This is a genomic window from Flavihumibacter stibioxidans (genome assembly GCF_014332695.1).
Taxonomy (GTDB): Bacteria; Bacteroidota; Bacteroidia; order Chitinophagales; family Chitinophagaceae; genus Flavihumibacter; species Flavihumibacter stibioxidans.
The window spans coordinates 461372-576714 of the sequence record NZ_MBUA01000001.1; the positions used below are offsets into that span (position 1 = coordinate 461372).

Annotated in this window: 100 protein-coding genes, 1 tRNA gene and 1 pseudogene (1 of these 102 cut by a window edge); 42 read left to right on the plus strand and 60 right to left on the minus strand. The window is 47.6% G+C overall.

Annotation, left to right across the window (positions count from 1 at the left end; translation table 11 throughout):
- Together BC349_RS01930 and BC349_RS01935 are read right to left on the minus strand one after the other, a co-directional pair.
- Positions 1-513, minus strand: partial view of a carboxylesterase family protein gene (locus BC349_RS01930; RefSeq protein WP_187255064.1) — the start only. Its footprint begins 2046 nt before the window's first position; the window shows 513 of its 2559 coding nt (coding positions 1-513); the start codon lies at positions 511-513; its stop codon lies off the left edge, out of view.
- 57 nt (positions 514-570) lie between these two features.
- A complete protein-coding gene (locus tag BC349_RS01935) occupies positions 571-1497 on the minus strand; it encodes a hydroxypyruvate isomerase family protein (protein ID WP_187255065.1) in 927 nt (308 codons plus the stop codon).
- Between the two features lie 147 nt (positions 1498-1644).
- Here BC349_RS01935 and BC349_RS01940 point away from each other — a divergent pair, with 147 nt between their 5' ends.
- From BC349_RS01940 to BC349_RS01980, 9 genes are all read left to right on the plus strand, one after another.
- Complete coding sequence (locus BC349_RS01940; protein WP_187255066.1) at positions 1645-2568, plus strand: FAD:protein FMN transferase; 924 nt, start codon at positions 1645-1647, stop codon at positions 2566-2568.
- 47 nt (positions 2569-2615) lie between these two features.
- Positions 2616-3578, plus strand: a complete 963-nt coding sequence (locus BC349_RS01945) for a formylglycine-generating enzyme family protein (protein ID WP_343063582.1) — start codon at positions 2616-2618, stop codon at positions 3576-3578.
- 66 nt (positions 3579-3644) lie between these two features.
- Entirely contained in the window at positions 3645-4982 is a 1338-nt protein-coding gene (locus BC349_RS01950) for a Gfo/Idh/MocA family protein (protein WP_187255067.1), read from the plus strand.
- 91 nt (positions 4983-5073) lie between these two features.
- Positions 5074-5583 (plus strand): GNAT family N-acetyltransferase, encoded by a 510-nt coding sequence (locus BC349_RS01955; RefSeq protein ID WP_187255068.1) that lies wholly within the window; start codon positions 5074-5076, stop codon positions 5581-5583.
- Between the two features lie 50 nt (positions 5584-5633).
- On the plus strand, positions 5634-7253 hold the full coding sequence (locus BC349_RS01960) for an amidase (protein ID WP_187255069.1): 1620 nt from the start codon (positions 5634-5636) through the stop codon (positions 7251-7253).
- A 23-nt stretch (positions 7254-7276) separates the two neighbouring features.
- The gene (locus tag BC349_RS01965; protein WP_187255070.1) at positions 7277-9769 is read left to right on the plus strand and encodes a cation-translocating P-type ATPase; all 2493 of its coding nucleotides are present in this window, start codon (positions 7277-7279) and stop codon (positions 9767-9769) included.
- Positions 9770-9780: 11 nt separating this feature from the next.
- Positions 9781-10299 (plus strand): GNAT family N-acetyltransferase, encoded by a 519-nt coding sequence (locus tag BC349_RS01970; RefSeq protein WP_187255071.1) that lies wholly within the window; start codon positions 9781-9783, stop codon positions 10297-10299.
- A gap of 25 nt (positions 10300-10324) precedes the next feature.
- Complete coding sequence (locus BC349_RS01975; protein ID WP_187255072.1) at positions 10325-10879, plus strand: LemA family protein; 555 nt, start codon at positions 10325-10327, stop codon at positions 10877-10879.
- Between the two features lie 4 nt (positions 10880-10883).
- Positions 10884-13040: a DUF2207 domain-containing protein gene (locus tag BC349_RS01980; RefSeq protein ID WP_187255073.1), complete on the plus strand. Its 2157-nt coding sequence runs from the start codon at positions 10884-10886 to the stop codon at positions 13038-13040.
- Between the two features lie 22 nt (positions 13041-13062).
- Here BC349_RS01980 and rluF read toward each other — a convergent pair whose 3' ends face one another.
- The 6 genes from rluF to BC349_RS02010 are packed head-to-tail and all read right to left on the minus strand — an operon-like array spanning position 13063 to position 19385.
- On the minus strand, positions 13063-14271 hold the full coding sequence (rluF, locus tag BC349_RS01985; RefSeq protein WP_187255074.1) for a 23S rRNA pseudouridine(2604) synthase RluF: 1209 nt from the start codon (positions 14269-14271) through the stop codon (positions 13063-13065).
- A 58-nt stretch (positions 14272-14329) separates the two neighbouring features.
- A complete protein-coding gene (rnr, locus tag BC349_RS01990) occupies positions 14330-16354 on the minus strand; it encodes a ribonuclease R (protein ID WP_187255075.1) in 2025 nt (674 codons plus the stop codon).
- A 9-nt stretch (positions 16355-16363) separates the two neighbouring features.
- Complete coding sequence (lpxK, locus tag BC349_RS01995; protein ID WP_187255076.1) at positions 16364-17440, minus strand: tetraacyldisaccharide 4'-kinase; 1077 nt, start codon at positions 17438-17440, stop codon at positions 16364-16366.
- The gene (locus BC349_RS02000; protein WP_187255077.1) at positions 17430-18005 is read right to left on the minus strand and encodes a 5-formyltetrahydrofolate cyclo-ligase; all 576 of its coding nucleotides are present in this window, start codon (positions 18003-18005) and stop codon (positions 17430-17432) included. Before BC349_RS02000 ends, lpxK begins: the two co-directional genes overlap by 11 nt.
- A 7-nt stretch (positions 18006-18012) precedes the next feature.
- Positions 18013-18552, minus strand: coding sequence for an RsmD family RNA methyltransferase (locus BC349_RS02005; RefSeq protein ID WP_187255078.1), 540 nt, complete (start codon positions 18550-18552; stop codon positions 18013-18015).
- Complete coding sequence (locus BC349_RS02010) at positions 18540-19385, minus strand: DUF3822 family protein (protein ID WP_187255079.1); 846 nt, start codon at positions 19383-19385, stop codon at positions 18540-18542. The genes BC349_RS02005 and BC349_RS02010 overlap by 13 nt, the downstream gene beginning before the upstream one ends.
- A gap of 36 nt (positions 19386-19421) precedes the next feature.
- On the opposite strand from BC349_RS02010, the gene BC349_RS02015 reads away from it, so the two are divergent.
- The gene (locus BC349_RS02015) at positions 19422-20780 is read left to right on the plus strand and encodes an MATE family efflux transporter (RefSeq protein WP_187255080.1); all 1359 of its coding nucleotides are present in this window, start codon (positions 19422-19424) and stop codon (positions 20778-20780) included.
- A 27-nt stretch (positions 20781-20807) separates the two neighbouring features.
- Here the strand turns inward: BC349_RS02015 and BC349_RS02020 are convergent, their stop codons facing one another.
- From BC349_RS02020 to BC349_RS02045, 6 genes are all read right to left on the minus strand, one after another.
- The gene (locus BC349_RS02020; protein WP_187255081.1) at positions 20808-21563 is read right to left on the minus strand and encodes a tetratricopeptide repeat protein; all 756 of its coding nucleotides are present in this window, start codon (positions 21561-21563) and stop codon (positions 20808-20810) included.
- Positions 21563-21922, minus strand: coding sequence for a dihydroneopterin aldolase (locus BC349_RS02025; protein ID WP_187255082.1), 360 nt, complete (start codon positions 21920-21922; stop codon positions 21563-21565). The genes BC349_RS02020 and BC349_RS02025 overlap by 1 nt, the downstream gene beginning before the upstream one ends.
- A 65-nt stretch (positions 21923-21987) precedes the next feature.
- Positions 21988-22938 carry a thioredoxin-disulfide reductase gene (trxB, locus tag BC349_RS02030; RefSeq protein ID WP_187255083.1) on the minus strand — a complete coding sequence of 317 codons (951 nt, stop codon included), beginning with the start codon at positions 22936-22938 and terminating at the stop codon, positions 21988-21990.
- A gap of 144 nt (positions 22939-23082) precedes the next feature.
- Positions 23083-23976, minus strand: a complete 894-nt coding sequence (locus tag BC349_RS02035) for a DUF4249 domain-containing protein (protein WP_187255084.1) — start codon at positions 23974-23976, stop codon at positions 23083-23085.
- A 126-nt stretch (positions 23977-24102) separates the two neighbouring features.
- Positions 24103-24960: a sigma-70 family RNA polymerase sigma factor gene (locus tag BC349_RS02040; protein WP_039132713.1), complete on the minus strand. Its 858-nt coding sequence runs from the start codon at positions 24958-24960 to the stop codon at positions 24103-24105.
- Positions 24961-25187: 227 nt separating this feature from the next.
- The gene (locus tag BC349_RS02045) at positions 25188-26363 is read right to left on the minus strand and encodes an AIR synthase related protein (RefSeq protein WP_187255085.1); all 1176 of its coding nucleotides are present in this window, start codon (positions 26361-26363) and stop codon (positions 25188-25190) included.
- 115 nt (positions 26364-26478) lie between these two features.
- Between BC349_RS02045 and BC349_RS02050 the strand changes: the two genes are divergently transcribed.
- Entirely contained in the window at positions 26479-27438 is a 960-nt protein-coding gene (locus tag BC349_RS02050) for a bifunctional riboflavin kinase/FAD synthetase (protein ID WP_187255086.1), read from the plus strand.
- Here BC349_RS02050 and holA read toward each other — a convergent pair.
- Complete coding sequence (gene holA, locus BC349_RS02055) at positions 27406-28401, minus strand: DNA polymerase III subunit delta (protein WP_187255087.1); 996 nt, start codon at positions 28399-28401, stop codon at positions 27406-27408. The two genes, BC349_RS02050 and holA, sit on opposite strands and share 33 nt — an antisense overlap.
- Positions 28402-28611: 210 nt before the next feature.
- Here holA and BC349_RS02060 point away from each other — a divergent pair, with 210 nt between their 5' ends.
- Positions 28612-29586, plus strand: a complete 975-nt coding sequence (locus tag BC349_RS02060) for a coiled-coil domain-containing protein (protein ID WP_187255088.1) — start codon at positions 28612-28614, stop codon at positions 29584-29586.
- A gap of 78 nt (positions 29587-29664) precedes the next feature.
- Here BC349_RS02060 and BC349_RS02065 read toward each other — a convergent pair whose 3' ends face one another.
- Positions 29665-30195 carry a hypothetical protein gene (locus tag BC349_RS02065; RefSeq protein ID WP_187255089.1) on the minus strand — a complete coding sequence of 177 codons (531 nt, stop codon included), beginning with the start codon at positions 30193-30195 and terminating at the stop codon, positions 29665-29667.
- Between the two features lie 126 nt (positions 30196-30321).
- Entirely contained in the window at positions 30322-33807 is a 3486-nt protein-coding gene (locus tag BC349_RS02070) for a hypothetical protein (protein WP_246456741.1), read from the minus strand.
- 92 nt (positions 33808-33899) lie between these two features.
- Between BC349_RS02070 and BC349_RS02075 the strand changes: the two genes are divergently transcribed.
- On the plus strand, positions 33900-34724 hold the full coding sequence (locus BC349_RS02075; RefSeq protein ID WP_187255090.1) for a hypothetical protein: 825 nt from the start codon (positions 33900-33902) through the stop codon (positions 34722-34724).
- A gap of 8 nt (positions 34725-34732) precedes the next feature.
- Here BC349_RS02075 and BC349_RS02080 read toward each other — a convergent pair whose 3' ends face one another.
- On the minus strand, positions 34733-36373 hold the full coding sequence (locus tag BC349_RS02080) for an ABC-F family ATP-binding cassette domain-containing protein (protein WP_187255091.1): 1641 nt from the start codon (positions 36371-36373) through the stop codon (positions 34733-34735).
- Between the two features lie 149 nt (positions 36374-36522).
- Between BC349_RS02080 and BC349_RS02085 the strand changes: the two genes are divergently transcribed.
- On the plus strand, positions 36523-36690 hold the full coding sequence (locus tag BC349_RS02085) for a hypothetical protein (protein WP_187255092.1): 168 nt from the start codon (positions 36523-36525) through the stop codon (positions 36688-36690).
- Positions 36691-36820: 130 nt separating this feature from the next.
- Here the strand turns inward: BC349_RS02085 and BC349_RS02090 are convergent, their stop codons facing one another.
- The 5 genes from BC349_RS02090 to BC349_RS02110 form a co-directional block, all read right to left on the minus strand.
- Positions 36821-37585, minus strand: coding sequence for a succinate dehydrogenase/fumarate reductase iron-sulfur subunit (locus tag BC349_RS02090; RefSeq protein ID WP_187255093.1), 765 nt, complete (start codon positions 37583-37585; stop codon positions 36821-36823).
- 24 nt (positions 37586-37609) lie between these two features.
- The gene (locus tag BC349_RS02095) at positions 37610-39583 is read right to left on the minus strand and encodes a fumarate reductase/succinate dehydrogenase flavoprotein subunit (protein WP_187255094.1); all 1974 of its coding nucleotides are present in this window, start codon (positions 39581-39583) and stop codon (positions 37610-37612) included.
- Positions 39584-39693: 110 nt separating this feature from the next.
- A complete protein-coding gene (locus BC349_RS02100; RefSeq protein WP_187255095.1) occupies positions 39694-40395 on the minus strand; it encodes a succinate dehydrogenase cytochrome b subunit in 702 nt (233 codons plus the stop codon).
- 196 nt (positions 40396-40591) lie between these two features.
- The gene (locus BC349_RS02105; protein ID WP_187255096.1) at positions 40592-41032 is read right to left on the minus strand and encodes a DUF3276 family protein; all 441 of its coding nucleotides are present in this window, start codon (positions 41030-41032) and stop codon (positions 40592-40594) included.
- A gap of 122 nt (positions 41033-41154) precedes the next feature.
- Positions 41155-42993, minus strand: a complete 1839-nt coding sequence (locus BC349_RS02110) for an ABC transporter ATP-binding protein (RefSeq protein WP_187255097.1) — start codon at positions 42991-42993, stop codon at positions 41155-41157.
- 169 nt (positions 42994-43162) lie between these two features.
- Between BC349_RS02110 and BC349_RS02115 the strand changes: the two genes are divergently transcribed.
- The gene (locus BC349_RS02115) at positions 43163-44110 is read left to right on the plus strand and encodes a sugar phosphate isomerase/epimerase family protein (RefSeq protein WP_187255098.1); all 948 of its coding nucleotides are present in this window, start codon (positions 43163-43165) and stop codon (positions 44108-44110) included.
- Positions 44111-44166: 56 nt separating this feature from the next.
- On the opposite strand, the gene BC349_RS02120 is transcribed toward BC349_RS02115, so the two are convergent.
- Genes BC349_RS02120 through BC349_RS02135 form a run of 4 tightly spaced genes read right to left on the minus strand, consistent with a single transcriptional unit; the run spans position 44167 to position 50318 of the window.
- Entirely contained in the window at positions 44167-45612 is a 1446-nt protein-coding gene (locus BC349_RS02120; RefSeq protein ID WP_187255099.1) for a TolC family protein, read from the minus strand.
- Positions 45605-48751 carry an efflux RND transporter permease subunit gene (locus tag BC349_RS02125; RefSeq protein WP_187255100.1) on the minus strand — a complete coding sequence of 1049 codons (3147 nt, stop codon included), beginning with the start codon at positions 48749-48751 and terminating at the stop codon, positions 45605-45607. The genes BC349_RS02120 and BC349_RS02125 overlap by 8 nt, the downstream gene beginning before the upstream one ends.
- Positions 48752-48763: 12 nt before the next feature.
- Positions 48764-49870 carry an efflux RND transporter periplasmic adaptor subunit gene (locus tag BC349_RS02130; RefSeq protein ID WP_187255101.1) on the minus strand — a complete coding sequence of 369 codons (1107 nt, stop codon included), beginning with the start codon at positions 49868-49870 and terminating at the stop codon, positions 48764-48766.
- A gap of 58 nt (positions 49871-49928) precedes the next feature.
- Entirely contained in the window at positions 49929-50318 is a 390-nt protein-coding gene (locus BC349_RS02135; protein WP_187255102.1) for a hypothetical protein, read from the minus strand.
- A gap of 164 nt (positions 50319-50482) precedes the next feature.
- Here BC349_RS02135 and BC349_RS02140 point away from each other — a divergent pair, with 164 nt between their 5' ends.
- On the plus strand, positions 50483-51076 hold the full coding sequence (locus BC349_RS02140; RefSeq protein WP_187255103.1) for a class I SAM-dependent methyltransferase: 594 nt from the start codon (positions 50483-50485) through the stop codon (positions 51074-51076).
- On the opposite strand, the gene BC349_RS02145 is transcribed toward BC349_RS02140, so the two are convergent.
- The 7 genes from BC349_RS02145 to fucP all read right to left on the minus strand — a co-directional run bounded on the left by BC349_RS02145 (position 51071) and on the right by fucP (position 57744).
- Entirely contained in the window at positions 51071-51646 is a 576-nt protein-coding gene (locus BC349_RS02145) for a c-type heme family protein (protein ID WP_187255104.1), read from the minus strand. The genes BC349_RS02140 and BC349_RS02145 overlap by 6 nt on opposite strands.
- A gap of 4 nt (positions 51647-51650) precedes the next feature.
- The gene (locus BC349_RS02150) at positions 51651-52268 is read right to left on the minus strand and encodes a DUF2202 domain-containing protein (RefSeq protein ID WP_187255105.1); all 618 of its coding nucleotides are present in this window, start codon (positions 52266-52268) and stop codon (positions 51651-51653) included.
- Positions 52269-52334: 66 nt separating this feature from the next.
- Positions 52335-53123, minus strand: a complete 789-nt coding sequence (locus BC349_RS02155; protein ID WP_187255106.1) for a carboxylesterase family protein — start codon at positions 53121-53123, stop codon at positions 52335-52337.
- A 48-nt stretch (positions 53124-53171) separates the two neighbouring features.
- Complete coding sequence (locus tag BC349_RS02160) at positions 53172-54809, minus strand: UxaA family hydrolase (protein ID WP_187255107.1); 1638 nt, start codon at positions 54807-54809, stop codon at positions 53172-53174.
- 12 nt (positions 54810-54821) lie between these two features.
- Entirely contained in the window at positions 54822-55676 is an 855-nt protein-coding gene (locus BC349_RS02165) for a fumarylacetoacetate hydrolase family protein (protein WP_187255108.1), read from the minus strand.
- 1 nt (position 55677) lies between these two features.
- Positions 55678-56442 carry an SDR family NAD(P)-dependent oxidoreductase gene (locus BC349_RS02170; protein WP_187255109.1) on the minus strand — a complete coding sequence of 255 codons (765 nt, stop codon included), beginning with the start codon at positions 56440-56442 and terminating at the stop codon, positions 55678-55680.
- 18 nt (positions 56443-56460) lie between these two features.
- Positions 56461-57744 carry an L-fucose:H+ symporter permease gene (gene fucP / locus BC349_RS02175; RefSeq protein WP_187255110.1) on the minus strand — a complete coding sequence of 428 codons (1284 nt, stop codon included), beginning with the start codon at positions 57742-57744 and terminating at the stop codon, positions 56461-56463.
- Between the two features lie 247 nt (positions 57745-57991).
- Between fucP and BC349_RS02180 the strand changes: the two genes are divergently transcribed.
- From BC349_RS02180 to BC349_RS02205, 7 genes and pseudogenes are all read left to right on the plus strand, one after another.
- A tRNA-Ser gene (locus BC349_RS02180) sits at positions 57992-58079 on the plus strand.
- A 205-nt stretch (positions 58080-58284) separates the two neighbouring features.
- Positions 58285-58713, plus strand: a complete 429-nt coding sequence (locus BC349_RS02185; RefSeq protein WP_187255111.1) for a hypothetical protein — start codon at positions 58285-58287, stop codon at positions 58711-58713.
- A 27-nt stretch (positions 58714-58740) separates the two neighbouring features.
- Positions 58741-59064, plus strand: coding sequence for a beta/alpha barrel domain-containing protein (locus BC349_RS19825; RefSeq protein ID WP_222840049.1), 324 nt, complete (start codon positions 58741-58743; stop codon positions 59062-59064).
- A gap of 12 nt (positions 59065-59076) precedes the next feature.
- Positions 59077-60159 (plus strand): annotated as a pseudogene (locus tag BC349_RS02190) (nicotinate phosphoribosyltransferase); the annotation flags it as partial.
- Positions 60156-60770, plus strand: a complete 615-nt coding sequence (pncA, locus tag BC349_RS02195) for a bifunctional nicotinamidase/pyrazinamidase (RefSeq protein ID WP_187255112.1) — start codon at positions 60156-60158, stop codon at positions 60768-60770. The pseudogene BC349_RS02190 and the gene pncA, both read left to right, overlap by 4 nt.
- A gap of 16 nt (positions 60771-60786) precedes the next feature.
- Positions 60787-61206, plus strand: coding sequence for an archease (locus BC349_RS02200; protein WP_187255113.1), 420 nt, complete (start codon positions 60787-60789; stop codon positions 61204-61206).
- 9 nt (positions 61207-61215) lie between these two features.
- Positions 61216-62661 carry an RtcB family protein gene (locus BC349_RS02205; RefSeq protein ID WP_187255114.1) on the plus strand — a complete coding sequence of 482 codons (1446 nt, stop codon included), beginning with the start codon at positions 61216-61218 and terminating at the stop codon, positions 62659-62661.
- Here BC349_RS02205 and BC349_RS02210 read toward each other — a convergent pair.
- Positions 62627-63253, minus strand: a complete 627-nt coding sequence (locus BC349_RS02210) for a class I SAM-dependent methyltransferase (RefSeq protein WP_187255115.1) — start codon at positions 63251-63253, stop codon at positions 62627-62629. The genes BC349_RS02205 and BC349_RS02210 overlap by 35 nt on opposite strands.
- 70 nt (positions 63254-63323) lie before the next feature.
- On the opposite strand from BC349_RS02210, the gene BC349_RS02215 reads away from it, so the two are divergent.
- From BC349_RS02215 to BC349_RS02225, 3 genes are all read left to right on the plus strand, one after another.
- Positions 63324-63983 carry an ArsR/SmtB family transcription factor gene (locus tag BC349_RS02215; protein ID WP_187255116.1) on the plus strand — a complete coding sequence of 220 codons (660 nt, stop codon included), beginning with the start codon at positions 63324-63326 and terminating at the stop codon, positions 63981-63983.
- Between the two features lie 24 nt (positions 63984-64007).
- Positions 64008-65303, plus strand: coding sequence for an MFS transporter (locus tag BC349_RS02220; protein ID WP_187255117.1), 1296 nt, complete (start codon positions 64008-64010; stop codon positions 65301-65303).
- A 129-nt stretch (positions 65304-65432) separates the two neighbouring features.
- Positions 65433-67298 carry an alpha-amylase family protein gene (locus BC349_RS02225; protein WP_187255118.1) on the plus strand — a complete coding sequence of 622 codons (1866 nt, stop codon included), beginning with the start codon at positions 65433-65435 and terminating at the stop codon, positions 67296-67298.
- 17 nt (positions 67299-67315) lie between these two features.
- Here the strand turns inward: BC349_RS02225 and BC349_RS02230 are convergent, their stop codons facing one another.
- From BC349_RS02230 to BC349_RS02245, 4 genes are all read right to left on the minus strand, one after another.
- Entirely contained in the window at positions 67316-67480 is a 165-nt protein-coding gene (locus BC349_RS02230; RefSeq protein ID WP_187255119.1) for a hypothetical protein, read from the minus strand.
- A 98-nt stretch (positions 67481-67578) separates the two neighbouring features.
- Positions 67579-68226 (minus strand): response regulator, encoded by a 648-nt coding sequence (locus BC349_RS02235; RefSeq protein WP_187255120.1) that lies wholly within the window; start codon positions 68224-68226, stop codon positions 67579-67581.
- Between the two features lie 2 nt (positions 68227-68228).
- Entirely contained in the window at positions 68229-70058 is a 1830-nt protein-coding gene (locus BC349_RS02240; protein ID WP_187255121.1) for a tetratricopeptide repeat-containing sensor histidine kinase, read from the minus strand.
- A gap of 117 nt (positions 70059-70175) precedes the next feature.
- On the minus strand, positions 70176-71462 hold the full coding sequence (locus tag BC349_RS02245) for a Gfo/Idh/MocA family protein (RefSeq protein WP_187255122.1): 1287 nt from the start codon (positions 71460-71462) through the stop codon (positions 70176-70178).
- Positions 71463-71511: 49 nt separating this feature from the next.
- On the opposite strand from BC349_RS02245, the gene BC349_RS02250 reads away from it, so the two are divergent.
- From BC349_RS02250 to BC349_RS02265, 4 genes are all read left to right on the plus strand, one after another.
- Positions 71512-72543 (plus strand): SMP-30/gluconolactonase/LRE family protein, encoded by a 1032-nt coding sequence (locus BC349_RS02250; RefSeq protein ID WP_187255123.1) that lies wholly within the window; start codon positions 71512-71514, stop codon positions 72541-72543.
- Positions 72544-72622: 79 nt separating this feature from the next.
- The gene (locus BC349_RS02255; RefSeq protein ID WP_187255124.1) at positions 72623-73156 is read left to right on the plus strand and encodes a DinB family protein; all 534 of its coding nucleotides are present in this window, start codon (positions 72623-72625) and stop codon (positions 73154-73156) included.
- Positions 73153-74145, plus strand: coding sequence for a Gfo/Idh/MocA family protein (locus BC349_RS02260; protein WP_187255125.1), 993 nt, complete (start codon positions 73153-73155; stop codon positions 74143-74145). The genes BC349_RS02255 and BC349_RS02260 overlap by 4 nt, the downstream gene beginning before the upstream one ends.
- A 16-nt stretch (positions 74146-74161) precedes the next feature.
- Entirely contained in the window at positions 74162-74992 is an 831-nt protein-coding gene (locus BC349_RS02265; protein ID WP_187255126.1) for an MBL fold metallo-hydrolase, read from the plus strand.
- A gap of 207 nt (positions 74993-75199) precedes the next feature.
- On the opposite strand, the gene BC349_RS02270 is transcribed toward BC349_RS02265, so the two are convergent.
- Genes BC349_RS02270 through BC349_RS02285 form a run of 4 tightly spaced genes read right to left on the minus strand, consistent with a single transcriptional unit; the run spans position 75200 to position 80749 of the window.
- Positions 75200-76138, minus strand: a complete 939-nt coding sequence (locus BC349_RS02270) for a helix-turn-helix transcriptional regulator (RefSeq protein WP_187255127.1) — start codon at positions 76136-76138, stop codon at positions 75200-75202.
- 5 nt (positions 76139-76143) lie between these two features.
- Positions 76144-76974: an aminotransferase class IV gene (locus BC349_RS02275; RefSeq protein ID WP_187255128.1), complete on the minus strand. Its 831-nt coding sequence runs from the start codon at positions 76972-76974 to the stop codon at positions 76144-76146.
- Positions 76971-78137 (minus strand): DmpA family aminopeptidase, encoded by a 1167-nt coding sequence (locus tag BC349_RS02280; protein WP_246456743.1) that lies wholly within the window; start codon positions 78135-78137, stop codon positions 76971-76973. The genes BC349_RS02275 and BC349_RS02280 overlap by 4 nt, the downstream gene beginning before the upstream one ends.
- On the minus strand, positions 78134-80749 hold the full coding sequence (locus tag BC349_RS02285; RefSeq protein ID WP_187255129.1) for an MGH1-like glycoside hydrolase domain-containing protein: 2616 nt from the start codon (positions 80747-80749) through the stop codon (positions 78134-78136). The genes BC349_RS02280 and BC349_RS02285 overlap by 4 nt, the downstream gene beginning before the upstream one ends.
- A 101-nt stretch (positions 80750-80850) precedes the next feature.
- Here BC349_RS02285 and BC349_RS02290 point away from each other — a divergent pair, with 101 nt between their 5' ends.
- Positions 80851-81282, plus strand: a complete 432-nt coding sequence (locus BC349_RS02290) for a CBS domain-containing protein (RefSeq protein ID WP_187255130.1) — start codon at positions 80851-80853, stop codon at positions 81280-81282.
- A 40-nt stretch (positions 81283-81322) separates the two neighbouring features.
- On the opposite strand, the gene BC349_RS02295 is transcribed toward BC349_RS02290, so the two are convergent.
- The 6 genes from BC349_RS02295 to BC349_RS02320 all read right to left on the minus strand — a co-directional run bounded on the left by BC349_RS02295 (position 81323) and on the right by BC349_RS02320 (position 91350).
- The gene (locus tag BC349_RS02295) at positions 81323-83434 is read right to left on the minus strand and encodes an endonuclease MutS2 (RefSeq protein ID WP_187255131.1); all 2112 of its coding nucleotides are present in this window, start codon (positions 83432-83434) and stop codon (positions 81323-81325) included.
- 773 nt (positions 83435-84207) lie between these two features.
- Positions 84208-84756, minus strand: coding sequence for a hypothetical protein (locus BC349_RS02300; RefSeq protein WP_187255132.1), 549 nt, complete (start codon positions 84754-84756; stop codon positions 84208-84210).
- Between the two features lie 177 nt (positions 84757-84933).
- Entirely contained in the window at positions 84934-85974 is a 1041-nt protein-coding gene (gene trhO, locus BC349_RS02305) for an oxygen-dependent tRNA uridine(34) hydroxylase TrhO (protein ID WP_187255133.1), read from the minus strand.
- Positions 85975-86051: 77 nt separating this feature from the next.
- Positions 86052-88517, minus strand: a complete 2466-nt coding sequence (locus tag BC349_RS02310) for a DUF5686 and carboxypeptidase regulatory-like domain-containing protein (RefSeq protein WP_187255134.1) — start codon at positions 88515-88517, stop codon at positions 86052-86054.
- Positions 88518-88523: 6 nt separating this feature from the next.
- Positions 88524-88865 (minus strand): hypothetical protein, encoded by a 342-nt coding sequence (locus BC349_RS02315; protein WP_187255135.1) that lies wholly within the window; start codon positions 88863-88865, stop codon positions 88524-88526.
- Positions 88866-88893: 28 nt separating this feature from the next.
- Positions 88894-91350: a penicillin acylase family protein gene (locus BC349_RS02320; RefSeq protein ID WP_187255136.1), complete on the minus strand. Its 2457-nt coding sequence runs from the start codon at positions 91348-91350 to the stop codon at positions 88894-88896.
- Between the two features lie 343 nt (positions 91351-91693).
- On the opposite strand from BC349_RS02320, the gene BC349_RS02325 reads away from it, so the two are divergent.
- Complete coding sequence (locus tag BC349_RS02325) at positions 91694-92308, plus strand: MiaE family protein (protein WP_187255137.1); 615 nt, start codon at positions 91694-91696, stop codon at positions 92306-92308.
- A 10-nt stretch (positions 92309-92318) separates the two neighbouring features.
- Positions 92319-93410: a phosphotransferase enzyme family protein gene (locus tag BC349_RS02330; protein WP_187255138.1), complete on the plus strand. Its 1092-nt coding sequence runs from the start codon at positions 92319-92321 to the stop codon at positions 93408-93410.
- Here BC349_RS02330 and BC349_RS02335 read toward each other — a convergent pair.
- From BC349_RS02335 to BC349_RS02360, 6 genes are all read right to left on the minus strand, one after another.
- Positions 93380-94411, minus strand: a complete 1032-nt coding sequence (locus BC349_RS02335; RefSeq protein ID WP_246456745.1) for a GSCFA domain-containing protein — start codon at positions 94409-94411, stop codon at positions 93380-93382. The two genes, BC349_RS02330 and BC349_RS02335, sit on opposite strands and share 31 nt — an antisense overlap.
- Positions 94366-95241 carry a hydroxymethylglutaryl-CoA lyase gene (locus tag BC349_RS02340; protein ID WP_187255139.1) on the minus strand — a complete coding sequence of 292 codons (876 nt, stop codon included), beginning with the start codon at positions 95239-95241 and terminating at the stop codon, positions 94366-94368. The genes BC349_RS02335 and BC349_RS02340 overlap by 46 nt, the downstream gene beginning before the upstream one ends.
- A 403-nt stretch (positions 95242-95644) precedes the next feature.
- Positions 95645-96487 (minus strand): 23S rRNA (guanosine(2251)-2'-O)-methyltransferase RlmB, encoded by an 843-nt coding sequence (rlmB, locus tag BC349_RS02345; RefSeq protein WP_246456747.1) that lies wholly within the window; start codon positions 96485-96487, stop codon positions 95645-95647.
- Positions 96487-97740 carry a methionine adenosyltransferase gene (gene metK / locus BC349_RS02350; protein WP_187255140.1) on the minus strand — a complete coding sequence of 418 codons (1254 nt, stop codon included), beginning with the start codon at positions 97738-97740 and terminating at the stop codon, positions 96487-96489. Before metK ends, rlmB begins: the two co-directional genes overlap by 1 nt.
- Before the next feature lie 45 nt (positions 97741-97785).
- Positions 97786-99201: a DUF4270 family protein gene (locus BC349_RS02355; RefSeq protein ID WP_187255141.1), complete on the minus strand. Its 1416-nt coding sequence runs from the start codon at positions 99199-99201 to the stop codon at positions 97786-97788.
- Between the two features lie 47 nt (positions 99202-99248).
- Positions 99249-100061: a glycogen/starch synthase gene (locus BC349_RS02360; RefSeq protein WP_187255142.1), complete on the minus strand. Its 813-nt coding sequence runs from the start codon at positions 100059-100061 to the stop codon at positions 99249-99251.
- Positions 100062-100148: 87 nt separating this feature from the next.
- On the opposite strand from BC349_RS02360, the gene panC reads away from it, so the two are divergent.
- The 4 genes from panC to rfaE2 are packed head-to-tail and all read left to right on the plus strand — an operon-like array spanning position 100149 to position 102955.
- On the plus strand, positions 100149-100994 hold the full coding sequence (gene panC, locus BC349_RS02365; RefSeq protein ID WP_187255143.1) for a pantoate--beta-alanine ligase: 846 nt from the start codon (positions 100149-100151) through the stop codon (positions 100992-100994).
- Between the two features lie 57 nt (positions 100995-101051).
- Positions 101052-101396: an aspartate 1-decarboxylase gene (gene panD / locus BC349_RS02370; RefSeq protein WP_187255144.1), complete on the plus strand. Its 345-nt coding sequence runs from the start codon at positions 101052-101054 to the stop codon at positions 101394-101396.
- 9 nt (positions 101397-101405) lie between these two features.
- Entirely contained in the window at positions 101406-102440 is a 1035-nt protein-coding gene (locus BC349_RS02375) for a lysylphosphatidylglycerol synthase transmembrane domain-containing protein (protein ID WP_187255145.1), read from the plus strand.
- Positions 102441-102463: 23 nt separating this feature from the next.
- Complete coding sequence (rfaE2, locus tag BC349_RS02380; protein ID WP_187255146.1) at positions 102464-102955, plus strand: D-glycero-beta-D-manno-heptose 1-phosphate adenylyltransferase; 492 nt, start codon at positions 102464-102466, stop codon at positions 102953-102955.
- Between the two features lie 66 nt (positions 102956-103021).
- On the opposite strand, the gene BC349_RS02385 is transcribed toward rfaE2, so the two are convergent.
- On the minus strand, positions 103022-104179 hold the full coding sequence (locus tag BC349_RS02385) for a Gfo/Idh/MocA family protein (RefSeq protein ID WP_187255147.1): 1158 nt from the start codon (positions 104177-104179) through the stop codon (positions 103022-103024).
- A 106-nt stretch (positions 104180-104285) separates the two neighbouring features.
- The gene (locus BC349_RS02390; protein ID WP_187255148.1) at positions 104286-106589 is read right to left on the minus strand and encodes an outer membrane protein assembly factor BamB family protein; all 2304 of its coding nucleotides are present in this window, start codon (positions 106587-106589) and stop codon (positions 104286-104288) included.
- Positions 106590-106723: 134 nt separating this feature from the next.
- On the opposite strand from BC349_RS02390, the gene BC349_RS02395 reads away from it, so the two are divergent.
- On the plus strand, positions 106724-107371 hold the full coding sequence (locus BC349_RS02395; protein WP_187255149.1) for a glycoside hydrolase family 13: 648 nt from the start codon (positions 106724-106726) through the stop codon (positions 107369-107371).
- Positions 107372-107431: 60 nt separating this feature from the next.
- On the opposite strand, the gene BC349_RS02400 is transcribed toward BC349_RS02395, so the two are convergent.
- The 3 genes from BC349_RS02400 to BC349_RS02410 all read right to left on the minus strand — a co-directional run bounded on the left by BC349_RS02400 (position 107432) and on the right by BC349_RS02410 (position 111052).
- Positions 107432-107974: a DUF4294 domain-containing protein gene (locus BC349_RS02400; RefSeq protein ID WP_246456748.1), complete on the minus strand. Its 543-nt coding sequence runs from the start codon at positions 107972-107974 to the stop codon at positions 107432-107434.
- 207 nt (positions 107975-108181) lie between these two features.
- Entirely contained in the window at positions 108182-110635 is a 2454-nt protein-coding gene (gene ccsA, locus BC349_RS02405) for a cytochrome c biogenesis protein CcsA (RefSeq protein WP_187255150.1), read from the minus strand.
- A 12-nt stretch (positions 110636-110647) separates the two neighbouring features.
- Positions 110648-111052, minus strand: a complete 405-nt coding sequence (locus BC349_RS02410; RefSeq protein ID WP_187255151.1) for a cytochrome c maturation protein CcmE domain-containing protein — start codon at positions 111050-111052, stop codon at positions 110648-110650.
- A gap of 133 nt (positions 111053-111185) precedes the next feature.
- Between BC349_RS02410 and BC349_RS02415 the strand changes: the two genes are divergently transcribed.
- From BC349_RS02415 to BC349_RS02430, 4 genes are all read left to right on the plus strand, one after another.
- Positions 111186-112226 carry an agmatinase family protein gene (locus BC349_RS02415; protein ID WP_187255152.1) on the plus strand — a complete coding sequence of 347 codons (1041 nt, stop codon included), beginning with the start codon at positions 111186-111188 and terminating at the stop codon, positions 112224-112226.
- A gap of 57 nt (positions 112227-112283) precedes the next feature.
- Positions 112284-112868 carry a hypothetical protein gene (locus BC349_RS02420; RefSeq protein WP_187255153.1) on the plus strand — a complete coding sequence of 195 codons (585 nt, stop codon included), beginning with the start codon at positions 112284-112286 and terminating at the stop codon, positions 112866-112868.
- Between the two features lie 63 nt (positions 112869-112931).
- Entirely contained in the window at positions 112932-114230 is a 1299-nt protein-coding gene (locus tag BC349_RS02425; RefSeq protein ID WP_187255154.1) for a radical SAM family protein, read from the plus strand.
- Positions 114231-114261: 31 nt separating this feature from the next.
- Entirely contained in the window at positions 114262-115206 is a 945-nt protein-coding gene (locus tag BC349_RS02430; protein ID WP_187255155.1) for a DMT family transporter, read from the plus strand.
- The last annotated feature ends 137 nt before the right edge of the window (positions 115207-115343 follow it).

Consider the following 115343-nt stretch of genomic DNA (forward strand, 5'->3'; position numbering starts at 1 on the left):
GAAACCCATGTTATACGGATCCCCTGCATGCAGTACCCCATTCACAAAAACACTGCTGTTGCCTTTAACAGAGAGTATGGCTGTTTGCGCTTTGGGCGACGTATAAGATAAATATATGGTTCTGTTGCCCCAACTGAGTCCGCCGCGGATGGCACCGGCGCGTACACCCGGACCGGCGGGCGCGCCGCTTAAAGCCCTTCCCACCCTGGGTCTCAGGCGGAAATTGCTGTCAATATCCATCTGCTCCCAAATGATCGGTTGTCCGTCTCTGGTAGCACCTGCCTTCCCTCCCGCTTTCGGTGCAGGAAGTTCTCCGGTGAACAGGCGGTATGCCAGTTCATCAGTATACACGGCCTCTCTTCCATACCTCGAAGGCAGGTCGGCGATGAGTCCGGTTTTAAAGATATATTCCTCCCGCACCTGGCTGAAAGCTGGTTGGGCCGGCTGGCTTTGCGCATTCAGAAATGGAACTGAAATGATCAGCACCAGGAAAAAAAACCTTGCTCTATGCATTAGTATCGTTTGAAGTTCTTTTCACCCGTCGGGTGGCACCCGACGGGTGAAAAGAAATCACAGGAAATTATCGGCGTCGCGGTAGGCTTTGATCAGGGCCAGTTCGCCTTCCTTACCCGCTCCGGCATTACCGTGTTCCATGCCCAGGATGCCCTTGTATCCTTTTGCATGAATATGTTTAAAGATATTCCGGTAGTTCATTTCACCGGTACCGGGTTCATTGCGGCCCGGATTGTCACCGATCTGGAAATAGGGAGTCTCCGCCCAGGTTTTGTCAATATTGGCCATGATATTCCCCTCGTTGCGTTGCATGTGGTACATGTCGAACAAAAACTTGCAGGCCGGACTGTTCACTGCCTGGCAGATCATAAAGGTCTGGTCGGTATGCCGCAGGAACAGGTCAGGGTTATCACTCAGGGCTTCCAGCACCATGACCAACCCATGGGGGGCCAGGATATCGGAGGCCCTGCGCAATGCATTGATCACATTGGTGGTCTGGAAATCATGCGACAAACTTCGGTCATAATTGCCCGGCACCACGGTCATCCACCTGGCACCGCAACGTTTGGCCACTTCAATGGCCTCGCGGCAATCCTTTTCCATCCTGTCAATAAATTCTTTCCTTCCACTCGCCAGCGAGGTCTTCCAATGCCAGTTGTCGGAAGTGATCACAAACACTCCCATCCGCATACCCAGCTTCGCCAGTGTTTCCCCGATTTTCTTCTGCTGTTCCACAGAACGGCCCATCATGCCATTGTCTTCAATGGAACGGAAACCCATACTGTGGGCGAACTTGATCTGTTCAATAAAGTCCGGTCCCGCATGATTCTTAAACATCCCATCATGAATGGCATAGTCAAGGTTAAATGGTTTTTCAGACAATACACCTGTATCAGTTTTTGCAGTTCTGGCAATGGCAGCAGCCGATGTTAAAAATGCGCCTCCGGCCAGGAGGGATTGTTGAAGAAATGACCTTCTTTGCATGACAAATCAATTTGAAGCTTAAATTTACCGGAATCTCATTCAAATTATTCAATCTTGTACCGGAAGTTAATTTTCATCATCTTTTGGCTAATTTCTATTAATAACAGTTACGCGCAACCGAAAAGATATTCTTTTACGGAACCCAAAATGGGAGCGCCGTTCACCATTGTGCTGTATGCTGCCGACAGCAGTACAGCAGCATCCGTTTCGGAAGATTGTTTCCACCTGGTCGACTCACTGGTACTCATCTTCAGCGACTATATTGACAGCAGCGAATTGAACAGGCTCTGTGCTGCCGCTGGAAAGAACAATCCACCTTTCCCGGTTTCCCCCGCCCTTTTCGACATTTTAAAGATCTCCGCCAGGGCATACAATTTAAGTAATGGAAGTTTTGATATCACACTTGGACCCTTGTCAAGGCTTTGGCGCAGGGCGAGAAAGGAAAACTCCTGGCCCCCGGCCGACACCGTAAAAGCAACTCTTGCCCTCACAGGTTTTCACAAGGTTCAGCTGGATACTGTCACAAGGATGGTTATTCTCACCCAACCCGGTATGCAACTGGACCTGGGCGGTATTGCGCAGGGATATATCGCCCAGAAAGTGACAGAACGGATCAGGTTATATGGTATTGGGAATGCGCTGGTAAACGTGAGCGGCGATATTGTCACAATCGGCGCCCCGCCCGGAAAAGAAGGTTGGACTGTAGCCATCAACGCTCCCCGCAGTGAGGAAGAATTCCTGCCGCAGAACCTTCTTATAACCAACAAAGCCGTTACCACTTCCGGTGATATTTACCAGTATATATTGCATAACGGGAAAAAATACTCGCATGTCATTAACCCCAAAACCGGCTATGGCATTACCTCACAGCGGAATGTGACTGTTATAGCGAACGATGGCACCACTGCAGACTGGCTGACCAAGGCCATCAGCCTGATGCCACTGAGGCAGGCACGCAGGCTTGCCAAACAATTAAATGCCGAATTTCTCATTGCCGAAATGAAACGTGGTGAACTGGTCTACCACAGTTCCGAAAGTTTTAACAACTTTTGGAAATCGATTGCGCAATAGCTGATTAAATTTTATGCTTTATATTACCGGCCGCAAAAGCAAAACTCGTGAAACCATTACTTTTTACCGTTCCGATTGTACTTCTGAGTATTACAGCCACCGTTAAAGGTCAATCTGACAATTTTAAAGCCTATAAACAGAAATTACCTGGTTCAAAAATCGAATTCAACATGGTACCCATCCCCGGCGGCACCTTTAAAATGGGTAGTCCGGCTACTGAAAAACACCGCAGTTCCGATGAAGGGCCACAACGTACCGTAAAAATTTCTCCCTTCTGGATGGCATCCTTTGAAGCGAGCCGCGATGCATTTGATGTTTTCTGGAAAGACGAATCTACCAGCCAGAACTCTGACGTAGATGCCATTACCCGCCCCAGCGCCCAGTATATTGATCTCACCTGGGGCATGGGTAAGGAAGGAGGTTTCCCGGTTAACAGTATGTCGCAGCGTGCAGCCGTGATGTATTGCCGCTGGCTGTACCAGAAAACAGGAATTTTCTTTCGCCTGCCTACAGAAGCTGAATGGGAATACGCATGCCGCGCAGGCAGCACTTCCACTTATTATTTCGGAAACAATGAAAAAGACCTTGGACAATATGGTTGGTTCAGCACCAACAGCGCAAACAAATACCATAAAAGCGGCCTGAAAAAGCCCAATGCCTGGGGGCTCTACGACATGCTGGGCAACGTAAGCGAATGGACCCTGGACCACTATACTGAAAATGCCTATTCGAAAATTCCGGTCAATGCGGTTGATCCGAAAACTGCGGTAAATCCTGCCCGTTATCCAAAGGTATTGAAAGGTGGCGGATATGATAGTGAAGCTTCTGAGCTTCGCCCTGCCAACCGCATCAAATCCGAGCCTTCCTGGAACAAGCGTGATCCCCAGGTTCCGAAAAGTAAATGGTGGCTGACAGACGGCGCTTCCGTAGGATTCAGGGTGGTTCGACCGCTGAAACAACCGAGTCCCGCAGAGGCAAATGCCTTCTTCAGGGAAATTTTGGGCAATTAATGGTTAATAATCAATCATAATACCTCCGTCAATTCCAGTAAATTAGTGCACTTCAAAAACTTCAGTATGAGCAAGATTGCTACCGAAAAAAATTTATCATCCCGCCGCGAGTTTGTAAAGAACTCTTCACTGATCGCAGGCGGACTGGTCGCTGCGCCTTTGATATCCAACGCCAATTTCTTTTCCGGATCGGAACAGGTAATCAAGGTTGCCCTGGTTGGTTGTGGTGGCCGGGGAACGGGCGCTGCCATCCAGGCACTCCTTTCAAAACAAAAAGTGAAGCTGGTGGCCATGGCCGATGCTTTCCGCGATAACCTCGATAATTGTTACAAAGCCCTGCTTTCTGATGATGCCTCTGATAACGGCAGTCTGAAAGAGAGCATCGATGTTCCTGAGGAAAGAAAGTTCTCCGGATTCGACGCCTACCAGAAAGCAATTCCCTTCGCTGATGTGGTGATCCTTGCCACTCCTCCCGGTTTCAGGCCCATTCATTTTGAAGAAGCCATCAAACAGGGTAAGCATGTGTTCATGGAAAAACCTGTAGCGGTGGATGCTGCCGGCGTGCAGAAAGTACTGGCAACTGCTGCGGTTGCCAAACAGAAAAAGCTGAACGTGGTGGTTGGATTGCAGCGCCATTACCAGAACTCCTATCTTGAATTATTCAAGCGCAGGGACCTGATCGGCGATATCACTTCCGCCCAGGCCTGGTGGAACAACGATGGAGTCTGGGTCCGCGAACGTAAGCCGGGACAAACAGAAATGGAATACCAGATGCGTAACTGGTATTATTTCAACTGGCTCTGCGGCGATCATATCAATGAACAGCATATTCACAATATTGATGTAGTGAACTGGTTTAAGGGATCCTACCCGGTGAAAGCCCAGGGTATGGGAGGAAGGCAGGTCCGCAAAGGCAAAGACCATGGCGAGATATACGACCATCATTACGTTGAATTCACATATGCCGACGGCTCCATACTGAACAGCCAGTGCCGCCATATTCCTGGTACCATGAGCCGGGTCGATGAACTGCTGATCGGAACAAAAGGAAAGATCCATTGCGGAGCTGCAAGGATCACAGACAGCAAGGGCACAAGCCTTTACCAGTTCGACAGGAAGACAGAGAACAACCCTTACCAGACCGAACATGATGAATTGTTCGCAGCCATTGCGAAAGGTCAATATAAATTCAGTGATGCTGAGAATGGTGCGAAAAGTACCATGACGGCAGTTCTTGGGAGGATGGCCACTTACAGCGGACAGGTGATTGAGTGGGATAAGGCCATCAACAGTGGAATGGATATTATGCCCAGGACATTTGCATGGGACGCGGCACCGCCGATTGTACCGGATGCCGACGGTAATTATCCGATTGCTATTCCCGGTAAGACCAAATTCATTTGATGAAATGAAATAACTCAGATGAGCCCTGCAGTAATACTGCGGGGCTTTTTAATTTTGAGTAACTTTTGCCCCAATTTAAAATTCAAGGGGCATGACTGTTTTAAAAACTGAAAGACTGAGTTTGTCAGAACTGACCGGAGAAGAAGCCGGATTCGTTTTCCGCCTGATGAATTCCAAGGGATGGCTTCAATACATAGGTGACAGGGGCATCCGGACCATCGAAGACGCCAGGCAGTATATCCTGAATAACACCATGAAAAGTTATACGGAACACGGATATGGCATGTACCTGGTAAGGACAGAACAGGATCAGGTTCCCATTGGTATGTGTGGCCTGGTCAGGCGGAATTTCCTGGAATATACCGACATCGGATTTGCTTTCCTCCCGGAGTATAACGGCAAAGGATATGCGTTTGAATCTGCATCTGCTGTTTTACAATATGCACGCGAATCGCTCGGCATGAAAAAAATCATTGCCATTGTCAATCACGACAACCAACCTTCTATCCGCCTGATTGAAAAACTGGGTATGCAATTTGAAAAAACTGTTCCTTTTCCAGGTGAGGACACACAGATTTTTCAGTTTTCAACAGCTGACTGAATTTCATTACATTCATTCATACACACATAAGAAATTAAACCCGCACCATCATGAACAGGAGAAATTTTTTACGCAATGGTTCCCTTGCAGGACTTTCCTTAACTGCGATTTCAATAGTAGCTTGCAAAAGCGAAAATCCCGCCGAAGAAAAAGCCAAATCTGCCACGGGAGATGATTTCAGCCTGAATGAAACAACTATCGATGAGTTGCAGCAAAAGATGCAATCCGGCGCATTGAGTTCCCAATCCATTACCCGGTTATACCTGGACCGCATCAAAGATATTGACCAGTCTGGTCCGTCACTGAACTCCGTCATAGAAGTTAATCCCGACGCCCTCACCATCGCCGCAGCCATGGACGAAGAAAGAAAAAACGGGAAGCTGCGCGGCCCGATGCATGGCATCCCTGTACTGATAAAGGACAATATTGATACTGCAGATAAAATGCAGACAACTGCCGGAGCCCTTTCACTTGCAGGAAATATCGCAACTAAGGATGCATTTATAGTTCGAAAACTTCGTGAAGCCGGTGCAGTCATCCTTGGTAAAACCAACCTGTCTGAATGGGCCAATTTCAGGTCCTCAGCATCCTGTTCGGGCTGGAGCAGCCGGGGTAGCCAGACAAAAAGTCCCTACCTGCTGACACATAACCCCTGTGGTTCCAGTTCGGGTTCAGGTGTGGCCACTGCTGCCAATCTTTGTGTGGTGGCTGTTGGAACCGAAACCGACGGGTCAGTGGTTTGTCCTTCTGCCACCTGCGCCCTGGTGGGAATCAAACCCACTGTCGGACTGATCAGCCGTTCGGGTATCATCCCCATATCACATACACAGGATACTGCCGGCCCTATGGCCAGGACCGTACGGGATGCTGCCATACTGCTGGGCGCTCTTACTGGCATTGACACAGAAGATGCCATTACCAAAAACAGTGAAGGAAAATCATCCACGGACTATACCAGGTGGCTGGATGCAAATGCACTGAAAGGCAAAAGGATCGGTTTTGAAAAAAAGCCGCAGGGAGATAACCATCACCTGCATGCGCTGCTGGCAAAAACAAAGGAACTGCTGAAACAACAGGGTGCGGAGATCATCGAGATCGAATACCTGCATAAGATTGATGATCTCGGCAAACATGAATACAATGTTCTCAAGTATGAATTCAAGGATGGCGTGAATAAATACCTGGCCAAAGCCAATGCCAAAGTAAAATCACTGAAGGAAGTAATTGAGTTCAATAAGACTAATGAGGACAAGGCTATGCCTTATTTCAAACAGGATACCCTGGAAGCCTGTGAAAAACTTGGCGGACTTGACAGCAAGGAATACATTGAAGCCCTGGAAGCCAGTCACAGCGGATCTAAAAAGATCCTGGATGAAGTAATAAAAACAAACCGGCTGGATGCCATCAGCGGCATCACCATGGGACCTTCCTGCAGCATCGACCTGTGGTATGGAGACCGCTGGGGAAATGTATTTCTGACCACGCCTGCGGCCATATCGGGATACCCCCATATCACTGTACCTGCCGGAACAGTATATGACCTTCCGGTGGGCATATCCTTTTATGGCAGCCCCTATTCTGAACCAACCCTCATCGGCATTGGCTATGCCTTTGAACAGGCCGCCAAAGCAAGGATAAAGCCAGCCTTCAAACCCGTTTTTGAAGCATAATAATTAAATCAGCAGCATTCATCATGGAAGGCTTTTCAGGATTAACAGACCAGGAGGTATTGGAATCGAGGGAAAAGTATGGTTCCAATATTATCGCAGGGAAAAAGGAAAATCCAGTCGTAAGGGCCATCTCTGACCTTGCGAAAGAACCCATGGTATTATTATTAATGGCTGCGGCAGCCATATATTTTATCAGCGGTGATACTGGTGAAGGTATTTTTATGGCGGTTTCCATCGTGCTGGTATCGGGTATTTCCTTATACCAGGATGCCCGTAGCCGCAATGCCCTGGCTGCCCTGAAGTCGCTTACCCAACCTGAAGCAACCGTAATCAGGAACGGTATAACCAGCACCATCAAAATGGAAGAACTTGTGGTGGGTGATATCATGCTGGTGGAAGAAGGACGGACGGTTCCAGCTGATGGCATTATTGCAAAGGCCAATGACTTCAGCCTTAATGAATCAATCCTGACTGGTGAATCTTTCACCATCAGCAAAAACGAAAGCACAGAAGACAACCAGGTTTATCAGGGAACTTCCGTTACAGGCGGACTGGCCATCTGCAGGGTGTCTGCAGTCGGAAGCGGTACCCGTTTGGGCAAAATTGGCATCAGTCTGGAAACCATTGAAGAGGAGAAAACACCGCTCCAGATCCAGATCCACAATTTTGTCAGGAAGATGGCCCTTTTGGGAATATTGATCTTTATCATTGTATGGGCCATCAATTTCAGCCGCTCCCATGACTGGCTTGACAGCTTCCTGAAAGCACTTACATTGGCGATGAGCATATTGCCGGAGGAAATTCCGGTGGCATTCACCACCTTCATGGCATTGGGTGCATGGCGCCTCCTGAAGCAGGGCGTTATTGTAAAACAGACAACAACAGTGGAAGCACTGGGGTCCGCGTCTGTCATTTGCACAGATAAAACCGGCACCCTCACCCAAAACAAAATGAGCCTGGTGAGCCTGTATGTATTTGCAGGAAATAAAATCTGTGGTCCGGCGGAAATGGATGGTGCCCGCGAAAAAGAACTGATCCGGCTGGGCATGTGGGCCAGTGAGCCCATTCCCTATGATCCTATGGAACAGTCCCTGCATGAAATATATGGCAGGCAGGCAGCAGAGGACGAAAGGCCCGGATTCAAAATGATTCACGAATATCCGCTGGATGGCCGTCCGCCCATGATGACACATATCTTTGAAAACGGGAAGGGGCAGCGGATTATTGCTACCAAAGGTGCGCCGGAAGCGATCCTTGCAGTTTCAATGTTAAGCGATGAAGATAAAATTACCATTGCGGATTCCTTCAGGGCTCTTGCCGGAAAAGGTTACCGGGTATTGGGAGTAGCCGAATCAGATTATAGTGGAAATGATTTTCCTGAAGCGCAACAGTCATTCCGCTTTCAATTCAAAGGACTTCTGGCATTTTATGATCCGCCGAAACCAAATATTGAACAGGTCCTGAACTCATTTCACGAGGCAGGCATCAATGTAAAAATTGTAACTGGCGACAACGCACTTACTACGTCTACGCTTGCCCGTCAGATCGGTTTCAGGGATGGCAGCAAAGTGATGGATGGTGAAAACCTTATCCATACCGATCCTGCTGCGCTGGAATCTGCCGTTGACCACACCAATATTTTCACCCGGATGTTCCCCGAGGCAAAAATGGCCATTATCAATGCACTCAAGGCAAAAGGGCATGTTGTGGCCATGACCGGAGACGGCGTTAATGATGGTCCCGCCCTGAAGGCTTCACATATCGGCATTGCCATGGGATACAAGGGATCCGAAATAGCCAAAAAGGCGGCATCGCTTGTCCTTACGGATGATGACCTCGGCAAAATGGTCACTGCCATTGCCATGGGCAGGAGGATCTACACCAACCTGAAAAAAGCTATCCGCTATATCATCTCCATTCATATCCCGATTATCCTTACGGTATTCATTCCACTGGCAGCAGGCTGGATATATCCCAATATTTTCACACCGGTGCATGTCATTTTCCTGGAACTGATTATGGGGCCAACCTGTTCCATTATCTATGAAAATGAACCCATGGAAAAAAATATCATGAAGCAGGCGCCCAGGCCATTCACAACAACTTTTTTTAACTGGAAAGAACTGAACACCAGCATCATCCAGGGCCTGGCAATTACCGCCGGAACAATGTTCACCTACCTATATTCGGTGCAGCAGGGCGCAACAGAAGATATAACCCGCACCATGGTATTCCTGGCGCTGATCACTGCCAATATATTCCTGACACTGGTAAACCGTTCCTTTTATTATTCCATTTTCACTACCGCGAAATACCGGAACAACCTCGTATTACTGATCATTGGCAGCACCATCCTGCTGACATTATTGATGCTGGTAATACCTGCCGTGACCAGTTTCTTCGGCTTTGCACCTTTAACCGGTTTGCAGGCATTGGCAAGCTGCCTGGCGGGCAGCATATCCGTACTCTGGTTCGAGATCGTTAAATGGATAATCCGCATCAAAAACCCTGAATAAATCCTCCCGGTATGAATCAATCATTTGACACAGTGCGGATGGCCATCAGGAAATACCGGCCGGAAGATATCTCACTGCTTCAGCAATGGATCACTGATCCTGAACTCATGTTCACTGTTGCTGGTCCGGGCTGGAACTACCCGATCACCACCGCCCAGATAGAAGCGCACCAGCAACAATACCCATCCAAACAATTGTATATCGGCGAAGCAGACGGCATGCCGGTTGCGATGGGCGAAATCATTGTAAATGAAGAGCACGCTCCGAGGCTTGGACGCCTGCTGGTGGGGGATCAAAACAAAAGGGGACTTGGCATCGGGGAAAAATTCATCCGTGAACTGATGTCTGAATGTATACGGTTATACCACCCCGATAGCATCTGTCTCTTTGTACTGGAAACAAATCTATCCGCCATCAGACTGTATAAAAAAATCGGATTCAGCTTTACCGGTGATCACATCCCTGATATGATCCGGGAAGGTGAACCGCGGAAGGTGCTGAAAATGATTCTCAACTGCGGGGAGAAATGATTATATTGAATATAAAACTTTATCCATGCCGGTATCACTGATTGTCCTACTGATAATTGTATTGCTGATCATTATCCTGGTCGTACTGTACAACCGCCTGACCAAACAACGGATATTGGTAAAAGAAGGCTGGAGCGGAATCGGAACTTTCCTTCAACAAAGGAATGACCTTATCCCCAACCTGGTGGAAACTGTAAAAGGATATGCCCTTCATGAAAGCAGTACACTGGCAGAAGTGATCAAATGGCGCAATAAAAGCATCGCGGCGGGAACCCCGGCAGAAAAGATGGAAGCCGGCAATGGCATGAACAGAGCCCTCGTTGATTTTTTTGCACTGGCAGAACAATATCCCGACCTCAAGGCCAACCAGAATTTCCTCAGCCTGCAGACTGACCTGAAAGAAATGGAAACAAAAATCAACCAGAGTCGCCGTTATTACAACGCTACTGTTCGCAATTATAACCAATCAGTGGCGACATTTCCCGGCAACCTTGTGGCGGGTTTGTTTGGATTCCGAGAAGAATCATTCCTGCAGGAAGACAACGCTGCCCGGGAAGTACCCAAGGTATCTTTCAAATAATCATATGTGGTGTAAATCCATATTCCATCGGGGCCGGTCCGTTTTCCTGTTGTTATTACTCCTTGCGGCAGTTAGTTATCAATCCGGTGCCCAGTCCTTTTATTTTGATGAAACCTCTGCCCGTTTCGTTGATGATGCGGTATTTGACAGCCTGATCCTTGAGAAAGCCATCCCCATCGCCAGGTCAAATGGTCTCACAGCGGAAGAATTCACATCAAAATATCCCGCGTACAGGGCCCGGTTTGCTGATCTCCTGCTGGGCATGTTACAACACAGGTTCATGGAACTCAGGAAACTGTTTGAATACAATTTGCCCGTTCCTGGCTCTAACGCTGACCAACAAGCGAAATCAAAATACATTGCTGAAATAAATAAGGCAATCGGCCGCGCACTCGAAAATCCGGCGGCGTTTTATCCGCTATTTGCCAGGGATGAAACTGACCGTATCCTGTCCTTCCATTCCGATATTGTCGTGCATCCGAATGGTCGCCTCGAAGTAACTGAACTGATTACCATTTACAATGGTGATGGCGGCAACGCCTCTTCCAATGATGATATCAGGCGGGGTATAGTCCGGGATTTCCCGACCAAATACCTCGACAGTAACGGACTCTGGACAATAACCGGATTTGCCCTGAAAAAAATCTACCGGAACGACCAGGAGGAATCATACAAAACGCAAATGTTGGGCAATGGAACCCGTATCATGGCCGGCAGGGAAGACGTGTTCCTGGAGCCCGGCATCTACAGGTACAGGCTTGAATATGAAACCCGCAACCAGCTGATCTTTCATGGGGACAAGGATGAATTGTTCTGGAATGTAAATGGGAATGGATGGGTGTTTACTGCGGATAGTATATCCTGCAAAATCAGTTTTCCCGATAAGGCTAAACTGGTTGAATACAACTGTTATACCGGCAGCTATGGTGCTACAGATAAAAATTGCCGGGTAAAACAACTATCCGGCAACAGCATCCTATTTACCGGCACCAGGCGTTTTGAAGCTTATGAAGGGTTGACAGTGGCGGCGGCTATTGAAAAAGGCGTACTGGTGCCACCTTCATCTACCGGCAAATTCCTGAACCTGTTGCGGGCAAATTATATCATCCCCGTGCTGCTGCTGTTTACCGGCGGACTCTTTGCATTCTACCTGCGGACCTGGTTCAGAAAAGGCAGAGATCCGGAGAAAGGGACCATTTTCGCACAATTTGAGCCTCCTGCCGGTTTATCGCCCGCAGATACCGGTTATATCATCCAGCAGCAATATGGAACCCATTTGTTTGCAGCCAGCCTGGTAGACGCTGCTGTTCACAAGGAACTTGAAATTGAAGTCGTTAAAGGTAAAGGCTGGTTTGCCGGCACTGAATACAACTTTAACAGGCCGGGGGAAACAAAGGATAAACCTGTTCCGAAATCCGCGCAGTCTTTTGGGTTCGACCTGAACAGGATCTATGGCCAGTCAGCTGCCAAAGGGAAATACAACAGTACACTCAAAACCCTGAACAGCGAACTGGAAAACCATCTGAAAAGCAGGTTCCTGGTAAGGAAAGGAAAGTCTAACAGCTGGCACGGATTATTTACCCTCAACCGCGGTTATACATGGCCGGGGTTTCTGCTGATCGCTGTTGCCGTCATCCTAAGTTTTATTTTCATGATTACCGGCTTCACCATGCCATTGCTGATTTTCTCTCTGGTGATGGTTGCCCTGCTGATTGTTATTCAGGTGATATTCTTTAATATCATGAGGTCCTATACGGAGAAAGGCAGGGATATTGCCGACCACATTGAAGGCTTTAAAATGTACCTGGCAGAAACGGAACAGCCTGTTTACAACCAGCTGGCCCCTCCGCAAAAAACACTGGAACTTTTTGAAAAATACCTGCCTTATGCCATCGCTTTGGGTGTGGAGAACCAATGGGCAGAAAAATTTGACAGCATTATCCGGAACGCCATGGAAACCGGCTACCAGCCTGCCTACTTCAGTACACATGGCAGCTTTGGCACTAGTTTTACAATGAACGCTTTCAGCCAGGGGATATCGTCCGGACTGTCAGGAACCATCAGTTCAGCTTCAACACCTCCCAGCAGCAGCGGTGGCGGCAGCGGTGGTGGCGGATTCAGTGGTGGTGGTGGCGGCGGCGGCGGCGGTGGCGGCTGGTGATCACCGTTAGGTCAACACAAGGTCAGCGTTTCCTGCCTTTTTCCCTGAATGCTTTGTATTTGCCGATTTCCTTCTTTGCTTCGGGAGATTTGCTATCTCCTTTTATTTCGGCAGCTTTACCCGGTTTGCCGGCAGGCTTACCTCCTGCAACAGATTTGGATTTGGAAGGGGATTTGGCTGCTCCCGGGGATTTGGCTGTTGCGGCAGCTTTTACACCGGAAGATTTTTTTGCTCCGGATGAAAATTTCGTTCCCGCCGAAGATTTGGTTGAAGGGGAAGACTTGCCCCCCGTAGAGGACTTACTTACCACTGTAGACCTGGACCTTCCGGATGACCTGGATTTTTCGGATGACCTGGATTTTTCGGGCGCACCTGATTTTTCGGTCGTGCCCGGCTTTTCCCGGAATCTTGATTTATCCCTTGGCCCAGGCTCCCCGCGGGATTCGGTCTTTCCATGTGAGTTGGGTCTCGCTGCCAGCCTGGATTTTGCTTTTACCGGGGCCTTTTCCGCGACTCCCGATGAATCCTTCACCGATTCCATAAGCTGGCGTATTTCAGCATCGCTGAGATAACGCCACTTACCCAGCGGAAGTTTATCCAGTCGCACATTCATGATCCTTATCCGCTGCAGGCTTTCAACCGAATAACCCATGTATTCACACATACGCCTGATCTGTCGGTTAAGCCCCTGCGTTAGTATTATATTGAAACTCTGTCGACCGGTAACTTTTACCTTGCAGGGAAGTGTAACCGTGTCCAGCATGGGAATACCAGCTGCCATCTGCTCTGCAAAACCAGGGGCAATCGGTTTATTTACCCTGACGATATATTCTTTTTCATGAGCGTTTCCCGCACGCAGCAGTTTGTTTACAATATTCCCGTCGTTGGTGAGGAAAATCAAACCCTCAGAATCCTTATCCAGCCTGCCGATCGGGAAGATTCGCTTTGGGAAATTGATATAACTGATGATATTCCCTTTTATATGTTCCTCTGTAGTGGTGGTTATTCCCAGGGGTTTATTGAATACCAGGTAAACCGGTTTTTCCTTCTGCGAAGCCGTAATCAGGCTGCCATCAACCTCAACCTGGTCGCCTGGTTTAAAACGGTTTCCTAATTGTGCTGTTTTATTATTCAGCAGTACACGTCCCGCTTTGATGAGTTCATCCGCTTCCCTCCGGGAACAATAACCTGTATCACTGATAAACTTGTTTAAACTGATTGAATTGTCCAATTGTAATGTTTAAAGATGAACCCTCCACCCGTCGGGTGGCACCCGACGGGTGGAATGCTTATTTTTTCTTGCGGGATTTTTTGGCCACACGTTTAAGTCTTTCTCCTGAGCCTGTATCCTCCTTCAGTGCAGCCGTAATAACCCATTCATAGTCAAGCTGCCTTTTCTCCAGGTTGGCAGCCACCACCCGGATCTTTATTTTGTCGCCCATCCGGAAAGTACGGCCACTGCGGCGACCCGCCAGCATGTATTCACTTTCAACATGCCTGAAATCATCATAATCGGAAAGGCTGGCAATACTGACCAGTCCCTCGCATTTGTGTTCAACCGTTTCCACCCAGAAACCAAAGGAAGAAACGCCACTGATCACCCCGTCAAATTCATCACCCAGGAAATTCTGCAGGTATTCCACCTGCTTGTATTTATTCCCTGCCCTCTCAGCGTCCATAGCTGCCCTTTCGCGTTCGCTGCTGTGTTTGCACTTTTCTTCCATCTTCTTGTCGGGGGCAAACCTGCCATCCAGTACTTCCTGCAATACGCGATGCACCAGCACATCAGGATAACGGCGGATGGGTGAGGTGAAATGGCAGTAGTTTTCAAAACCTAATCCGTAGTGACCGATGTTTTTGGTGGTATATACTGCTTTGGCCATGGTCCGGATACCCAGTTGTTCCAGAACGTGTTGCTGGGGCATCCCTTTTACTTCCTCCAATAACTGGTTAAAAGAAGCGGCTATGCGTTCAGGTGATTTGGTATCGAACCCATGACCGAACTTCCGGGCAAAGGCGGCAAACGGTACCAGTTTTTCCGCATCAGGCTGGTCGTGCACCCGGTAAGGAAAGGGTAATTGTTTGTTATCCTGTTCAAACTTACCCACATGTTCAGCCACGGTCCGGTTGGCCAGTAACATAAACTCTTCAATCAGCTGGTGTGCTTCCTTGCTTTCCTTGACAATGATGCCGATGGGCTTGCGGTGCTCATCCAGCTTGAACCTTACTTCCTGGGAAGAAAAATTGATGGCCCCTTTCTTAAATCTTTGTTTCCGGTATTTCTGGGCAAATTTATTCAGCAATAACAGTTCTTCCTTATAAAGGCCGTCGCCATTCTCAATTACTTCCTGCACTTCTTCATAGGTAAAGCGATGGTCCGAATGAATGACCGTTCTGCCCAGCCAGTAATCTTTCACGCTGCCAGTGGCAGAAATATTAAATACGGCGGAGAAAGTAAATTTATCCTCATGTGGTCTCAGCGAACACAACTCATTTGAAATCCGTTCCGGTAACATTGGATTCACCCTGTCGGGCAGGTACACTGAAGTGGCTCGCAGGTAGGCTTCCTTATCAAGTTCGGTATCGGGTTCCACGTAATAGCTCACATCCGCAATATGAACACCGATCTCATAACCAGTTTTAACCTTTCTGATAGATAAAGCATCATCAAAATCCTTGGCATCCACCGGGTCAATGGTAAAGGTGAGCACATCCCTGAAATCGCGCCGCTTCTTCACTTCCACCCCGGCAAGTTGTTCCGGGATACGGGCTGTTTCCTCAATTACATCCTCAGGGAAAGTCATTGGAAAACCATTTTCCATGATGATCTCCTTCATGGCGAGATCATTCTCTGCCTGGGCTTCCAGCACTTCCACCACTTCTCCTACCGGCTTTTTACCAGGTGCCCATTCTACCACCCGAACAATCACCCTGGCACCATTTTCAGCGCCATGAAGACTGTTGAGGGGAATATAAATATCAGGCATGGGTTTATCACTGTCAGCGACAAAAAAGGCGAAGGTCTTGCTGATTTCCACCTTTCCCATAAACACATTCTGTTTGCGGTCGACCACCTCGGTAACAATGCCCTGCATCCTGCCGGTGCGGCCCGCCATCCTGGTGATCTTCACCCGCACCGTATCACCATGCATGGCTGTATTGAAATCATTCGGACGGATAAGGATATCCTGTTCCTGGTTCTCAATGATGACAAACCCCATACCGCTGCGGGTAATATCCAACCGCCCTTTCAATAGATCTGAATCAGAAGTTTTGCTCTTTTTTTTCTTGCCGGATGACTTTTTCTTACTCATAGGACCCAATTAAATGCTTGGAGGGAATTGCCTTATAAATGTACCAATAATACCTTTAAAGCGATCAGCTTCACCGAATAAAAACTGCATCTCTATTGGGATTACGTAAAAGGGAAGGTGGCCCAGTTCCTGTTCAAATTTCTTCAGCCTTACTGCATCTTTTTCCGTTGTCAGAATAATCTTAAATCCTGCACTCATCTGATCGAAACGCTTCCTGATCTCATTCATGTCATCGATAGTAAAAATATGATGGTCACTGTAAACCATCTGTTCATAGGTAGCTGACTGATCGGCCAGCAGTCTCTTCAGCGGTTTCGGATTGGCTATACCCGTTACCAGCAACACCTCAACATCACCTGTAATGGTATAGTGGGAATGATTCACAATATGGTACAACTCACTGTAACGAATAGACGAAAAGAAAAGCTGCTGCCCTGGTTGCAGGGATAACTCATTTTCAATGGCGTGGGCGTCTTCTTTTGTAAGTCCCGCCGGGCATTTGGTTACCACCACAATATCAGCCCGTTTAACACTTTGTTTTTCATCCCGGAGGTCACCTGTTGGCAGGTACCAGTCGCGCGTGTAGAGGTTATTATAATCTGTCAGGATGATATTCAGTCCCGCTGTTATGGCCCGGTGCTGAAATGCATCATCCAGGATGATAGCCTGGGTATCCGGACGGTCATGCAGTAAAAGCGGCACAGCTGCAATCCTTTCTTCCCCGACAGCCACGGCAACTTCCGGAAATTTGAGATGGAACTGCATGGGCTCGTCCCCTATTTCAAGTGCATTGGTGCTGTCATTGGCCAGGGCATAACCCCTGGTCTTCCGCTTATAACCCCTGCTCAGGGTAGCCAGCCTGAATTCTGATCCCAGATGCCTCAACAAAAATTCCACCATGGGTGATTTACCAGTACCGCCGGCCGCAATATTTCCAACACAGATGATCGGCAGGCCAAATGTTGCCGTGGGAAGAATGTGCTTATCATACATCCTGTTCCGGATATAGATCACTGCAAAATAAATGAGGGAAAATGGAAACAGGATGATCCTGACAGGTCTCAGTAATGGAAAATTAAAATTCATAAATCCGTTCTGGTGTTATGCAGGCATTTAAAGGTACATCATATTGGTCGATACCTGGTATCTCACCGACCGGTTCAAAATAGCATAGCCCCAGCTTTACTAGGTCGGGTCTGCACTTCGACAGGTAGCGGTCATAAAAGCCCTTGCCATAACCCAGGCGATAACCCTTACGGTCAAACGCCAGCATCGGCACCAGTACCAGGTCAATTTCTTCCGGGGCAACGGGTTCACCTTCCACAGGTTCGGCAATTCCATATTGATTGACCTTGTAATCGGTATCATCATTTACCAGCAGCGCCTGCATGGTATGGTGTTTAAAATCGCTCACCGGATAGGCAACTGCAATTCCCGGCATCCTGAAGGCCAAAAAATCCGTGAACAGGAAGGTGTTCGGTTCAACGCGGTGTTTCAGGGGCCAGTATGAGAGGACCGTAGAGATGTGCATCGGAATTTCCCATTGCTGGAACCGGATGAGTAAAAGATCATCCATGCGGTTCCTGTCTCTATCGGTAAGGGATAACCGCTTTTCCTGGTAATATTTTCTCAGCGCAGTTTTGGTCATCATTTGCCGGTCACCGGTTGATGAAAAAAGAAAATAAAGTGGTGCCGTAATTCCGCTCCTGCACAAACTTTTCAAATCCCTCGTAATTGTTGCGGGGCGTGTGTTCGAGCACAAATATCCCACCGGGCTTCAGCAGGTTACGGGCGATGATCTGCCGGGGCAGTTCATCGATGGTTTCCAAAGCATATGGCGGGCCTGCAAAAATAAAATCATACTGTTCGTGGCAGGATTCAATGAATTTGAAAACATCCATTTTCACCACTTTCAGGTGGTGGAGCCCAAATTCCTCCGCTTTCTTTTTAATGAAAGCGTACATGGCCGGATCCTTCTCCACAATGGTCTGGTCGGCTGCGCCACGCGAAGCCAGTTCATAACTGATGCTACCGGTACCGCCAAACAGGTCAAGGGTACTGATTCCTTCAAACTCCATATTGTTCTGCAGGATATTGAAGAGACCCTCCTTGGCAATATCGGTGGTTGGCCGGGTATAGGGCATCCTGCCCGGCGGATTCACTTTTCTGCCACCCAGTTTTCCGCTTATGATACGCATTGGGACATTTGGATTAACGGGTTGAAAAAATGCACCGGTTGCCCCTGCAGCAGGGATTCATCCAGTTGAACTGATTCAGGAAGTACGGCAATCTCCAGGTTCCTGATATATTTGAATAATTCCAGGAACAGGGCCGAATCCCTTTCGATCCAGCCATCCAGGTGTACAGACACTGTTTCCGGCGACAACCCGGCCTGCTGTAATGCTGACAGCAGGATATAACTGATGTCCTCCGGAACCTGGTACTCATATTGGCTGATCATTTGCCAGCCATTATTCCGGACCGCCATGGCCACTTTCTTGTTTTCAAAAAGCAGGTAAACATCCCCGTCAGGTCCGGCCGGAAGCTGTTCCAGCCCCGGAAGCCAGGCAGTAAACAAATGGTATTGCTTCACTGAATGGTGCGCTGCTGCCAGGCCCAGGTACCTGGCGGTTGAAATGCGATAGAGGGAATAATCCTCCCTGTCAGGTATCTTTTCCGTAAGCATGGTTCCACGGAACAGATCTCCAAAAAGGCAATCGAGCAGTTCCTTTCCGTTGTCATTGCCAAATAAGGATTCCGGCACCACCGCAGCCTGCTGGCAATGATGCACCACTACCAGTGCGCCCCAAAGCTGTAACCAGTCTGCCTGCTCCTGTAGCCATGTTTGCAGACCGCTATCCTGTTCAACAGCATCCTTTTCATATTCAATTAACCTGTACAAAACCGGTTGCTTACTTTCATTCACAGCCAGTATCCGCAGCCCCTCATCCAGCACCTGCAAAAAAAGCTTTTGCTGCGATGGATCGGAATGATCACCCAGGGTTATATCAATTCTTGTTGTGTAAGACATATCAATGGCTGCAATAATACACTATTTTCGGCCTTTATGTCAACACAAGCCCCCATAAACGACCTTCGGGTTTCCACTGGAAACCGCCAGATACTGGCAATCGCATTGCCCATCAGTTTTTCCATTTTTGTACCCCAGATCAATTTTATAACCAATAATGTATTCCTGGGCGGACTGGGAGAAGATTCGCTGGCTACGGCTGGTATTACCGGCGTGTACTACCTGATATTCGCCGTGATCGGCTTCGGCCTCAACAACGGCTTACAGGCCATGATATCGCGCCGGGCAGTGCAAAACCGGATCGATGAAATCGGGAAGCTTTTTATCCAGGGCGTTTACCTGTCACTGGGCATTGCATTACTCGGAATCCTGACCACTTACCTGCTGGCCCCTACCATTCTGGAACTGACGCTCAATTCGCCGGAGATGGTGAAAAAATCGGTCGATTTCCTCCATATCCGGATATGGGGCCTTCCTTTCCTCTACCTCTACCAGATGCGTAATGCCCTGCTGGTAGGAACCAACCAGAGCAAGCTGCTGGTCTGGGGAACCCTGGTAGAAACCACTTCCAATATAGTGCTGGATTATGGACTTATCTATGGTCATTTCGGACTTCCGGCCATCGGGTTCAACGGTGCAGCTATTGCTTCCATAGCAGCGGAATTCCTGGGAATGTTTGTCGTTTTCTCAGTGATCGAATGGAAAGGCATCAGTAAAAAACTGGGACTCTATAAAAACCTGCGGTTTAACCTGCCTGAAACCAGGCTGCTTTTCACACAATCCTCTCCCCTGATCTTCCAGTATGCCATCAGTGTGATCAGTTGGGAGTTTTTTTATATCCTGATCGAACACCATGGCCCGCGTGAGCTGGCTATTTCCAATACCATGAGGAATATTTTCGGCATGTTCGGTGTCTTCACCTGGGCATTTGCCGCCACCGCCAATACCATGGTAAGCAATGTAATCGGACAGGGAATGTCGGAAGAAGTACCCCGGTTGATTACCCGGATCATGAAGCTCAGTATCTTGTTTGCCGTTTCCCTTTGCCTCCTGCTAAACCTGTTTCCGCAGACCTTCCTGTCCCTTTACGGCCAGGGAGATATTTTCATCCGCGAAGCCATTCCGGTAATGCGCGTGGTATCACTGGCGCTGGTCATCATGGCCATTTCCAATATCTGGCTCAACGCCGTCACCGGAACCGGTAATACCAAAATCAACCTGCAGATTGAAGTGGCTGCCATCATTGCCTACAGCGTTTATGCATACCTGGTACTGGAAGTTTACCGCCTTCCCATCAGTTATGGCTGGATGGCAGAATGGCTGTACTGGATGATCCTGTTTGTGCTATCATTTATGTATATACGAAGCGGAAAATGGAAAGGGAAAGTTATTTAGGGCTGATGATTGCCGGGTACCTGTAATCTACCGAAGGGTGCGCAATAGCTGCTGACCTTCTGTGCGAACACGGGCATCATCGGCCAATTTGAATGGAAGCCGGCCAAGCATTTCCAGCAATTCCACGGCCCTCTGCTGCTGGCCTGTTTTCAGGCACACTTTAGCAAGTTCAAGGTAATTAAGGTTAAAGGCCGGATTGAGCCTGAGGCTGGTTTCATAATTCCTTGCTGCCAGTTGGAATGACGCCTCCGGGAAAGCGCCATAGAATACCTTCACAGCAAGGCGTTTAAAACTGCCCAGACTGGATATTTCGTAATACCATTTTCCCAGTACATGGTAGCCGCGAAAATCAGCAGGATCAAGCATCACCACCTTGTCAGCGAATTTTTTAATATCCTTGACCGCTGTGATCATTTCTTCTCCTGAGGAAACCAATGCCATCCTGCCCAGTGCCACAGCCATCACAAAATTGGCATCCGCTGAAGCCGGATTTACCTTCAGGGCCCTTTTCGCATACTGTACAGCCTCTTCATACAACTTAAGCTGTTCAGCCTTTGACTTAAGGCGATGCCCCAATTTACTGGCGAGTTCACTTGACTTACACAATGCCTGCAGGTTCCCGGGCTGGAGTTGGAGAAGACCCTTGTATTTCAGAAATGCCTGTTCCTCCTGCATGGCCGATTCCGCCTGTATGGCTTCCTGCAATAACACCCTGGCATCCTGCGACCAGACGGGCAAAGAATGGAACAATAAAATGCTGAATAGAAAAAAAATCCGCACCATCAGGAATTAAAGTTCCGGGTTAATGTGATACCCACTTTGCCCCTGAAATTTTCGATCGGTGCCTGCAGTTTGTAAATACTGATCCGTACCTGTTCCACCTGCGGGTATTGGTGACTGATCTTGCGAATGATGCTGTCTGCCAGTTCTTCCAGTAATGGTGTGGAAACCTGCATCCGGTGGTTTAGAATCTGGAAAACATCCTCATAACTGATCAGGTTCTTGAGGTTATCAAGTTTCTTTTTTTTGACATTGTAAGTGATGTCAAGATTCACTTCGAAATCGTTGCCGATTTTCTCCTCGCCGGGATAAAGACCATGAAATCCGTGGAAGATGAGTTGGTGAAGATGAACTGTAAGCATAAAAAAAATTGGCGACTGGATTAGCCGCCAAATTATCAATTAATGTTTGATGGGAATATTATTTTTTAAACATGCCCTGCGGCTGACAGGAAACGCTCTGCGTCCAGTGCGGCCATACATCCGCTTCCGGCTGCAGTTACAGCCTGGCGATAGATTTTGTCCTGTACATCCCCTGCCGCAAAAACACCTTCAATATTGGTCTTGGATGTTCCGGGTACTGTAAGGATATATCCGGCCTCATCCATATCCAGGAAACCTTTGAATATATCAGAATTCGGTTGGTGCCCGATGGCCACAAAAAAACCGCTGACCGGCACTTCTGTTTTTTCACCGGTCTGGTTATTCCTGATACGAACGGCTGTAACTTTGTTTTCCCCAATGATTTCATCGGTTTCGCTGTGCCAGTAAACCTTGATATTCGGGGTTGCTTTGACCCTGTCCTGCATTACTTTTGATGCCTTCATTCCATCCTCCCCTTTTCGTACAATCATATGTACGGTAGTAGCCAGTTTGGAAAGATATATGGCTTCTTCACAGGCTGTATCACCCGCGCCGACAATGGCCACTTCCTTACCCCTGAAAAAGAATCCGTCACACACCGCGCAGGCACTTACACCAAAACCATTGAGGCGTTGTTCGCTTTCAATTCCCAACCATTTGGCTGAAGCGCCTGTTGCAATGATCACAGCATCTGCAGTCATCAGTTTTTCTTCATCAATGGTCACTTTGAATGGCCTTGAAGAGAAATCAACACTGGTAGCCAGTCCGAAGCGGATATCGGCGCCCATGCGGGTTGCCTGCTTCTCGAAATCAACCATCATTTCGGGCCCCTGGATGCCTTCAGGATAGCCGGGGTAGTTTTCCACTTCAGTCGTGATGGTCAACTGGCCTCCAGGCTGGATTCCCTGGTACAATACCGGTTTCATCGCAGCGCGGGCAGCATAAATGGCTGCAGTATATCCCGCTGGGCCAGATCCTATAATAAGACAATGAACGTGTTCAGTATTTTGTTCCATAAATTGAATTTATTACGCCAATAAAATTTTCCCGGAAAGGTTAATGTTGTTACACTATTTATTCTGGCATGCAAAAATAAATGGAATTCCGTTAACCTATTGTGACTCAACACACTTTAACACCAGCTGCCTTATCAGTGGGAATTATTTGGGGATAACCAGGCTGTTGTACTGAACCGAATACCCGCCAAAATATCCCAATCCTCCGGATGAAATATTACCCAGCACCCGGGTGGGCGAACCAAAAGGGCTGCCTATGGCGCCATAATTATACTCCATGGTACGCCAGAAATCAAATGTAGCCCTGTCAATATTGGTAAACTTCAACACAACGGTATCTCCCCTGCTAAAGAAGGAATAGTTGTCAAAGTCGATGTCAGTATTCCTGTCAACCCCCTGCTCCACTTCAATATCATATTGTGTACCATCCACAATCTGGTCGTCAAAAACTGAATTCAGTCCGGGATTGAATGCACTGCCGTTGACAGAAGTAAAAAACCTGATATAATTTCCGAAGCCGGCAGGATCTGTAACCCTTGCCATCAGTACCACTTTAGTGGTATCCGGATTATTGGGGGACGGTTTCCACCAGAGGGAATCAACCGTTTTCAGGTGCAGCGGAATAGTGGTACTGGCAGTATAGCTTTCACCTTCTGCCAGGATTGTGACTGTATAATTCTTACCGGGTTCACCAATAAAAGCAGTGGCCAGGTCAGAGGAATCGATGGAGTAATAATAAATGTTCCCTGCCGTATTGGTGAGGGTATATTCTTTCAGCCGGTGGGTGCGGGTGCCGTTGGACAGGCGGATTTCAGCTCCTCTAACAAAGGATTGGCTGAGGATAGAAGGATTGATTTCACTGAAATAATCCAGGCTTCTGGACAAAAAGAATACCGGTGGCCTTCCGCTTTCAATAGTACCCTCCACCACCAGTTTTGGAGGTTGCCCATTCAGGTCAAAACTGACAGATTTCTCACAGGCCAGCCCCGTAAGCAACACAGCAAGTGTACATGATAATTTTACTAAAACTTTCAGCATCCTGGTTTGAAATAACAAATTTTCGGCCCAAAGGTTAATACGGTGGAACAACCAGCCACAAAAAAAGTGTCTGGCCGCTGCCAGACACTTTCCACAACTGCCTGACCTGGGTCAGGCGATAAAGATTTATCCCAGATATGCTTTCAGCGCATTGCTGTAACGGGCTTTCTGGAGGCGCTTGATGGCCCTTTCCTTGATCTGGCGGATACGCTCTTTGGTGAGGTCGTATTTCTGACCAATCTGTTCGATGGTTACACCATTCTCACCGTCCAGTCCGAAATAGGCATTTACAATCTCTGCTTCGCGGGGGCTGAGAGATTTCAATACGCGGCGGATTTCGTTGCGGAGTGAATCCTGCATAACGTCTTCGTCGGTATCGTCACTGCCTTCCAACAAGTCGCCCATTGCCACATCTTCTGCTTCGTGCACTGGTGCATCCAGTGAAGTGTGACGGGTATTACTCTGGAAAATATTGTTGATTTCGGTTTCGCTCATTTCCAGGATCTCGGCCAGTTCTTCCGTAGAAGGCTCGCGCTCATGCTCCTGTTCGAAAGCCATATAAGCCTTGTTGGCTTTATTATAGGTTCCGATCTTGTTCTGGGGCAGACGTACCAGGCGGCCCTGTTCGGCCAAAGCCTGCAGGATGGACTGACGAATCCACCATACGGCATAGGAAATGAATTTAAAACCCTTGGTTTCATCAAAACGCTGGGCGGCTTTGATCAGACCCAGGTTTCCTTCATTGATGAGGTCACTCAGGGAAAGCCCCTGGTGCTGGTATTGCTTGGCCACAGAAACGACGAAACGCAGGTTAGCCTGCACCAGTTTATCAAGCGCACGCTGGTCGCCCATCTTGATGCGCTGGGCAAGAGTGGTCTCCTCTTCGGGAGTGATCATGGAGATTTTAGAAATTTCCTGAAGATACTTTTCAACCGCCTGGGAGTCCCGGTTGGTAATCTGTGTAGCAATTTTTAGCTGCCTCATGCCTATCTGTTAATTTAGTTTATAACGCTCTAATGACGCTTACGGTTCGCCGGAAGTTGCAAATAGGAAGGTTAAAGAAAGGCGAAATGGTCCAGAACTGTCTGCAAAAATAATCACTCCTCCACAGAATTCATAGCCCATGTGGATAATTATCTGCTTTTTATAGATAATTATTTACACAAAATTACGTTGGAACCGTTACCGGGACTGACCGCAACCGATTGCGGTCAATATTTTACGATGGTACCATCGGGACTGTGGAGAACTAATTCTTTGGAATCAGATGCTTCCACCCGGCCCACGATTTTGGCTTCAATGCCCAATTCCTGCCCTGCCGTTATCATTCTTTCAGCAGAAGCCTCGCTGGTAAAGAGTTCCAGGCGATGCCCCATGTTGAAAACCTGGTACATTTCGCGCCAGTCCGAACCGGAAGCTTTTTGAAGAAGGTTGAATACCACTGGCGGTTCAAACAGGTTGTCCTTTATAATCCTGTAGGGGGCCGGCAAATACTTCAGGCATTTTGTCTGTCCCCCGCCGCTGCAATGCACCAGGCCGTGGATATCATCAAAACGCTCTTCCAGCAGTCTTTTCATGAGCGGCGCATAGGTCCGCGTGGCACTCAGTAAGAGGTGACCGACATCGGTTTTGGCATGCCCGGGAACTTCAATCGGATCAGTCATTTTATTGGGTCCGATATAAACTACCTGGTCATTCAGGCCGGTATCATAGGATTCCGGGAAACTGGTTGAATAGGATTTATGCAGGGCATCATGGCGGGCGCTTGTCAGGCCGTTGCTACCGATACCGCTGTTATAGGCCTTTTCGTAATTGGTTCGGCCGGCACTGGCAAAGCCAACGATCACGTCCCCGGCGGCGATGCGGTCATTTGTAACCAGCCTGTCTTTGGGCCAGCGGGCGGTCATGGTACCGTTAACGGCAATGGAACGCACCACATCACCCACATCTGCAGTCTCCCCCCCCAGGTAGTGGATATTGACCCCATAGGTTTTCATCTCGTCGAAAAAAGCCTGTGTACCTGAGATGATGGCCTCCAGTACTTCGCCCGGGATTAGCCTTTTATTTCTGTCAATCGTGGAAGAAAACAGCAGATTATCATGGATGCCCACGCAAAGCAGGTCATCAATGTTCATCACAATCGCATCCTGGGCAATACCCTTCCAAACCGATACATCACCGGTTTCCTTCCAGTAAAGGTAGGCCAGGATACTTTTGGTACCCGCCCCATCGGCATGCATCAGGTTTACCCAGTTGGCATCGCCGCCCAGGTAATCGGGGTAAATCTTGCAAAAAGCATGGGGATAAAGTCCCTGGTCGAGTTTTTCCGTTGCCTTATGTACTTCTTCTTTCTGAGCAGAAACGCCGCGTTGCGAATAGAGACTCATATTTGTGGATTCGAAGCGCGAAGATCAGGAAAAATGGTGAATGGTGAATGGTGATTGGTGAATAGGTTGTGGGTGCGAGCGCTGATGCTGCTTTTCACCTATTTTTGCGCTCCCCATGCAGGTTCACAGAAACATAAATGAATTGCCGGCTTTCCGGAACGCCATTATTACCATCGGTACATTTGACGGGGTCCACCTGGGCCACAGGACCATCATCAAACAATTGAAGGCGCTTGCAGAACAGGTGAACGGCGAAACCGTGATCATCACTTTTCACCCGCACCCCCGGCGTATTGTAGGCAGGGAAGCCATGCCGGTTCAATTGCTGACGAGCCTGACCGAAAAAATTAACCTGTTGCAGGCTGCCGGAATAGATCACCTGGTGGTGGTTCCCTTTACCCAGGATTTTGCTGCCCAAAATCCAAATTCCTACGTAGAGGATTTCCTGATAAAGCATTTTCATCCCCATACCATTATCATCGGTTACGATCACCGTTTCGGGCGAAACCGCGGAGGTGATTTCCACCTGCTGGAAGAATACGCTGCCAAAGGCCTTTTTGGCCTGGTGGAAATTCCAGGCAAACTGCTGGAAGAAGCGACCATCAGTTCCACGCGAATAAGGCAGGCCTTACTCCAGGGAGACCTTGGCCTGGCATCCAATCTCCTGGGTTACGATTATTTTTTCGAAGGGATCGTGATCAAGGGAAACCAACTCGGCCGTACCATTGGCTACCCTACGGCCAACCTCCATCTCACCGACAATGAGAAACTCATCCCTGCAAACGGCGTTTATGCGGTTACGGTAGTACGCAGGAATGCAGGCCCTGACGATCATGTACAACTGAAAGGAATGATGAATATAGGGGTTCGCCCTACTGTGGACGGACTGAACCGTGTCATTGAAGTGAACCTCTTTGATTTTTCAGAAGACATCTACGGCGAAACACTCCAGGTTACCCTTCGACATCGCCTCCGCTCCGAACAGAAATTCGACGGGCTGGATGCCCTCAGAATCCAGCTGGCAAAAGACAGGCAGGACAGCCTACATCATCTTGACGACCATCTCCTTCATTAGGGAGGCATCTGAAGTACCGCCGTCATTGATCCCGATGGAACGCAGATTGTATTCGTGAAGGAGTAACAAAATCCTCTCAACCCCTTCATATTCGTAACGCTGTGCGCAAGCCAGGTAATCTTTCACGAAAAAAGGTGAGATACCGATAGAGGATGCAATCATTTTCTCATCGCGGCTATGTGCCCCAAAGACCTGGAAGACCTTGCTGAAGAAATTATACAATGCCGGCAACACCATCTGGATGGGGCCGGCTTTGGGATTGCCCTCAAAATAGTTAATGATGCGAAGAGCCTTGGACAGGTCTTTGCGTGCGATGGCATCCTGTAATTCAAACACGTTGAACTCCTTACTCACCCCGATGTATTTTTCTATATCATCTTCGGTTATGCTTTTACGTGTTCCAAGGTTGATAAGGAGTTTGTCTATCTCATTATCGATCCTGCTGAGGTCATTGCCGATATGGTCAACCAGCAGCATCAGTGCTTTCTGGTTGATCTGGTATCCCTTGGACGCAACCAGTTTTTCGGTCCAGCCGGGCAGCTGGTTGTCATACATCTTTTTTGTCTGCAGCAATTCCGTTTTATCTTTCAGCAATTTGGACAGCTTGCTGCGGCCATCCACTTTTTTCTCTTTATGCGCAACTACAAAAACAGTTGATTTAAGCGGATTGGCAATATAGCTTTCCAACTTATCAAGATCCTTCATCTGCTGTGCCTCCTTAAGCAGCACAACCTGCCGGTCGGAAAACATAGGGTAGCGCATGCAGGCATTTACAATATCCGCCCAGTTGGCTTCCCTGCCATAGAAAACAGTCAGGTTGAAACCTGCTTCTGCTTCTGTCAGCAGGTGATGTTCGGCTTCCTGCATCAATTTATCAATGTAATAATCCTCTTCACCTTCCAGCCAGTAGACAGGTTTGAACTGCTTATTCTTCCAATCGGCTAAAATTTTTTCGACAGACATTCTTTTTGATTCAGGAATGCAATAATAATTGAAAGCTCGGAAAAATGTCGGAAATTAGCATGGATCTGCTTCCTACCACTTTGAAACTCAGGTTTTAATCCCCCCCTATTTTTTTTGGCACGGTTTTCGAAAGGGCATCAATGTCTGTTAATCAAAAAACCAAACTTACTGGACATTAACTATTTCTAAATTCTGAAAAACAAATATCTAATGAGCACGTCAAACTATCCTTCAGCAACCCCAACGCAAGAGCCTAAAAAAGATTATAAAGGCCTGATCATTGCATTACTGGCAGCAGGTCTGCTGGGTACATGGGGTTATTTGTTGTGGAACAACAACCAGAAAGAACAAACCATTCAGCAAAAAGAAGCTACCATCGCACAGGTAACTGATGAGAAAACTGAATTGCAGCGCAACTTCGATGCATCGCTTGCACGCCTTGATTCAGTTACCGGCAACAACAATGCCCTGGAAGGCAAGCTGACTGAAAAGAACAGCGAAATCTCCAAGCTGAAAGGTGAGATCCGCAGCATCCTCAACAAGAGAAATGCTACTGCCGCCGAACTGAAAAGGGCTAAAACCCTGATCGCTGAAATGAATGAAAAAGTTGCAGGACTGGAGCAGGAGGTTGCCCGCCTGACAGCAGAAAACACTCAACTTAATACTGATCTTACAACTGAGAAGACCAGGACCACACAGTTGACCAGCGACCTGGCCACTACCACTTCCGCCAAGCAGGAACTGGAAAAAACAGTTGACATTGCTTCTACCCTGAATGCTTATAATATCGCTATCACTCCAATCAATGAAAAAGGAAGTGGTAAAGAAAAAGTAACCACTTCAGCCAAGCGTGTAGACAAACTGGTTATCTCTTTTGATGTTGACAACCGTATTGCTCCTGCGGGAAGCGCTGATGTGTATGTTGTGGTTATCGGACCTGATGGCAAGCCTGTATCCCAGACTGCACTCGGCTCCGGCACTTTCACTACCCGTGAAGAAGGTGACAAGCCTTTCACTGCCAAGGTTCCTGTAAAGATCGAAACCGGCAAGAAAACTCCTGTTGAGTTTGCCTGGAAGTCCGGCGCCGATTTCCAGCGTGGTAACTACAAGATCGAAATCTATCACAATGGATTCAAGATCGGTGAAGGAACCCGCGAACTGAAAAAAGGCGGACTGTTCGGATAATAAATTAATAGTATAGCTATAAAAAAAGCCACTCAAACGAGTGGCTTTTTTTATAGCTATACTATTTTTTATAACCTGTTACCGGAAGGTATACCTGGCAGACACACCGAAAATATCACCATGGGTCTTGTTGTATCCACGATCATTATAGTCGGGATCATCATACGGACTGCCGAAAAAAAGTGTCGGACGGAAATCAGCAGAAAGGTTCAGGGGAATGTTAGAGAACTTATAATCAACACCACCTGTAGCAAATACGCCAAAATTGAATCCGCGGTAATCACTTTCAGATGAAAATGAATTAAGGACTGAAAGCCCACCACCTACATACCAGCGCAATCCTTCCACCGGCTTGATATCAAAATGATGCTGATACGCGGCAGAAAAAGCAGCCGTAACCCAATCAGCCCGGTAATTGTTATGCCCCTTGAATCCAAGATTGAACTCCAGTGCACCCGCATCTGATATAAAAGTTTTGTAAGATGCAGCAACGGCGTCGTAATAAGCCGAACTTAGACGGATACCAATTGCACTCTGGTAATCACTCTGGGCTTTGGCCGCACCAGCCATTGCAAACGCCAATCCAAAGGATAAAAGCAATTTTTTCATAAATGGGATTTTAAATTTAATACCGCAAAATACTACAAATCCAACAAATCATACTAACACGCCTGCACAGGTGCAACAACTGGTTTCAGGTTAATCAACCTCAACCAACACAGGTCTAACCTCCATCTAAAGTATTGCCCTCAAGGCTGCCCGACCGATATGAATGGTTCTCTTGTCTCCTGGTTTGCGTCCCTCATACTGGATATTCATTTCCAGGTTCTTTCCCAGTCGTTTTGTGAGATCCAGCGTCCACAAAAGGTTTTTTCCGGGTTGCAATCCATCCAGTAAAATATAACTGACCGTTGTATTGGTTGCATACGGAAACCGAATAGTGTTATAGGTCAACTTACCCTGAAGCGACGCACTTTGCACCACATTGTATTTTACATCCGCACTGAAAGCATGGGAACCAAGTTTTTCCCGGGCACCCTGAAGGTTATCTTTACCTGCATACCTGTAAGCACCGATGATCCTGAAACTGGCACCACGGGTGTAGGTTAATTTAGGTTCGAGGGAATGTTGCCTGACAAGGTAATTCCTGTTGTCAAACTTTTCATTACCCGTAGTAAGCTGGTTCGATCCTTTTTTTCCTGTCATCTCAATGGTAAACCGGCGGGTAAAATTCCAGCGGCTTCGAAGAGACCATTCCTGGAGCCACCTGCTTTCCAGCCCATAGGTTAGCAATACCCTTGACCTGTTGCGCGAATTACTGAGATCAAATCCCCATTTGGAACTGAAGCGATTAAACGCAAGACTGTTGATCCAGATATTGGTCAGCGATATCAGGCTGCTGTCTTCCAGGGTATTGGCGAAAGGATTGAAATGCAATTTATCATCAGACAGTTGTTTCCTGAACAACTGCAGGGATGACTGAAGGTTGAAGCGGGAAATGAATTTCTGAAAAGCATTAGCTTCAGCGGGATCGATCAGTGCACGGGGATTCAGGCCCAGACTGTAATTAAAACTATTGTAGGCAGCTTTTACAAATTCATTTGTGGGTGTAAATATCCGGATATATTTCGCCTGGTCCTGAAACAGCGCCACTTCAAATTCATTCAGTTGCTGTACCCCATCGCTGTTATAATCGAACCAGGCATATTCACCCTGTCCTGCCGGAACTTCAAGGAAAGCAAAATCCCTTTTCTGCTCCTGCCCTGCCCCCATTTCATACAAGAGGTTACCCGTCAGCATTCCCTTCCATTCATTCACCACATATTCCAGCCGCCCCAGCAGACTCCTGTCGGCCTCCTTGCTGGTCGTTGTCTTTTCATAAACCTGCAGGGTACGGTAAGTCGTATTGACCCTTACCTGGTGGGCGGAATTTGACAGCAATTCGGCAGTTAAGTTGATGTTCTGGCTCCTGTCGGTCCGAACCAGCCCCTTACCGACGGGCACTTTATCACTTCTCGTATAATAACTGATGCCCCACTTATTGTCCTTCTTTTCATCAGACTTCAGGTAAATTTTCACCATATCAAATGAAAAACTATAGGGCGAAACAGAATCCGTCTGTTTATTCCTGACCTCATTATGTTCCAGCGAATAATTAAAACCAACGGTATAAGATTTAAGCCTGGAAAGGGTTTTAGCGATATCAAATGATGGCCGGAAGAAATATCCCTTTTCTGTAGCGCCGGATGAACTGGATAAACTCAGCTGGTTATTAAACTGCCAGCCCCGGAAAGCCTGGTGATGCAAAATACTGTTCCGGATTCCTTTGAAATCCTTATTCCTGTTATAACTGGTCAACTGGTAACGGAGTCTGTTGTCCTTTACATCTCCAAGTTCAAGGCCACCTGTAACAATCAATTCATCTGCAGGCTGCACCAGCAGTGGCAATCCCCAGTCGCGTGTAAATTCAACATTACGCAGGCGTTCGAGTGGCTTAAAGCTTTTCTCCACCCACTCGAACCCGCCATCACCCTGCAGGTTATATTTCTTTCCCAGCGGAACCTTATGTTTTAGCTGCAGCTTTGCAGCCATCCCTTTATTATCACGTTTATCCTTAGCCGAAAATGTGTTGACATCATAATTGCTCAGCCCCAGGTCGGCGCTGACACTGGTTTTACCAGATATGTTGTAATCGCCCCCAATGGTAATGATCTGTTGTTTTTTAGGGGTTACCAGGAAAGTGGCAGCTTCATAACGGCCCTGGGGCTGGCCATTAACCGGTTCAACCCAGCGGAATACTTTTCCGTTGGCAGCATTCAGATCGGGTACATAGTTGCCCCTGCCCTGCCCTACGTCAATAAAGGATAAATTATAGCGCGCACTATCGGGGTTGGTGGAATACACATAAATGGAATCGGGTTGCCCACCCACCAGCACTTCAACTTTTTTGTACAGAATTTTACCGGGAGAAAAAGTATCAATAGCAGCAATTGGGTAAAACGACTGGTTTATACTGTCACCCACCAGACCGAGGAATTGTTTCTGGTCAGGATTGAGTGTTTGGTTGATGGGCGAATTCCGGGCATCGTTGTTTGAAAAAGCTCCCATTCGCAATCTGAACCGTTCACCGAAACTGGTTTCATTCGACAGGTAGAGATTGGTATTCAGGTAGTTCCTGTCGGCGTATTCGAATTCGACCTGGATCCTCCTGTCCTTGCTGATCATCCTGCGTGGGGTAAAGGTGATCTCGGCCGTATTGTAATTGATGACATAATCGCGGTCTTCACCGCGTTGCAGCAGTTCTCCATCAATATAGACCCTTTCCGTACCAGCCAGTACAACAAAGTACAATTCGTTGCTGGCGCCGGTCAGGCGGTACGGGCCCTGGTTACCTTCCAGTCCTTCAAATACATTCCGGGTAAATTTACCTTTGGCAACAGACCCGCTGAAAAGGGTTGTATTGGTCACATTCTTCGCGAGTTTAGTGGTGTTCTCAAAAGCACCACCCTGGAGACGCTTGTAAAAATTCAGGAAATAATTCCGGTTCTGGCGGATATCGATATCACCCAGGCTGAGTTGCCATCCGTTCTTTTTGAACTGAAGGAATATCCGGTCAAATTCATTCAGTTGCTGGGTGGTGCCATCGGGCTGGATGGGAATATTGTTATCGGTAATTGCAGCAGCTATTTCAATGCTGTCGGCCAGGTAGCCATTGATCTGCAGGTTGAGGTTGGAACTTACAACGGCATCCTGTGCGTTTCCAAAGGAAATACCCCGGCCGAAACTGCCACTGTAGGTGATATTGCCGAAGTCAAAAAAATCATCCTGGCCTGTTTTTCGGTTACCCACGCCACCGATGGTTTGCCGGCTGACATAGGTGTTTAACAGGCTGTCGAAGTTGAGGCTTTGTTTGAGGGCGTTTATCCTGGATGTCAGTACCCGGTATTTCACCAATAGGGAATCAAATGGCGGCAGCGTAACAAATGATAAACTGCCATTGAGCCAGTCGATGGTAAAACTTGAATCCGGCAAACCGGTAATGGAAACTGATCCCGGCACAAGGCTGAGGCTGTCGAGGTTTATACTGCCCGACCTTACCCCGATTTTTTTCAGGCGAAGATTGGAAGCGGGGTACCTGCCTGCCCCCTGCACAGGTTCCTGGGCAAAACCCACCTGTACAGAAGAAACGATCAACAAACATATCAGCAGTATTTTAGCCAAACTTCCCGGTTTCCTTAAAATCGATAAAATTAAATGATTATTGCCCAAATCAGGCAAAGCAGCGCTATGGCAGTATAGCTTGTCAAGGGAGGATGCGCCTTAAAAACCTTTTGCCCCTGTTGTTTGTGCTGGCAGCAATTCTCTTTCATACATCCTGCGTCAGGAAATCGGTCTTCCGCAGCCCTTACACCAACCTGCAGAACAGCTACCACGTTATGCCGGTCATTACTGATTCAACCCGCTCTGCCAATTATATCAGCCTCGCTTCCACTCACGGCTTTGGAAACGATAACTGGTCCGACGGACTGGCCATCGGACAGCTGAAATTTCATCATGCGAAAACCATGGGTAATTTCCAGGGATTCCTCGGAGCGCATGCGCATGCCGGTTTCTATCGGATCGACCCTTCCAGTTATTATAATTATTACTACCGGTATGAGCCATGGCAGGATACCATTTTTCAATATAATGGACCTAGCGGCAGAAAGTTCACCGGATCTGTTGGGATTAATGGCGGACTAACCTACACGCTGGTGCTTGGCCGCAAACTCGAATGGCGGATTCTTGGGATTGAAGCCAGCCTGGGCAGGGAGTTCGGCGAATACCTGGATGTGAGAAAACAGATACCCGACAGTGTCATAACCTATACCGATAAACGAAATACACCTGTGACCATTGGTGGTTTTACCGAACTGGTGTTCAAACCATCCAATCCCCGATTCCGTTTTGGTTACCAGCTGGCGGTAGGCTCAGGTATTCACCGGTTGAGCAATACCTCTTTAAGCCAGGGAAACCTGACACCGATGTATGTCAACAATACTTTTCAGTTTACAATGTACCGGTACACCGGTTATTTCCAGGCACGCGTGGGTGATTACTTCGGTGGTATACAACTGGGATTCAGCTACAGGCTATAAATACACCATCAGGCCATTACCTTATCGCCATACATTTCAGCTTTCAACTGCTTCACGCGATCATCTTCCAGGTATTCATCAAAGCTCATCAGGCGGTCGATGATGCCATTCGGGGTCAGTTCTATTACCCTGTTGGCGACTGTCTGCATGAATGTATGGTCATGGGAGGTCATCAGTACGATACCAGGAAAGTTCTGGCAGCCTTCGTTGAAACTCTGGATGCTTTCCAGATCCAGGTGGTTGGTTGGCTGGTCGAGCATGATGAGGTTGGGCCCCTGCAGCATCATGCGGCTGATCATGCAGCGTACTTTTTCACCTCCGCTGAGGACATTGGTTTTCTTCGAGATATCATCCCCGCTGAACAGCATTTTACCCAGGAAACCACGCAGGAAGGGTTCGTCCGCGTCAGTTACATAAGCAGGTACGTACTGTCGAAGCCATTCCAGGAGAGATAGTCCCTCTTTAAAAAACTCATTGTTTTCGAGGGGCAGGTAAGCGCTGGTGATGGTGGTTCCCCACTCGTATTTACCCTTATCGGCCTGTTTATGGTTGGTGATGATTTCGAAGAAATTGGTCACAGCAAGCGGATCCCTGCTCAGGAAAGCGATCTTATCCCCCTTGTTCACACTGAAGCTGACATTGTCGAAAAGTACACGGCCGTCTACAGATGATCCCAGTTTTTCTACGTTCAGAATCTGGTTGCCAACCTCGCGCTGGGGCTGGAAAATGATACCCGGATAGCGACGATTGGAAGGTTCGATCTCTTCTATGGTCAGTTTTTCGAGCGCTTTTTTCCGGCTGGTAGCCTGCTTGGACTTGGAGGCGTTGGCACTGAATCGCGCAATGAACTCCATCAGGGCTGCCCGTTTTTCTTCAGTTTTCTTATTCTTGTCGTTGATCTGGCGGCTCATCAACTGGGAGCTCTCATACCAGAAGGTATAGTTTCCGGTAAATATTTTGATCTTCTGACGGTCCACGTCGGCAACGTGCGTACAAACAGCATCCAGGAAGTGACGGTCATGGGATACTACCAGTACAATGTTTTCATAATCGGCCAGGAAGTTTTCAAGCCATGAAATGGTTTCAATGTCCAGCCCGTTGGTAGGTTCGTCAAGCAACAGGATATCGGGGTTTCCAAAAATCGCTTGTGCCAGCAGCACCCTCACCTTCAGGTTACCGGGAATATCTTTCATCAGGCTCTGGTGGAACATTTCAGGAACCCCCAGTTCACTCAGCATACTGCCGGCGTCACTTTCAGCAGTGTAACCACCCATCTCGCCGAACTCACCTTCCAGTTCACCTGCGCGCATGCCGTCTTCTTCGCTGAAATCCTCCTTGGCATAGATGGCATCACGCTCCTGCATTACTTCCCACATTTTCTGGTGACCCATCAAAACTGTATTCAGAACGGTAACCTCATCGAAGGCGAAATGGTTTTGTCGCAGTACCGCCATACGTTCGCCGGGTGTGATGGTCACTGACCCCTTGGAGGGCTCAATTTCACCAGCCAGGATCTTCAGGAAAGTTGATTTCCCTGCACCGTTGGCTCCGATCACACCATAACAGTTGCCTTTGATGAAATTGAGGTTTACTTCATCAAACAATACACGTTTACCAAACGAGAGGGTCACATTATTAACTGAGATCATATTTATCTTCCTTTTTCGAGGCGCAAAGGTAAGACAAAATTTGAGGTTTAAGCCTGGATGTTTATACCTGGCCCCGGAGACCAATCTCAAAAAGCCAGCCTCAAACTTCATGGAAATTTCTTACCTTTTACGTAATAAATTTTCCTAATATGAAAAAGGTTTTAATTGTTGTACTGCTGGTGGCCCTCGGCGCTGCCGTAGCGTTGGCAAGCCTTCGTAAGGATTCAGGAAAAAAAGCCACGGAAAAGAAAGCAGAAAAAAAAGAAATCAAAAAAGAACAGAAGAAAAGTAAATGCAGGGGTACGCATTGGATCTGAGACAGAGGCTGCGGGAATCGGGAAGTTAATGCCAAAAAAGGTCAACAGGATTCGGCAGTCAGCCGTATACCTATTGACCTTTTCCTGTAATGAATTTTTTCGCCCTGAAATACCAGGCTCAAATCACGGACTATTTTTCCGATACCAATCCCGCACCGATATATTCGGCGTTCAAACGGGCGATATTACTGATGGAAATCTCCTTGGGACATACAGCTTCGCAGGCACCGGTATTGGTACATGCGCCGAAACCTTCGCGGTCCATCTGGGCAACCATATTAAGCACGCGGCTCTTGCGCTCAGGGCCACCCTGTGGCAGCAATGCCAGGTGTGATACTTTTGCAGAGAGGAAGAGCATGGCAGAACTGTTCTTACAGGCAGCCACGCAAGCGCCGCAACCGATACAGGCTGCTGCTGCAAATGATGCATCTGCCTTATCCTTTTCAACAGGGATGGCATTGGCGTCTACCGCATTACCGGTATTTACAGAAATATAACCACCTGCCTGCACAATGCGATCCAATGCGTTACGATCCACCATCAGGTCCTTGATCACCGGGAAAGCATTGGCCCTCCAGGGTTCAACGACGATGGTATCACCGTCCTTGTAGGCACGCATATGAAGCTGGCAGGTTGTATTGGCATGCCAGGGTCCATGGGGTCGGCCATCAATATACATGGAGCACATGCCACATATCCCCTCACGGCAATCGTGGTCAAATGCGATCGGCTCTTTTCCTTCGCGGATCAGTTCTTCATTAAGTACGTCAAACATCTCAAGGAACGACATTTCTGAAGAAATGTTCTTCACCTGGTAGGTTTCAAACCGTCCTTTATCCTGGCTATTCTTTTGTTTCCACACCTTCAGGGTGAGGTTCATGTTATAATGTTCCATAATTGAATATGGTTTGATATTTTATTATTTGTATGAACGCTGGGTTGGTTTTGCCACCTCAAATTCCAGCTCTTCCTTATGCAGGTTCCAGTTGTGTTCACCGGCAAATTCCCAGGCAGACACATAGGAAAAATTTATGTCATCGCGCAGGGCCTCACCTTCCTCGGTCTGGCTTTCCTCCCTGAAGTGACCACCACAGCTTTCATTGCGGTTCAATGCATCGATACACATCAGTTCTCCCAGTTCGATAAAATCAGCCACACGGTTGGCTTTATCGAGTTCAGGATTCATTTCATTTACTTCACCGGGAATGCGCACATCGGACCAGAACTCCTTCTTGAGCTGACGTATCTCTTCAATTGCCTGCTGCAATCCTTCGGCATTACGTGCCATTCCGCATTTATCCCACATGATTTTACCCAGGCGCTTATGGAAACTTTCCACTGTTTGCTTACCCTTTACATTCATCAGGTGATTGATCCTGTCTGCCACTTCTCTCTCTGCTTCCACAAAAGCAGGATGATCTGTTGGAATGGCTGACACCCGGATTTCATCTGCCAGGTAGTTACCAATGGTATAAGGAACTACGAAATATCCGTCCGCCAGACCCTGCATCAGTGCGGATGCCCCAAGGCGGTTGGCGCCATGGTCTGAGAAGTTGGCCTCACCCAGTGCATACAAACCGGGAACGGTGGTCATCAGTTCATAATCTACCCACAAGCCACCCATAGTATAGTGAACAGCAGGATAAATACGCATCGGAACTTCATATGGATTTTCGCCGGTGATCTTTTCGTACATGTCGAAAAGGTTACCGTATTTCTCCTTAACCACATCTTTTCCGAGTTGGGTAATCATCTCAGGAGTAGCACCCTGGATATTGCGTTTGTTTACTTCACCTTTTCCATAACGCTGGATGGCATCTGCAAAGTCGAGGTATACTGCCTGTTTTGAAGAGCCTACGCCATAACCGGCATCGCAACGCTCTTTGGCAGCACGGCTGGCCACGTCGCGGGGTACCAGGTTACCGAAAGCAGGGTACCTTCTTTCCAGGTAATAATCCCTTTCGTTTTCAGGAATTTCAGTTGACTTCCTGTTATCACCCTGGGCTTTTGGAACCCAGATCCGACCATCGTTCCGGAGTGATTCGGACATCAGGGTGAGCTTACTCTGGTGGTCACCACTCACCGGAATACAGGTGGGGTGGATCTGTGTAAAGCAGGGGTTTCCGAAATAAGCGCCTTTTTTATGGGCTTTCCAGGCAGCAGTAACATTGCTGCCCATGGCATTTGTAGAAAGATAAAAAACGTTTCCGTAACCACCGGTACACAGCAAAACGGCATGACCGAAATGGCGTTCCAGCTTACCCGTTACCAGGTTGCGGACGATGATGCCGCGGGCTTTGCCATCAATCACCACCACATCGAGCATTTCGTGACGGTTATACATCTCAACGTTACCAAGTGCTACCTGGCGTTCGAGTGACTGGTAAGCACCGATGAGCAATTGCTGCCCTGTTTGTCCGGCAGCATAGAAAGTACGCTGTACCTGGGTTCCGCCGAATGAACGGTTAGACAGTAAGCCACCGTATTCACGTGCAAATGGCACTCCCTGGGCAACACACTGGTCGATGATATTGGCACTCACTTCAGCCAGGCGGTGTACATTGGCCTCCCGCGCACGGTAATCACCTCCTTTAATAGTATCGTAGAAAAGACGGAAAACAGAGTCGCCATCATTCTGGTAATTCTTGGCAGCGTTGATACCTCCCTGTGCAGCAATACTGTGTGCACGACGGGGAGAATCCTGGAAACAGAATGCTTTTACCTTATACCCGAGTTCTCCAAGGGAAGAAGCAGCAGACGCACCTGCCAGGCCTGTTCCCACAATGATTACCTCCAGCTTTCTTTTATTCGCGGGGTTCACCAGTTTACAATGCCCTTTGAAATCGGTCCATTTCTGATCCAGAGGGCCCGCAGGAATTTTTGAGTTGAGCATATATCGACTATTGAAGCGTTTATTTTGAAATTAGCCGGGAAAAGCCAATTAAAAATATTTTGTTCTCCCGAATCAGTTTTGATTGCATTCACCATTCACCATTCACCATCTCATTCCACCCACTTCAGGAACATGGCGATAGGCATCAGTGCAAATAACACTGACACAATGACCGCGAAACAAAGACCAAGGTTGGTCAGGATCCTGTTGTATTTTTTGTTGTGAACGCCTACAGTGCGGAATGCACTCTGGAAGCCGTGTGCGAGGTGGTAAGCCAGGGAGATGCAACCGGCCACATAAACAATAACCACCCAGGACTGTGAGAATACCATTTTCATTTCAGTGAACATGTCATGCATCTCCACACCGTTGTAGGTAACCGGTGCCAGTGTGTGTGTAATGCGGGCCTTTACCCAGAAATGTGCGAGGTGAATTACCAGGAAGAGCAGGATGATGGTTCCCAGCAGCCCCATGGAACGGCTGTACCATTTGCTGCCTTTATTTCCCATTTCAACAGCATATCCGACGGATCTGCTGCTGCGGTTTTTTGCTTCTAACATATACCCCTGAACGAGGTGCAGGATAATACCGGCAAAAAGGCCGATTTCCATGATTCGTATCAATACCGTTGCTCCCATAAAATGAGCTGCCTTGTTGAACATGGCGCCATTTTCAGTAGGATCGAAAAGATCAGCAAAAATGGTGGCGTTGATGCCAACGTGAACAACCAAAAAAGCAATCAGGAATAAACCGGTAAGACCCATTACGAATTTCTTGCCAACCGACGAGGTGAAGAATTCAGACCATTGCATACGCAGCTACTGTTTAAAATTTGCACAAATTTAGCCATTGCAGGCATCCATTTAACAATTCGTTCAAGTTTTTGTTGAATTAAAAGAATTGTTTAATAGTTAGTGCAAAAATATCCAGCTTGATTCAGCACATATAAACAAAAAAATGGCCCCCAAAAATGGAGGCCACTGGTTCTAAGCAATTGGTTGGTTCAAATTACCACTTATCAACTTCTTCATCATTTCCGGCAGTGGGTGGAATACTGGCGGCACCGTCAACTTCAGGTGCTGCAATAATGGGAGCAGAAGCAACAACAGCCACAGTTTCCTGCTCCATTACTTCCATACCCTCACCACCTTCTTCAAGGTTGTCGTGGTTATACGCATCAAAATCAAAGTCAGGCATCAGGTCAGTTTTTACATAATCAACCGCCTCAGTCAATGCCTTCAAAAATTTATTGAAATCTTCCTTGTACAGAAAAATCTTGTGTCTGTCATAACCATTGTCGTCAAATTTCTTACGGCTTTCGGTAATGGTCAGATAATAATCATTACTACGGGTAGCTCTTACATCAAAGAAGTAAGTCCTTCTTTTACCTGCTCTGATGCGCTTACTGTAAACGCTCTCCATCTTTTTGTCGTTATTCTCGTACGCCACAGTTGTTGTTTTTTTACAGTTAATAATTTCTTTAGGTGCTGATTAAAGTAGAAGCAAATATAGGTTTGTTATTGAATTAGCAAAATTTTACAAAACTTTTAATAGGGTCTAAGTGTTTACTCCTATTTATCCCGCAAATCAGTATCCTCTTCAGGCTCCTCCTGCTGGTGTTCATATAACCAGGCATAATAACCGTTATTCCTTATCAGTTCTTCATGGGTGCCCATTTCCGAAATTCTACCATCTTCCAGTACAACGATCTTATCAAATGAAAAAAGTGAAAAGATTCGATGTGTGATGATGAGGGCGGTTTTATCCTTCAGGAAGGAATTGAGGTTCCCGATGATCTGTTTTTCAGTTTTTGCATCCACCGCGCTCAGGCAGTCATCAAACACGATGATCCCTGAATCTTTCAACAATGCCCTGGCAATACTGATTCTTTGTTTCTGACCTCCACTCAGGGTTACGCCGCGTTCACCTATCACCATATCGTATTGCTGGCTGAATCCTTCAATTTCCCTGCTGATACTGGCTGAAACAGCGGCCTGGCGGATGGCTTCCTCCGTAACATTTTCCATCCCAAAGCCGATATTGTTACGGATGGTATCACTGAACAGGAAAACATCCTGAGGCACATAGCTGATGTTATGTCGCAGGTACTGAAGGTCCATTTTCCGTATATCCGTACCATCTATTTCAATTTTTCCTTCCCCGGTATCGTACATGCGTAATAGCAACTGGGCCAGTGTTGTTTTACCGCTGCCGGTTCTTCCGATGATGGCAATTTTTTCACCGGCATGAATCGACAATGAAAATTCACTGATGGCTTTGATGCCAGTATCAGGGTAGGTAAATCCAACCTTTTCAAAACGTACAGCACCTTTGATTTCCGGTTTAAGTGGCTCCTGTGGCTGGCGGATAAGGGATTCCGTATCCAGAAATTCATTGATCCTTTTTTGGGAAGCCGCGGCCCTTTGGATCATACTGGCTGTCCAGCCAATAGCACTCACCGGGAATGTGAGGATATTGATATACATGATGAATTCCGCTAAGGTTCCAGCTGTAACGCCTGAACCGGGCTGCATGGAATAGATGCCGCCGACCAGGATGGTCAGCAATGTGCTGATACCGATCATCAGTGCCATGGATGGAAAATAAATGGCTTCCATTTTTGCAAGGCCAATGGTTTGCTGACGGTAGGCCTCACTGTTTTTCTCAAAAAACAATTGCTGCGCTTTTTCCTGAACAAAGGATTTAATTACCCTTATGCCGGAATAGGACTCCTGTGCCGTTGTGGTAAGGTCCGATAGTAAAGACTGTATCTTCTCACTGCGGCGGTGAATTACGGTATTAACAAAATATATGGTAATGGCCAGCACCGGAAGGGGCGACAATACCAGCAGTGTGAGTTTGGAGTTGGCCCTCAGCATGTAATAAAGGCTGAAACTGATGGTAAATGCCAGGTTGATAAAATACATGACAGCCGGACCAACATACATCCTTACGCGGCTCACGTCTTCGGTTATGCGGTTCATCAGGTCCCCTGTGCTGTTCCGTTTATAAAAACTGAGATCCAGCTGCTGGTAATGCCGGTAGATCTGGTTCTTCAGGTCATACTCGATGTGGCGGCTCATCACAATGATGGTTTGCCGCATCAGGAACATGAAAAATCCACTGATTATGGCAACCGCAAGCAGGGTAATCCCGCATAAAATAACGAGGGTTGAAAAACTTTTCCCGGAAGTGAAATCAGCCAGATACCTCACCAGGAAGTCGTAGGCGTGTACTTCCTTACGTGCATGGTATCCCGGCAGGTTCTTCTCCACCGCATCCACCACAAAACCTGTAATCTGGGGCGCCAGGATCCGAAAATAGTTGGAGAGGGTAATGAACAGGATACCCATCACCAGGCGCCACCTGTATTTCCAGAAATATTTATTCAGTGCTGAGAGGTGCTTCATCGATGGGCGAAGGTAGGGAGAAAGCCCTGATCGCGGGCAACATCTCCCCTGAATGATCGAATAGTGTGCAATTATTCCAGCCCTAACCCTGCCCCCACTGGCCAGGATGGCCATTCAATTAATTTTATTCGTAAATTTTCTGCCATTATTCAACCATAACTGAAACAACATGCAAGCGGATCGCCGACATTTTTTAAAACTCATGAGTGGACTCGCCATTGGCGCCACGGGTATTGGCTGCCTTGGCAGCAAAGCTGCAGCAGCTTCCGGAGCCTCCCCGGTTTTCTTTGAAATTTCACTGGCACAATGGTCACTGCACAAAGCCCTTTTTGCCAAACAAATGGACAACCTTGATTTTGCCGCCAAAGCAAGAAAGGATTTTGGAATTGGTATCGTGGAATATGTAAACCAGTTTTTCAAGGATAAGGCCAATGACACGGCCTACCTCAATGAGATGCTGAAAAGGTGTAAGGACAACGATGTTAAAAATCACCTCATCATGATTGACGGTGAAGGTGAACTCGGCAACCTAAATGAAGCCGAAAGGATCAAGGCAGTGGAAAACCATTACAGGTGGGTGGACGCCGCCAAATACCTGGGTTGCGCCACCATCAGGGTGAATGCTGCAGGGAAGGGAAGCGCGGAAGAAGTAGCCAAAGCCGCAGCTGACGGGCTTTCCAGGCTGGGCGAATACGGCAGTAAAGTAGGTATTAATGTCATTGTGGAGAACCACGGCGGTTATTCTTCCAACGGAGCCTGGTTGTCTGGTGTTATGAAACAGGTGAACAAGCCCAATGTAGGAACCCTGCCCGATTTCGGAAATTTCTGTATTAAAAGAGACCCTGCCAACTGGCGTACCTGCCAGGAAAGTTATGACCGCTACCAGGGTACGGCAGAACTCATGCCTTTTGCCAAAGGGGTCAGCGCCAAATCCAACAATTTTGATGAAGCTGGTAATGAAAAGGAAACGGACTATATGAAGATTCTGAAAATTGTCAAGGACTCAGGCTTTAAAGGTATTGTAGGCATCGAATACGAAGGAGATGTCCTTAGCGAAGACGAGGGCATCCGCAAAACAAAAGCATTGCTGGAAAAAGTGCGCACTGCTCTTTCTTAATAAAAGAAAAGAAGTGAGGGGGATGTCTGTCCCCCTCACTCTTCACTCCTCGCGCTTCACATCTTCCACCCTCCACCCAGAGACCTGTACAAATCCACCTTGGTCTGTAACATTTTCAAGCGGATCGTAACCAGTTCCAATTCGGCATCAAGTACACCCTTCTGGGCTGTGATCACTTCCAGGTAATTGGCATACCCTCCCAGGTAAAGGTCATTGGCAGTTTGTACTGCAGAAGACAAAACCATGAACTCCTTTTCCTTCAGGTCAAATTGCTGGCGCAGGTTACGCCATCCGTTGATCTGTGTGCTGATCTCGGCATAGGCTCCCAACATGGTCTTCTGGTAAATTGCGAATGCCGATAACTGATTCGAAGCAGCAATCTTATAATCTGATTTCAGCTGCCTGCGGTTTAATACCGGGGCAGTTAATCCTCCAAGGATACCGAGTGCGGCTGATTCGGGACTGATCCACCTGGCAGCATTGAAACTGTTTAAACCTGCATACGGACTAATGGTCAGTGCCGGCATAAAAGCGGCCCTCACTGCATTGATATCTGCCCTGGCTGCAACCAGCATCCATTCAGCTTCCTGAACATCAGGACGGTTCAGTAATGACTTCGATGGAATCCCTGCAGGAATCAGCGCCGGCGCGGGTGTATGCAGTAATTGCCTGGACCTTTCGATTTTCGCCTGGTATCTTCCGGCCAGGAAATTCAACTCATTTTCAATGGCCACGATCTGTTGTTTCATCACCAGTTCCATGGCCTGTGTACGAAACAATTGCGCCTCAAACTGCTGCACTGCCAGTTCGGTTGCCCTTCCCCCCATTTTCTGGATCTTAACCACTTCCAGGGCCCTGGCCTGAAGTTCCATATTCTTGCGAACGATCTCCAGTTCATTATCAAATGCGATCAGTTCATAATAGAGCAAGGCCACTTGTGCTACCAGTTGGGTGGTGATGAACTGCCTGCCCTTTTCAGCTGCCATGAATCGGGCTACAGCGGCCTGTTTCTGGGACTTCAGCCTGCCCCAGAGGTCAATCTCCCACTGGCTCCTGAGCCCCAGGAATAAATCAGGGGTCGGTCCCGGAATCTTCTGGTCCTTGTTTATGTTGGGAGATAAATTGGTATCAAAATTACCCACTCCGTTCAGGGTATAGTCGCCGTAACGGTCAAGTCCGGCCGACAATACCGCATTCACGGATGGAAGGAATGCCGCCTTCCGCTGTAATACCTGCTGGTTCATGATCTCAACCCTTTGCAATGCCAGTACCTGGTCGGGATTATTCAGCAGCACTGTATCTACCAGGTCTTTCAGCAGCTGGTCATGGTAAAATTGTTTCCAGGGAGTTTCTCCGGAAGAAACAGTGTCGGAACTGCCGGGAAACTGCTCGGGCAATGGTTTTCCCGCCGGTAAGGATGGCGGCGCTGAAACCCTGCAGGACGCCATTCCCAGCACCAGCAACAATGCTGCGGAGTAAAGTATATTTTTTCGTTTATGCATCACCGTCAATTTGTAAGGTTTCGATTTCTGATTTTGGATTTGGTTTCTTTGTAATGGAAGCGAAAAACAGGTACAGTCCGGGGATAACGACCACACCGAAAATGGTTCCGATCAGCATACCGCCAGCGGCAGCAGTACCGATGGAACGGTTTCCCATGGCCCCCGCCCCGCTTGCCATACACAATGGAAGCAGGCCGGCAATAAAGGCAAATGATGTCATGAGGATCGGACGCAGGCGCGAAGCTGCGCCTTCCACGGCAGCTTCCAGCACCGACAGGCCCTCCTGCCTGCGCTGGATCGCGAATTCCACAATCAGGATGGCGTTCTTACCAAGCAAACCGATCAGCATCACCAGTGCCACCTGCGCATAGATATTGTTTTCAAGACCAAGGGCCCAAAGGGCAAAAAAGGCACCAAATATGCCGGCAGGCAGCGATAGCAATACAGGTAGCGGCAGCAGGAAACTTTCATACTGAGCGGCCAGCAAAAGGTAGACGAAGACAAGACAGATCAGGAATATATATACTGCCTGGTTACCCGAAAGTATCTGTTCCCGGGTCATGCCGCTCCACTCAAAACTGAAGCCACGGGGCAGCTCGGCCCCTGCCGCCTGGATGGCTCCAATCGCATCACCACTGCTGAATCCGGGGGCTGCATCCCCATTGATCATTGCCGAAATGTACATATTGTAACGGGTCAGTTGCTCGGGTCCATAAACCCTTTCCAGTTGCACGAAATTTGAATAAGCCACCATTTCGCCGCGATCGTTCTTTACATAGAGCTGCAGGATGTCTTCGGGATTTTTTCTGTATTGCGGATAAGCCTGAACCATCACCTTGTACATCTGTCCGAAACGGATGAAATTGGTTGCATAAAAACTTCCCAGCAGGGTTTGCAGTGTGCTCATCGCATTTTCTACTGTCACTCCCTTTTTGGCAGCCATATCATAATCGACGTGCAGCAGGTATTGCGGGAAGCTGGGATCAAAACTGGTAAAAGCACCGCCTATCACAGGCGATTTTTTGATTGACTCAATAAAAGCATTGGTCACTTCCGCAGTTTTCTGCAGGTCACCGGAACCTGATTTATCCAACACCCGTAATTCAAATCCGCTTGCATTTCCAAATCCGGGTACGGTTGGCGGCGGAAAGAATTCGATCCGCGCATCCTTGATATGTGTTGTTTTTTCAACCAGTTCATCCATCATGTCCTGCACCGATTCCTTTCTTTCGTCCCAGGGTTTCAGGTTGATCATTCCCATACCATAGGACGCACCGGCCACATCATTCATCAAACTAAATCCGGCAAGAGTGGCAACTGTTTCCACGGGCTTAAGTGATGAAGCCACCTGCTGAACCTCATCCAGCACCTTTTCTGTTCTCTCAACGGTTGCACCCGGCGGGGTGGTAACGTTGATATAGATCATACCCTGGTCTTCAGTCGGAATGAAACCGGAGGGAAGGATTTTTGTCACACCAAATGTTGCCGCGCAGAAGGCCAGCAAAAGGGCGATGGTCACTACCCTCCTGCCTGCTATTTTGCGGATCAGGCTGGCGTACCAGCGTTCCGTTTGATCATATCTTTTATTGAAACCGGCAAAAAACCGTCCGAGCAAACCACGGCTTTTCACTTCATCGTGACGCATCAGCAGTGCACAGAGCGCGGGCGTTAGTGTCAGGGCGTTGATACCGGAAATCACAATGGATATTGCAAGTGTAATAGAGAACTGCCGGTAGAAAACCCCAACGGGTCCGGACAGAAATGCAACCGGAATAAATACGGCAGACATCACCAGGGTAATGGCGAGGATGGCGCCAGTAATCTCTTTCATTGCCTTGATGGTGGCTTCGAGTGGCGGCAGGTGCTCCGTTTCCATTTTAACATGCACGGCCTCCACCACCACGATGGCGTTATCAACGACTATGCCGATAGCCAGAACCAGTGCGAAGAGGGTAAGCAGGTTGATGGAAAAACCCAGCATCTGCATGAAAGCCAGGGTGCCGATCAAGGCCACCGGCACGGCAAGTGCGGGGATCAGCGTAGAGCGAAAATCCTGCAGGAAGATGAATACTACCACGAACACTAACAGGAATGCTTCCACGAGCGTTTTCAATACTTCTTTAATGGAGGCATCCAGAAAGCGCGAAACATCATAGGCGATATTGAATTCCATACCCGGCGGAAAACTGGTGGACTTCAATTCTTCCATCCGGTCTTTCACCGCCTGGATCACATCACGCGCATTGGAACCGGGTCTTTGCTTCAACATGATGGAGGCAGATGGACGGCCATCCGTTTTGGACACCATGCTATAGGTCATGGCCCCAAACTCAACATCGGCCACCTCCTTCAAACGCAGGAGTGATCCGTCTTCACGCGAGCGGATCACCACATTTTCATATTGTTTAGGCTCAAAGAATTTCCCTGTATAACGCAACACATATTGCAACGGCTGCACCTGTTTTCCCGAGCTTTCACCCACTTTACCAGGGGCTGCTTCAATGTTCTGGCTGCGAAGGGCCTGGATGATTTCATCAGCAGAAACATTATACGCCAGCATGCGGTCAGGTTTCAGCCATACGCGCATGGAGTATTCCTTCTGCCCCATGATCTCCGCGAACCCAACGCCATCGATCCTTTTGAGCTCCTGCAGGATATTGATATCGGCAAAATTGTAAATGAAGTCTTCATCTGCTGCCGGGTCCCGGCTCATCACGTTCAGGTAAAGCAGCATACTGTTTACTTCCTTTTCTGTGGTTACGCCCGCCTTGATTACTTCTTCTGGTAATTCATCCAGAATGGTGGTGACCCTGTTCTGTACGTTCACTGCGGCCAGGTCGGGGTCGGTACCCACTTCAAAATAAACCTGGATCAGGGTGTTACCGTTATTACTTGAAACAGAGGACATATAGGTCATTCCCGGAACCCCGTTAATGGCGCGTTCCAGCGGCGTGGCAACGGCTTTGGCACACACTTCGGCATTGGCGCCGGTATATTTGGCGCTGACCACCACAGAGGGTGGTACAATATCAGGGAACTGGGTTACCGGCAATCCGAAGAGTGCCAGTACACCCAATAAAACTATGATCAAGGAGATCACCAGCGACAGCACGGGCCGCCGGATAAACATTTCTACCATAATTGAACAGGATTATTTCTTCACAGTGGTGAAAAGTGGTTTGATGGTCATACCGTCACGCAGGTTCTGGATACCCTCATATACGATGGTATCACCAGCATTCAGTCCGGAGGCTACTATATAAGATTCCGCAATGCGCCTCGATGGTAGAAAACTTCGCTGGCGGATCTGATTGTTCTTGTCCAGCACGTATACAAAATGTTTATCCTGGATTTCAAACACCGCTTTCTGCGGAACCATTACGATATCGTTTGCAGCATTGCTCAGACGAACCCTTCCGGAAGCTCCGTGCTTCAATATCCGCTCCGGATTGGGGAATGTAGCCCGGAAGGCAATGGAACCGGTACTTTCATCAAACTCTCCTTCTATGGTTTCAATACGACCCTTGTGGGCATAGGCAGAACCATCTGCCAGCACCAGCGAAACCGCATCATTCTCCGTATAAGAAGCCCTTGTACCCTTTGTCAGTTGCAGGTATTCAATTTCAGACACATTGAAATACGCATATACGGAACGGTTATCCGAGATTGTTGTGAGTAGTGTACCTGCATCAATTAGGCTTCCCCTCTTCAGAGGTATGCGATTCACAATACCGTCAAACGGTGCTTTGATGGCTGTATAGGAAAGTTGCAGGTTGGCCAGGTCATGGGCAGAAAGCGCTTCTTTCACCTTGGCCTGTGCCGCCATCAGCCTTGCTTCCGCCAGTTTGAGATCTGAAGGGGAAACAACATTTTTTTCGGTCAGGATTCTTACCCTGGATACTTCCAGTTCCGCGGCATGCGCTTCGGCATGCGCGTTGGACAACTGGGCCTCCGTTTTGGCCACCGCATTAGTATATTCAGCCACATTGATAAGAAACAGCGGCTGGCCTTTCTTTACATGACTGCCTTCATCCACCAGAATCTGTTCAAGGAATCCGTTTACCTTGGCCCTGATTTCTACATTCTGGATTGCCTGGATATCGGCCACATAACCGGTATAGATAGTCGTATCAGAATTGGCCAGTTGCACAACCGGAATTTCATCCGGTTCCTGCTTCTTGTTGTTGTCGGTATTGGCTTTACAGCCTACAATAAATAGGGATAGTATCCACGCTGACGCCCGGAAGTTTACGTTCATTACGATTGATTAAGATGATCTCATTTATTTGCCTGCTTTCAGATATTTCAGGCGATCATCAGAATGGCTTCAGCCGGAACAGAAATCCGACAAAATCAGGTGCTCTTTTAAAATCAAGCAATTGGTATATAGGGAAATCAAAAGGAGTGGCTGTATAAAGTACGCTGAGGAAAAAGTCAGAACGGGAACTTGCAAGACTGACCAGTCGGATGGTTACCGAGCGAATGGCTTCCGGAATCCAGTTCCCGAATTCAAATCTAAGCTGGCCAACAGTAAGGCCGTCATTGTAGGCGCAGGATTTAGTGAAATTCTTTATTTCAAATCCCTTCACCTTGTACCCTAAATGACTGTCACAGGCTTTTTCATTCGATGATGTACCCAGGGATACCATCACCAAACAAATCATGCCAATAAAAAACCTTAACCATCTTGCTAAAGGTGGAATCATGTACAGTCCGGGCTTTGTTGAAAACTGGCCAAAGTTAGGCTCTCCGGTCGAGGAAAAATTTTCACCTGAATGAAAAATTCCTTAAAATTTTCTTAACGATTGCCTGCGTGACTCTAATCACAATGTGTAATTATTACATTACTGAATTTGCAAAAAATATTAGAATGCAACAGTTCTGGGATCAGCGTTATGCCGAAAATGAAACAGTTTATGGTTTGCAGCCGAACCAGTTCTTTAAGCTGTTTATTGACTTGCATAAACCGGGCACCATCCTTTTACCTGCCGAAGGAGAAGGACGTAATGCAGTATATGCCGCCAAAAAAGGGTGGGAAGTGGATGCATTCGACTATAGTTCCGTAGCGAGGGACAAGGCGCTCGAATGGGCTGCTGCCGAAAAAGTTCAGATACATTACGATATTAAAGATATCAGTGAATTCAGGGCTGAAAAGCAATTTGATGCCGCAGGTCTTATTTATGTACACCTGCCGGCGGGCGTCCGGACAAATTTTCACCACCAGGTTATTCAATCCATAAAACCCGGCGGGTTCCTTGTTCTGGAAGCTTTCGCAAAAGAACAACTACAGTTTGATAGCGGTGGCCCAAAGGATCTTTCCATGCTATACGATGCCCCTTCCCTGTGCAGCGATTTCCAGTCCCTCCATATCATCAGTTGCGAACAAAAGGAAATCACCCTGAAAGAAGGTGAATTCCACCAGGGAAAAGCTGCCGTCCTGAGAATGCTGGCCCAGAAATTATGATTTGGGTTTGATAAACCTGATATGCCACATACCCCTGAGATCACCGGGCGCAAATCCTTTTGCAAGGTCGCCCGGGTAAACTGAATCAATGACCCTTACAAGACTCTCCGGAATATTTGTTATCGGTTGTCCATGACAGGTAGCACACATGGGCTGCAGCAAAATAGGCTTATAATAATCAACTGCCGAATCGGATTCAGTAATGGTGGAGAATATACTGTCTCCCTTTGATTTGGCCGTTACATATTGCTGCCAGGCAACCTGGTCACCCGGCTTCAATTGGTTAGCCGGGTTGCGATAGCGTTCTGCCACCCGGTAAACATGAATGGAATCTGAATCCAGCTTTCCAGTCAGCGCCATGGCATTGTCATGGCAAAAACCAATGGATTTTTCCGGGCCATCCTTGGCAACAGATGCCTGCAAGGCCGTGCGGAGATTGTCAAAACTCGCAGCAGCAATGCTGTCACCCAGTTTCAGATAATCAGGTTTCACTGTTTCACTTTCAGGCTGGCTGGCGCATCCTGCGACCATGATACATATAAAGCCCGTTATGGCATGAATTGCTTTCATATCGTTATCCTCGCTCCATAGGGCTGTTTATGATGAAATCAAAATACTCCTGGGTGATATATTGAGGAGTATATGTCTCTCCTAAGGTAACCAATTGTCCATAAAATGACCGCAAATGGTTGCGGCTTCCCTTAATGAGACTGTTGTATACGAGGATGATGTCTGCGCTGGCGACTTTATCCAGTTCATTCTCCAGGTCATAAAGGTCCAGGTCTTCAATGGTTGCCCCAACTGTCAGTGCAGCAACCACACTTTTTGACCCGTCCAGTATCAATTTATTATATAAAGCCTGGAGGTCCTGGTTGACAAATATACCCGGCACATCAGTTGCAACCGGATCGGTGATATTGTATTTAACCAGCAACTGCTTTATAGCATCCATATGGCTTTGTTCACTCGTTGCGATATTGCTGAAGATCAGGTTTCCATGCAGTTCGTAAAGATAGCGGTACACATCACGGGCCAGTTTTTCTTCTTCGCGCATGAACTGAAGGGATGATTTTTCTACAGTGGACAACACTACAACAGACGGCGCATCATCATCCTTGCTGCAGGCATTCAGCAACACTGCAACCAGCATGAATAACATAAGTTTGGGGATCCAACCGGCAAAGGCTTTCATATGTCAAATTTTACCCTAAGTTCTTCATTGGCAGGGTAATACTCGGTGACATTAGTCGCGCGGATGTTAACGTTTCTGCAAAAACAACCAGGCCAGGAAGTCAGGCTCCGCAAATGCATTGTCCCAGCTGTTGTGGTTCACACCAGGGTATTCTGTATAGGAAAACCTTCTTGCTTTCAATTCCTTTAACCTGTTCACCATATCGCGTGACAACTGCACATTCACCACTGCATCAGCAGCACCGTGAAAGATCCGAAAGGGCACTTTAGCGGTCTTTTTGTTGTAGGCTTTTGGATCGCCACCACCGCAGATGGGCGAAGCGGCAGCAAAAAGTTTTGGCGCCCGGTAAACGGCTTCAAAAGTACCCATGCCACCCATAGATAACCCTGTTATATAAACCCTTCTTTTGTCAGCGCTTTCTTCCGACAGCAATTGCCGGGTCAGTTCCAGCGCGGCATTGAGCGGACCGGAGACCGGACCCGTGTAGTCAAAGCCGATCTCATACGGAGTAACATTCCGGTTTATTTTTGCCCTTGCCCAGTAATTGTTTTCAGGGCATTGCGGAAAGATGACGATTGCAGGAAATTTTTTCCGGTTGGAATCTGCCAGGAAGAGTTTGCCGCCGTGCACCAGTTGCTTTTCATTGTCATTGCCCCGCTCACCGGCCCCGTGTAAAAACAAAACAACCGGGTATTTAATGCTGCGGTCATAATTTTCGGGATAAAGTATGCGATACGGCAGGGTGTCTCCCCTGCTGCTGATAAAGGATCGTTTTTCAAAAAGCGAATAGTCCTGCGAACGGGCAGGCATAACCGAAACCAGCAGGAATAGAATGACAGTAAGGATGATGCGCATATTGCAATTGCTTATACACTAAAGATAATCCTTCCTGTTATTTTTTTATCAAAGACTCACCCCTCGTTTCCAGGGAATAAAATCATCCTGATTCAGCTGAACCGCCCTGGGTATAACTTCCCCGCTGGCAGCCCTGATACAATATTCAAGAATATCTTCCCCCATTTCTGCAATGGTCTTTTCTCCGGTGATGACCGGACCGGTATCGATGTCTATAATATCAGCCATGCGTTTGGCAAGGCTTGTGTTGGTTGCCAGTTTAATAGTGGGACAAACCGGATTCCCCGTAGGCGTTCCCAGCCCGGTGGTAAACAGGATCAGGGTAGCTCCTGATGCCGCTTTACCGGTGGTTGCCTCTACGTCGTTACCCGGCGTACAAACCAGGCTGAGTCCGGGTTTGGTGGCAGGCTCCGTATAATCCAGCACATCCACTACCGGCGAACTGCCGCCTTTTTTGGCCGCGCCCGCACTTTTGATGGCATCGGTTATCAGTCCATCTTTTATATTACCTGGTGATGGATTCATGAAAAATCCGGAACCTGCCTGGTGGGCCAGCGCGTCGTAAGATCGCATGAGGTGCATGAACTTACGTGCAGTGGCTTCATTCACACTGCGGTCAATCAGGTCCTGCTCTGCCCCGCACAGTTCAGGGAATTCTGCCAGTAAAATTTTACCGCCGAGGGCTACCACCAGGTCGGCACAATAGCCTACAGCCGGATTAGCAGATATTCCACTAAAGCCATCACTGCCCCCGCATTTCACACCAATTGTCAACTGGCTGAGCGGGGCAGGCCGACGCTGTACTTTATTAATCTCCTGTAAACCTTCAAAGGTCTTACGGATGGCCTCACTAATCAGTTCAGGTTCGCTCTGTGATTGCTGCTGTTCGAAAATATACAGCGGCTTGTCAAATGCCGGATTGCAGGCCTGGAGTTCTGCCATAAAATCAGCGGCCTGCAAGTGCTGGCAACCAAGGCTCAGGACCGTTACCCCGCCTACATTGGGATGATTGGCATAGGCTGCCAGGAGTTTCCCAAGTATGGCTGAATCCTGCCGGATTCCGCCACAACCACCCTGGTGGTTCAGGAATTTGATGCCATCCACATTTGCAAATAACCTTTCCTGCCGGTAGTCTGAAGGCCCCAGTGAAACAGTGGAAAGGTCCTCCCCTTTTCTCACTGCTTCCGCCAGCTCATGTGCAAAGCGTTTATACCTGTCCGTTACCCCATAACCCAGTTCATTCACGAGGGCTTCGCGGATCACATCCAGGTTGCGGTTCTCGCAGAAAACTGTAGGAATAAAGAGCCAGTAATTGGCTGTACCTACCCTGCCATCGCTGCGATGATACCCATTGAAGGTCCGGCCAGTGAACTTTGATACATCCGGCGCCTGCCACCTGTACTGCGTGCCGCGATAATCATAAGGTTCCGCAGCATGTTTAAGGTTATCAGTTGTAATACGCGCACCGATTTGTATAGGCTGCTGCGCCTTTCCTACCAGAACCCCGTACATATAAACCGGATCCCCGGTTTCCAGTGCGCTGAGGGCCAGTTTGTGTTTTGCGGGGATATCATCCACCAGCAGGATGTTCCTGTCATCCCAAGGTATGACTGTGCCTTTCGCAAGGTCAGTAAGAGCCACCAGCACATTGTCCCTGGTATGTATCTGTAATACTTTTTGTTGCATACAGTCTGTTGATCATTTTGAAAAAGCCACTACTTCCTGTCGTGATGTTCCCAGTCCGTCGATGCCCAGTTCCATCACGTCACCTGGCTTTAGGTAAACCTGCGGATTCATTCCAAGTCCAACCCCGGCCGGTGTTCCGGTGCTGATGATATCCCCCGGCAGCAGGGTCATAAAGCGGCTTGTATAAGCAACCAGGAAGGGAATATTGAAGATCAGGTTACTGGTATTTCCATCCTGCATTTTCTGGCCGTTAACAGTAAGCCATAAACGAAGATTATCAATATCCGTAATCTCATCCCGGGTTACCAGGTAAGGTCCCATCGGCGCAAAGGTATCGCAACCCTTGCCCTTGTCCCAGGTTCCGCCGCGTTCCAGTTGGAAGGCGCGCTCACTGACATCGTTGTGAAGGCAGAAACCGGCAACATACTCCATTGCATCCGACTCTTCCACATAAGAAGTCTTTTTCCCGATTACGATGGCCAGTTCCACTTCCCAGTCGGTCTTTTCAGAGTCGCGGGGGATCATTACTTTATCATAGGGGCCGCAAAGTGCCGTGGTGGATTTCATGAAGATAACCGGCTCAGCAGGCGGTATGGCATTGGTTTCGCGGGCATGATCGGCATAGTTGAGACCTATGCAGACGATTTTGGACGGACGGCCAAATGGCGCGCCAATACGGGTGTCGGCTGGAATTTCGGGCAACCGGCCCTGTTGTGCGGACAGGATTTCCTGCAGCTTCTCCAGCCCGCCTTCAGCAAAAAACTGTTCATCATAATCGCGTGTAAAGGCACTCAGGTCATAGAATTTTCCATCCAGGCAGATACCAGGTTTTTCTTTTCCTGCATCGCCAAATCTTATCAGTTTCATATCAGGTATTTAATGTTACAAATCCTCCGTCAATGGGATAGTCGCGACCCGTGATAAACGCGGCCTCGTCTGAGCAGAGATAGAGCATCAGGTTGGCAATTTCTTCGGGAGTGCCCATCCGGCCGATGGGTTGGGAGGCGGAAAGCTTTTCAAACATTTCCTTTTCTTTCCCGGGATAGTTTTTAGCAATAAAGCCATCCACAAACGGCGTATGCACGCGTGCCGGGGAAATACAGTTCACCCGGATATTGTCATGGATATAATCGCGCGCTGCGGAGAGGGTCATGGCATATACGGCACCTTTGGTCATGGAATAGGCGAAACGGTCGGGTAATCCCACGAAAGCCGCAATGGAACAAAGGTTCAGCACAACGCCCCCACCCTGCTCCTGCATCATCGGGATGCCTGCAAACAGGCAATTGTACACGCCCTTTACGTTCACCTGGAAGAGCCTGTCGAAATCTGCTTCGCTGGTATTGGTCACTTTCCCAACATGGGCAATGCCGGCGTTGTTGACCAGCACATCCACCCTGCCGATAGACCTGAACACTTCCAATACCCCCTGCTGATTGCTGACATCACAGAAATGGATATACGCAGTTTGTCCGGATGAACTGATTTCTGATTGCAGGGAAAGCCAACCGCTGTCATTCAGTTCTATCACGTGAACGGTAGCCCCCTGCCTGGCAAAAGCAAGCGAGGCGGCACGCCCGATTCCGCTGGCGCCCCCGGTGATTACCACTGTTTTTCCTTTATAATTAAACATATGCAGGTTGTTGTTTTATTAATGTCCGGCACTGAGTTGTACTGTTGTATTTTTTTTCGATTGTGACAGGGCAAACCAGGTCACCACCAGGAAACAAACCATCGGCACGATATACGCCAGTTGAATATTACCGCCCGTCATGTCAGAAATCCTGCCCATTATCAGGGGGAAGAACGCTCCTCCTACAATAGCCATCACCAGCAGCGAGGAAGCCATTCGGGATGCAGGCCCCAGTCCGGCTATTCCCAGGGCGAAAATCGTCGGGAACATGATGGACATGAAGAAAGGAACGGCCATCACGCAATATACGGAAAGGATGCCGCCGGACATGATAGCTACTGCCAGAAGTACGGCACTGATGGCGGCGTACATCAGCAGCAGTTTTGCCGGTGCAATAAAACGCATGAAGAAAGTGCCTGTAAAACGGCCGATCATGAATCCGACCATTGCAATTGACCCCAGCCAGAATGCCGCCTGCTTTTCAGGCAGGTCCATCACATATTTCGAAAAGCGGATGAAAAAGCTGCCGACACCCACCTGGGCCCCTATATAAAAGAACTGGGCGATCACGGCCCACCTCACCTGTGGGTTGCGCAGGATGGCCAGGGAAAATTTGTCTTCGTTTGTACCTGATTGTTGTTCCGTGCCTTCTCCTTCCGGCAGTTTAACGATATAAAAAACCGCAACCAGGATAAATACCAGTACGGCGATCACTGTATACGGCATGCGGATGGCATCTGCTTCCGTTTGCAGGTATTGGGTAAGTGTGTTGTCGGCCGCCATCTGCTGCAGGGTGGTTTCACTGTGCTCGATGCCGGAGAGAATAAATTGCCCCCCGATAATGGGTGCTACAAAAGCCCCTACCCCGTTAAATGATTGGGCAAAATTGAGTCGCTGCGTAGCAGTGGCCGGATCGCCCAGTTTGGTGATATAGGGATTTGCGATAGTTTCAAGGAAAGTGGCGCCGGCGGCAATTACGAAGAGGGCAAACAGGAACATATTGTAGCTGCGTGTTCCTGCAGCGGGCAGGAAAAGCAGGGCTCCGATGCCATACAGCAGCAACCCAAAAAGAATGCCTTTTTTATACCCGAATTTATTCATGAACCATCCGGCAGGAAGGGCAATGGTGAAATAAGCCAGGTAAACAGAGGAGTCGATCAGGGCAGATTGGGCATCATTGAGCTGGCAGGCTTTTTTCAGGTGGGGTATCAGGATGGGATTGATATTATGCAGGAATGCCCACAGGAAAAAAAGTGAGGTCACCAGGATGAATGGCAGTAAGTATTGGTTTTTGCGGGACATGCAATCAGTTTTTAAATACGAAACAAATGATGGTGAAAATTAAATAGTCCCGGTGCAAACTACCGCCCCGATTCTGCCAAAAACCAAGTATAAATTAACATGACTGAAGAAAACAACATAACCCGGCAAAAGGATTAATCGCTTGAAACCCTTTACAGTACAGCATTTAACCACCTGGACGCTATCAAAAATCAAAAAAAGATAAAAAAAATTTTGGCATTTAGTCTCAAACCCTAATTTTGCGCCCGGAGAGATGGCAGAGCGGTCGAATGCGGCGGTCTTGAAAACCGTTGACTGTAACAGGTCCGGGGGTTCGAATCCCTCTCTCTCCGCCACCTAAAAAACGCAACTCAATCAGAAAGTTGCGTTTTTTATTTCGGTAATCTACCTGAACGATAGCCCAACCCGTCAATTTATTAACCGCCTGCAGGAATAACTGAGCGACCTCATTGCTCCCCCTGATTGTAATCACCTTCCAACTGGCTAAAATTCCGGAAATTATAGGATGGTAATTTTTCTTCCATCTTAAAAACACCCGGTATGCATATCGACATTAATGACAATACCCCACTGCGTGAGATACAGGTTGTATTTTCCAATTTTTACCCCTACCTCGCCATCTCGTTTTACAGGAAGCGCCATAAGAAATATGAGCCTTCGGAATCATCCGACCTGATTGATCCCGACACCACCATCGGCGCAATAAAAAAAACACATTATTCAGGGATCCTGGAAATCCAGCCCCTATATACGGTCGCAGAGGTGGAAAAGGAATTCCAGGAACGTTTTGACCTTTCCGTACAAATACTGCGGAAAGAAAAGTCTGAATGGGAACAATCTGTCGGAATGGACTCCTTTACATTGAAGGAACTGAATGAAATGGGCAGAAATTCATCAGACGAGACCATCGTTTCGGATTATAATGAAGGATTCAAAGCCGTCGAAGAAAAGCCAGATGAGCTATTATAAATCCTACTGTTTACAAAAGTTCAGGCCGTGTTATCCTTTACCATCAGCGGATCCTATACCGACATGTATGAATTAACCATGGGAGAAACCTATTTCCTGGAAGGCAGAAAAGATATCCCTGTTAATTTTGATTACTTCTTCCGGAAATTACCATTCGGGGGCGGTTATGTATTATTTGCCGGACTCCACGAATTGCTGCAGGTACTGGAAGACCTGCATTTTACTAACGGGGATATTGCATTTTTGAAAGAACTGCGTTTCAATTCCGCCTACATTGACTTCCTGAAGGGATTCCGGTTCCGGGGCAGCATATACTCAGTGAAAGAAGGGGAAATTGTTTTTCCGAATTGACCTGTACTTAGAGTCGAGGGAACCCTCTTTGAAGCACAACTGGTGGAAACCCTGCTGCTGAACATCCTGAATTTTGAATCGCTGATTGCAACAAAAGCCTCCCGCATGAGGCATGTGGCCGGGAACAGGGTATTGAGTGATTTTGGTTTGCGCAGGGCCCAGGGACCAGGCGGGGTGATGGCAGCAAGGGCCGCCGTAATCGGCGGGTTTAACAGCACAAGCAATGTATATGCCGCGGAATTGTATGGACTGGATGCAGCCGGAACCATGGCGCATTCCTTTATTGAAAGTTTCGATTCGGAAACAGAGGCATTCCGGGCTTTTGCAAGAGTACGTCCCGGGAATTGTATATTCCTGGTTGACACATACGATACTTTACATAGCGGAGTCCCCAATGCCATCATGGTGGCAAAGGAAATGGAATCGCAGGGCCACCATGCTGCCGGCATCAGGCTCGACAGCGGCGACCTGGCCTGGCTGGCAATAACAGCCCGTAAAATGCTGGATGATGCCGGCTTATCCTATATGAAAATCATCGCTTCCAACCAACTGGATGAATATGTGATCAAAAGCCTGCTCGAACAGGATGCACCCATAGATATTTTTGGTGTCGGCACCAGGCTGGTTACAGGCCAGCCCGATGCTGCCCTCGACGGTGTATATAAGTTATCAATGGCAGGAGCCAAACCAAGGCTCAAGATTTCGGATAATATGCAGAAAATAACCCTGCCCGGGATCAAGCAGGTGCACAGGGTCCTGGACGGCAATGCACATTTCTTTGGGGCAGATGCAATTACCCTGTCTGATGAAAATGATGTTGATACCATCTACAATCCTTTTGAGCCGGGGCAGTTCCTTCCCATAAGTGATTTCAGAAAAGAACCATTGCTCCGGAAGGTGATGGAGAACGGCAGGCAATTGAATTCACCACCCTCCCTGCAGGAAATTGGCAGCTACGCCCGGCAAAGACTTGATCTCCTCCCGCCTGAATTTAAAAGGTTCGAAAACCCGCACAGCTATAAATCAGGTGTAAGTAAAAAACTTCTCGACCTGAGGTACAAACTGGTGAAAGAACACACAAAGGAAACAGGATGAAAGCACTGATACTGGTGGATATACAAAACGATTTTTTACCTGGCGGATCACTGGCTGTGCCGGAAGGCGATGCCATCATTCCGCTGACAAACCAGTTGCAGGAATATTTTGACCTGGTCATTGCCACCCAGGACTGGCATCCAGCCAATCACAAAAGTTTTGCTTCCAACCACTCGGGGAAAAAACCATATGACGTGATCGACCTGCATGGCATACAGCAGATATTGTGGCCCGACCACTGTGTGCAGGGAAGTTCCGGCGCCGACTTCCCCAAAAGCCTGGAAATGAATAAGGCGGAGATTATCCTGCGAAAAGGAACAGATCCCGAAATTGATACCTATGGCGCCTTTTATGATAACGGGCACCTTAAGTCAACCGGACTGGCAGGTTACCTGCGCGAGAAAAATGTCCAGGAAATTTACCTGACCGGTTTGGCTGGAGACATCTGTGTGTACTATTCAGCCCTGGACGGACTCGCAGAAAACTTTACTACTTTTTTCGTAGAAGATGCGACCAGGCCGCTCAGTATGGAAGAATATATAAGAACAATGAAAATTTATACCGCAAAAGGTGGAAAGCTCATCCGGAGTTCAGATATCCGGAATTATTAAATAACACAGGCAAGCAATGCCTCCTTACAAACAACTTCCGCACACCAGTGATATCCGGTTAAGCATCAGAGCTCAAACCAGGGAAGCTTTATTCCTGGCGGCACTTCAGGGCATGAGTGCGCTGCTGCAAAAAGGGTTTTGTGACCAACAGAACGACAGCCAGCCTGAGGTAGACAGGATAGAAATAACTGCGGCCGATACAACAGGTCTGCTGGTGGATTTTTTATCGGAAGTGCTAACGCGCTGTCATATCAGGAAGGTTATTTATTGCGGGATAGTTTTTTCAGAATTGTCAGACACCAACCTCAAAGCCACTATAAGCGGGAAAAAATCGGATCATTTTGAGGAAGATATCAAAGCCGTTACCTACCACGAAGCGGATGTCAGGATCAATGAAAACAACCAGTACGAAACCATTATCATTTTCGACATTTAACCACCAGCCATGCTACAGGTATCACAACTCAAAAAGCTAGCAGATTATTTATGGGAAATACCTGCATCAACAAGGCCTGGCATGCTGGTACCGGCATATGTTTACTGCAAAGAAGAAATGCTGGAACATATATTAAGTGACCGCTCCCTTGAGCAACTGATTAATGTTGCGTCGCTCCCCGGAATAGAAAAAGCGGCCATCGTAATGCCGGATGCCCATGAGGGATATGGGTTCCCGATCGGTGGCGTGGCTGCTACCCGTTGGCCTGAAGGGCTTATTTCACCCGGGGGCATCGGATATGATATCAACTGCGGTGTCAGATTACTATTAACGCCCCTGAACTATGAGGATGTTGCCGGCAAGCTCGAATTATTCTCACAGGAACTGGCTGCAACCATCCCTTCCGGTACGGGAAAGGGAGGTGAAATAAAACTGGCTCCCGAAGAAATGGATGAAGTATTGCGAATGGGCGCCGGATGGGCTGTCAGAAATGGCATGGGCAATGAAGCAGACCTGGCCATGATAGAATCCAATGGCTGCCTGATCAATGCAGACCCGGCCGCGGTTTCAGAACAAGCCAAACAAAGGGGTTATGACCAGTTGGGAACCATTGGTGCAGGAAACCACTTCGTGGAAGTGGATAAAGTCTCCGAAATTTTTGATGAATCTGCAGCCAGATCATTTGGCATCCGGAAAGAACAAGTGGTGATACTTATACATACCGGATCAAGGGGATTGGGTCACCAGGTAGCAACTGATTATTTGCGGTTGATGATGAACGTTATGTCGGAATATCATTACAAGCCCAGGGACCGTGAGTTGGCCGGGGTTCCCTTCAATTCAAAAGAAGGGCAGGATTATTTCAACGCGATGGCGGCAGCAGCCAATTTCGCCTGGTGCAATCGTGAGATCATCACCTACGAGATCCGCCAGGCCTGGCAGGCAGTCTTTAATAGAAGTGGTGATGAAATACAACTATTATACGATGTTGCCCACAATATTGCCAAAATTGAAGAACATATTGTTGATGGTAAACCGAAAAAACTGATCGTGCACCGAAAAGGCGCTACGCGGGCATTTGGTCCGGGAAATGAAGAATTACCCGAAAAATTCAGGACTACCGGCCAGCCGGTTTTGATACCGGGAAGCATGGGCACAGCATCCTATGTGCTGGTGGGCACCAACAAAAGCATGGAAACAACTTTTGGCTCAACCTGCCACGGCGCAGGCAGGACTTTATCACGTACGGCGGTCAAAAAACTGGTTGGCGGGCCACAACTAAAACAGGCTTTGCGGGATCAGGGTATATTTGTGGAAGCCGGCTCCTGGCGTGGCCTGGCCGAAGAAGCCCCTATTGCCTATAAGGACATAGACCTTGTGGTTGATACCGTACATGAATCCGGCATTGCCCTGAAAGTGGCTAAGCTGAAGCCCCTGGTGGTGGTAAAAGGATAAAATCACAAAATATAAAGTTTTGTTCCGCACCAGTTGGGGTATAGTGATTCACCCGGAGAGAGCTTTCCAGCCTGAATACAGGTTGAAAACAGGAACACAGCGTATCGGCATTGTATTGCCGGATTTCAAGTCCACTGCATTTGGCAGGGCCCGTCTCTGAGAAAGTTCCAATGATCATATGACCATCCGGCTTCACAGCCTTTTCGGCAATAGCAGCATATTTAGCCACCTGCGCGGGTTGGATAAGAAAATGAAAAGCAGCCCGGTCGTGCCAGCAATCGAATTGAACCGCTGGTATAAAGTCAGTTATGTCCGATACAATCCAATGTACCAGAGCAGCCTTCTCCCCCAGCCTTCTCCTGGCCCGTTCCAGGGCATTGGCTGAAATATCAAGCACGTATAAATTGGTATAACCCTTTTCAAGCAGGACATCCACCAGCAGGCTGTCGCCGCCGCCAATATCAATGATGGCAGCATCCAGAGGCAGTTCCAGTCCCTCAATAAAAGACAGCGAAACTGTTGGATAAGGCTGGTACCAACTGACCTCATTTTCCGCTTTGGTAGAAAATAATTTTTCCCAATGTTCCTTCATAGCACAAATCTATTCTATTATTTTATTGAATAGTAGAATTCCTGTATTTTTGCATAGAAAAATTATATAAATGGCCACAAGCAACCTAAAGGAAGAAGTGTACCAGGAACTGTCGCGGGTTACTCATGCCCTTTCCCACCCTAAAAGGCTGGAACTTGTGGACCTGCTTTCCCAGAAGGCATTTTCGGTGGATGAGTTGTCGCATGAAATCAATATGACTGTCGCCAGTACTTCCCAGCACCTGCAGGTGCTGAAAGCAGCCAGACTGGTCACTACACAGCGTGAGGGAAATTTCATCTTCTACCGGATTGCAGATGACAGCGTGGCAAGGCTGGTATTGGCTGTACGTGAGCTGGGATTCAGCCGGAACGCAGAAATCAACCGCATCATCACTGATTTCAGGGCAGATAAAAATATCCTCGAAACCATCACCCTCGACGACCTGCTGGCAAAATCCAAAAAAGAAAAGATCCTGCTGCTGGATGTCAGGCCCGAAGATGAATACCAGGCTGGTCACATTGAGGGGGCCGTTTCCATTCCGGTTTCACAACTGAAGAAAAGAATCGGTGAATTACCAAAGGGAAAAACAATCATAGCTTATTGTCGCGGTCCCCTTTGTGTAATGTCTGTAGAGGCAGTAAAAATTTTACAGGCAAAAAAATACCCGGCAGTGCAGCTGGAGGACGGCTACATGGAATGGAAACTTAAGCAGGAGGAATTGAGCCATTAATAACGTATAAAGCTCCGCCAAACAATGAGTAAACAGGTACAACTCGGTCTTCGGGAAAACTGGAAACAGTTCACCCTGCTGGTCATTATCAATGGTTTTGTGGGTGGCATGGTAGGACTCGAACGCTCCATCCTGCCGCAGATCGCTGAAAAGGAATTCGCCATTGCAGCTAAAACCGCTATCCTGTCTTTCATCATAGTTTTCGGTATTGTAAAAGCCCTGACCAACTATTATACCGGCACCCTGGCCAACAAATATGGCAGGAAAAAACTACTGGTAGCAGGCTGGATCATAGGCATCCCCATACCCTTCCTTCTCATGTTTGCACCGAACTGGAGCTGGATCATCGCCGCCAATATTTTGCTGGGCATCAACCAGGGACTAACCTGGTCAAGCACGGTGGTGATGAAAATAGACCTGGTAGGTGAAAAGCAGCGGGGATTTGCAATGGGACTGAATGAATTTGCCGGTTATATTTCCGTGGCGCTCATCGCCTTCCTGACTGGCTGGATCGCAGGGGAATATGGCATCAGGCCTTACCCTTTCTACCTGGGTATTGTGCTGGTAGTGCTAGGATTACTGGGAAGCATCTTCCTGATCAGGGACACCAAACACCATGTGGCCAAAGAGGCTGAGAACAATACCATACCGTTTTTAAAAAACATTTTCTGGGATACCACCTGGAAAAACAAAAACCTGGGCTCGGTTACACAGGCCGGGCTGATCAACAACCTGAATGATGGCATGGCCTGGGGTATATTCCCCATCCTGCTGGTATCCAAAGGTTTCAGCCTGGGTGAAATTGGTATTATTACTGCAGTTTATCCGGCCGTATGGGGAATCGGACAATTGTTTACAGGTCGAATGTCAGACAGGTTCTGCAAAAAGGACATGTTGTATATCGGCATGCTGCTGCAGGCCGTCGCATTGGTGGCATTGGTCTGGGCATCTTCCATGTTTCACTATATCCTGTTATCCTCTATTTTAGGCTGGGGTACAGCCATGGTATACCCCACCTTCCTCGCCACTGTGGCAGAAAATACCCACCCGAAAGACAGGGCAAAAAGCATTGGCGTCTTTCGCCTCTGGCGTGACCTGGGTTATGCCATTGGAGCGATATTGACAGGAATCATTGCTGACCTGTTCAGCATCAATGCAGCCATTGTTTTTATCGGCATCCTGACATTTATTTCAGCCATCATTATTTATGTACGGATGAAATGCAGAACCGGAGCCCTGCTAAAAATTATCAGCCGGACACATACAGGAAATATAAATCCCACTTATACAGAGTCTCACAGTATTTTATGTAATGGTTGAACTTTAGTACTCACTCCGCAAATTCAAATCATCCCCTTGATATCTGGGGCAAGCAGGAAATAAGCTTAATACGTTTTATAGGCGTTTGACATACATTTATAAAAGTTAATACTTGTCAAATTGCCATATATGAGGTATAACCGAATTTTTGTAATGGTTCTGCTGGCCTTTTCGGCCTGCCGCAATCCGGAGGAGCAGCCTTCTTCCAATCAACCCGTGCAGACTGGAAAAATTGTTATCTACCAGGTGTTCACCCGGCTTTTCGGTAATACCAATTCCACCAATAAACCCTGGGGCACTATAGAAGAAAACGGGGTAGGTAAATTCAATGACTTTACCGATACCGCCCTGGCGGCCATTAAAGACCTGGGGGTTACCCATATCTGGTATACCGGCATACCGCATCACGCCCTGGTGCGTGATTATACGAAATATGGCATCTCAAATGATGATCCTGATGTGGTGAAAGGCCGTGCCGGATCTCCTTATGCCGTGAAGGATTATTATAATGTAAACCCCGACCTTGCTGTGGATCCAGCCAGGAGGCTGGAAGAATTCAAGGCCCTGGTAGATCGTACCCACCGGCACGGTCTCAAGGTTATCATAGATATCGTTCCCAACCATGTAGCCCGGCACTATGCTTCCCTGAACAAACCGGACAGTGTTGCAGACTTTGGTGAAAATGATGACAAATCGCTTGTCTATCACCGTGATAACAGCTTCTATTACATTCCTGGTGAGGATTTTAAGGTTCCTGCAAGTTCAAACGGGTATAAGCCACTGGGAGGGGAAAGCCATCCGTTAAGCGATGGGAAATTTGATGAAAGTCCCGCCAAATGGACCGGAAACGGAAGTCGCCTCGCCCAACCAGGTGCCGATGACTGGTATGAAACAGTTAAGATCAATTATGGTATCAGTCCCGATGGCACCAAAGATTTCGACAGCCTGCCACCAGATTACCGTACCCGTTCCATTGCAGACCACCAGGCTTTCTGGAACGGGAAAAATGTGCCTGCTTCCTGGAAAAAATTCCGTGACATCGCCTTGTTCTGGCTCAACCTCGGCGTGGATGGCTTTCGTTTCGACATGGCTGAAATGGTGCCGGTGGAATTCTGGAGTTATATGAATTCCGCCATCAAAACCCGTAATCCCGGGGCCACCCTGGTTGCTGAAGTGTATAATCCAGCCGAATACAGGAACTATATCCAGCTCGGCAAAATGGATTATCTCTACGACAAGGTAGAACTCTACGATACCCTGAAGCATATCATGCAGGGACATGGCAGCACGGATAACCTGGTGTTCATCCAGAAAGGTTTGGCAGATATTGAACACCATATGCTGCATTTCCTTGAAAACCACGATGAGCAAAGAATTGCGAGTCCGGGTTTTGCCGGTAATGCCGAAAAAGGCAAACCCGCCATGGTAGTGTCTGCCCTGATCAGCACTTCTCCCACCCTTATCTATTTCGGACAGGAACTGGGCGAGCCCGGTGCAGAAGACGCCGGATTTGGCAAACCAACCCGTACCAGTATTTTCGATTATGTGGGGGTACCCCATCACCAGCGCTGGATGAATGGCGGTAAATTCGACGGGGGACAATCAAGCCCTCAGGAAAAGGACCTCAGGGCCTTTTACCAGCGGCTTTTGAAGTTTACCACCGGCAGTTCCGCTTTAATGGGGTCCTATGCCGAAATCCATACTCACAACAGGCAAAACAGCAGCGGATACGACAAAAGATTATTTTCGTTTGTGCGTTGGAGTGATCAGCAAAAAATAATTGTATTTGCCAATTTCAGTGCAGATAAACCATATGAGGGGGTACTGAAATTGCCTTCAGAACTGATCAGTGACTGGGGTTTAAAAGATGGCACCTATACCATCCACGAAAAACTTTCGGATAACCGGGAGAACAAAATGGTAATCAAGGATGGTACAGGAACAATTTCAATAAAGGCCATGCCGCTCGAATCACAGATATGGTCATACGAATAATTTAAATCCGTTTATCCTCATAATAAACTCCAAAGGTGCCTGCTGGAATTTAAAGGGTCCGCACCGCCTTTAGAAACGGATTGTTCCTCAGTGCCGCCATGCTTTTGGGCCTTGCTGCAGAAACTGCCGGCAAGGACAATTAGGGCCAGCAGGGATAATCCAAGTAGAATAGTTTTTTTCATGATCCAGGTTTCAATACTGCAAAGCAACAAAGAACAAGCCCTTTGCGACTCATGATAACCCGGTATATTAGGATCTGCGTAGTACTACGTAATCGATCCTATTCTACCAGCCCCCGTTTGATGGCCTCCTTTACCAGCCCGGCCGTATTCTTCACATCCAGTTTCTGGGTAATGTTGAAGCGATGTGTTTCCACCGTGCGCAGGCTGATGCAGAGCGAATCAGCTATCTCCTGGTTGCTGAGTTCGGAAGCGATCATCTTTAATATTTCCTTTTCCCTGCGGGTGAGAGGAATCTCATACTGGCTGATCCGCTGCCCGGTAAGCGCTTCCTGCACCAGGCTGTTTCGTATCTGCGCGTCTACAAACTGCCTGCCTTCCATCACAGATTCAATGGCCTGCATCAGTTCCTCCAGTCCCGTTGTTTTGAGAAGATAACCCAGCGCGCCATTGCGGATCATTTGCCGGATAAAATGCGATTCATCGTGGCTCGTCAGGGCAATAATGGCAATCTCCGGATATTCCTTGTGAATTTTCCGGCACAGATCCACACCCGACAATCCCGGCATCTGGATGTCCAGCAATAATACATCCGGCCGGGAGCCTGTCAGTTTCGACAATAACTCATCTCCATCAGTTGCATCAAAAAGGATAGACACTTCAGGGCGTCTTGACAACATGGCCCTGATACCATTGACGACCACCAGGTGGTCGTCGGCTATTGCCATGGTTATTTTTTGTTCTGCCATAATCATTTATTTGCAGTGAGATTGAATTCAATAAACACACTTGTTTCATTACGGTCGTTCCTATCCCATGTAATGATTCCATCCAGGGAAGCCACCCGGTTCTTCAGGTTTTCCAATCCCAGGCCATCCCCGCCGGAACTGGCACCAATTCCAATTCCATTGTCCTCCACTGTAACCGTCAGCCTGTCGGGCTCAAAGGAAATCTGTAACATTACACTGGTTGCTTTCGCGTGTTTTACCACATTGTGAAGCAGTTCCTGCACAACCCTGTAAACGGATAATTCGAAATGAGATGAAAAACGGACCTGTTCGCCCATTGAAAAAAAATGTACATGGAAGCGTCGGTTGCTGATGTTCCGGCAATATTTTTTCAATGCTTCGGCCAGGCCGAACTCGGTAAGCATTTCGGGCATCAGGTTGTGTGCTGTTTTCCGGACTTCACCAGCAGCGTTTTCCAGAAGTGAATGCACCTGTTTGAAATCCTCCGATTCTTTCAGGTCGGGATGATCGAATTGCAATGCCTCAAAATGCATTTTTACTGCAGCAAGCATTCCTGCCAGCCCGTCGTGCAGATCCTTGGCAATGCGCCCCCGCTCCTTTTCTTCTCCTTTTACCGTGGCCTCGAGTATGCGCAGGTCGTTCCCGTTTTTCAGGTTGATGAGTTGCTGTTGCATCAATTGCTGCTTCTGGCGAAAATACCCGACGAGCAGGAATGAAACAACCGTAAGCAAGACCAGTAATACCAGGCTGATCCAGAAATAAAAGTTTTGCTGTTTGATCTGGTGCCGCTGTTCGGCCAGCTCCTTGTCTTTCTGGGCCGTCTGGAATTGAACTTCAAGTTCTTTGAGGTGGCGGATTGCTTTCTCACCGGCAATACTGTCACGGTAAAGATTGGCCATCTGGCTGTATGCCAATGCTTTTTTGAAATTATTCCTGCTTTCTTCCAGCACCCTGAGAGTATCATAAATGCGCTGAAGCATAAACTTCGCATCCATTTCCCTTGCACCTGAAATTACCTGCTGCAGTATCCGCTCAGCTTTTTGCAGGTCGCCCAACTCCCAATGAAGAAATCCTGCTATCATCCTGAACTCGGTCAGTTGCCCGGTTGAAAAATGGTAACGGGCAAGTCCTTCTTCAAGTAATCTCAGGTATTGCTGTGACCGCACTTTATCCTTTTTTATGGAATAAGCTCCCGCCAGGCTCATATACACTTTCATCAGACTGGTACTGTCCCGCCGGTTTTCAAGGTATGGCAAAATCTGTTGGTGAAGGGCAATGGCCTCATCCGGTTTGTTCTCCCAGGTATAGGCAAGCGCCTTATTGCCAATGGCATGAACAAGCAGTCCTTCATCACCTGTTTTCCGGGCATGAATAATACCCTTATCGAGATAATGATGGGCCTCCGCCAGTTTTCTCCTCTGTTTATAATAACCTCCCACCAGTTGGCAGGCGGCTGATACCAGGCTGTCATGCGGGATTTTTTCTCCCAGGTCTATGGCTTCAAACAGGTAAAACAGGCAGGAGTCGCTGGTGCCTTCTAATGAAAAGAGGTAGCCGAGTTGAAGGTCTGCACGTGCCTGCCATTTTATATCTCTCTGTCCGATACTGACGGCCCGGAGTTCACGGAATAATTTTTTCGAACCAGAATTATCGTCGTGGATTATCAGCAAGCCATAGTCCATCAGCAACGGCATCAGTTCATGGAAATGCTCCTGTTGCCTGGCAGCGTCAACCTCGTATCTGTATCTTTCCTTTGCAGCCAGGCTGTCCTTCATACCGGCGTAGCCTACTAAGCTGTTAAGAGAGAACAGCGCTGCCAGTGATACTGCCATCAAAAAATGCTTTACAATACCTATTGTTGCCAGGGTTACAGGGTTTATTCGGACACAAAATTAACTGGTTAGCTTAGGGTGCAACTACGTGATAATACGTATATAGAGGAATGGTATTTAGGCGGGATATATCCATGGCGGACGGTATTCCCTCTGCAAAAACCGGGCTGCATCCTGGTCGCCGGAAATCAGTTCCTTTTCAGGATCCCATACAATGCTCCTGCCGGCTTTCTGCGACAACATTCCCAGCAGGCTCATATTGGTGGAACGATGTCCGGTTTCAATATCACATACAGGTCGCCGTTTGGTGGCAATGGAGTCCAGGAAATCAGCCCAGAGTTCTTTCACATTGTGATTGTCACCGGTATGCAGTTGCGGATTTTCATGTATGACCGGTTTGTTCTTATTCGCCGGGTAAAAGGTCCAGCCATCCAGCCAGCCCATATGGAAAGTGCCTTCCGTACCGTAAAAATAGCAGCCGACATTGGTCTTTTCTGCTTCATTGGCTGCATAGAGCCGGTGCTCCCATACCGCATTGAATGACTCGAACTCATAGTTCACGATCTGGGTATCGGGCGCGTCGGTATTGTCCGTGCGGATCCTGCGTGCTGCCGAGGAAAATATTTTGCGCGGACCTTTTTCTTCCGTCCACCAAAGGATCTGGTCCATCCAGTGAATCCCCCAGTCACCCAGCTGGCCATTCGCAAAATCAAGAAACTGCCGGAAACCACGGGGATGAATAGCCGAATTATAAGGTCTCAATGGGGCTGGGCCACACCAGGCGTTCCAATCCAGTCCGGCGGGTGGTTCTGAATCAGGCACCGGTTTGCCTGCCCCGCCGCCGTAATGAACGAAAGCCCTTACCATGCCAATTTTCCCTGCCTTTCCTGATTTCAGGAATTGCATTCCCGACATATTGTGCGGCGACACCCTCCTGTGCGTTCCTACCTGTACCACAAGATCTGTTGCACGGGCTGCTTTCACCATCGCCTTGCCTTCATTGATGGTATGTCCCACCGGTTTTTCAACATACACATGCGCTCCGGATTCCAGCGCCGCAATGGTAATCAGCGGATGCCAGTGATCAGGTGTGGCTACAATTACAATCTCAGGTTTTTCCTTCTGGAGCAACTCACGGTAATCACTGTACGATTTTGGTCTGTCTCCGTTTAATTTGTTTATTTCGGCTGCGGCCGCCTGCAGGTATTGTTCATCCACATCACAGATTGCTGCGATTTTTGACTGGCCCGCAGCTATGGCTTCCCGCAGGATGTTCATCCCCCACCACCCCGTACCGATAAGGGCAGTCCTGTATTTGGCATACCGGGTCAAATCAGGCAACTGCGGCAGTGTGGCAACAAATACTCCCGCTGATGACATTTTCAGGAATTTTCTGCGATGCATAGTATGGTTTTTAGAGATCCCTTAATTTCATTAAAAGAATTTGATTGTTATGCCATCTAAAGATTCCATAATATACAATAAAGCTGGCAGTTTGGTACAGCTTGTATCCGCCCTGATCGCTGGCCTTCTTTCCTGCCAGTCCCCGAAAACGAATACCATTGGAAGCATTGAACGGATAGATCCCGCCCTGGATGACCTCCTGTCCAGGGACGCAAAGGTTGAGATCATAGCCGAAGGATTTGACTGGAGTGAGGGTCCCTTATGGGTCGAAAAAGAAAAAATGCTGCTCTTTTCTGATATACCGCCTAATACCATTTATAAATGGACCCCTGGGAAAGGCAAAGAAGTTTACCTGAAACCATCCGGTTATACCGGCCAAAAACCGCGCGGTGGCGAAATAGGTTCCAATGGTTTATTGCTGAACCTGCAGGGGGAACTCGTTTTATGCCAGCATGGTGATCGCAGGATCGCAAAAATGAATGCCCCGGTTTCGGCGCCTGCCCCTGACTTCAAAACAATTGCCGACAACTATAATGGCCTGGCATTTGATAGTCCCAATGATGCAGTAATGCGGAGCAATGGCGATATTTATTTTACTGATCCGCCATACGGACTCGAAAACTACATAAACGACAGCACCAAGGCAGCTCCTTACCAGGGTGTTTACAGGGTGGCCGCGAATGGCAAGGTTACCCTATTGGTGGATTCCATTTCAAGACCGAACGGAATCGGCTTTTTCCCCGGTGAACAAACCCTCCTGGTGGCCAATTCTGACAGTGAAAATGCCGTCTGGTATGCTTTTGACTTAGCACCCAACGACTCCCTTATTAATGGCAGGATCTGGTATGACGCTACAGAAGCGGCCAAAACCGATAAAGGTGGACCCGATGGTTTCAAGGTTGACAAACAGGGTAATGTCTACGCTACCGGTCCTGGCGGAGTCTGGATCTTCGACCGCAATGCAAAACTGCTTGGTAAGATCAGGATTCCAGTTCAGACATCCAATTGCGCCCTGGCCGATGATGACAAAACGCTTTATATCACTGCAGATATGTATGTGCTGAAGGTATCCATGCGCTGATCCGGCAGTCATCTACCCGGGTCTGTTTTTTGAAGCCCGGGACGTCCATTTGGCAGGAAGTAATTCATAGATTTGAATCATGCAAAAACATACAAAACCTTCAGAGCCGGAATGGTGGCAACGGGGTCCCGTTGATGGAGTTATCCCGGAACTACAGCCAGTAGCACATGCCCTTTTGCAGGCAAGGGATGAGATCAATGCAGTGGTTTCGGATTTCCCCGAATCACACTTGTGGATACCGCTTCATGAAATGGCATCTGTTGCTTTTCACTTACAGCATATAGTGGGGGTAATCGACAGGTTGTTTACTTACGCCAATGGGCAAACGCTGAGTGAGGAACAGATGGCCTACCTGAAAGAGGAAGGCGTTAAAAAAGATGGACTTACTCTTCCAGTGCTGGTGAAAAAGCTGAATGAGCGGGTTGACCAGGCCATCAGGGAATTGAAAAAATTTCAACCTGGCACTGCCACTACTGAGAGATTTATCGGCAGGAAAAAAATACCCACTACTGAAATAGGCCTGTTGTTTCATGCTGCTGAGCATACAATGCGGCATACCGGGCAGCTATTGGTTACCGTTGGATCAGTAAGACATTTTACACTGGACCTATGACACAAAATAAAAAGGTCCGCTGGGCCATCCTGGGAGCAGGAAATATTGCAAAGGCATTTGTTCTTGATTTTCCCTTCATGCAAAATGCAGAACTGGTGGCTGTTGCTGCACGCGACAAATCCAAAGCGCAGCAGTTTGCCATTGAACACCATATCCCGCAGGCAATGGACTACGAAGAATTATACCATAGCAGGGAAATTGACGCTGTTTACATTGCCACCACGCATAATTTTCATTTGGAACAGAGCCTGCAATGCATCCGTAACGGTAAAGCTGTTCTATGTGAAAAGCCTGTAACGGTAAATGACCGGCAATTCAGGGAACTTGCTGCGGCTGCCAGGGAAAACAAAGTTTTCCTGATGGAAGCGATGTGGACCTGGTTCCTGCCTGCCATTATCCGTGCCCGGGAATGGGTGCAGCAGGGGCGCATAGGGGAATTGAAAGTCATCCAGGCCGACTTCAGTTTTCCATCTGAATTTAAACCCGAAGGCCGCCTCTACAATCCTCAACTGGCTGGCGGAGCCCTGTTGGATATTGGCATCTACCCGATTGCTTTTACGGATTTTTATATGGGCAGAAAACCTGATTCCATCACTGCCAGCGGCAGCCTTACGAGTACCGGTGTGGATGAAAGAGTGGGTATTTTGCTGGAATACGGTGATGTATCCGCCACACTTTATGCTTCCATTGTAACCCGGATGAATAATAAAGCCTGCCTCTTTGGAACCGGTGGGCGAATTGAAATTCCCGAGTTCTGGAAGGCGGGTAAGGCTGGAATATATAATGATGAAGGGCAATTGGTGGAAGAATTCAGGGATGACCGGGTTTCTCGTGGGTTTATTTTTGAAATGCAACATGCCAATGACCGGATCCTTGCCGGAAAGACCGAAAGCGAGGTGGTTAGCTTTGAAGCCAGCAACCGTATCCAGGAAATCATGAAAACCGTACGCGACCAGATTGGCCTCCGTTATCCGTTCGAAGATGCTTAATTTGCGGGCGAATCACATGTCAATCTTCATAAGTTCACTGAATTCGGGCAGCAACGGCAACTGTTATTACATTGGTACGGGTGAGGACGCCATACTGATTGATGCCGGCATCTCCTGCCGTGAAACGGAGAAGCGCATGAAACGTTTGGGACTGGCTATTGAAAAAATGAGGGCTGTTTTTATTTCCCATGAACATTCCGACCACATCAATGGATTGCAGGTCCTGGCAAAAAAATACGGATTGCCTGTGTATATCAACAGGAGAACCTGGTCTTCCAGCAAGCTAAGCCTGGATCCCGCACTGGTGAAGGATCTTGAGCCTCATACCGCAGTCAGGATAGGTCAGCTCGCAATCACCGCTTTCCCAAAATTCCATGATGCAGACGATCCTCAAAGTTTTGTGGTAAGCAATGGCTCCCTGAATATTGGCATTTTCACTGATATCGGGAAAACCTGCGAACAGGTAGTGCATCATTTCCGCCAATGCCATGCCGCCATACTGGAAGCTAATTATGATGAGAAGATGCTACAGGAAGGCAGCTATCCCTGGCATTTGAAAAAACGTATCAGCGGTGGCAATGGTCACCTCTCCAACCGTGAGGCACTGGAACTTGTCAGCCGCTACAAGCCTCCCTTTATGAGCCACCTGCTCCTGGGGCATTTATCCAAAAACAACAACTGTCCCAGACTGGTGGAGGAAATGTTCAGTCCGCATGCAGATTCCTGCAAAATTGTCGTGGCCTCCCGCTTCGAAGAAACCCCGGTATTTGAAATCAGCTCCGATACACCCCGCCCCTTCCGTCCCTGGAATTTCCAGCCGGCAGTGCAGTTGACCCTGGGTGTCTGACATGTTTAAGGCGTCTGACGTTTAGCATTACGGAATTTCGTGGATCCCAACTTCAGACGCCTTGGGTTCCAGGCGTCTAACGTTTAGCATTTATGAATACCGTGGATCCAAACGTCAGACGCCTTTCCCGGAACGTCTTCCAGAATCTGACGTGTAGGATTACGGAATTCCCCGGACACAAACGTCAGATGCCTGAAACCTCACATGTCAGACACCTAAAAACCTGGAGAGCTCTTTCACCCGCGACTTCAATGCTGCAGGAAGGCGGATTTCAGCGATATCGCAGATCATCATGTACCAGCGGGCCATGCCCTCAAGGGATGGTGCCATAAATACCATTTCAATGGCATTACCAAGGTCTTTCTCAGAAACCAGACCATTGAAATATTTCTGGTCGCCAAGATAGGCTGCCTTTTCTTTCTGAACATGCAACACCACTTCCGTTAGTTCCTTTTCCTTAAAATATTCTTTCAGGTAAGCTTTAAGGGATGGATGACCGGGAACAAAAACCTCATCAGTAATGGTTAGTCCGGCGATCCGGTCGAGCCGAAAGTCGCGGTAATCCTTTCGCATCCGGCACCATGCAACCAGATGCCAGTGAGAACCCAGGTAGAAGATCCCCACGGGCTCAATGCTGCGTTCCGTTTTTTCCTGTTTATAGGAAGAGAAATATTTCAGGCGAAGCACCTTGTTTTCGGCAATGCCTCGTAAAATGGACTGGTGTAGATTGAGGTCGGCATTGGTCAGCTGAAAATGATGGCCGTTCAGCACTTCAATATGATCATCAATATGTTCGAGCAGGTCCTTTTCTGTAGTCCGCAATACAGCCCTTACCTTGTCCATGGCAGAGCGGAAATTCCGGCTATTCGTAGGGTCGGTCAGCTTTTCCACCAGTTTCTCAGCGGTGAGGAATGCCAGGGCTTCCTCACGGGTAAACATCACTGGTGGAAGCCGGTACCCTTCCATCAGGGAATAACCTACGCCTGCCTCGCCAAGAATCGGCACCCCGCTTTCTTCCAGCGCCCGGATGTCGCGATATACCGTACGCAAACTGATATCATATCGGTCTGCAATATCCTGCGCCTTCACAATCCGGCGCGATTGCAGCTGAATAAGAATGGCTGTCAGGCGGTCAATCCGGTTCATCTTATTTATTTCCCTCCATAACTCAGTTCACTGAATAACTCATGCATCCTCCTGGTAATGGGACCGCAACTTCCATTGCCGATCCGGATGCCATTGATTTCGGTAACCGGCAATACCAGTTTGGTGGTACTGGAAACGAAAGCTTCACTTGCCTGCATCAATTCATCCAGGGTGAAATCCCTTTCAACAGTTTCAAATTCATGCGAAGCCAGTTGCAATAATTGTTTGCGCGTTACTCCTTTCAGCACATTACTGGCACCTGTAACCACCTCGCCTTTTTTCGTGACCATAAAAAAATTAGACCTCGGACACTCCGTTACCAGTCCGTTGCTATGGTATAATACATCATCCGCACCATGTGATTTAATGGCGGGCTGCAGCCAGACAGCCATCAGGTAGTCGATGGTTTTCACATCAGGCAACTGCCGTTGATGTTCGTACGTAATCAGGCGAATCCCACCTTCCTGCACCGTTCGTTCCAGTTGCAAAGCTTGCTGGGTGATCAACAGATTGGGTTTCGAGATGGTATAGCCATCGGTTGAATACCCGCCAGTTAGTGTGATGCGTATACCGGAATCAGGCAGGTTGTTTTTGACCATTAGAACTTCCAGCATTGCCCTCAGTTCATGTGTGGAACAACCCGGATCAAGATGCATGCGCTGGGCTGAATGACAAAACCTGTCTAGGTGATCATCCAGGAAAAGTGGTTTCCCTCCAATGGTCTTAAAGAAATCAAAAATTCCATAACCGCGTTGCACAGAAAGGTCTGAGATGTGCATCATGGCATCCTGGTATGGAACCAGTTGCTGGTTGATCAGTGCGTATGTTTTATTCATTTTTTGATGGCATTGTATTTTTTCAGAATATCCCTGAGTTGTGGCAGGGGAAGGGCTTCCGCCGTATGTTCCTTAAACCCTTTAACTGTTTCCGCTTTCAATAATGAATTGATAATGGCTTCTTCTGTTGCTTCAATGGCCGCCATGAACAATGGTGACATTTCATCGTTGTGCAATACTGTCATTTGCAGTTCCGTGGCAGCAGTATTGTGTGGCACAATATTACCCTTATAGGTGGAGAATGCGATCACATAATCGCCACTTCCATTGGAGGCGATGCCACCGGTTTTTGCAAGGCCCATGAACGCCCTTTTGGCCAGCCGATGCAGGTTCCTGCTATCCAATGGGGCATCGGTTGCCACCACCATCATGCAGGAGCCGTCCACATTGTTGAGCAATTCATTGCTGAAGGAAAACTTTTTCAGTTCTTCGCCTACCGGAACACCATCTACCTGTAAAACCCCTCCGAAATTTGATTGTACCAACACCCCCACCGTGTAACCGCCCAAATCCACAGGCAGCTTGCGCGAAGCGGTTCCTATCCCACCCTTGAATCCAAAACAAACAGTTCCAGTACCTGCACCCAAACTTCCTTCAGGCACCGGCCCGCCTGTTGCGTTTTTTATGGCATCCAGTACATCATGTTGCGTTACGTGCCGGCCTCGGATATCATTCAGCCAGCCATCATTGGTTTCCCCTACCAGCGCGTTTACCGACATTACGTTTTCATTACCCGGTTGCGCGATAGTATGCGTTATCACCGCCTCCATTGCTGTTGCCACATTCATGGTATTGGTCAATACTACGGGAGATTCAAGATTGCCCAGTTCCTGCACCTGTGTACTGCCAGCCAGCTTGCCAAATCCGTTACCAGTATAAATGGCTGCCGGCACTTTCTGTTGGAAAAGATTTCCATCATGGGGCAATATAACTGTTACGCCTGTCCGAACCGAATCGCCTTTTAACAGGGTGCTGTGCCCAACCTTTATACCGGATACATCCGTAATGGCATTCCATTTACCGGTTGGCAATACACCAATCGCCAGCCCCAGTTCCCTTGCTGATGGCCGCTTCTGGGCAACTATGCCAGCCGGTAAAAACAATAAAAACCAGGCTGCCGACACCAATATCCGGAACAATATTTCAGATTTTATTTTCATCATTTGCCTGTATGTCGCGGGTGTAATAATTTGGTCACCAATCCGGTCCATCCTGTCTGGTGCGCTGCTCCAATTCCCTTTCCATCGTCACCGTTAAAGTATTCAAAGAACAGGATATAATCTTTGAAATACGGATCTTTCTGGAGAAGATTATAATTTCCATAGACAGGCCTTGTACCATCTTCATCCGCCCGGAATATTTTAAGCAGTCGCCGGGATATTTCTTCAGCTACTTCATCAAGCGTCAGAAAATGTCCGCTGCCCGTCGGATATTCCACTTTCAGTTCATCACCGTAGTAATAGTGATATCGCTGGAGGGATTCGATCAGCAGATAATTCAGTGGGAGCCAGATTGGCCCACGCCAGTTTGAATTGCCGCCGAACATACTGCTGTCTGACTCTCCTGGAAGGTATTTCACCCCAAAGCGATTTCCTTCCACTTCAATTTCGAAAGGCTTGTCTTCATGGTATTTTGACAATGCCCTGATTCCATAATCACTAAGAAATTCAGTTTCATCCAACAGGCGTTTGAGAATGGCAATCAGTTTGTCCTCCCGTATCAACGACATCAGGTGTTTGGACTCCGACAGCGTGCTCTGCCATTCGGAGATTACTGAAGAGTAGGCAGATTTATGTTTGAGGAACCATTCCAGCCTTTGTACAAATTCCGGGATCTGTTCGAACAGGCTGTGGTCAATCACTTCCACAGCAAACAGGGGGATGATGCCCACCATGGAACGCACTCTCAGCTTATGTTCTGTTCCATCAGGCTTTTTGAAAATATCATAATAAAACTGGTCCTGTTCATCCCAGAGGCCGGTTCCTTTTTCGCCAAAACTGTTCATGGCTTTTGCGATATATACAAAATGCTCGAAGAACTTGGTAGCCATGTCCGCATACACATGATTGTGGGTAGCCAGCTCCAGGGAAATACGCAGCATATTGAGGCAATACATAGCCATCCAGCTGGTACCATCGCTTTGCTCCAGGTGTCCTCCGCCGGGTAATGGCGCACTACGGTCAAATACTCCGATATTATCAAGGCCGAGGAATCCTCCCTGGAAAATATTGTTACCATCGTGATCCTTTCGGTTAACCCACCACGTAAAATTCAGCAGCAATTTATGGTACACGCTCTCCAGGAACTGTAAATCACCCTTGCCTCCGTTGTTGATCTTGTCTATCTCATATACGCGCCAGGTTGCCCAGGCATGAACCGGTGGGTTCACATCCCCAAGATTCCATTCATATGCCGGGAACTGCCCGTTCGGATGCATATACCATTCTTTGGTCAGCAGCATCAGCTGGTTTTTTGCAAAACCCGCATCCAGAAAGGCCAGAGGAATACAATGAAATGCCAGGTCCCAGGCAGCATACCAGGGGTATTCCCATTTATCGGGCATGGAAATGATATCGGCATTGTTGAGGTGCCCCCAGTCGTGGTTCCGCCCCCAGCTTCGATGAAAGGGCGCCGGCTTTTTGGGATCTCCGTTCAGCCACTGGTCCACGTCATAATAATAGTATTGTTTACTCCAAAGCATGCCGGCAAATGCCTGCCGCTGGATCATCCGGTCCTCGTGCGATAATACTACCCGCTGTTTTTCTGCATAAAATTCATCGGTTTCTGCGATACGCTGCCAGAAAATAGCATCGTAGTCATGAAAGGGATAATCCAGTGCCTCCTTGCTCAATCGCAATTGAACGGTAACGGTTTCCCCGGCGCCAATGGAAAGGTTGTAATGTGCTGCGGCTTTTGTACCACTTTTTGATTTATTGAGAACTGTCCGTTTTTTGTTGACGATATAATCATTAATACCATCCTTTGCCACAGGCTGTATCCCTCGTTTTCCATTCAACCTTTTTGTGTTGGTATCGTTTTCACAGAATAGCAATTCGGGATTTCCATTACAGTACAGGTGATAATGGCCAATGCGCTGGTGATGGATACTTATATTGTGTGATCCTTCTGCATGCATTTCAGGCCTGTAATCATCGCGCCCCCAGGACCAGGTATTTCGAAACCAGATGGTTGGCAGTAATGAAAGGGGGGCAGCTTCCTTGTGCCGGTTGGCAACCGAAATTTTTATAAGGATGTCAGTAGGGCCGGCTTTTGCGTATTCTATAAAAACATCAAAATAATCGCCCTTGTCAAATATGCCGGTATCCACCAGTTCATATTCGGGGTCTTCGCGTGAGCGCTTATCATTTTCAGCATACAGCTGATCATATGGAAATGCCTGCTGGGGGTATTTGTACAACATTTTCATGTACGAGTGCGTAGGGGAACTGTCCAGATAATAATACAGTTCCTTCACATCTTCACCATGATTTCCCCGCGGTCCGGTGAGCCCGAATAACCGCTCCTTGACCCATGGGTCTTTTTTATTCCAGACGGCCACCGAAAAACAAAGGTGCTGGTGCTCATCGGAAATGCCTCCGATGCCATCTTCACCCCAGCGGTAAGCATAACTTCTCGCTATATCATAAGATACCGAATCCCAGGTATTTCCATCTTCACTGTAATCCTCCCTGACCGTACCCCATTGGCGGTCAGAAACATAGGGGCCCCATTTTTTCCAGTGCGGATCATTCAGTCGTTGCTTCTCTACATTCATCAGTTGTCTTTTGTCGGTTCAGGGGCTAAAGATAAGAACTGTGTACTTTTCACATTATGGGAATAAATATGTAACTTAAGGTTTAATCCTAAAGCTTCTGTATGCAAAAAGTAGCAGACATACTCGCACGCAAAAACCGGCACATGGTGAGCGTGGTACCCGGCACTACCGTGTTGGACGCATTGAAAATCATGAGCGATAATAATATCGGCTCAATCCTGGTTACTGATGATAACGATAAATACCAGGGCTTGATGACAGAGCGTGATTATGCGAGAAAAGTGATTTTGAAGGGCAAATCGTCCACAGACACCAAAGTTTCGGATATCATGTCAACAGACCTGCCAAGGATCAGTCCCGACAGTTCCATCGAAGAATGCATGCAACTGATGTCAGTTAACAATATCCGTTACCTGCCGGTATTTGACCAGAGTTACCTGGTGGGCATTATTTCGGTAAATGATGTCATCAAAGCGGTGATCGCCAACCAGGCAGAAACGATTTCGCACCTTCAGACTTATATACATTCTTAGAATTGAGTGAGAAGGCAGGAAGAGAAATCTTCCTTCCTTCTTACCCCTCGCTTTTCACTTCTTTCTCCTTAACGACCACCAGGTCCTTCACATCCACCTGCATCGGGAGTAAGCCGATTTTAACAACGGCGCGTTTGCCCCGGAGTTCGATCACTTCACCAACCTGGTGATTACGTTTCATTTTTACCTTCACGCCAACCTGGATATCGCCGCCTATTTCATCAAATTTCGAGTCGATTTTTTTCTGCAGCTTGTTCACCACCTGCTTCTCGTCTTTCTTAAACAGCAGCGCGAACATTTCTTTCATCACTTTTTGTTTGTCATCCGTTTTTTTCCACTCGATCAGGATCTGTTTCATCTTGCGGTCCATATCCTTGAGCTGGGTCATCCGCTCCTCGGTGATCTTATTTTGATGCTGCAGGATTTCCACCTGCTGCCGGTGCTTCTCTTTGTCCATCACCTGCTCCATCTCCTTTTTCAACCGCTCATTTTCCTTCAGCAGTTTGTTCAGCTCCTTTTCTTTCTTTTCCAGTTCACGCAGGTCCTGTTCCGTACGGTTCAATAATTTATCGAGCCTGAAATGATCCTCATCCACCATCTGGCGGGCCCGGTGGATCAGCCTTTTATCCAGCCCGATTCTTTCAGCTATGGAAAATGTATAGGAGCTTCCGGGCTTGCCGATGATCAGCTTGTACATAGGTAACAGGTTCTCCTCATCAAAGGCCATCGCACCGTTGATGATACCCGGCGTTTTATTGGCCATGACCTTCAGGTTCAGGTAGTGCGTGGTTACTATTCCCATCGCGTGTTTTCGCGCCAGCTCTTCCATGATCACTTCGGCAAAAGCACCACCCAGACTGGGATCCGATCCACTGCCCAACTCATCAATGAAGAATAGGGTTTTCCCATTCGCTGTTTCCATGAAATGCTTCATGTTCTTGAGGTGCGAGCTGTAGGTGCTGAGTTCAAATTCAAGGCTTTGGGTATCGCCGATATGAATCATCAATTGCTTGAAAATTCCAAATACCGAAGACGGGTGTACAGGCACCAGCAATCCGCTTTGTACCATCATCTGGTTCAGTCCCACCGTTTTCATGGTAACAGTTTTACCGCCGGCATTGGGACCACTGATGACCAGTATCCTGTTTTTGTCATCCAGCGTTAATGTTACCGGGATAGTTGGTTTCTGCGCCCTTTTATTATAGATATACAGCAGCGGATGATAGGCATTAACCAGGTGAATATGTGCTTTGTCCACCACCACCGGGTACTCCCCGTTATAATCCTGTGCCAGGCGCGCCTTGGCCCGGATAAAATCATATTCCCCGCTGATGTCTAGGTATGTTTTCAACAGTTCGGCATAAACTGCCAGTTGGGAGGTCAGGGTGCGAAGAATACGATATACTTCGCGACTCTCCTCGTTTTCGAGTGAATATACTTCATTGTTCAGCTCTATGGTTTCCTCCGGTTCAATGAATGCGGTTTTACGGCTGTCACTTTCACCGTGCAGGATGCCTTTGATCATTCTCTTCTGTTCGGCAAAAACAGCCAGTACACGGCGACCATTCAGGAAGGATTCTTCAATATCTGCGAGATAACCCTGTTTGTTCAGTTTGGCCACCACCCTTTCGAAAACCCTGCGCAGATCGGCTCTTTTTTTATACAGGCTGACCCTGATCCTCCGAAGGTCCTCCGATGCATGATCCATGACAGTGCCGGTTTCATCAAGTACTTCATTGATCATCTCCTGGATGGTCTTCTCATAATAGGTTCCTTCGATGACTTGTGCCAGCCCGGCATAAGCCAGCCGGCGTTCATTATCGAACCACCTGAAGATGCTCTGGATATTTTCGGCGAGTTTTCTGATATGGACGAATTGTTCTCCACTCAATACCGCCCCGGGGATGCCCAGCAGTTTAAGTTCCTTTGACAGGTTCAGAACAAAATCATTGGGAAAATAAACAGCGTTCTGCAGCAACTGCCGGAATTCATGGCTCTGCCTGAGCTCCGTTTCGATGAAGGATAAGCGGGTATGTATGCGAAGTTCCCGCGCCTTCAGGCGTGAATATTCAGTTTTACAATGTTGTTCCAGCAGGGTCCTGATTTTCTCAAATTCCAGTTGAACGACCGCCGATTCGGGGAAAAGTTTCATATTATTTCATCCTCCGGAGGGGGTTCATTCCCCCGGACCGGCAAAGTTAGCGCAATTTTCCACCCGTCGGGTGGCACCCGACGGGTGAACACCGTTCAAAGATTGGTCAGCATTCAGCTTCCCTATCCCTCCCCCGGATTTTATGGAAAGTCTGCCCTCATTTCGGTACAGGAATTCCCGGCATAGCACCAGGCCCAGTCCAGTGCCCTGCCCATTGACAGTTCATTGGGTGGAATAAAATGGGTTATTCTCCAGTTTACCCAGGGTAGCCTGGCTTATTCCCGCCCGGTCATCCTTGATATTAATTTCCATATGTAGGTCGTGTTCTCGGGCACCAAACTGGACCAGGCCTTGTTCGGGTCTGAATTTCAGGCCATCCGATACCAGATTGCAAAGGGCCACATTGGCCTTTTCCCTTTCTGCCCGGGCAAAATGCTGGTGAGACAAATTTTATCAATCTGGACGGCTTTGCCGGATGCCTGTAAACCGCCATTAGCCCATCGCCTCCACAGTCACTAGCCCCGAATTCAGCACTTCGGGTTCTGCAAAAGCAACCTGCATCTGACTTTTTGCCAATTGGAGCAGGTTTTCCATCAGGCTGGTGGTGAACCGAAGTTCCTGTTACGGCAGTAACACAGGTTGATCAGAATACTGGTTTACAGCCAGCATGCAGCAAATGGAATACTTGCATAATCCGTTTAACCACAGATTTCTACTCCTGGATAAAATTTCACCCGTCGGGTGGCACCCGACGGGTGAAAAGAGGGAAAAAATTAATGGGAATACTCGTAACGCTCTTCAAGGGTGATATCACCATCGAGCCATTTTACCTTCAGCCAGTCGTCAATGCCTTCTAACTGAACCAAATAGGCTTTCCTGTCGGCATACTCCACCTCAGTTACCTGGGTCAGGCGATAGCCTTTGTATTCTTTTCGGATACCATCGCCAATATTATCAGGTAATAAGGCGGCATTGTAATAACTGATCATGCTTTCCAGGTCGCCGTTTTTCCTGACTACAGCCCTTACTGTTTTACCAGCATCCTTGAAAAACAATCGGGTAACCCGGCCATCTTCGTACCATTTTAAACCGGAAGCGGATGGAAATGCTTTTTCAAATTTTTTAAGAAATTTCGGATCCAGCATGGCCACGGCGAATGCGTTGGCTGGAACATAGGAACCGTCTTTTGCAATTACTGGACTGGAGGATCCTTTGATGGTTGAACCATTTGCAAATACATGAACGGGAAGACAAAAAATACTAAGTGAGATCATTCCAGGGATCAGATACCCTTTTGTGAAGCTTGCTAAATTCTTTTTCATAACGAAAGGTTTCAGGTTGACAGATATTGTTTTCTTTCATGACCTGAAGGTACTACTAAACCTTTCGTAGAACAAGCAGAATTACACCAGCGGTAAAGGGTATTTTGCCCCCGAAATAAATGTTAAATATTTACATGAAAGCTTTACTGCGACTGCTTTTCAAGATTCTGTTCAACCTTATTGAACGCTTTTTAAACGGGGCCTTAATCTTGCCCGGGATTTGTTAAAAATATTCTGATCTTTTACTATTCCCTTGCGTAATTCTTTCTGTTGTTCTTCCGGCATGCGCTTCACTTCAAGGCATTCATCAGAACAACAACCTTCATATTTTTCAGCGCATTTTTTACACTGTATAAACAGGAGATGACACCCTTCATTCGCACAGTTGGTATGAGTATCTGCGGGCTCACCACACTGGTGGCAATGCGCAATCACTTCATCACTGATACGTTCACCCAAACGATTGTCAAATACAAAATTTTTTCCTCTGAATTTATTCGGCAAACCCAGTTCCATAGCCTTGTTGGCATAGTTGATGATGCCACCCTCGAGATGGAATACATTCCTGAACCCCTGGTGCAACATGTATGCACTCGCTTTTTCACACCGGATACCACCAGTACAATACATGATGATGTTCTTTTCCTTCTTATCCTTCATCATTTCAACGGCCATGGGTAGCTGCTCCCGGAAGGTGTCACTGGGCACTTCAATCGCCCTTTCAAAATGACCTACTTCGTACTCATAATAATTCCGCATATCAATCACAATGGTATCGGGATCATCTGTCAGTTTGTTAAATTCTTCCGCATTCACATACCGGCCCTTATTCCTCATGTCAAAAGCCGGATCATCAATGCCGTCCGCAACGATCTTTTCACGCACTTTAATTTTCAATACCCAAAAAGATTTTCCATCATCATCCACCGCAATATTCAGTCTTAATCCATTGAGGGGTTCAATGGAATAGAGATAGGCTTTTAATGCCTCAAAATTGCCCGAAGGCACGCTGATCTGCGCATTAATACCTTCATTGGCCACATAAATCCGGCCAAAAACCTTCAGGGCATCCAGGTTGCGGTAAAGCTCGTCCCTGAAAACCTGGGGATCTTCAATAAAAAAATACTGGTAAAAAGAAATGGTAGTCCGGGGTTCGGTTTCTTCCATTAAACGTTTCTTCAGCTCCTCCTGGGAGACGCGGTTGTGTAATACTGCCATCTTTAGGAAATTTTAAGGACACTTGCCTGGTGAACAAAATTTCGTGTAACGAGGCGCAAATTTAAAGAAAAGTTTGGTTAATCAGCCCCATCAAGCAAACCACGCAGGGATAGGCGGACGAACGCACCCCGGATCCGGCCCTGGTCAAAAGTCCATACCACATCGGTGCGGAATACTTTCAGGATATTTTCCAGCCCGATAAAGACCTCCCCATAGTGCCGGTTGCCATCAAGCCAAAGTGCATTGGCACCTCCCACCAGGAACCAGTTAAGTTGCCGGAACCCGGGTATCTTATTGGTCAGCATTCCGTTAAAATGATGCTCCGCATGACCCTCTGCCCAGAAACCTCCGGAATTACTGTACCGGTAATAAGGCAATGCCTGGAAACTATTCAGGTAGGGAGTAGCAAGCAGCATCCTATTGCCATTGAAATGCTTTAAATCTGGCACACCAACGGAATTGTCAGACAAAAATCCACCCACCTGGAAATTATACTGAAACATCCCCCCCAGTTTAAAATTAAGGTCATCCCGAATGCCGGTTTCCCATTTCAGGTAGTCCACATCACTTCCGAAAAGCCCCCGTACCCCATTGGTCAGGCCAATATGAAATTCCGGGTATTTTGAACCGAGATTCATCTTCCTGTCGGGAAATTCCACATAGCGCTGACCGGGTTTCCAGTTAAGGCCAATATTCCATGACAGGGCCTGGTGCCTTTCCATGGGAGCCGTCAATAAATCAGTTGGATAATTGGGCGTATAACTCCGATCCTTGTAATTACGCCAACTGTAATCGGTACTATTGGCTACCGGCATCCTGTCCTGGAATGCTATTCCTGCCGACACCCTGAAACCATTATTGAGTTCCTTGCGGAAACCGAGTTTGCCGAACCAGGCCTCGTATAATTTAAGGTGATTGTTTTCCCTCAAAAGTGATGAGAAAGTATTCATCAACGGCCCTACCGGTGCGTCATTATTAAACTGGAAAACATATTTACCTGCAGAAACTGAAAAAACCGACGGGTATTTATTGCCAAATGAATACGATCCGGATAGTTTTGCATTGAGGTGGCCATTACTGAATCCATAACGGATAGCGGGTTGCAGCACAAGGACCTTGTTAACATTGTTGCTGTCCGGTCTTTTGGTCCAGGTTCCGGACAATCCTGCAGAAAGCCCTTCAACAGTATTAAAACTTACCGTCCGGATCAGTGGATTGATGCCGATAATGGTTCTTTTTTTCTGTCTGCTGATGGTTTCACCTGTAAGCAACAACCCTGTAATGCTGATCCTGTTGCGGAGCCGGTCCAGTGAATCTAGATAACGCGGATCCTTTCTGGCCTGCTCAAGGCTATCCTTTCTCCTGTAATCCAGGATCTCCTCCGGCTGCAGCGGTAATGGCCGGATTGAATCCCAATAATCAACTGTCTTTTTATTGGACCCTTCATGGTATTTCATCACCGTGTTATTGAAATACTTTGGTGCGAAATCCGGTTCCAGGTTAAACTTTGAATAAACCGTAACTGAACTGCCCGTGGCATCGAAACCAAACATCTTTATGGCAGGATAAAGGACCTGGTTTCGGATCACCCAGGTGTTATTGTCGAAAGGCGCATACAACTGTTCTATCCGGAGCGTATCCAGGATTTCCATCTGGGATGATTTCAGCAGTTCAAGCTGCAGGCTGTGAATACGCCAGCTATTTTCAGTGATCATGATATAGCCGGAAAACAATGGCTCATATTTCCTTTTTGGAATCACCTGGATACGGTTCACCTCCACCCCGTCTTCCCAGAAACTGCCGTCAAACCTGTAACGGTAATAGCTCAACGCATTATTGGATATGGGCGAGATGAATCCCCGCGGGCTGATTCCTTCCGCGAGAATATTATTCTGGTAAAAATTTATAATACGTGGCAGGCTAAGGCCAAATGAATTGCTGTTACCGCTTACCCTGGTAGATAACACTTCCAGTTTATCCTTATCAGGTGGCTTTCTTGAATACTTTGATACTGTTTCTGACAGGTAAAGAATTTTTCTCTTGCTGGTATCGCCGTCTTCAAAATCCACCTTTTGCCCCATAAACTTTTTGGGGAAATCACGTAACTGTAATTGCTCCTTGGTATAAACTTCGCAACTGAAATTGGCCAGTTCCTCCAGGTGGTCCTTTCTTTTTTTGATTGCGTTACGGATAATGGAATAAGCAGGATCTTCGGCACCAGCCTTAACCACCACTTCGGCCAGTGACGACTGTTGTAAAGCCAGGACAAATTCCACCATAACAGCTGCGTCAGACAATTCAACCGTCCGTTCCTTTCTGGCATATCCCACATGCTGCGCAACCAATATGTATTGTCCGGGTGGAAGAGATAACTGGTAGTAGCCGTTTACGCCGCTTGTAGTCCCCTGCCGCCCGTTTTTCACGTACACGGAGGCATAGGAAAGCGGCTTCCCTTTTTCATCCCTTACATAACCAGTAATGGTTCCGGCATATGCGGCAGAGAAAAATATAAGTGCCGCGACTAATAAAAATATTTTCTGCATAATAGATTATAGCTTCCTGGCCAGACTGCCCGACAGTGCAGCAAAGCCCGCTACCAATCCGCCAATTAAACCAGTTACCAACATCAGCATAACAGGATTATCCTTTTTCAGAATCACCATCGAGATCTTTTCCGCAAGAATATTGTTGTTTGCCGCACTGATCCACCAGGCCATGATTGTCCAAAGCAGGAACAAAGCCAGGAAGCCAGACAGGAATGCTTTCCAGGGCGCCTGATGAATGGCGGCAGCAACCGCAAAAGCTGCAACCGCAATGATCCACCACGGCAAATAAAGGCTCAGTGCAAAACTCAATAATGCTGTCAGTAATATAGATACAATTAATTTCATCTTTTGTTAAATTTAAAAGTTATGGTGATCAGGATGAGCGGAACTGCATGGTCCACTTAATGCGCGAATCCTTGCGTTCCTCCTCTTTCATCAGCCACAACCTGTTGTACTTTCCTGCGGCCCAGTCGTCCATAAAGTTATCATAGTATTTACTTCCCGGGTTGCCGCTTTGTCCGCCGGGATAAATGCCGTAAGCTTCAATTCCGTCAGTCATATGCACCACCATCCTCCAGCTGGGACCATGTTCTGAATTGGTGGCATTGATCATTCCTTTACCCCCGCCAATCGGAAGATGATGCCTGCTGAAGGGATCAATCACCTTGAGTAAATGCTTTACCCTGGTATCTTTTGCCTTCTCCCATGCAAGCCTTCCTTCCGCGGATAATTTATCCAGCGAATCGGTAGCCGTATTCAATGCCAGGGCAAGCATGTTTTCAAGCGTTTCCTTTTCAGGGGTTTTAATATTATCTGTAAAAGAATAGGCTGAATCCCTCATCAAACTTTCCACCAGCGCGTATTCCTGGGGCCAGGGCAATGGCAGCCCGATTTTTTCGAATTCATCTTCCCATATTGCAGTCTGCAGTGCCTGCCACCAAAGTTCAAATACGGTGGCACCTTCTGATCCCACATCACTGCGTAAGTCCCAGTTCCGGAACATATCGAGGTATTTGCGGGCATTTTCATCAAGGTCAGAAGGATTGGTACGAAGCAAAATATCCCTTGCGAATTCTGCTTTCACATTGTAGTTATCAACCTGCATGCGCATCATGTCACCAGGGATTATCTGTTGCATGGAATCGAGCATCCGGTTTATGATATAGCCCCTGTAAACAGGAAATACATTACCGGTATAATAGGGATAACTGCCATCCACAGATAACTGGTTTGCGCTGCTGACATAACCCCGGGAAGGATTCACCATATGCGGATTTTCCGATTGAGGTATCATGCCTTTCCAACGGTAACTGCTATCCGAACCCGGCATGATGAAATCACCCTGGCGACGCCACTTGGCAGGAAATTCGCCCTGCTGCCAGATGGCGATATCACCACTGCGCGAAGCAAATATGCAGTTTTGTCCGGGGCAGGTCAGATTTTTGATGGCAGCCAGGTATTCATCATAGTTCTTTGCATGGTTGAGGCCATAAAATGCCAGACCGTCGTTGCTGGCATCATGGGCTTTCCAGCGCACAGCGAGGTTACGGATTTTTTCACCGTTTACCCTGAAATGCTCATCATACATAACAGGTCCCCAGTCTGTATAAACAACTGTATCAATAAGGGCTGGCTGACCTTTCACCCTGATGATTTCCACCCTTTTTTCTGTTGGTGTCCACTCGCCATTATAGAGATAGGCCGACCTGGATGCATCCTGGTAAGTGACCTCATAATAATCCTTCACATCACGGCCTGCATTGGTAAACCCGAAAGAGATGTTTTCATTGAAACCGATGATCACATTGGGCGAACCAGGAAAAGTTGCCCCATAAGCGCTAAATTCCGGAGTGGTAATCTGCATTTCAAACCATAAAGAGGGCAGGTTGAGTCCGAGGTGCGGGTCATTGCTCAGGATCGGCCTGCCGCTTTTTGTCTTTGATCCCGCAACAGCCCAGTTATTGCTCCCGTTTTCCCGATTGGGTTTATCGGGGTTTGTTATTGTAATACTGTCATTCCTGAAACTGAAATAGAGTGAATCGGCCGATGCAGGCGGGGTAAGGTCCATGGCTGCAGCGGCTGGATAGGGCGTTTCCGCCGTATTGGGTACAATCGGCTTCAGGGAGTCGGCCAGATAGTAAAAGAGTTTTTCAAAATCCATTCCGGACAGGTTGTCGCGTGCATTGGTAAATTCAAGGTCATCCTCTCCTCCTGCCAGGTCATAGCTCATATACTTCAGAAAAAGGGCCGTTTTCATGGGCGACCATTTTTCAGGATAGTATCCCAGTAGTTTATATTCAATGGGCAGCTGCGACACAGGCAATTGTTCAATGTAGGCATTTACCCCATTGGCATAGGCTTCATACTGCCTTTTTGATTCCGGGGATTTTTCCATTTCCCGAACAGATTTCTCTGCTGCGTAAACCATTCCCAGTCTACGCATACTTCTGTCATACTGAAGGATTCTGCTATCGGGACCTTCACCCAGGATCTCACTGAGCCTTCCGGCGGCGGCATGGGTCTGGAACTCCATCTGCCAGAGACGGAATTTTGCATGAAGAAATCCCTGCACGAAATAAGCATCTTCTTCCCTGGCAGCAAATACATGAGGAACCAGTCGGTCATCAATATACACATTGACTTCGCCCGCCAGTCCAGGAAAACTGAGTTCTTCATTAAAAGAAGCATTCACAGGCTCCGCATTTTGCCAGATGCCATGCTGTGGACTTAACAACTGACCCAGGGGAGCAGGAAGTACCTGCCGGCTGTCAAATAAATATATCAACCCAATGGTTGCCAGCAGGGCGCCGGCCAGTGACAAAAATCTCATGAGCACTTAATTGTGTTGGCTAAAAATAGTACTAATTTCTATTTAACAGTGAGTGGTTTAAACTAATTGACAATTAGGTTGTCATACTAATATGAAAGCAAATTTTACCAGGCGGAACATCAGCCCCAAACTCTTACTGGGACTGTTGTTCATTCTTCTCTTCATGATCAGCCTGATGAAATAATTCAATTATTCAGTCAGCGGAAGCAAACTACCCTGTTTGTATCAGCTGCAACAGTCCCTCCGGCTTTCAATTCACAGCACAGCTTTTAGAGAAATGCTTCACGCGGTTTCCTATTTTTGCATACCGGCATGACCCGGAACGGACCTTTAAGACACGAATATGGAATGGACTGAAAGCACCGAGGTAAAAAATATCCTGGGATTACAATTACCAACCGATCCAAGATGGGTTGACCTGGCAGCAGTTTCACTGGAAGACATACTGACCGATCATGCTTATTGTGAACAGAAAGCAGCAACCACCTGTATTTCCCTGATCCAGAAATACAGTGACAGGGTATTGCTGGTGAAAGAACTGTCGCCAATTGTTACGGAAGAATGGGGGCATTTCAGGCTGGTATTGCAGGAATTACATAAACGCGGACTCAGTTTTGGCAAACAGCGGAAAGACGAATATGTAAACCAGTTGATTGCATTCCAGAAAAAAGGGGGAAATCCCGAAGAAAGGCTTCTCGACCACCTGTTAACCATGGCTATGATCGAAGCCAGAAGCTGTGAACGTTTCAAAAGGCTGAGCGAAGGACTTCCGGACGAATACCTGCGCCAGTTCTATCGCCGGTTCATGGAAAGCGAAGCCGGCCATTATAAATTGTTTATTGAACTGGCCGAACATTATGTTGATAAGGAAAAAGTGAGAAAGAGATGGGCGGAATGGCTGGAAGAGGAAGCGCGCATCATCAACAACCTTACGGTAAGGGGTGACCGAATACATTAAAACACCACAGATGGGAACAGAGCTGATCATTCCGGAATTTGTCGCCAAAGCTGCAGCGCAATTCGGCAGCGGCGCTTTTACCATTGTAAACCTGGGTAACGGATTAATCCATGACACATTCAGGGTCAGCTATGAAGGTTCCCCTGACATTGTGCTGCAGAGCCTCAACCAGCAAAGTTTTGCGCATCCGGAAAACATCATCCTCAATTACCGGATGTTGATTGATTACCTGCAATACAGGCAGGAAAAGATCAGGATACCGGTAATGGTTCCCACCAATGAAGGGAAATGGTTCTGGATCCAGGAACCCGAAGAAGATGAAACCATCCGCTTTTGGCGGGCCACCCGTTTTATCAGGAATTGTTTTTCACCCGACAAAGCGGTTTCCGTTGCCATGGCCAGGGAGGCTGCCGGAGCCTACGCAGATTTCACTAAAAGTCTTGATGGTATTCGCCTCGATAACTGGAATTTCATCATTCCTGATTTCCACAACCTGTATGTCCGTTATGAACACCTGGAAGAGGCCACCAGGCAGGCAGAACTTCAAAGATTGCTGAAAGCCACTCATATTATCGCAAGCCTCAGGGAAAGAAAACACTATGTGGATTTTTACCTGGATATGATCCAAAGACCTGCTGATTTCCCTGACAGGCTGATGCACCATGATTGTAAGATCAACAATATACTGTTTGATGCTGATTTGCATCATGCGATAGCAGTGGCAGACCTTGACACGGTAATGCCCGGAAAATATTTTTCCGACCTGGGAGACATGATCCGGACCATGGCCTGTACTGAAGATGAAAACAGCCGTGAATGGGAAAAGATCGGTGTTAACAGGGAATTCTATTTTGCCATCATTGAAGAATATGGCAGTCGGATGTCGGAGACATTAACCGAAGCTGAAATGGCGCATTTGCCGGAAGCCGGGCTCCTGTTATGTTATATGCAGGCTTTACGGTTTACTGCAGATTACCTTAATAATGATATTTACTACAAGACAACAGAACCAGATCACAACCTTTTCCGGGCATTCAACCAGTTAATCCTGCTGGAGAAACTGGAGGAGATTCACTCCCTTCGTGCACCGGATTCAAAATAATCTGCTTCTTCCGAAAGATCGAGAAACGGGTATTGCTCCCTGAGCCTTGCTGTTTTCCCGGCGAAACTTTCCAGGAATTGCCGGTGGGCATTCGTTCCCGGCTGAAACGCCTTATGCCTGCGGGCGGTTATCACTTGTTGCACCTGGTCCATCAATTGGTGCGCCGGTGCAGAGATATAATGCTGCCTGAATTTCTCCAGTACAAACTCCGTAGCCTGGTAGTTCGGATGGGCCAGGTCGATATCATAAAAACGATAATCACGCAGTACGTCAATTACCAGTTCATACGCCGGAAAATAGTAGAGCCTGTTGAATTTATTCACCAGGTGGTGAACGGCCTCCAGCAGCCTTGCCTTGCTGCGGTTGTTCTCAACAATGCCATCGCGCAGGTGCCGCACTGGACTAACGGTAAAGATGACCCTGAGATGGGGATTGAAGCGGAACAGCCTGTATAAGGTATTGTCCAGTGCTGCTACTGTTTCATCTATGGTACACATATGCTTCTGGAACCATTGTGCCGGCGCCCTGTGGCAGTTGGCCACATCTTTTTCATTTTCAGTCAGCCGGTAGGAAAACGATGATCCCAATGTGATCACCAGCCATCGGGCCGATTGAAGAAAGATATGTGCTTTATGTTGCGATTGATTGATGTTTGCCAGCACCTGTTCCTGGTCCATTCCGGAAAACCTGGAATGATGACTCCAGCTTTGCCATAGTTCATTGTAAAAAAACAGGTCCGCCGGCTGGTAAACCTTTTTATCGATATAACTGACCAGGCTGTTGCAGACGCTCAGGGGATCAAACAGAATGCCATGCGGGTTTTGCAAAACACTGAACTTAAGATCCTGCAGGCGGTTGCCGATATGTTCGGTGAAACAGGAACCAACCAGTAACAGGGGGTCGGTATATTCAATCGGCTGATCTGGCCCTTTGATGGTGATATCTGTCATCCATTTCATAGAACGGGCAGAGCGAAAATCTCCTTCGCCAGGATTGAACATTTCTGCATGGCTGTTTGATTCAGGCCAGTGTTTACGCCTGCTTCTTCAAGGTAGGCGACCATATTTTCAGTATCAAGATTTCCGACTAATGCATTACCGGCCATGGGACAGCCTCCAATTCCTTTCAGGGCACTATCAAACCGCCTGCAACCGGCCCTGAAAGCGGCATCCAGCTTTGGTCTCCAGTTATTTGGTGCTGCATGCAGGTGTACCCCTATACGAATGGAAGGCAATTCCTTCAGCAAGAAAGAAGTCATGTTAAAAACCTGGTCGGGACTTGCCAGCCCAACTGTATCAGCCAGTGAGATTGTACCGACTCCCATTTCAGATAATTTCCTTGCCCAGTTGAAAACAATCTCTTCAGACCAGGGGTCTCCATAAGGGTTTCCGAAACCCATTGACAAATACACCACCAGTTCTTTATTGCGGGACCGGCAGATTGCCTGAATATTTTCAACTGTTGAAAGTGATTGTTCAATAGAGCTGTTTGTATTACGCTGCTGGAATGTTTCGGATACCGAGAAAGGGAATCCGAGATAACGGACTACATCATACGAAGCTGCCTCCTCTGCTCCTCTCATGTTCGCAATGATGGCCAGAAGGGCTGACCTGGAAGCGCCCAGGTCAAGTGTTTCAAGCACTTCCCGTGTATCTGCCATTTGGGGGATGGCTTTGGGTGAAACAAAACTGCCAAAATCTATCGTGTGAAAACCAACATTCAGCAGGGCATTGATATATGCAGCCTTCTGGAAAGCTGGAATCTGGAATGGCCAACCCTGCATGGAATCACGCGGGCATTCTACCAGTTGAAGCGTTTGATTGTCTGACATAAGCAGGAATAGGCATGCAAATTCGCATTTTTTTATGGCAATAAATCAGCGTTCATATTATAATTTTTTAGAATTTCTTACGGATAAGACTATCATACATACGCTAAACTCCAGAACATGAAACAAATTCTATCATTGTTAATTGTTCTCACGGCATTAAGCCTTCAGACCCAGCCATCTAAGCCTGCAGGCACGGAAAATGGATTCCTTTTAAAGCGGTAATAGACCTTACAGATGGTCCCGTTTAGAGAGGTTGGCTTTACCAGCCAGTACCGGATCAGAGGCCCTTAAACCGAATGCAGAGGATTTGTATCCCCTGGCTCCTGAACAAATAGAAAGGATCAAACTTTACAGAAAGGCCCGTTTTGAAAGAGGTGTGATTTTCGGAAAAAGTAATGATCCGTCAGTGAGCCATCCTCTGGCGCATAGCCTCGTATAATATCATGCCGGTTGCTACAGATACATTAAGGGATTCGAAATTACCGGACATGGGTATCCTAAAACTGGTATCTGCAATTTTCATCAGGGCTGGAAAAATTCCTTTTTCCTCGCTTCCCATTATAATGGCAGCAGGTTCACTGAAATTACAGTCATATACATTTTTATCCGCGGTCATTTCGCTGGCAAAAACCTTTATCCCGTTCAGGTGCAGGGTGTCCACGGCCTTCATCAGGCTGTTTACCCGGCAGATGGCGATTTTTTCCAACGCCCCGGCGGAGGTAAGGATGGCGTCTTCATTCAATGCACCCACTCCCTTATCGGGAATGATAATAGCATGCACACCGCAACAATAAGCAGTTCTTGCTATGGCACCAATATTACGGATATCAGTTACGCCGTCCAATATAAGCAACAAAGGCGTTTCACCTCTTTCTACAACAAATGACAAAACATTTTGAAGGTCCTGGTACTGGATCTTTGCAATGATCGCCACACAACCTTCATGGTCAGTGATATTGAATCCGTTCAGTTTCTCCACCGGCACTTTGTTAATGGGAACCTGGTGCAGGGCAGCCAGTTTCTTTACTTCCTCAATCTCCGGTCCATGTACCGTTTGCATAAGGTAAACCCGTTCCAGTTGTTTGCCCTCCTTTAATGCGGCAATCACTTTGGCACGGCCAATAACAAGGGAACTTTTTTTAGGCCTGTTCTGGGGTTGAGAGCGGAAAGACTTCATGCTGCAAAAGTAATGAAGAAGTTTTGGGTTAACCACAAACAAAAAAGCCACCATCAGGTGGCTTTCCATTATTTGATATTAAAGGCTTTTTTAACTTTCGTTACATAATCCAGTTTTTCCCAGGTAAAGAGTTCTACCTTTTTCTTCACCACTTTACCATCGGGCGACCTGAATTCTTTTTCCACTACTTCGGTTTTGCGGCCCATGTGCCCATATGCAGCCGTTTCGCTGTAAATGGGAGAACGAAGTTTCAATCGCTGTTCGATGAAATAGGGACGCATATCAAAAATGCCTTCCACGATTTTTGCGATTTCACCATCAGTTTTCTCTACTTTTGAAGTGCCGTAAGTGTTGATGTATATGCCCATTGGCTGTGCCACCCCGATTGCGTAGGAAACCTGCACCAGGACTTCATCGCAAACGCCAGCTGCCACCAGGTTCTTGGCTATGTGACGGGTAGCGTATGCTGCTGAACGGTCAACCTTGGAAGGATCTTTTCCGCTGAAAGCGCCACCGCCATGTGCACCTTTCCCGCCATAAGTGTCAACAATGATCTTGCGTCCGGTAAGGCCGGTATCGCCATGAGGTCCGCCGATAACAAATTTACCTGTCGGGTTGATATGATACTTGATCTTGTCGTTAAATAGTTTCGCGTATTTCCTGTACTTCGATTTCACCCGGGGGATCAGGATTTCAATGATATCCTTCTTGATCTTCGCCAGCATTTTTCCTTCCGCATCAAAATCATCGTGCTGGGTTGAAATTACAATGGCATCAATGCGCTTTGGCTTATTGTTGTCATCATATTCGAGTGTTACCTGGCTTTTTGCATCCGGACGCAGGTATTTGATCTGCTTGTTTTCCCTTCTCAAAGCAGCGAGTTCCTGCAGTAATTTATGTGCCAGATCCAATGCCAGCGGCATGTAATCTTCCGTTTCGTTGGTGGCATAACCGAACATCATTCCCTGGTCGCCGGCCCCCTGCTCTTCTTTCTTCTTTTTGTCTACCCCCTGGTTGATATCGGCAGACTGTTCATGAATAGCCGAAAAAACACCACAGGAATTGGCTTCGAACATATACTCACTCTTGGTATACCCAATCTTACGGATCACACCACGGGCAATTTCCTGAACGTCCAGGTAAGCCTTTGATTTGACCTCACCTGCCAATACCACCTGACCGGTTGTTACAAGTGTTTCACAGGCAACTTTGGACTGAGGGTCGAACGCAAGAAAATTATCAATCAATGCGTCTGAAATCTGGTCAGCCACTTTATCCGGATGACCTTCAGATACGCTCTCAGAAGTAAATAAATACGGCATTTAATAAGGAATTAATATTTCGGGGCAAATATATAGTTAGATCAATTATAATTTGGAATAAACTATATACAACCTCATTTTTTTGGTGGGATGTGCTCCGCCACTTATCACCACCCTGCCACGCGCAATGGTACTGTTAATTTGCAAACCAATCTGGCCGTCGCCAACCACAGGTATCACCGGCCTGGTATAATATGGGGCATACATTCTGAGTGCAAAGGACTTTTCTTTACGGGTTACAATACCCTGCACGTAGGAAGCAAGATCAAACTCAAACCTGTTGTGTAACAGGAAGCCACCGAATGCACCTGGATCGTAATAATATGGCGCGCTGTTCGACTGGAATACAAAGGAATTGGGAACCGTGATAAAACGATTGTTGGCACTGTCTGCAGCATCAAGGAACAGCAGGGAAGGTTCAGTAAAATGACCGTCATCAATACCTTCCAGCCTGTCGGCCTGCAAAACGGCTTTATAAATCACCCGGTTGTTCAGGTTCTGGAGGCCTGGTACCTGTACAAGGGCATAGGAACCCGGGGAACTCTGGAGGTACAATTCTTCCTGGTTATTGAATCCGTTGACCAGCCTGTCGCCATATGGAGACCCGGTAGGCTCACGTTTAACGAGGTTGGCATTGGCCCTGTTGCGCAATATAAATTCTGTAACTGTAGTATCTGGCTTGGCTGATTTGGTCGTGCGGTAATGGAAACTCAGTCTTGTTCCGGCATCAGACAGGTTGAAATAAGCCAGTGCCCGCCTGATGGCTGAACCTTCATCCGCTTTCATGGCAAATCCCTTGAAATGCGTATTGAAAGCTGAATCTGTTTTGTAAATCGTAGTATCATAATCCATCAGCCTCATCCCGAAACTGTTGGGAAGTTTGATACGGAGTTCATTGACAGTTAGAACAGTATCATTCGATTTCAGATACATCAGGCTGTCATTGAGCGCAGAAAACAAAACATTCTGCTCTGCGAGTAGGTCGGTTACGGCAAATGACGGATGACTCATCGGGTAACCAAGCGAAGAATCGCGAAATGGTGCCGATTGATCGATCTCATATACTTTCAGTGACTGAATGGAATTGGTATCACCGTAAACGCTTTTAAACCGGAGGGATAACACAACCGAATCGAGTCCAATCAAACTGTCGCGGGAAGATCCGAAAGGATAGGTTCCGAACAATTGCGGCAGCAACTGGAAATACATTTCACCCGTGGTTTTTCCGAAAGACGGGTCTTCCATTATACCAACCGCGTGGTCGGATCCACTGATAATACGGGTGCTGTCGGGCAGGGAATATAAAGTTGTTACCACATCAAGTGTTGTATCAAACACATTGACGTTATCAACTGCCGGAATCAGCCCGCTACCCAACTCGGTTGTTCTGATTTTGGTACAGGAGACGGTATAAACAACAATAGCAATTACAATGGAAAGGCTATACAGAAGTTTCTTCACAAACAAACCGGTTAATTAGTCTTTAATAGTTGGAGAGGCCGAAAACACTACTTCGCAAGGTCGGCATACAGTTGTAAATAGTCTGTTAAATCAGATTCTGCATTGTATGCCAGTATTTTTTTGCCTTTCACTTTTGCGAATTCGTCTGCCAGTTTCTTCTCCACTTTTTCTGCACCGAAAGTAACAGCATCCGCAAAACAGGCACCACCACGGAACATAGCGGTATTATCCCCTTCCTTGAACGGATCAAGATCCTTCTCTTTAATATTGGCGTGAATTGCAGCCTGCTTGATGAAATCAGGACCTAAACTTTCCTTGAAGGTATTCTGGCCAATGGTGTAAACCACTTTGCTGTGTCCGAAAACAGGTTCTTTCTTGTAGGCAGTTTTCAGGAACAGAGGAACAAGGCTGCTCATCCATCCGCTGCAGTGAATTACATCAGGAGGCCAGCCGAATTTCTTTACAGTTTCCAGGGCCCCCTTACAGAAAAAGACCGTACGCAGGCAATTGTCATCAAACCACTCTTCCTTCTCATCATGGAATACAAACTTGCGTTTGAACAGATCCTCGTTGTCAAGGAAATAAACCTGGAGGCGGGCATTGGGCAAAGATGCAACCTTGATCTGCAAAGGGAAATCATCGTTGTCTACCGATACATTGATACCTGATAAACGAACTACTTCATGCAAACGGTGACGGCGCTCATTGATGGTCCCAAATCGGGGCATGATGCAACGAACCTCAAAACCACTGTCATTCGATTTGATAGCCAGCCTGTTTACAATCTCACTGAATTCTGTCAGTTCCAGGTAAGGCGACATTTCGTTGGCAATGAATAAAATTCTTTTCTTTGTTGACATTGATCGGTTACAATTGGTGAAAACGTACTGATTTTTAAGTCAAATAGTGTGCAAAGGTAGTATTTTTCCGGCTAAAACCCGCATCACATGATCCTATTTAAACAGGCTGCTTCCCTGAGGGACTTTCTTCACAAGACCTCCGGCGATAAAAAAACGGTTGGATTTGTACCAACGATGGGGGCTCTCCATGAAGGTCATTTGTCATTATTGTCAGAATCCCTGCAACACAACACCATAACGGTGTGCAGCATTTTTGTAAACCCCACCCAGTTCAATGATCCGGCAGATTTTGAAAAGTACCCGGTAACATTGGATAAAGACATAGAAAAACTGGAAAACGCTGGTGTGGACGTCCTTTTCCTGCCTGCTGTCAAAGAAATTTACCCCAACGGAACTACCCATTTACCCCAGTATGACCTTGGATACCTCGAAACCATCCTGGAAGGAAAATATCGTCCCGGCCATTTCCAGGGCGTCTGTCAGGTGATGCACCGGCTGCTGGAAGTCGTGTCGGCGGACAACCTGTACATGGGCAGAAAAGATTACCAGCAATGTATGGTAGTGAAAAAATTACTGGAGATCACCCAAATTTCTACCCGCCTCCATCCCTGTGATACCCTTCGTGAACCGGACGGTCTGGCCATGAGCAGCAGGAATATGCGTTTAAACGAAACAGAAAGAAAGCAGGCCGTTGCCATTTCCCGGGTGCTGGACCGCATCAGGCATTCCGTTGTAGCGGGTCCCTTGGAACCTGTAGCGCTGGCAGCCGAAAAGGCATTGGAGGAAAATGGTTTTAAGGTAGATTATGTTGCCATCGCAGCAGCAGATAACCTGGAACTGCTGGAAGAATGGGATGGAGAACGGAAACTGGTTACACTGGCGGCAGCATGGCTGAACGGGGTAAGGCTGATCGACAATATGTTAATCCCTTAATAAACAATGGTAGAATATCCTACCTTGCGACCGTTTAAAAAAGTTCAATTTATTTCGATGGAAATTGAAGTACTGAAATCAAAAGTTCACAGGGCTGTCATCACCGAAGCCAACCTGAATTACGTAGGAAGCCTTACCCTCGACGAGGACCTGATGGATGCCGCCAATATGATTGAGCATGAAAAGATCCAGGTCGTGAATGTCAACAACGGTTCCCGTATTGAAACCTACCTGATCAAAGGAAAACGTGGCTCGGGAGTTTGCTGCCTGAACGGACCCGCCGCCCGCCAGGGCGCAGTGGGAGATATTGTGATCATCATTTCCTATGCAAGGATGGACTTTGAAAAAGCAAAAACATTCCAGCCCTGGATTGTTTTCCCCAAAGAAGCTAACTTGCTTTAAATAAGCTTTATGAATAAAAAGATCAGCAGCCTGTTACAATATGTTTTCTTCCTCGGGCTGGGGATCTTTTTGGTTTGGTGGAGTATCGGCAAAATCGAACAGCGCGATTGGGAAGAAATGAAATCAGCCATGCGGGATACCAACTACTGGTTGCTGGTTCCTGTGGCCTTGGCGTTGCTGCTTAGTCATTATAGTCGCGCCATTCGCTGGAAAATACTGATGGAACCAATGGGTTATAAACCCGGTAAACTCAATACCTATTTTGCTGTTCTCATTGGTTACCTGGCTAACCTTGCCGTTCCCAGGCTTGGTGAAGTTTTAAAATGCACTATACTTGCCCGTTATGAAAAAGTACCGGCAGATAAACTGATCGGCACCATCGTTGCTGAAAGGGCTTTTGATATGATCTGCCTGCTTATCGTTTTCGCCATTACTATTTTGTCGCAGATTGATGTGATCGGACAATTCGCAGGTGATATGGTCAACCAGTTGCTTACCGGCGGAACAGGACAAATAAATTATACCAGGCTCCTGATGGTACTGGCCATCCTGCTGGTCATCGGAACCGGATCCTGGTTTGCCCTCAAACGCTTTGCCCACCTTGATTTCATTCAGAAGATAAAAAAAATCGGGAAAGGGATCTGGGAAGGGATCATCAGTGTAAGATACCTGAAGAAAAAGGGCTGGTTCTTTTTTCATACCGCCCTCATCTGGTTTTTGTACCTGGCCAGCATCCGTATCGGTTTTTATGCAATGGACCCCACCAGTCAATATGGCTGGCTGCCTGCCTTTTCGGTACTTTCTCTTGGCAGTGTAGGCATGATCGTTACCCAGGGTGGTATCGGCGCCTACCCCATCCTGGTGCAGGAAACCATGAGCCTGTACGGACTTGGGGTGAATATTGGCAAGGCTTTCGGCTGGATACTCTGGCTGGCGCAGTTTGTTCTGGTGCTGATTGCTGGTGGCGCTGCCCTGATGTTATTGCCGGTTATCAACCGCAAAAAAAACAAGCCGGCCAATGGTGCTGTGTCAACCGATTCATAAAATTTTCAGTCAACCTTCTGCATATGAGAAATGCTGCCATCGCCCCCAAAAAAATCTTCCGCCTCACTGAATTGAAAAAAACAGTAGAGACCTGGAAATTCCTCAGTAAAAAAATCGTCTTCACCAATGGAGTGTTTGACATCCTGCATCGGGGTCATATTTATTCACTTTCGCAGGCGGCGCAGGAAGGTGATATCCTCATTGTTGGTGTCAATTCAGATGCGTCGGTCAAACGACTGAACAAAGGTCCGGAACGCCCCATAAACGACCAGGATTCCAGGGCCTTGCTGCTGGCATCCATGGTGCTGGTGGATGCCGTGATAATCTTTGAAGAAGATACACCCTTTGAAGTGATAACAGCCATCATGCCTGATGTCCTGGTAAAAGGAGGTGACTATGTGGTGGAGCAGGTCGTAGGGCACAAAGAGGTACTGGCAAATGGCGGGCAGGTGATTATCAATCCTATAGTTGAAGGATTTTCCACCACGGGCATCATCACAAAAATGCGCGGGTAAAAATAGTATTGCCTTTTTATGCCATTTCCCGGAGGCGCATAAAAAGGCAATACTATTTTTATTAAATCAGATGGAATAAGCCACCCACTTATCGCTGCTCTCATTGCTTCTCACCACATTTTCAATGAAAGCCATTCCACGGATACCTTCTGCAACGGAAGGGAATTCCACCACATCTTTGTTTACGCTGGTACCGTCTATACGAGCAGCCAGGGTAAGGGAGAAATTCTTGTACAGGTTGGCAAATGCCTCCAGGTATCCTTCCGGATGTCCACCCGGGGTCCTGCAATTGTGTTTGGCAATATCACTCAGGTAACCTGATCCTGCACGAAGGGTTTCCATCGGTTTGTCGTACCATTTCAGGAGCAGCGAGTTTGGTTCCTGCTGGTGCCATTCCAGTCCACCCAGCTCACCATAAATGCGGATGGCGAGATTGTTCTCCTCCCCTGCAGCAACCTGGGTGGCCATCAGCACACCACTGGCTCCATTATTGAATTTCAGCAGTACAGCCCCGTCGTCATCAAGCGCGCGGTTTTCAACCACAATATTCAGGTTGGCACAAAGCTCACTCACCTGAAGCCCGGTGATATACTCTGTAAGATTGAACGCATGTGTACCAATATCACCCATTACACCGCTCTTGCCTGATTTTTTGGCATCTGTTCGCCAGGCCGCACCGGCATTGCCTTCACGCTCAGACAATTTGCTCAGCCAACCCTGGCGATATTCCACGTAAACTTTCCTGACCTTTCCAATGGTTCCTTTGTTGATGAGGTTTTTCGCTTCCTTCACCATTGGATAACCCGTATAGGTATGCGTAAGACAAAGTACCAGGCCGGTTTCCTTAACTTTTTTATCCAGTGCCAGCGCCTCGTCCAGTGAAAGTGTGATGGGCTTTTCAATAACTACGTGAAAGCCTTTTTCCAGTGCCATCATCGCAGGGGCAAAATGCGCGAAGTTGGGAGTTACTATCGTTACAAAATCCATCCTTTTATCTGCAGGCAATGCGGCTTCCTTCTCCAGCATTTCCTCATAAGTGGTATAGATCCTGTCTTCGGCCAGGAATAATGAACGGCCGCTGGAAATGGCAATTTCCTTGTTGATGCTGAGCGCACCGCATACCAGTTCAATTTTTCCATCCATGTTGGCAGCCAGGCGGTGTATGGCGCCAATAAAGGCGTCACTACCTCCACCGATCATGCCCATGCGTAATTTTCGGTTCATTGTTGCTTGTTTTATTAGGGAACTAAAAATACTTAATATGGATTATAAAATCCGATCTGACAATTAATAATATCATTTTGACTGCAGCACATTGCCGAAGAAATCCTCAATGCTTTGGCAAGGCAAAGGCCAGCCATTGGTCGCCTGATTTGCTTCCGATCTTTCCGCCACCACAGGCAATGACCACATACTGGACCCCATCCACCTCATAAGTAGCGGGTGTTGCATAACCCGGAACCGGCAGTTCCGTTTCCCATAAGACCTTCCCTGTCTTTTTGTCAAAAGCCCTGAATTTTGCATCCTTGGAAGCCGCGATGAATACGAGTCCACCCCTGGTTACCAGCGGTCCGCCATAACCTTCCGTGCCCGTTGGAGGGATACCTCTTTCAGTCAGTTCTCTGTACTCTCCTACCGGAACCTTCCAAAGGAGTTTTCCACTGTTCAGATCAACGGCATTCAAAGTACCCCAGGGTGGCTTGATTCCGGGATATCCGTTTTTATCCAGAAACCGGTTATACCCAGTCATTGTATAGGGAACCTCATCCAGTATGCTTTTGGTGACGACAGACCCTGCTGCTGTAGCAGGCTCCCTGGCTTCAGCTGCTGTTATTACCGGCCCTGTTTCTCCTGCAGCAGAATTTAGCAGAAAGGCCGACAATGATTTTTTTTCATCATCAGTTAATTGCCTGAAACCAGGCATCATATTCTTTCCATTCTCTATGATTCTACGCAGTGTTGTTTCGTTATATTTTTTTCCTGTTTCCAGCAAGGAAGGATAGGAACTTCCATTCCCCTTCATATCTGCACCATGGCAGGACAGGCAGTATTTGTTATACACCGTTTGGCCCGCCTCTTTTGTGGAACCATTACCGGTCTTTTTTTCGGGTATGTCAATCATGGTGAGCGACCAGGGTAGTTCAGTACTGTGTACATACATGATTCCCGTTTCCTGGTCAACTGCCGCTCCTCCCCACTCACCCCCACCATCAAAGCCCGGAAATATCCAGGAGCCTTCTTTTGAAGGAGGATGGAACATAACACCATGTTTTACTTTCCGGAATTTCTCCAGCATATCCTGGTGTACTCCTGGTGTAAGGTCAGAAACGTCTGCTTCGGTGAACTGCTGGCGGGCAAAAGGCTCAGGCAATGTTGGAATAGGTTGTGTGGGCCATGCCTCTTCACCAGGAAGTCCATTGATGGGAACCGGTTTTTCCTCCACCGGGAAAACAGGTTTCCCGCTAACCCGGTCAAAAATGAATATATACCCATGCTTGGTGATCTGGGCTACCGCATCAATGGTTTTACCATCCATATGAAGCGTTACCAGGTTCGGATTGGCGGGAAGGTCACGGTCCCAAAGATCATGATGAACTGTCTGAAAATGCCAGAGATACTTGCCCGTGGCTGCTTCCAGTGCAATAAGCGAGTTCCCGAAAAGATTGCTACCCTTGCGAAAACCTCCATAAAAATCACCTGAAATGGAACCTGTAGGCACAAAGAGAATACCGCGCTTTTCGTCAAGTGACATGCCCGCCCAGTTGTTGGCGCCACCCAGTTTTTTCCATGCGTCCTTATCCGGCCAGTCATCATATCCAGCTTCACCGGGATGGGGAATGGTATGAAAGATCCATTTCCGCGCGCCGGTGCGAACATCATAGGCACGGATATGTCCGGGTGCCCCGTCTGCCGATTCCGCCACCCTGGAACCCATGATCATAATGTCCTGGTAGATTATTCCAGGCGTGGTGGCCACGACAAAGGGATTGGTTGTCGCCTCACGGTCAAGCTGTTCAGACAGATCAATGAATCCGTTATTGCCGAAGGATCGAATGGGCTTGCCGTCATCGGCATTAATGGCGAAGGTCCTGGCTCCCGCACTGTAAAATATCCTTTTATCTCTGCCGCTTTTGTCCTGCCAGTACATCACTCCCCTGTTCACCTTGAAATATGCGTATGGATCGCCTGAGGAAACACTGTCTTCTGTCGCAGGATCAAATATCCACTTCTGCTCGCCGGTTGCGGCATTGAGTGCAAACAACTTCAGGCGCGGACTGGTGCCATATAAAATACCATCCACCACAATCGGGTTGCATTGGTTCTGGCTGCGGTTTCCCGTATCACGATCCTTGCTGCTGTATGTCCAGGCCAATTGCAGGGAGGGCACATTTTCGGTGTTTATCTGCTCATTGGAAGAATACCGGCTGCCGTCCTTGGTTCCAGCATAAGCTGCCCAGCCTGAATATCCGGCACCCGTGGTGGAGGCTTGTTTACAGGATGGGGAAAAGACTATTGTGAAAAAAAAGATCAGCAGGGCTGCAGGGCGCATAAAAAAGTATTTCCTGAAAATAAGGAATAAAGGCCTTGCCGGGCAAGCGGAATATTTCCATTGGCCGTCAGGTCTTTTCCACATCTGTGGAAAATTGAACATTATGACCCGGGTTACTTTTTTTCCGGCACGGTATTAATGAGAGGAAATAATAATATAACACAAAAGCAGGAGACCAAACCAGATTTCTGCTCCATTTTGCAACTAAAACCAAGAACATGTCGAAAAAAGTAACTTTTACCCTCGCACCTGAAATTGTAGGAGACGCAACAGAAGCTCTTCTGTTGGGAGATTTCAACAACTGGGATATCAATGATGGTATCGGATTAAAAGTTCAGAAGGATGGATCACTTAAGGCCACAGTAACACTGGAGCCAGGAAAAACCTACCAATACCGTTATTTCCTTAATGATGGCAGGTGGGTAAATGATGCCAATGCCGATTATTATATTTTCGACCATACCTATCATGTGGACAACTGTGTAATCAGTGTTCCTGATGCAGAGGAACCGGCTTCAATAAAAGCAGATGCAGCTGCTCCTGCAAAAAAAGCCGCAAAGACTGAAAAAGCTGCCAAACCCAAACCAGCCGCAAAGACGAAGGAATCAACTCCGGCAAAAGATGACCTCACGAAAATTGAAGGTGTAGGTAAAAAAATCGCAGAATTGCTGGTGGCTGAAAACATCGTCACCTTTAAGGATCTTTCAAAGACAACTGCCAAAAAACTGACTGCCATCCTGGAAGCAGCCGGCAGCAAATTCAAGGTTCATAATCCAACCACCTGGCCACAGCAGGCTAAACTGGCTGCTGCAGGAAAGTGGGATGAACTGAAAGCCCTGCAGGCAGAGCTGAAAGGCGGGAAATAACCAGATTTGTTTAATCCTGCGATCCGCTGGTTTCAATACCAGCGGATTCAGCAGGAAATTTTACCGGTACATCCGTTCCACTTCCTGCACGATCAATTCAATTTCACGATCTTCCACAGCCGCGTCATAGGGTTGCCTGAGGCTGCTGCCAAAGAAAAAGGCAACAGTTTGCCAGAAACGGGCAGAGAGTCCACCGCGGTATTCTTTAACCAGCTCATAGCAGTTATTCCCTGTCTGACGGTTGATCAGTTTCATCAATACCCTGCCCTGGTAAACTGAGAGTTTGGTGAGGGGTCCGGTAAATTCATTTTTCAGCTCCTTTTCACGGCTTAAAAGGTATTTTTTCCGCTGTCCCGGATTCATGGACTCCATCTTGAAATTGATATCATTGATGATCAAACCTGCTTTACGGGCATAGGGATACGTCACATACACGGCGTTTCTCAGCCTTGTCCATTTGTTATACCGTTTACGGGCTTCTCGCGACATGGGTGCCGTTACAAAAACATACTGAAGCCAACCCGAAGGCAGTGTATCTCCTTCCATTACATATATCGGAACAATGATGGTGTCGTTCGGTCCCCAGCGAGGATTGAATGGCATGGGACCCGGTTTTGGAACCGGCTGATGCGAGCCTGGCGCAGGCACAGGGGCAGGCATTTGCCCGGAAGCATTGCCGGCAATTGCCAGCACTACCAGTAATATCCAATATTTAACTGCCAAACCGGAATGCCTCAACATCTGTTTTCGCCTTTTACTATTAATGCCTCATAAGACAAAACAGTCACCCAAATAGCTGTTAGTAGATTGCTAAATTTTATTCACTGCCTTTAATCGACCCTGCCGGCTGCGGTACACCACACTCAAACCAAACCCAATGGTCATGACGATAATACCCAGCCATAGAATATTGATATGCGGAAATTCATACACTTTTAACGCAACAAATGGAACCATCCGGTTGCTTTCCTTCACCTGCAGTTCGATCTGCTGGTTCTCCATCACCTTGCTGAATGCAAGCGCAATGTTTTGGGCGTACACAGTATCGAGCATATACCTGGCCTCATTACCCTGAACATAAAAAACAGGCTGCGCGGTAAAACGGGTTCCCTCTTTTGAAAACACTGTGATATCGGCCATCAGGGCTGTATCAGTGGCCTTGAAATGGTATTTGTTATTGGATGGATTAGGCACCACATTATTCAGAACCATGAACCCGTTGGAATAGTAAATGGTATCGTTGACCCTTACAGTATAATTTTTGAACTGCGCTGTGTCTTCACGCTTGTCCATATCGTCTGCGTATGTAATATAACTGAATATATCTCTGTTCCAGTAATGACGGGCATCGGGGTTATTGGAGAAGCCTTCCATTCCCTTTGTGTTCCTGATCAGGTTGGGATAAAGGGTAAAGGTTTCGGAACTGTCTTTCTTCATCATTTCAACCCTGTAATAACTGATATTCCCAGCTTTATTGGTACTGTCGCTGTTCACGAATGTTGCCCAGTATTTTCCCATATCTGTTGGAACACCTTTAATGAGGGTCAGGTTTTCCAGTGATTTCTCCTTTGACCGCTCGTCAAACTTAAGGTTGATGCCGGTGGTGTTATAGGACAACACCTGTTTATTTGAAGAAGAAATCAGGATACCCACCAGGCTCAGACCAAATCCTACATGGGAAATCGAACCGCCGGCGGATTTAAGCTTTCCGTTTAATCCAGCCCAGATATAAGCGGCATTGGCCACAACAGAATACACGCTGGCAAAAAATGCCAGGTAAATCGCCGCCTGGAAGCCTATTCCCTTTTTATCGTAGTCCAGCCCGCTGAAAATAAAAAAGGCGATGGTGATACCGGCCGTTACCAGGGTTGGCACCAGAATCTTTTTCAGCCAGGATTCCCGGGTGGTCTTCTTGTACTTGAGATATTGTGTAATGGCTGTCAGCAGGGCCAAAACGATGGCTACAAAAATCTGGATCTTGTTGTATGAAAATTCAACATCCTCAGGTGCCGCTGTGGTACCACCCGTAATCTTGTTATAAATCGGGTTAAAGGATGTTTGCCAGGTTATTACCGCCGCACTGAGGAACAGTACCAGCGAGCCGATAAACATCCAGAACTCGCGGGAGGAAGTCTCCTCCTCCTTGTTGATATGTGGAATGTCTTTGTAACGCATAAAATAGAGTACAAAGGATGGCACCAGAAATATCACCAGGAAAAGCAGCAATTGAATATTCATTCCTTCATCTGTAAACGCATGCACTGAACTGTCGCCCAGTACCCCGCTGCGGGTCAGGAATGTGGAGTATAATACGAAAATAAAGCTCAGGATAAAAAACACATTGGTGGCCCTGAGGGAGTGACCGGTGGCATTAAAGATCACCTGCGTATGGATACCTGCCACGAGTACCAGCCAGGGTACCAGCGAGGCATTTTCTACGGGGTCCCAGGCCCAGTATCCGCCAAAAGTGAGTGATTCATAGGCCCAGGCGGCACCCATCATAATTCCCAGTCCGAGGATACCGGCAGAAAACAGGCTCCAGGGAAGGGCCTGGCGTGTCCATCCCGAAAAATCTTTCTTCCAGAGGCCTGCAATCGCAAATGCGAAGGGCACAATGGTGGATGCAAATCCCAGGAAGAGTACCGGTGGGTGAATGACCATCCAGTAATTCTGCAGTAACTGGTTGAGGCCTTGTCCATCCTGCATCTGGGGCAGACTCAGGTAATCGGCCCTGGAAAATACCGGCGCATCTGCAAATTTTTCGCGAACCAGCAGGAAAGGATTGCTGCCCAAATGGATATCACCAATATAGATGCCCATGATCATAGTGGCCAGGCACACCTGCATAAAAGAAATAACCGTTAATACAGGCGATTCCCATTTGGTTCCCCTGAAAATCAGGAGACCACCCAGTACAGCATGCCAGAGGGTCCATAACAGGAAACTGCCTTCCTGCCCTTCCCAGATACAACTCAATAGATACTGGGTATTAAGGGAAAGATTGCTGTGGTTCCATGCATAAAAATATTCAAAACTATGCGAGGAAATAATGTAGTAAAGGATTCCAAATATGGTGAAAACAGAAAGAAAATCAATACCAAACGCAATGCGGGCAAGCTTTTTCCAGCGTTTCTCATCTGCTGGGTCAACCGCATTGGTTGCCTTGAAATAGGCAATGGTGGCTACCAGGGAAGATACAAAAGCAAGTACTACAAAGAAGTGCCCCAGTTGCCCGGGCAACAGATTTTCACCAATATAATTCATGGGTGGACCTAATTAATTTGAACTCAGATTTTTCTTGTTGGCTTCTACATCATCCTTGTACTTGGATGGACATTTCATCAGCATTTCGTCGGCTTCAAACCTGCCGTCCTTCATGCTTCCTTTCAGCACCAGGCGTTCACTTTTTTCAAAGTCGGTAGGCTTGGAATTGTGGTAGATCACTTCTGTGGAATGGCCCAGTGTATCGATTGCAATGAACCTCATGTAATTTGGGTTCTTGATGGCATCGTACTCCACCGGTTTCGTTTTATCGAGCCTGGCAATCAGGTGCACAAACTTTCCCTCTTTCTCGCGGGCGGAGGCTACAGTGTCATAGGTGGTCAGGTCACCCATAAAACTAATCAGCACAGCGATTGCTATTGCAATGAAAATCAGGATGATAATATGTGTTTTTTTCATACTTGCAAGTCTACCGCGCAAAGTTAGTCCAATTTGGCATTACCCTTTCAATTGTTTAGTTAATACAAGCTTTAGATTTAATTTTGCATCTGTACAAGGCTGACTAACTTTGCGGCCGCTATAATATACAATCATGGACCTCTCCCAGTTCGATGCCAATAGTCTTGGTAACCCCAACAACAATATTTTCGGACTCCCAACTACCGAAGCAGATGCCCGCCTGGTCATAGTCCCCGTTCCCTGGGAGGTTACGGTCAGTTATAGTGCCGGTACGGCCAGAGCCGCAGACAATATCAGTAAAGCCAGCCTCCAGGTTGACCTGTACGACGCGGATTACCACGATCTCTGGCGCAACGGATTCTACATGCGGGAGGTAGATAAAAAAATTTTGTTAAAAAGCGATTACCTGCGCAAGGAAGCAGAATTATATATTGATTACATCTCTAACGGTGAAGCCATTGAGAAGAACAACTTCATGTGCAGGTCTCTCCGTGAAATCAACGAAGGCAGTGTATTCATGAATAACTGGGTGCATGGGCAAACCAAAGAACTGCTGGAAAAAGGCAGGCTGGTTGGCCTCCTGGGTGGCGACCACAGTACTCCTTTCGGTTTTATCAGGGCGTTATCAGAAAAGCACGAATCTTTCGGCATTCTGCAGATTGACGCGCATTGTGACCTGAGGAAAGCCTACGAAGATTTCAACTATTCCCATGCCAGCATCATGTACAATGTGTTGGAGGAAATTCCGGCGGTTGAAAAACTGGTACAGGTGGGCATACGCGATTATTGCGATGAAGAAGTCGAGTATATCCATGCCAGTAAGGGTCGGGTTCAGACATTTTTTGATTCGCAAATCCGCGAAAGGCAATACGAAGGTGATACCTGGCGCAATATTGTGGATGATATCGTGGCCGCACTGCCACAAAAAGTTTATATCAGTTTTGATATTGATGGTCTTGACCCCAAACTCTGCCCCAATACCGGGACACCGGTCCATGGCGGCTTTGAAACAGAACAGGTTTATTTCCTGTTTAAAAAGGTGTTAGCCAGCGGCCGCACCATTATCGGTTTCGACCTCAATGAAGTGGGGGTGGGTGACAATTCCTGGGATGCAAACGTTGGTGCAAGGGTGCTATTTAAAATGTGCAATATTTTAACTGCTAGTAATTTATAATATCGTAATTTTCTATATTCAAAACATTTCGTCTCTCTAACCATTTATATCTCCGCTATGGTCTACGAATATGTTGTAACCCTTCGGAATTCAAACCGCAAACTGATAGATCGGTTTAGTTTGCTGCTGATCGGCACTTCCGTAATCCTCTTCCTGGCCGAGTACCTGCAGTCTGCGGAAAAGCGATGGGTGCAGATCCTGGGTGTAGGTCTGATCATCGGCCTTGTGGCTCTGAACTTTTACCTGAGCCGAAAACACGGCAAGGATGTATATTACAATTACGCACTATACTTCACTGCCCTGGTATGGGCCACCATGCCGCAATACCAGTGGCTCAGCATTTTTTTCGTTATCATGGGACTGATCGAAAGGCAGGCCAAAAAGAACCTTGAAATCGGCTTTTCCTCCCATTCTATTGTCTTCAACAGCTTCCCCCGCAAAATTTACAGGTGGAAAGACTTCTCCAATATCATTCTGCGCGACAACCTGCTGACCCTCGACTTTTCAAACAACAAGATCTTCCAGCGCGAAACCATTGATGAAGAAAGCGATTGCGATGAGAACGAATTCAATGATTATTGCCGCGAAAAACTGGAACTCAGCAGGGTAAATCATTCCGCACGCCCACTGGTAGGTAGCTAACCGGCGTCCGGTTTTATCCTTTATCGGCCAATTTCAAACCTCAAACTATCCTACCTTTGCCCGATGTTAAAGCATTCTCCCTATTTGCTCTATTCTGACGGTAAAGGAAATATTTTCGAAGATGATACGCTGTACGCAACCGGCCGCAGCGGCTGGGACGTATACCCCGTGTCCGATGAGGACTGGATAGAATTGCCCAATGGTGGGAATCTGTACGAACTGCCGGGCCGCAGGGGTATTGGAATTGATGTAAAAACCGGGGAAATGCGCCTATGTCAAAAAGGTTGGGCCGTGGCCGCCTTCATTCCCCCCGCCCATACAGGATTGTTCATTGCCGCATATGAGACCATGCCAGATGCGCCAACCCTTCCCTTGTTTTGCTACACGGCAGCCGGTTGGGTGGATGGCAAATTCATGGTGGCTGCTGTACGCATTGAAGCAGACATCCGTCAGGAATGTGGCGGCTTTAACGACAAAAAAATAGAGAATGGCGTTGACAAGATGCTGGCCGCCTATCCGCATAACAGACTGGTAAAACACCTGGCGGAGAATTGCTGTAATACCTACCATTGCCCAGCTGCCCGCAACTATTTCATGGGAAGATGGGAATGCCCCATCCCGGCATCACCGGCCTGCAATGCCAATTGCGTGGGATGCATCTCCCTGCAACCCGATGAAGAACCAATTGTGTCCACTCAGGACCGCCTGACTTTCAGGCCTACCGCAGAAGAAATAGTAGAATATACGGTTCCGCACCTGGAGTCTGCCCCCTATCCTATTGTTAGTTTTGGCCAGGGATGCGAAGGCGAACCTCTGTTGGTTTGGGAAACCATGCGTGACGCCATCATCGAGATCCGCAAACATACCAGCAGGGGAAGCATCAATGTAAATACCAACGGCTCAAAGCCAGATGCTGTAAAAGCCTTGTGCGAAGCAGGCTTGAACAGCATTCGCGTTTCTACCAACAGTGCCCGTCGTGAAGTATATATGCCTTATTACCGGCCCAACAATTACGATTTCGCCGACATTATCGAAAGCCTGAAGGTCGTTCGCAGTTATGGCGGCTGGACTTCCATCAACTATTTTGTCTTTCCCGGAATGACCGACAGCATTGCCGAATATGAAGCCCTGCGCAAACTCATCATTGATACTGATCTCTGCATGATCCAATGGCGCAATTTCAATATCGATCCCGACTGGTACCTGGGTAAGATCGGTGTCACCGATACCGGGGAATGCATGGGCGTAAAACAATTGATGGAATTGATCCGGGAAGAATTCCCCCACCTGAAATTCGGCTATTATAATCCACCGATGGAAAGGATTAAAGGCAATTATGAAATGGATTTTGCGCACAATTGAAAGGAGAAACTGAATAAACCATTCCGCCAGCATGTCTGAAACCCATTCTGCCAGCACCCTGCCTGCATATCGCAGCCAACTTTATATGGGTGCAGCATTGGCGGTGATTGCCACCCTCATCTGGAGTGGCAATTTCATTATTGCCCGGGGCGTGATCCACGATATACCCCCCGTGAGCCTCGCATTTTTTCGCTGGCTTACTGCCTCCGTGCTGATGTTACCCCTGGCATGGAAACAGCTGCGAGCAGAGTGGCCCGTGGTGATAAAAAATCCCGTATATTTTTTGTGGACAGCCCTTACCGGGGTGGCATTGTTCAACACTTTTGTTTACATAGCCGGACATTATTCCCCAGCCATCAACCTGGCTCTTATTGGAACAACATCATCGCCCATACTGGCCATATTGCTGGCAAGGATTTTCCTGAAAGAAAAAATTACAGGCTTAAGGATTGCAGGGCTTACCCTATGCATCACCGGTATATTGTATCTTTTATCTGCCGGCAGCTTTCATAAACTGATCACATTTCAATTTGGCAGGGGTGACGCCTGGATACTTGCCGGAGCCCTGGCTTTTGCCATTTATAACATCCTGGTGAGAAAAAAACCTTCCGGTATCAGCGCCCAAAACTTTCTTTTTATCATTTTTTCAACCGGCACACTGATGCTCTTGCCCTTTACCCTTGCTGAACAAGCCGATTCCCCCGCCATCGAATGGACCTGGCCACTTGCAGGAGTCATACTTTACCTGGGACTGGGAACTTCCGTTATTGCTTTTCTCTGCTGGAATGCGGCTATTGTAAGGCTTGGCGCAGCGCGAACCGCGTTATTCGGCAATCTCATACCCATATTCAGCAGCCTCGAAGCCCTCTGGCTTTTAATGGAAAAGATCACCCTACTGCACCTGGTCAGCGGCATGCTGGTGGTCGGCGGACTCATTATTGCCAATATCACCCGTCGGGTGGCACCCGACGGGTGAAACTGAGTTTTAAGGTACTTTTTCACACCTTCAATAAAATTTTAACAACTGAAAATCAAACACTTACACTGATATGGGAATCTTCACCCGTCGGGTGCCACCCGACGGGTGAGGACTGGCAGATTTAACAAATCATG

Coding starts and splice junctions, on each gene's coding strand:
- BC349_RS01935 (WP_187255065.1), bottom strand. CDS start 1,497: ATGCAAAGAAGGTCATTTCTTCAACAATCCCTCCTGGCCGGAGGCGCA.
- BC349_RS01940 (WP_187255066.1), top strand. CDS start 1,645: ATGGGAGCGCCGTTCACCATTGTGCTGTATGCTGCCGACAGCAGTACA.
- BC349_RS01950 (WP_187255067.1), top strand. CDS start 3,645: ATGAGCAAGATTGCTACCGAAAAAAATTTATCATCCCGCCGCGAGTTT.
- BC349_RS01955 (WP_187255068.1), top strand. CDS start 5,074: ATGACTGTTTTAAAAACTGAAAGACTGAGTTTGTCAGAACTGACCGGA.
- BC349_RS01960 (WP_187255069.1), top strand. CDS start 5,634: ATGAACAGGAGAAATTTTTTACGCAATGGTTCCCTTGCAGGACTTTCC.
- BC349_RS01965 (WP_187255070.1), top strand. CDS start 7,277: ATGGAAGGCTTTTCAGGATTAACAGACCAGGAGGTATTGGAATCGAGG.
- BC349_RS01970 (WP_187255071.1), top strand. CDS start 9,781: ATGAATCAATCATTTGACACAGTGCGGATGGCCATCAGGAAATACCGG.
- BC349_RS01975 (WP_187255072.1), top strand. CDS start 10,325: ATGCCGGTATCACTGATTGTCCTACTGATAATTGTATTGCTGATCATT.
- BC349_RS01980 (WP_187255073.1), top strand. CDS start 10,884: ATGTGGTGTAAATCCATATTCCATCGGGGCCGGTCCGTTTTCCTGTTG.
- rnr (WP_187255075.1), bottom strand. CDS start 16,354: ATGAGTAAGAAAAAGTCATCCGGCAAGAAAAAAAAGAGCAAAACTTCT.
- lpxK (WP_187255076.1), bottom strand. CDS start 17,440: ATGAATTTTAATTTTCCATTACTGAGACCTGTCAGGATCATCCTGTTT.
- BC349_RS02000 (WP_187255077.1), bottom strand. CDS start 18,005: ATGATGACCAAAACTGCGCTGAGAAAATATTACCAGGAAAAGCGGTTA.
- BC349_RS02005 (WP_187255078.1), bottom strand. CDS start 18,552: ATGCGTATCATAAGCGGAAAACTGGGTGGCAGAAAAGTGAATCCGCCG.
- BC349_RS02010 (WP_187255079.1), bottom strand. CDS start 19,385: ATGTCTTACACAACAAGAATTGATATAACCCTGGGTGATCATTCCGAT.
- BC349_RS02015 (WP_187255080.1), top strand. CDS start 19,422: ATGTCAACACAAGCCCCCATAAACGACCTTCGGGTTTCCACTGGAAAC.
- BC349_RS02020 (WP_187255081.1), bottom strand. CDS start 21,563: ATGGTGCGGATTTTTTTTCTATTCAGCATTTTATTGTTCCATTCTTTG.
- BC349_RS02025 (WP_187255082.1), bottom strand. CDS start 21,922: ATGCTTACAGTTCATCTTCACCAACTCATCTTCCACGGATTTCATGGT.
- trxB (WP_187255083.1), bottom strand. CDS start 22,938: ATGGAACAAAATACTGAACACGTTCATTGTCTTATTATAGGATCTGGC.
- BC349_RS02035 (WP_187255084.1), bottom strand. CDS start 23,976: ATGCTGAAAGTTTTAGTAAAATTATCATGTACACTTGCTGTGTTGCTT.
- BC349_RS02040 (WP_039132713.1), bottom strand. CDS start 24,960: ATGAGGCAGCTAAAAATTGCTACACAGATTACCAACCGGGACTCCCAG.
- BC349_RS02045 (WP_187255085.1), bottom strand. CDS start 26,363: ATGAGTCTCTATTCGCAACGCGGCGTTTCTGCTCAGAAAGAAGAAGTA.
- BC349_RS02050 (WP_187255086.1), top strand. CDS start 26,479: ATGCAGGTTCACAGAAACATAAATGAATTGCCGGCTTTCCGGAACGCC.
- holA (WP_187255087.1), bottom strand. CDS start 28,401: ATGTCTGTCGAAAAAATTTTAGCCGATTGGAAGAATAAGCAGTTCAAA.
- BC349_RS02060 (WP_187255088.1), top strand. CDS start 28,612: ATGAGCACGTCAAACTATCCTTCAGCAACCCCAACGCAAGAGCCTAAA.
- BC349_RS02065 (WP_187255089.1), bottom strand. CDS start 30,195: ATGAAAAAATTGCTTTTATCCTTTGGATTGGCGTTTGCAATGGCTGGT.
- BC349_RS02075 (WP_187255090.1), top strand. CDS start 33,900: ATGCGCCTTAAAAACCTTTTGCCCCTGTTGTTTGTGCTGGCAGCAATT.
- BC349_RS02080 (WP_187255091.1), bottom strand. CDS start 36,373: ATGATCTCAGTTAATAATGTGACCCTCTCGTTTGGTAAACGTGTATTG.
- BC349_RS02085 (WP_187255092.1), top strand. CDS start 36,523: ATGAAAAAGGTTTTAATTGTTGTACTGCTGGTGGCCCTCGGCGCTGCC.
- BC349_RS02090 (WP_187255093.1), bottom strand. CDS start 37,585: ATGGAACATTATAACATGAACCTCACCCTGAAGGTGTGGAAACAAAAG.
- BC349_RS02095 (WP_187255094.1), bottom strand. CDS start 39,583: ATGCTCAACTCAAAAATTCCTGCGGGCCCTCTGGATCAGAAATGGACC.
- BC349_RS02100 (WP_187255095.1), bottom strand. CDS start 40,395: ATGCAATGGTCTGAATTCTTCACCTCGTCGGTTGGCAAGAAATTCGTA.
- BC349_RS02110 (WP_187255097.1), bottom strand. CDS start 42,993: ATGAAGCACCTCTCAGCACTGAATAAATATTTCTGGAAATACAGGTGG.
- BC349_RS02115 (WP_187255098.1), top strand. CDS start 43,163: ATGCAAGCGGATCGCCGACATTTTTTAAAACTCATGAGTGGACTCGCC.
- BC349_RS02120 (WP_187255099.1), bottom strand. CDS start 45,612: ATGCATAAACGAAAAAATATACTTTACTCCGCAGCATTGTTGCTGGTG.
- BC349_RS02125 (WP_187255100.1), bottom strand. CDS start 48,751: ATGGTAGAAATGTTTATCCGGCGGCCCGTGCTGTCGCTGGTGATCTCC.
- BC349_RS02130 (WP_187255101.1), bottom strand. CDS start 49,870: ATGAACGTAAACTTCCGGGCGTCAGCGTGGATACTATCCCTATTTATT.
- BC349_RS02135 (WP_187255102.1), bottom strand. CDS start 50,318: ATGATTCCACCTTTAGCAAGATGGTTAAGGTTTTTTATTGGCATGATT.
- BC349_RS02140 (WP_187255103.1), top strand. CDS start 50,483: ATGCAACAGTTCTGGGATCAGCGTTATGCCGAAAATGAAACAGTTTAT.
- BC349_RS02145 (WP_187255104.1), bottom strand. CDS start 51,646: ATGAAAGCAATTCATGCCATAACGGGCTTTATATGTATCATGGTCGCA.
- BC349_RS02150 (WP_187255105.1), bottom strand. CDS start 52,268: ATGAAAGCCTTTGCCGGTTGGATCCCCAAACTTATGTTATTCATGCTG.
- BC349_RS02155 (WP_187255106.1), bottom strand. CDS start 53,123: ATGCGCATCATCCTTACTGTCATTCTATTCCTGCTGGTTTCGGTTATG.
- BC349_RS02160 (WP_187255107.1), bottom strand. CDS start 54,809: ATGCAACAAAAAGTATTACAGATACATACCAGGGACAATGTGCTGGTG.
- BC349_RS02165 (WP_187255108.1), bottom strand. CDS start 55,676: ATGAAACTGATAAGATTTGGCGATGCAGGAAAAGAAAAACCTGGTATC.
- BC349_RS02170 (WP_187255109.1), bottom strand. CDS start 56,442: ATGTTTAATTATAAAGGAAAAACAGTGGTAATCACCGGGGGCGCCAGC.
- fucP (WP_187255110.1), bottom strand. CDS start 57,744: ATGTCCCGCAAAAACCAATACTTACTGCCATTCATCCTGGTGACCTCA.
- BC349_RS02185 (WP_187255111.1), top strand. CDS start 58,285: ATGCATATCGACATTAATGACAATACCCCACTGCGTGAGATACAGGTT.
- pncA (WP_187255112.1), top strand. CDS start 60,156: ATGAAAGCACTGATACTGGTGGATATACAAAACGATTTTTTACCTGGC.
- BC349_RS02200 (WP_187255113.1), top strand. CDS start 60,787: ATGCCTCCTTACAAACAACTTCCGCACACCAGTGATATCCGGTTAAGC.
- BC349_RS02205 (WP_187255114.1), top strand. CDS start 61,216: ATGCTACAGGTATCACAACTCAAAAAGCTAGCAGATTATTTATGGGAA.
- BC349_RS02210 (WP_187255115.1), bottom strand. CDS start 63,253: ATGAAGGAACATTGGGAAAAATTATTTTCTACCAAAGCGGAAAATGAG.
- BC349_RS02215 (WP_187255116.1), top strand. CDS start 63,324: ATGGCCACAAGCAACCTAAAGGAAGAAGTGTACCAGGAACTGTCGCGG.
- BC349_RS02220 (WP_187255117.1), top strand. CDS start 64,008: ATGAGTAAACAGGTACAACTCGGTCTTCGGGAAAACTGGAAACAGTTC.
- BC349_RS02225 (WP_187255118.1), top strand. CDS start 65,433: ATGAGGTATAACCGAATTTTTGTAATGGTTCTGCTGGCCTTTTCGGCC.
- BC349_RS02230 (WP_187255119.1), bottom strand. CDS start 67,480: ATGAAAAAAACTATTCTACTTGGATTATCCCTGCTGGCCCTAATTGTC.
- BC349_RS02235 (WP_187255120.1), bottom strand. CDS start 68,226: ATGGCAGAACAAAAAATAACCATGGCAATAGCCGACGACCACCTGGTG.
- BC349_RS02240 (WP_187255121.1), bottom strand. CDS start 70,058: ATGGCAGTATCACTGGCAGCGCTGTTCTCTCTTAACAGCTTAGTAGGC.
- BC349_RS02245 (WP_187255122.1), bottom strand. CDS start 71,462: ATGCATCGCAGAAAATTCCTGAAAATGTCATCAGCGGGAGTATTTGTT.
- BC349_RS02250 (WP_187255123.1), top strand. CDS start 71,512: ATGCCATCTAAAGATTCCATAATATACAATAAAGCTGGCAGTTTGGTA.
- BC349_RS02255 (WP_187255124.1), top strand. CDS start 72,623: ATGCAAAAACATACAAAACCTTCAGAGCCGGAATGGTGGCAACGGGGT.
- BC349_RS02260 (WP_187255125.1), top strand. CDS start 73,153: ATGACACAAAATAAAAAGGTCCGCTGGGCCATCCTGGGAGCAGGAAAT.
- BC349_RS02265 (WP_187255126.1), top strand. CDS start 74,162: ATGTCAATCTTCATAAGTTCACTGAATTCGGGCAGCAACGGCAACTGT.
- BC349_RS02270 (WP_187255127.1), bottom strand. CDS start 76,138: ATGAACCGGATTGACCGCCTGACAGCCATTCTTATTCAGCTGCAATCG.
- BC349_RS02275 (WP_187255128.1), bottom strand. CDS start 76,974: ATGAATAAAACATACGCACTGATCAACCAGCAACTGGTTCCATACCAG.
- BC349_RS02280 (WP_246456743.1), bottom strand. CDS start 78,137: ATGATGAAAATAAAATCTGAAATATTGTTCCGGATATTGGTGTCGGCA.
- BC349_RS02285 (WP_187255129.1), bottom strand. CDS start 80,749: ATGAATGTAGAGAAGCAACGACTGAATGATCCGCACTGGAAAAAATGG.
- BC349_RS02290 (WP_187255130.1), top strand. CDS start 80,851: ATGCAAAAAGTAGCAGACATACTCGCACGCAAAAACCGGCACATGGTG.
- BC349_RS02295 (WP_187255131.1), bottom strand. CDS start 83,434: ATGAAACTTTTCCCCGAATCGGCGGTCGTTCAACTGGAATTTGAGAAA.
- BC349_RS02300 (WP_187255132.1), bottom strand. CDS start 84,756: ATGAAAAAGAATTTAGCAAGCTTCACAAAAGGGTATCTGATCCCTGGA.
- trhO (WP_187255133.1), bottom strand. CDS start 85,974: ATGGCAGTATTACACAACCGCGTCTCCCAGGAGGAGCTGAAGAAACGT.
- BC349_RS02310 (WP_187255134.1), bottom strand. CDS start 88,517: ATGCAGAAAATATTTTTATTAGTCGCGGCACTTATATTTTTCTCTGCC.
- BC349_RS02315 (WP_187255135.1), bottom strand. CDS start 88,865: ATGAAATTAATTGTATCTATATTACTGACAGCATTATTGAGTTTTGCA.
- BC349_RS02320 (WP_187255136.1), bottom strand. CDS start 91,350: ATGAGATTTTTGTCACTGGCCGGCGCCCTGCTGGCAACCATTGGGTTG.
- BC349_RS02325 (WP_187255137.1), top strand. CDS start 91,694: ATGGAATGGACTGAAAGCACCGAGGTAAAAAATATCCTGGGATTACAA.
- BC349_RS02330 (WP_187255138.1), top strand. CDS start 92,319: ATGGGAACAGAGCTGATCATTCCGGAATTTGTCGCCAAAGCTGCAGCG.
- BC349_RS02335 (WP_246456745.1), bottom strand. CDS start 94,411: ATGTTCAATCCTGGCGAAGGAGATTTTCGCTCTGCCCGTTCTATGAAA.
- BC349_RS02340 (WP_187255139.1), bottom strand. CDS start 95,241: ATGTCAGACAATCAAACGCTTCAACTGGTAGAATGCCCGCGTGATTCC.
- rlmB (WP_246456747.1), bottom strand. CDS start 96,487: ATGGAAAGCCACCTGATGGTGGCTTTTTTGTTTGTGGTTAACCCAAAA.
- metK (WP_187255140.1), bottom strand. CDS start 97,740: ATGCCGTATTTATTTACTTCTGAGAGCGTATCTGAAGGTCATCCGGAT.
- BC349_RS02360 (WP_187255142.1), bottom strand. CDS start 100,061: ATGTCAACAAAGAAAAGAATTTTATTCATTGCCAACGAAATGTCGCCT.
- panC (WP_187255143.1), top strand. CDS start 100,149: ATGATCCTATTTAAACAGGCTGCTTCCCTGAGGGACTTTCTTCACAAG.
- panD (WP_187255144.1), top strand. CDS start 101,052: ATGGAAATTGAAGTACTGAAATCAAAAGTTCACAGGGCTGTCATCACC.
- BC349_RS02375 (WP_187255145.1), top strand. CDS start 101,406: ATGAATAAAAAGATCAGCAGCCTGTTACAATATGTTTTCTTCCTCGGG.
- rfaE2 (WP_187255146.1), top strand. CDS start 102,464: ATGAGAAATGCTGCCATCGCCCCCAAAAAAATCTTCCGCCTCACTGAA.
- BC349_RS02385 (WP_187255147.1), bottom strand. CDS start 104,179: ATGAACCGAAAATTACGCATGGGCATGATCGGTGGAGGTAGTGACGCC.
- BC349_RS02390 (WP_187255148.1), bottom strand. CDS start 106,589: ATGTGGAAAAGACCTGACGGCCAATGGAAATATTCCGCTTGCCCGGCA.
- BC349_RS02395 (WP_187255149.1), top strand. CDS start 106,724: ATGTCGAAAAAAGTAACTTTTACCCTCGCACCTGAAATTGTAGGAGAC.
- BC349_RS02400 (WP_246456748.1), bottom strand. CDS start 107,974: ATGCCATTCAATCCTCGCTGGGGACCGAACGACACCATCATTGTTCCG.
- ccsA (WP_187255150.1), bottom strand. CDS start 110,635: ATGAATTATATTGGTGAAAATCTGTTGCCCGGGCAACTGGGGCACTTC.
- BC349_RS02410 (WP_187255151.1), bottom strand. CDS start 111,052: ATGAAAAAAACACATATTATCATCCTGATTTTCATTGCAATAGCAATC.
- BC349_RS02415 (WP_187255152.1), top strand. CDS start 111,186: ATGGACCTCTCCCAGTTCGATGCCAATAGTCTTGGTAACCCCAACAAC.
- BC349_RS02420 (WP_187255153.1), top strand. CDS start 112,284: ATGGTCTACGAATATGTTGTAACCCTTCGGAATTCAAACCGCAAACTG.
- BC349_RS02425 (WP_187255154.1), top strand. CDS start 112,932: ATGTTAAAGCATTCTCCCTATTTGCTCTATTCTGACGGTAAAGGAAAT.
- BC349_RS02430 (WP_187255155.1), top strand. CDS start 114,262: ATGTCTGAAACCCATTCTGCCAGCACCCTGCCTGCATATCGCAGCCAA.